The organism is Pseudomonas fluorescens Q2-87, assembly GCF_000281895.1.
Taxonomy (GTDB): Bacteria; Pseudomonadota; Gammaproteobacteria; order Pseudomonadales; family Pseudomonadaceae; genus Aquipseudomonas; species Aquipseudomonas fluorescens_S.
On record NZ_CM001558.1, the window covers coordinates 5,649,946 to 5,765,288 of the forward strand.

Here is a 115,343-nt window from a genome sequence, read left to right on the forward strand (position 1 = left end):
CAGGTTTTCCTCGACCGTCATGTCGGGGAATACCCGCCGTCCTTCCGGCGACTGCGCAATGCCATTGGAGGCGATGTAGTGAGACGATTTGTGGGTAATGTCCACACCCTGGTAAAGAATCTGCCCGCCCGCTGCGCGCGGCTGGCCGAAGATCGACATCAGCAGCGTGGACTTGCCGGCACCGTTGGAGCCAATCAGGCTCACGGTCTCGCCTTCGTCAATGTGCATCGAGACTTTCTTCAGGGCCTGGATCGGCCCGTAGAACACGTCCAGCGCCTTGAGCTCGAGGATAGGCCCACTCATACCAGCTCCTCTTCATCGGCACCCAGGTAGGCCGCGATCACCTTCGGATCGTTGCGAATCGCCTCGGGACCGCCTTCGGCGATCACGTTGCCGTGGTCCAGCACCACGATGTGGTCGGAAATGCTCATTACCATGCCCATGTCGTGTTCGATCAGCACCACGGTCAGATCATGCTCGTCGCGTAGCAGCCGGATCATCGCGCTCAGCGCTTCGGTTTCCTGAGGGTTGAGGCCGGCCGCCGGTTCGTCGAGGCAGATGATCTGCGGACGGGTGCACATGGCCCGGGCAATTTCCAGGCGCCGTTGCTGGCCGTAGGAAAGCTCACCCGCCAGGCGGTTGGCACAATCCACCAGGTCCACCACTTCCAGCCAGTAGAAGGCGTGGTCCAGGGCATCGCTTTCGGCCTTGCGGTAGCCCTTGGTGTTGAGGATGCCCGCCACCAGGCTGCGGTTGACCCACATATGCTGGGCCACCAGCAGGTTTTCCAGCACCGACATTTCCTTGAACAGGCGAATGTTCTGAAAGGTACGCGCCAAACCGGCGCGGTTCACCAGGTGGGTGCCGCCAAACATCTTGTAATACAGCCGGCTGGCGAAGGATTTCGGCGACACGAAGTCGGTTGGGCGAAACGCTTCGCCCAACAGCTTGATGACGTTGGTCCGCTCGCCGCGCACGTTGAGTTCGATCTTGCCGCCGGTGGCCTTGTAGAACCCGGTCAGGCAGTTGAACACCGTGGTCTTGCCCGCACCGTTGGGGCCGATCAGGGCGAAGATCGAGTTGCGCTTGACCTGCAGGCTGACGTCGCTGAGGGCCTTGATCCCGCCGAATTGCATCATCAGGTTTTCAACCTGGAGTACGACTTCGCTCATGGCGCGACTCCTTTACGCGGCGTCACACCGGTACGGCTGATGCGAATCAGGCCGCGGGGGCGCCAGATCATCATCAACACCATCAGTATGCCGAACAGTAATACACGGTACTCGGCGAAACCGCGCAGCAGTTCCGGCGCCACGGTCAGCACGAAGGCCGCTATCACCACGCCGATGGTCGAGCCCATGCCGCCCAGCACCACGATGGCGAGGATCAGGGCCGACTCGAAGAAGGTGAACGATGTCGGGTTGACGAAACCTTGGTACGTGGCGAAGAACACGCCGGCCAGGCCGGCCGTCGAAGCGCCAATGGTGAACGCCGAGAGCTTGACCAGTACATGGTTCAGGCCCATCGAGCGGCAGGCGATTTCATCTTCGCGCAAGGCTTCCCAGGCGCGGCCGACCGGCATGCGGGTCAAGCGATGCTTGATGTACAGCACGGCCAGCACGACAAGGAACAACACGGCATAGATGAAGTAGTACTTCACGTCCGGGTTGTAGGCGATGCCGAAAAACTCATGGAAGGGGACGCCGCCATCCTTTGCCCTTTTACCGAACTCCAGACCGAAAAAGGTAGGCAATGGTGCCGGCATACCGTTCGGCCCGCCGGTCAGGCTCAGCCAGTTATTCAGGATCAGCCGGATGATTTCACCGAAACCCAGGGTCACGATCGCCAGGTAGTCGCCATGCAGGCGCAGCACCGGGAAACCGAGGATGCAACCGGCCAGCCCCGCCGTGATAGCCGCCAGGGGCAACACCGTCCAGAACCCCAGCCCCAGGTATTGATAACCGAGCGCCAGGCCATAGGCACCGATGGCGTAGAACGCCACGTAGCCCAGGTCGAGCAAGCCGGCCAGGCCGACCACGATGTTCAAGCCCAGGCCCAGCAGCACGTAGATCAGCCCAAGGATGACCACGCCCAGCAGGTACGAATTGGAAAAAAACGGGAACACCACGGCGATGACGATCACCAGGGGGATGATCCAGCGCAACCGGGTTTTGTAGTCAGGTGGCAGTACATGCACCCCGGAGCCGGTGCTTTCGAAGCCATCAAGAATCTTCAGGCCCTTGGGCGTTTGCAGGAACAGGCCCAGGGCAAAGCGACCGGCCATGACGATGGCGACAATCCATGCCACGCGGGTCGGTTGCAGGTTGAAGCCGTAGCCGTCCAGGACCACGCCGACAATCGGACCGAACACAATGAGGGCCACCAGACCGGCAAGAATCGCGTCAACCAGGCTTCTTTTGATATCAGTGGTTTTTTTAGTGGTTGAAGACATCGCTTACACCTTCGACACAAGAGGACGGCCAAGCAGGCCTTGGGGCCGAAAGACCAGAACGAGAACGAGCAGCGAGAAGCTGAAGACGTCTTTGTAGTCCGAGTTGACCAGGCCCGAGAACAGCGACTCGGAGATCCCGAGAATGATCCCGCCAAGCATCGCGCCAGGCAGTGAGCCGATCCCGCCGAGTACCGCGGCGGTGAATGCCTTGATGCCGATGATGAAGCCGGCATAGAAGTCGAACGTGCCGTAGTTCATGGTGATCAGCACGCCAGCCAGGGCTGCCATCGCTGCACCAATGATGAAGACGTAGGAAATCACCCGGTCGGTGTTGATCCCCAGGATCGAGGCCATCTTGCGGTCTTGCTGGGTCGCGCGGCACATGCGGCCGAGCTTGGTGTACTTGATGACGTAGGTCAGCAGGCCCATCCCAACAAACGCAGCGACAAGGATGAAGACCTTGGTGTAGGTCAGTTGCACGAATCCGCTGCCGACTTCGACGCGCCAGGCGCCTGTCAGCAAGGTCGGAACACCTTGTTGCTTCGCACCCTGGGCGATCTGTGCATAGTTTTGCAGGATCAGCGAAATACCGATGGCGCTGATCAGCGGTGCCAATCGGGTGGAGTTACGCAGGGGTTTGTAGGCGACACGCTCGATGACCCAGCCATACACCGCCGTAACGACGATGGTGAAGACCAGCGTGCCAAGCATCAGCAGGGGAAAGGATTCAATACCGAAGTATGCCAGCAGAGCCAGACTGATCGCCGCGAGGTACGCAGAGATCATGTAAACCTCGCCATGGGCGAAGTTGATCATGCCAATGATGCCATAGACCATTGTGTAGCCGATGGCGATCAGGCCATAGACCGACCCGAGGGTCAGGCCGTTGACCAGTTGCTGCAGGAAAATACCATCCATAACGCAATCTCACGCAGTGAGAACCTGCACACCCGTAAGTGTGCGGTTCTTCTAAGGAAAATACAGATTTACGTCGGAGCAATGTCAGTCAAAACACTACCCCCCTTATGGAAGCTGGCCTGACGCGATAACGGACAGACATTCAACAACGATGTCGCCTGTCAGTCCGCCATCGCGAGCAAGCTCGCTCCCATATGGAATCGGGGGATCTAGCCGATCGCGTTTACTTCTGTTTTTCCAACTGGTGGTATTTGCCGTCCTTGTCCCACTCGTAGACCACGTAGTCGGAGACTTTCAGGTCGCCCTTGCTGTCCCAGGCTTTCTCGCCCATGACGGTCTTGACCGGGTTTTTCTTCAACCAGGCAGCGGCTTCTTCGCCTTTGTTGGACTTGGCCCCGTTGAAGGCCGCAGCCAACGTTTGCACCGACGCGTAGGCATACAGGGTGTAGCCTTCCGGCTCAGTGCCCTTGGCGCGGAACGCATCCACTACGGCCTTGCTGTCTGGCAGCAGGCGCGGGTCGGCACCGAAGGTCATCAGCACGCCGTCGACAAATTGCGGGCCGCCAGCGGTGGTGACCAATTCGTCGGTCACGATGCCGTCGTCGGACATGAACTTGACGTCCTTCAGGCCCTGCTCACGCAGTTGACGAACCAGGGGCCCGGCTTCCGGGTGCAGGCCGCCAAAGTAGACGACATCGGCGCCAGCGCCGCGGATCTTGGTAACAATGGTGCTGAAGTCTTTTTCGCCACGGGTCAGGCCTTCGTACAGCACAGGCGTCACGCCACGCTTGACGAGCTGGGCCTTGGTGGCATCCGCCAGGCCCTGGCCGTAGGTATCCTTGTCGTGCAGCACGACGACTTTCTTACCTTTGAGCACGTCGACGATGTAGTCACCGGCGACGATGCCTTGCTGGTCGTCACGACCGCACATACGAAACATGGCGCTCAAGCCGCGCTCGGTAACCTGTGGGTTGGTAGAACCCGGCGTGATCGCGATGATGCCGGCTTCGTCGTAGATCTCGGAGGCCGGGATGGTCGACGAGGAGCAGAAGTGACCGACAACGCCGGCCACTTTCTGGTTGGTCAGGTCCTTGGCTACCGTAACGGCCTGTTTCGGTTCGCAGGCGTCATCGCCCTTGACCAGCAGGATTTTTTCCCCGTTCACGCCGCCCTTGGCATTGATTTCGTCTGCCGCGGCCTGTGCACCCTTCATGTACTGCTCGCCAAATGCTGCGTTGGCGCCTGTCATGGGACCCGCCACGCCGATCTTGATGTCGGCCTGGGCAAACGCAGAAACACCCAGCGCAGCTGCCACTGCGAGGGCCAGGAAACCTTTCTTGTAAAACGTCTGGGACATGAGGTGGTGCTCCAAGGTTTTTTTAGTTGGCACTGCGACTTCATTTCACTGAGAAGCTGAGAGCAAGGGCCGTGCCATCGGTTTTTCATTCTGAAAAAAGTCGCTGCTTTATTGTTATTTCGACTGTTTCGGGCCCTTTTTCATAGGGCGTGCAACCGTCTAAACCGCGCGAGGTGCAACCTTTTATTCGAATGGGTGAAACCCTCCATGAGCCATCATTGCAACCATCCGACGAAACGGCGTGCAACCACTCTGTAACAACCTGCGTCACCGAACTGCACACTAGCGGTGCGCGACTGCTACAACCCGCACCATAACAGGCTAGACGCTAAGCGGGAAAACGCGGCTTCCGGCAACATTTTTCAACACTCAAATGACGATGCGCAGGCACTGGCCCGCGTGATACAGCGAGAAGCCCGCCTCGTACAGGCAACTGCGCACACCCGCTGCGGCCAATGGCTGCATGGGGGCGAAGGGAATCGGCAGCGCCTTGGCATCACCATGGCACAGGTAATCGGCGAAGGCCTTGCCCACCACGGTACCGGTGGTCACGCCCCGGCCGTTGTAGCCGGTCACGGCCACCAGCCCGGGGGCAGGTTCGAACAGGCGCATCAGGTGATCGGGTGTGAAGGCAATGCACCCTGTCCAGGTGCACTCCCATTCCACCGCCTTGAGGTAGGGGAAATAGTGTTGCTGCACACGGTCCGCCCAAGCCTTGAGGAACCAGCCCGGCTTGCGGTTGCCGTTGCCAAGGCTGCCCAGCAGCAGGCGGCCGTCCTTGTCACGGCGGATGCTGCTCAACACCTGGCGGGTGTCCCATGAACCCTGCCCGCCGGGCAAAATCCGTTGAGCTGCTTCGTCCGTCAGCGGGACGGAGGCGACCTGATAGTAATAGCCAGGGAAAAAGTTGCGCCGCAGCTCGGTCCAGTCGCCCTCGGTATAGGCGTTGGAGGCAATCACCACCTGCTCGGCCAGCACCGACCCGTGGGCGGTCTGGACCGACCAGCGCTGGCCCTGGCGTTCCAGGCGCGTCACAGGCGAGTGATCGAAAAGCTGGCCGCCCAAGTCCTTGGCAGCCTTCGCCAGTCCGCTGGTGTAGGCCATCGGATTGAGGGTGCCGGCGCGTCGGTCAAGCAACGCTGCGGCAATCTTTGGGGTGCCAGTGGCGTCGAAGCAGGCCTGGCCGGTGAGCAATTCCACCGGGGCGCCGCGGCGTTTCCATTGCGCTTCGCGACTGCGCAGGTCCGCCTCGCCACGGGCGTTATGGGCCATGTGCAAGGTGCCTTCGCGGCGCAACTGGCAATCGATGTTGTATTTGTCGACGAGGCTGAACACCAAGGCCGGCGCGGCGCCCAGCATGCGATTGAGCTGGCTGCCCACCGCCTCACCGAACCCCGCCTCGATGTCATCCGGCGGGATCCACAGGCCGGCGTTGACCAGGCCGACGTTGCGTCCCGACCCACCATGCCCGGCCCGATGGGCTTCCAATACTGCAACGCGCTTGCCTTGTTCCAACAAGTGCACCGCCGCCGACAGCCCGGTGAAACCTGCGCCGATGACGCAGACATCTACCGTGATTTCTGCGCTGAGCGAGCTGTTTTCAGGCCTTTGTGGCGTCAGTTTTTCCCACAGACATTCTTCGCGTAACGGCATTGCCAGACTCCGGAAATGAAACCCAACCACTACACATTCAATTGTGGGAGCGGGCTTGCTCGCGAAAGCGGACGGTCAATCAACATTGTTGTCGCCTGATATACCGTTTTCGCGAGCAAGCCCGCTCCCACAGGGGGGTCGCCGCTTGGCTCAAGCCTTAATCAAAGGTGATGCCTTGCGCCAACGGCAATTCCAGCGAGTAGTTCACGGTGTTGGTCTGGCGACGCATGTAGCCGCGCCATGCGTCGGAGCCGGATTCGCGACCGCCGCCGGTTTCTTTCTCACCGCCAAACGCACCGCCGATTTCCGCCCCGCTCGGGCCAATGTTGACGTTGGCGATGCCACAGTCGCTGCCCACCGCCGACATGAACTGCTCGGCCTCGCGCACGTCCGTGGTAAAGATGCAGGACGACAGGCCTTGGGGCACCGAGTTGTTCAGGTGCAGGGCTTCGCTGAAGTCCTTGTAGCCAACCACGTAGAGAATCGGCGCGAAGGTCTCGTGGCGCACGACGTCGCTCTGCTCGGGCATCTCGACGATGGCTGGCGAGACGTAATAGGCATTCGGGAATTGGTCTTCGAGCTGGCGCTTGCCGCCGAATACCCGGCCACCTTCACTCAAGGCCTGCTCCAGCGCGTCCTGCATGTTGTCGAAGCTGTGTTTGTCGATCAGTGGCCCGACCAGATTGCCTTCCAGCGGATGGCCGATGCGCACTTTCGAATAGGCGGCCTTGAGGCGGGTGACGATCTCTTCTTTCACCGATTCATGGGCGATCAGGCGGCGCAGGGTGGTGCAACGCTGGCCGGCAGTGCCGACGGCGCTGAACAGGATGGCGCGCACGGCCATGTCCAGATCCGCGCTTGGCGCAAGGATCATGGCGTTGTTGCCGCCCAGTTCCAGGATGCTGCGGGCGAAACGCGCGGCGACTTTTGGCGCCACCTCACGGCCCATGCGGGTGCTGCCGGTGGCGCTGATCAAGGCCACGCGGGGATCGTCCACCAGCGCCTCGCCGGCGTCGCGACCGCCAATGATCACTTGCGTCAGGTACGGCGGCGCATCGCTGAAATTCTTCAGCACACGGTCGAACAGCGCCTGGCACGCCAGGGCGGTGAGCGGGGTCTTTTCCGACGGTTTCCAGATCACCGAGTTACCGCACACCAAGGCCAGCGTGGTGTTCCAGGCCCAGACCGCCACGGGGAAGTTGAAGGCGCTGATCACCCCGACCACACCCAGCGGATGCCAGGATTCACGCATGTGATGGCCGGGGCGCTCGGAGGCGATGGTCAGGCCGTACAGCTGACGGGACAAGCCCACGGCGAAGTCGCAGATATCGATCATCTCTTGCACTTCACCCAGGCCTTCCTGGGTGATCTTGCCCGCCTCCCATGACACCAACTCACCGAGGTCGGCCTTGTATTCGCGCAACAGGTCGCCAAATTGACGCACCAGCTCACCGCGACGCGGGGCAGGCACTTGGCGCCACAGGTCGAACGCATGCTCGGCACGACTGACCTGCTGTTCCACTTCAGCCGCGCCTTCCCAATTCACGGCGCCGATACGGCTGCCATCGATGGGCGAATGCACCGGTTGTGTGCCGTTCTGGTACAGGGTCGAGTCGACGCCCAGACGATCAAGCAATGCAGCAACCATGGAATTTTCCTCAAACGTAAGACAAGTAGTGGCAGCCGCAAATGTCGGCTGAGCAGACCTGTAGTTGTAGCTGGCCTGAGACTTGCCAACAAACGACCTTTAAGCGAGATATCATTCCGTTTATTCATGCTGGCCATGACCGGATAAGCAGCGCCACAAGAAATAAGGCCTCATCATGCTCAATAAACGCTATTTGCCGTCGATCACGGCGCTGCAATGCTTCGAAGCGGTGACCCGCCACCTGAGCTTCACCCGTGCCGCCGAAGAGCTGAACCTGACCCAGAGTGCCGTCAGCAAGCAGGTCGCGCAATTGGAGGAACTGCTGCAGCACTTATTGTTCCGGCGCGTACGTCGACGCTTGCAACTGACACCGGCCGGGGATTTGTACCTGGGGGAAGTGCGAAAAATTCTTTCCCAGGTGGAGATGTCTACCCATTACCTGCGTTCCTACGGCGGCGACACCGAAGTCCTGCGCGTTTCCACACCTCCGACGTTCGGCGCCCGCTGGCTGGTCCCACGCTTGAAGGGGTGGCGTTTGCGCCACCCCACGATTCACCTGGATCTGTGCAGTGAGCAAGAGGCCGATGACTTGGTGCAGGGGCGCAGCGACCTGGCGTTTTACTTCGGCCACGGCTCACGGCCCGGCACCGAATCCCTGAAGCTGTTCGGCGAAGAGCTGGTGCCGGTCTGCGCACCCGGCAGCCTGCCGGAACACCCCTTCACCGACCCGACCCAACTGGCCGAACTGGTGCTGCTGCAAAACGCATCGCGTCCCCAGGCCTGGCACGACTGGTTCGACAGCCAGGGCTACCACACCGAACACAGCTACCACGGGCCGCGCTTCGAAACGTTCTATATGTGCATCCGAGCCGCCCAGGTCGGCTGCGGCGTTGCCTTGCTCCCGCGCTTCCTGGTGGAAGAAGAACTGGCCGACGGCAAGCTCATCATTCCCTGGGCCCATGCGATGCCCAGCACCAGCGCCTATTACCTGGCCTACCCGGAACATTCGGCGGAAGTGCCCAAGGTCCGGCTGTTCGTGGAATGGATGCTAGAGCAGGTCGAGAACCCGGATACGCTGTAATAGCAACTGCCCACCCTGTGGCGAGGGAGCTTGCTCCCGCTCGGTTGCGCAGCAACCGCTCAAGTACCTGGGGCCGCAGCGCGACCCAGCGGGAGCAAGCTCCCTCGCCACAACGGCCTTCGGACGTTAAAAAATCACTGGCAATACCCACCCAGGTTATGCGCCACTAACCCCTTCACCCCAAACCGCTGTACGCCGCTGCCCAGCACAGCGGCCTGCCTGGAGATTCCCGCCATGAGCGAGAGTGTATTTGCCGATCGTATCGTGCAGAACCTGCTCGACACCGACTTCTACAAACTGACGATGATGCAGGCGGTGCTGCACAACTATCCCAACGTTGAAGTCGAGTGGGAATTTCGTTGCCGCAACAGTGAAGACCTGCGCCCGTACCTGGCGGAGATCCGCTTTCAGATCGAACGCCTGGCCGAGCTGAACCTGAGCGCCGACCAATTAAGTTTCCTTGAGCGCATCAGCTTTATGAAGCCGGACTTCCTGCGTTTCCTGGGCCTGTTTCGCTTCAACCTGCGCTACGTCCACACCGGCATCGACAACGGCGAGCTGTTCATCCGCCTGCGTGGGCCCTGGCTACACGTGATTCTGTTCGAAGTACCGCTGCTGGCCATCGTCAGCGAAGTGCGCAATCGCTATCGCTACCGCGAAATTGTCCTGGAACAGGCACGGGAACAGTTGTATCGCAAGTTCGACTGGCTGAGCGCCAACGCCAGCGCCGACGAATTATCCGAACTGCAGGTAGCGGACTTCGGCACCCGCCGTCGGTTTTCCTACCGAGTCCAGGAAGAAGTGGTGAACGTGCTCAAGCACGATTTCCCCGGGCGTTTTGTCGGCACCAGCAACGTGCACCTGTCCCGGGAACTGGACATGAAGCCCCTGGGCACCATGGCCCACGAGTGGATCATGGCTCACCAGCAACTGGGGCCACGACTGATCGATAGCCAGATCGCCGCCCTCGATTGCTGGGTGCGTGAATACCGGGGCCTGCTGGGGATCGCCCTGACCGATTGCATCACCATGGACGCCTTCCTGAAGGACTTCGACCTGTTCTTCGCCAAGCTCTTCGACGGTTTGCGCCATGACTCCGGCGACCCGGTGCTCTGGGCCGAAAAAGCCATCGCCCACTACCACAAGCTCGGCATCGACCCGATGAGCAAGACCCTGGTGTTCTCCGACAGTCTGACATTGCCTAAATGCCTGGAGATTTTTCGGGCATTGCGCGGTCGCATTAATGTCAGCTTCGGTATCGGCACCAACCTGACCTGTGACATACCGGGTGTAGAGCCAATGAGCATCGTGCTTAAAATGATCAGCTGTGACGGGCAACCCGTGGCCAAGATTTCAGACGAGCCCGGCAAGACCCACTGCAAGGATCCGAACTTCGTCGCCTACATGCGACATGTTTTCCAAGTACCTGCCACCCTTTCAGACACATCAAGCAAGGAGTGAATTCATGCAAGCCGTACAGCGTGAGATTGCTGAACAGCTCAAGGTCCAGCCACCGTTCGCCGATGACGCCGCCCTCAAGGCCGAAGTCGCCCGGCGCGTGAGCTTTATCCAGGATTGCCTGGTCAATTCCGGCCTCAAATCCCTGGTGCTGGGCATCAGCGGTGGCGTCGACTCGTTGACCGCCGGGCTGCTGGCCCAACGTGCCGTGCGCGAACTACGGGAAAAAACCGGCAACGCGGCCTACAAGTTCGTAGCCGTTCGCCTGCCGTATGAAACCCAGTTCGACGAGCACGAAGCACAAGCCTGCGTGGACTTCATCGAGCCGGACGAGCGCCACACCGTCAACATCGGCCCGGCGGTCAAGGCACTGGCCAAGGAAGTCCTGGCCTTCGAGGGCAAGACACCGGGCTCGCGGGATTTCGTATTGGGCAATACCAAGGCGCGCATGCGTATGGTGGCGCAGTACACCATCGCCGGAGCCGAGCAGGGCCTGGTGATCGGCACCGACCACGCGGCCGAGGCGGTCATGGGATTCTTCACCAAGTTCGGTGACGGCGCCTGCGACCTGGCCCCGCTCAGCGGTCTGGTGAAGAACCAGGTCAGGGCCATCGCCCGGGACTTCGGCGCGCCGGAATCGCTGGTGGAAAAGGTTCCCACCGCCGACCTCGAAGACCTGTCCCCCGGCAAACCCGACGAGGCCGCCCATGGCGTGACCTACGGTGAGATCGATGCCTTCCTGCATGGCCAGCCGATCCGCGAAGAAGCCGCCCGGATCATCTGCGAGACCTATCGCAAGACCGAGCACAAGCGAGTAATGCCTTACGCCCCCTGATTGGATTGCTCACCCTGTGGGAGCGGGCTTGCTCGCGAAAACGTCGGCACAGTCAACATCAATGTCGACTGGCAGACCCTCTTCGCGAGCAAGCCCGCTCCACAGGATTTAGCCATTTACGAGACAAAAAAACGCCCTGCACGAGGGCGCTTTTTTTACGCAACAAGCGATTACTTCAGGGTCACGGTGCCTTTCATCATCGAGATGTGGCCTGGGAACGAGCAGAAGAAACCGTATTTTTCCGTGGCATCAAGTTTCGACACATCGAAGGTCACCGAGTCCGTCTCGCCGGCACCGATGACTTTGGTATGGGCGATGATGCGCGCGTCACCCTCTTTCAGGTAGTTCTTGTCGATACCGGCGCCCAGGCCATCGGTGGCGATTGGCTGCATGTCTGTCTCTTTGCTCAGCACCCAGTTATGGCCCATGACGTTTTTTGGCAGGCTGCCCGAATGGGTCAGCTCAACGGTGAATGTCTTGCAGCTCTTGTCGATTTCGATGGCCTTGGTGTTGAAGGACATCTGATCGGTCGAGTCGATGGTGGTCTTGCACTCCGCTGCCATCAGTTGGCTGCTGGCCAGCGTCAACAGGGATACTGCAACAAGTTTGGCGAACATCGTGAATCTCCAAGGCATGGTTAACAAAATTCCTTAAAGGGGAAGACTGCCTGAATTTGAGACAAGTTCCTATGACCTGAATCAAAAGTTGTATACAACTTAAGGCTATCAGCCTGATGGACACAATCAACCAGCCAGACGTATGACCCTTCTCTATGATCGGCCCCATCACCTCTCTGGAGCGCCCGTCATGAACCTCAACAGCCTCTTATGCAGTCTGCTCGCCGCCTACGCCTGTGGCGCCAGCGGCACCTATGAAAAACCCCGGCGCGAGGCTTAAGTGCTTTGCGCAACCCGGGCCAGGCTTTACTCTGGAGAGGTTACTGATCACGGAGTAAAGCATGTCCATTGCGTCTGTTTGTGTATTTTGCGGCGCCAGCACCGGCACCCATCCAGCCTATCGTGAAGCGGCGCAAGCCTTGGGGCGAGCGTTGGCGGAGCGAGAGCTGACCTTGGTCTATGGCGGTGGTGCGGTGGGCCTGATGGGCATCGTTGCCGACGCGGCCCTGGCGGCCGGCGGCGAGGTCATTGGCATCATCCCGCAAAGCTTGAAAGACAAGGAAATCGGCCACAGCGGCCTGACACGCCTGGAAGTGGTGGACGGCATGCATGCCCGCAAGGCGCGCATGGCCGAACTGAGCGATGCCTTCATCGCCCTGCCCGGCGGCCTCGGCACCCTGGAAGAGCTGTTCGAAGTCTGGACCTGGGGCCAGCTCGGCTATCACGGCAAGCCGCTGGGGCTGCTGGAGGTGAACGGCTTCTACAGCAAACTCACCGGTTTTCTCGATCATATCGTCGGCGAAGGCTTCGTCCGCGCGCCGCATCGTGACATGCTGCAAGTGAGTGAATCACCGCATAACCTGCTCGATGCGCTGGACGAATGGCAACCGTCGGTGCAGCCAAAGTGGGCCGAACAAAAACCCAGCTAACGGCTCGACCCCGATACAGGGCAGAATACGCGCCGCTCAACCTCACCTTCGACCCCAGAGGATCGCCCATGGCCAAACCCAATTATTCCTTCGCCAAACGTCAGAGAGACTTGGCCAAGGAGCAGAAGAAAGAGGAAAAACTTCAGCGCAAGAAAGCCACTGCTGAAGAAGAAGCAACACTGACCCCGGATACCGAGGGCGAAGTGGCCGCAGAAGACGATGTCGATACCACGAAAGATCAGGCACCCGACGCCTGATACCCCCAGGGCCTGATGATCCGATCCGGCCCCCCGGTTTTGTGTCCAGGGCCGGCAGCCCCGCTGCCGGCCCTCACAACTCGAGCGCCTTGATAATCGACTCGCGATAACCCACTGGCAGATTTGCCGGCAACCGGCCCGGCTCGAACAGCCCGATTTCCTTGTGTTCATGACTGACCGTCGGCACGAAACCGCCCAGCAACTGGCAGCGGTACGTGGAGATGAAGACGTGTTTGCCGGGAATGACCTCAAACAGATATGAATCCAGCGGCTCTCCCACGCTCACTTCAACCGCCAGCTCTTCGGCAATTTCCCGTGCCAGGCATTGCGGCGCCGTTTCGCCCAGCTCGATCCGCCCACCGGGCAGTTCCCACTCGTCCCGCTCGTTGAGCATCAGCACGACCAGGCCTTCGGGGGATTGCAGCACGCCTTTGATGGAAACCGGGAACATGAACCTTCCTCGTCAATTCAATGCATACCCTGTGGGAGCGGGCTTGCTCGCGAAAGCGGTGGTTCAGTCGACATCAATGTTGAATGTCAGTCCGCTTTCGCGAGCAAGCCCGCTCCCACCAAGGGATTTTTTACGATTCCAGCGGCATCACCGTCACGCGCACCTCGGGATCATGACTACCGCCCCCAGGATCACCCCGCGCAACGGCGATACATCGGAAAAATCCCTGCCCCAGGCCAGAGTGATGTGCTCCAGGGCCGGTTGCACATTATTGGTCGGATCGAAATCCACCCACCCCAGCATCGGACAATACACCGAGACCCAGGCGTGAGACGCATCGGCGCCAATCAACCGTGGCTGGCCGGGCGGTGGCTGGGTCAGGAGATAACCACTGACGTAACGGGCCGCCAGCCCGCGCGAGCGCACGCAGGCCAGCATCAGGTGGGCAAAGTCCTGGCACACCCCTCGACGTCGCTCCAGCACCTCCACCAGCGGCGTCGCCACCTGGGTCGCCTCGGCATCGAAGGTGAATTCCTCGAAAATCTTTTCCATCAGGGCGCGCACGCCCATCATCAATGGGCGCCCCGGCGGGAAGCAGCTTTCGGAAAACTCGACGAAACTGCGCTTGAGGTGCACGTAGGGTGACTCGAAACGATAACGGCACGCTTCCAACAACGGCGCGGCCACTGGCCGACCGCTATAGGTCAATGCGTCACGCGTCGTCTCCCAGGCCGGGGACGCGTTGAAATCCAGCTCAGGCCGGGCCAGCACCTCGACGCTCAAGCGGGCGTTGACCAGCAACTCGTCGTGAGGCCGTTCGAAGGCCAGGCGGGTCAGCGGGTTGCCGAACACATCCTGCTCGTCGCGACGGCTGGTCGGCTGCGGGCTGATCAGCAACTGTTGCTCGGTGCAACGCTGCCAGTCACAGGGCCGCGGCCACAGATGCGCAAGCTGCTGGGCCAGGGAAACCGGGCTGTCATAGTGATAGTGGGTGTCGTGGAGGATCTGGTAACGAGCGTTCATCAGACGGACACCGTACGCTGGCTGACGTCATCGACGTGGGCAAAATGGCGCAAGGCCAGGCGATCGGAAACCTGGCCGCTGACATCAGCCACTTCCTGCAACAGATCGGCCAGCCCATCGAGCGCCGCGCGCAGGCTGGTTTCGCCGAACAATGGGTTTTCCAGGCAGCGCAAGTCAAAGCGCGAAAGGCGCATCACCAGTTCTGGCAAGGCGGTTTCCCGGGGCGCACCAAAATCATCGTTCAGGCGCTTGAGCGTACGGGCCACCAGTTTCAATTGAAAGAGCACGGCGTGAGGGTTCTGCTCGTCCAACAGCAACAGGTCAAGCACCGGGATCAACTGCGCCACCGCCAGGTAACGCGAGCGGTAAGTGATGCTGCTGTTGCCCAGCTCCAGCAGCCACTCCAGACCGGCCTGGTCGAATACCGCCTCGCTGCGCAGGAACGCCGCCAGGCTGCTGCTGAGAAATTGCAGGCGTTCCAGGCGCCGGCCAATCATCAAAAAGCGCCACCCCTCATCACGGGTCATGTCGTCCAGGGCGAATCCGGACAACGCCGCCAGGGACATGACCAACCGGTTGAGGAAATCCAGCAACTCGCCGAAATCCGGTTCGGCGGTTTCCAGCTCCATGGCTTCGCGCTGCAACTCTACCAGCGCCTGCCAGTTCTCTCGGGACAGCTTGCCGCGAACCTGCGAGGCGGCCCATTGCAAGCGTTGCAGGTTGGAACGAAGGCTGAACGACCAGTCCTCCCCCAGCAGCGCGGCCAACAGGCGCTCCGGCAGCTCACCTTCGTCAGGCAGCAGCATCAGGCTTTCGCCAAGGGCCACAGCCGATTGCAGCGCCTGGGGATCGTCACCGTCGACATAGCGCGCCAGCATGATGCGCAGCAACCGGGCGCTGTCGTCGCAACGTTCGCAGTAGCGGCCGAACCAGAACAGGTTCTCCACCACCCGCGAAGGCAAGTACGGGTCACGCCGCACCAGGTCGTGGACGCCGACGGTTCGCTGGGCCGTCCATTGTTCGCCGCCAGGCGCCTGTTCGCCGAGCACCCAGGTGTCCTTGCTGGCGCCACCGCGTTGCATCGACACCACCTCGGCGTCAGCCTCGGCGGCCACGCGGGTCAGGCCACCGGACAGAATTCGATAATCGTCCTTCCCGGACACGGCATACACGCGCATGCCGATGGCCCGGGGCTGGATCTGGCCGTCTTCGGCCTGCCAGACAGGCGCCTGGGACAACTGCGCCAGTTCCTGGGCGACATAGGCATAGGGCCGCGCCTGCATGCGCGCCGCCAGTTGGCCACGCTGCTCCTCGCTCAGGTCGCGACCGAACACCGGCGCGAAACTCTGGGAAGGAAATGCCGGTTTGATCAGCAACTGCGGCAGTTTTTCCAGGGCCTGGGCCAGCACCGGCGGCTCACCGCACCACCAGGTGGCGATCGAGGGCAGCATCAGTTCCTCACCGAACAAAAACTGATTGATCTTCGGCAGGAACCCCAGCAGGCCTGGCGATTCCAGCACGCCGCTGCCCAGGGCGTTGGCCACCAGAACCCGACCCTGGCGCACCGCTTCCAGCAAGCCCGGCACGCCCAGGGCCGAATCGGTGCGCAATTCCAGCGGGTCGCAAAAATCATCGTCGAGCCGGCGCATGATGGCATGGACCCGGCGCAGCCCACTGAGGGTTTTCAAGTACACCGTGGCGTCCCGAACGGTCAGGTCGCCGCCTTCCACCAGCGGGTAACCGAGCTGGCGTGCCAGGTAGAGATGCTCGAAATAACTTTCGTTGAAGCGACCCGGCGTCAACAGCACCACCAACGGTGGCTCGCCGTCGCTGGGTGCTTGCCGTGCGAGGGTTTCCTGCAAGGTACGGAAGAAACCGGACAGGTGCCGCACCTTCAAATCGCGATACAGGTCGGGAAATGCGCGGGAAACGATCATGCGGTTTTCCAGCGCATAACCGGACCCGGAAGGCGCCTGGGTCCGATCCGCCGTCACCCACCAGCGGCCGTCGGGCGTGCGCGCCAGATCCACTGCATACATGTGCAGGAAGATGCCGTCCGGCGGTGCGATGCCCTGGCAGGGCCAGAGAAAATTGTTGTGCCCGAACACCAGCTCCGGCGGCAGAAGTCCTTCGCTGATCAACCGCTGCGGCCCGTACAAGTCGGCCAGCACCGCATTGAGCAGCCGTGCACGCTGGGCGATGCCGGCCGAAAGTTGCCGCCACTCCTGTGCGTCGATGATGTGCGGCAGCAAGTCCAGCTCCCAGGGCCGGTCCGCGCCCTTCGGGTCCGCATAGACGTTATAAGTGACACCGTTTTCCTGGATCTGCCGGGCCAGGAGGGTTTGGCGCTGGAGCAACTGAGCCGGCGTGCTGCGCTGCAACTGGTCGAACAGCGGCTGCCAGTGCACACGCACCGCGCCGCTGTTATCCAGCAATTCGTGATAGGTGCCCGTCGTCAGCGGGTAACGGTCAAGCAGGTCAGGCATGGAAAGCTCGGCAGAGGGCAATGAAAGGTGAGACTAGCGCAGCACGTCACGCCCGGATAGCTGTGTTTGGACCCGGACATGACGACTGTGGCGAGGGAGCTTGCTCCCGCTGGGCTGCGCAGCAGCCCTGAAACCTGACCACCCGGTGTGTCAGGCAAATGGAGTCGGCTGTCTTGGGGCCGCTTCGCAGCCCAGCGGGAGCAAGCGCCCTCGCCACAGGGTTCACTTACACCTTGGGTGCCCCTTGAAATCGGCGCAGATCGAGCGTGAGGGGAAACTCGTCATCCATTGCCAAGCTGGGTATCGGAAGTTTTCCTGGCGTGTGGCCGAGGCGGAAGAAGCGCGCCATTCGCCGGCTTTCGGCCTCGTTGGCGTTCACCGGCAGGCTGTCATAGTTGCGCCCGCCCGGATGGGCAACGTGATATTGGCAGCCGCCCACCGAGCGTTGCATCCAAGTGTCGAGCAGATCGAAGACCAGCGGCGCATGCACCGGGATGGTTGGTTGCAGGCAGTTGGCCGGCTGCCAGGCACGGAAACGTACACCAGCGACGAATTCGCCAACCCGGCCGGTGGGTTGCAAGGGCACCGGCACGCCATTGCAGGTCAGCAGGTAGCGTTGCGGCGCCAAGCCGCTGAGCTTGACCTGCAAGCGCTCCAGGGAGGAATCCACGTAGCGCACGGTGCCACCCACCGCGCCCTCTTCCCCCAGCACATGCCAGGGCTCGAGGGCCTGGCGCAGTTGCAGCTCGATACCACTGACGGCGTAATCGCCCACCTTGGGGAAACGAAACTCCAGGTGCGCGGCGAACCACTCGGCCCGCAGCGGGTAACCGGCGGCGTTCAGGTCATGGATGACATCAGCGAAATCCTGCTCGATAAAGTGCGGCAGCAGGAAGCGGTCATGCAGCTCGGTGCCCCAGCGCGCCAGCTTCGCCGGTGCATAGGGCTCGCGCCAGAATCGCGCCACCAGCGCCCGCAGCAATAACTGTTGGGCCAGGCTCATGCGAGCGTGGGGCGGCATCTCGAACGCACGCAGCTCCAGCAGACCGAGGCGCCCGGTGGCACCGTCCGGCGAATAGAGTTTGTCGATGCAGAATTCGGCACGATGGGTATTGCCGGTCACGTCGATCAACAAGTTGCGCAACAACCGGTCGACCAGCCAAGGCGGGCATTCCTCGCCCGGCTGCGGCATCTGGGCGAAGGCGATTTCCAGCTCGTACAACGCGTCATTGCGCGCCTCATCCACCCGTGGCGCCTGGGAGGTCGGGCCGATAAACAGCCCGGAAAACAGGTAGGACAACGACGGGTGGTTATGCCAGTAACTGATCAGGCTGCGCAGCAGGTCGGGACGCCGCAGGAATGGTGAGTCAGCCGGCGTCGCACCACCCAATACGAAATGGTTACCGCCGCCTGTGCCGGTGTGCCGGCCATCGATCATGAATTTTTCAGTGGTCAGCCGGGTCTGTCGTGCCTGCTCATAGAGAAATTCGGTGCGCTCGACCAGCTCATCCCACGTCGCCGACGGCTGCACGTTGACCTCGATCACGCCCGGATCGGGGGTGATGCGAAAGTTGCCCAGGCGCGGGTCGCTCGGCGGCTCATAACCTTCCAGCAGCACCGGGCAATGCAGCTCCTGAGCCGTGGCTTCGATGGCGCTGACCAGTTCCAGGTAATCCTCGACCCGTTCCAGCGGTGGCATGAACAAGTACAGCCGGCCTTCCCGTGCCTCGGCACAGAACGCGGTGCGCGTCAGCCAGTCGGCGGACTCGTCGATTTGTGGGGCGCGATCCTGCCCGTCCGCTGACTCGCCGTGACGCGCCAGTTGCTCGGTGTCGGGCAGCTCGGGCAAATCCTGGTTCGGGTCGGTGGGGTGGATGAACGGGTACTCAGCCGCCGTCACCCACGGCTGGGACGCCAATGGCAGGCGATAGCCCAGGGGCGAATCCCCCGGTACCAACCGGCAATGGTTGTCCCGCAGGTACCAGCGGCCACTCTGCCACTGGTCACCCTTGGCGGTACGGGCCAGCGGCAAGACCTGACCGATCACTTTATCCAGGCCCTGGCTGAAGACCTTGCGCAACCGTGCCCGCTCAAGGGCGTCTTCCAGGCGTGGATCTTCGGCCGTGACATTCGAGGGCAACGCACCTTCGCGCCAGAGGTAATAGAAATTGTCTTCATAGGCTGGAAACACGAATCGCGCCGGGATGTCCAGGCGCTCGGCGACACTCGCCAAAAAGCGCCCCGCCAGTTCGCCATCGGCGCCATAGTCTTGCTGTTCGTCGGCAATCAACGCAGCGTTGTGCCAGATCGGCACCCCGTCACGCCGCCAATAGCAGTTCAAGGACCAGCGCGGCAGTTGCTCGCCGGGGTACCACTTGCCCTGGCCGAAATGCACCAGCCCCTTGGGCGCGTAGTGGCTGCGCATGCGCTGGAACAGTTCAGCGGAGAGCCGACGCTTGTCCGGTCCGAGCGCCGCGGTGTTCCATTCGGCGCCGTCCGGGTCATCGATGGACACGAAGGTCGGTTCGCCGCCCATGGTCAGGCGCACGTCGCCCTCCAGCAGGTCGGCATCGATCTGGCGGCCCAACGCCTGGATCGCCAGCCATTGTGCGTCGGTGTAGGGCTTGGTGACCCGCGGCGCCTCCCAGACCCGCTCCACGGACATCTCATGATTGAATTCGCATTCGCAAGGCTCCACCAAACCGCTGATGGGCGCGGCCGAGGAAGGATCAGGACTACACGCCAACGGGATGTGTCCTTCGCCAGCGAACAACCCCGACGTCGCATCCAGGCCGATCCAGCCGGCACCGGGCAGGTAAACCTCGCACCAGGCGTGCAGGTCGGTGAAGTCCACCTCGGTACCGGACGGGCCATCGAGGCTTTTCACATCGGCGGTCAACTGGATCAGGTAACCGGACACAAAACGCGCGGCCAAGCCGAGGTTGCGCAATAGCTGCACCAGCAGCCAGGCCGAATCGCGGCAGGAACCGGACGCGTGCTCAAGCGTATGCTCCGGCGTCTGCACGCCGGGCTCCATGCGGATCAGGTAGTTGATGTCCTCGCTCAAGCGTTGGTTGAGCGCCACCAGAAAATCCACCGCCGGCAATGGCGTGCGGTCGATGCCGTCCAGATAAGCCTGGAACCTGGGCGTCAACGGCAAGGTTTCAAGGTACGGCGCCAGCTCCTTGCGCTCGTCGGCGGCGTAGGCGAACGGAATCTTTTCGGCGTAGGGCTCGAGAAAAAAATCGAACGGGTTGAACACCGCCATTTCCGCCAGCAGATCGACTTCGATCCGCAGCTCCCGAGTTTTCTCGGGAAACACCAACCGCGCCAGGTAATTGCCCTGAGGGTCCTGTTGCCAGTTGATAAAGTGCTGGTCGGGGGAGACTTTCAGTGAATAGGAAAGAATGCGCGTGCGGCTATGGGCCGCCGGGCGCAGGCGAACGATCTGCGGGCCGAGTTCGACAGCGCGGTCGTAACGGTAATGCGTGACGTGATGCAATGCGACATGAATCGACACGGCGTGCCTCCTGCGAACCTGGGCGTTATCGAAAGCGGCGCAAGACTTATGCCATGCAGGCAGGCCGGACACTTTCCTCATCTACTCAAGGCAGTAGAGCACTAAAACCGCGCGATGCCTGTATTGATCTGCAGGCGGTCGCACATAAATGCGGCGCCGACGGCAGGGAATCGGCTCAGCGACGGGGGCGAGAGGTCTTGGCAGCCTGGATGATGAGTTCACGCTGGCGGCGGATTTCCACGAGTTTGCTGCGCATCTCGCGGTGGCGTTTGCTGTTGATCAACAGCAACCCCAGCAGTGGCAGCAGCACAGCGAATACGTAGACGCCTTGATGCGGACGGTAGGCGAGCATCGGCAATACCGCTGCCAGGCATGCCAGGAAATAACCCGCCACGCACCAGACCGCCCAAGCACGCCCGCGGGCAATCATGAGATTGCCCAACACCAGGACGCAGACCAGAGCCAAGGTCCCGAACCCCACATAATCAGTCCTGATTGAAGGCTCCAGGGCGCGCCAATAGGTAGTCCCGGCCAGAACGAGCAACGTTGATCCCGAAAAGCAGCCCAGCAGAATGGTGCCCATGAACACCGGAAAATACCGGGCGAGGAAGCTCTTCAATGACCCGCCGCCGATCATTCCGTAAACTCCTCGTACAATCCGACAGCAACCGTTTTCACATGGCCGCCCCCCGTGTAACTGCCGATAACGCCCAGGGCGCCGCCCAGGGAGTCCTTGATTTGAGTCAGCGTCGCGTGCCGGATCTCAGCAGATGAATAACGCTTGGGCAGGGCCCCGGCTCGTTGTTCAAGCTTGAGCAATTTTGCAGTCAGGCTCGGGTCCTTCAGCGTCAACAGCTCCTTGGTCAACTTGCTTCGTTCCTGCCGACTCAGGCCCTTGAGCAACTGATACCAACTCTTCCCGGTGCCGGCCGCTTTGTTGGCCTTGAGCAGCCGGACAGTCGTCAGGGCCGAGCCACCGACACCCACCAGGGAGACCCCGTCAAGGATCGGCGACACAATGTTGTACCAATCAGCGTCATTCATCTCGTCGTTGCCGGTGGGGTTGGTCAGCTCATTCGCCACCCGCATTCCGCCGATGACACATTGCGCGGTACTGGCCGTCGCGGCAGCAGCACCCAGCGCAACGACAAAAGCACTTGCACCGGCCGTAAAGGGCACCGCGACACTTCCACTGAACACCACCACCCAACCAATCACCGCGGCGACACAGGACAGGCCGGCATTGGTTGCTTCAAGCCCGAGCTTGGACTCGCGCGGGCTGCTCTTAACCTGATCGATGAATTGCTGCGGTGCGATGTATTTTTTTGCCTCGCGCAGGATGATGCGCTTGGGCGCAATGCTGCAAATCGGCTTGAATTCGCGCAGGGTCACGACGTTGTATTCGGAGTCGATGTACACCACTCCCGCCCCCGCAACACCCGGATCAGCATCAATGGCTGCAAACAGGCGTGGCAGGTTGACCTGGCTTTCGATGCGCTGGCGAGCCATGTATTGCGAGAACGTGAAGTCCATGCCAAGGGTCGGTGAAGGGGCGCTGCTCATGTGAATCGTCCTTGAGAATTGGGAGTGAGATTTTATCCACACTGAACCTTGTGGCGAGGGAGCCTGCTGTATTGGAGTGGCGCGCATCGGCGGCCGCCACGATAACAAACGGCCAGCACTGTCGCTAGAAAGCAAAACGCCAGCACTGAGGCTGGCGTTTTGCGTAGCGGTTTTACAATCAGCGTGGCACGACAGGCTTGCGCGCAGGCTTCGGTCCCTTGCCCTTGGCCGCATCCTTGCGCTCCTTGGCGGCCTGCTGGTTGCGGGCGAACGCGGCTGCCTTGGCTTGCTCGCGCTTGTCCCAAGGGTTGCCGCCATCGCTGGCACGCGGCGGCAAGCCGGTGTGCTGGGTCAGGATCTTGGTCGTTTCCTTGGCAACCTTGTGGCTGCCGGCCGGTGTCGAGTTCTTGCGACGGGCGCTCTGGTAGCTGTCGGTAGCCGGTTGGTGCAGCGGAATCAACTGGTCCTTGCCCGGCCCGATCAGGTCGGCGCGGCCCATGCGGGTCAGTGCTTCACGCAGCATCGGCCAGCCTTTCGGGTCGTGATAGCGCAGGAAGGCCTTGTGCAGGCGGCGTTGCTCTTCGCTCTTGACGATGGTCACCGAGTCGCTCTTGTAGGTGACCTTGCGCAGCGGGTTCTTGCCCGAGTGGTACATGGCGGTCGCCGTGGCCATCGGCGACGGATAGAACGCCTGGACCTGATCGGCGCGGAAGCCGTTGCCCTTGAGCCACAGCGCCAGGTTCATCATGTCTTCGTCGGTGGTGCCCGGGTGGGCCGCGATGAAGTACGGAATCAGGTACTGTTCTTTCCCGGCTTCCTTGGTGTACTTCTCGAACATCCGCTTGAATTTGTCATAGCTGCCGATGCCCGGCTTCATCATCTGGTTGAGCGGGCCTTCCTCAGTGTGCTCCGGGGCGATCTTCAAGTAACCGCCGACGTGGTGGGTCACCAGTTCCTTGACGTATTCCGGCGACTCGACCGCCAGGTCGTAACGCAGGCCGGAGGCGATGAGGATCTTCTTCACGCCAGGCAATGCCCGGGCGCTGCGGTACAACTGGATCAGCGAAGAGTGGTCAGTGTTCAGGTTCGGGCAGATGCCAGGGAACACGCAGGACGGCTTGCGGCACGCGGACTCGATTTCCGGGCTCTTGCAGGCAATACGGTACATGTTCGCGGTCGGGCCGCCGAGGTCGGAAATCACCCCGGTGAAGCCTGGAACCTTGTCGCGGATCTCTTCGATCTCGCGAATGATCGACTCTTCGGAGCGGTTCTGGATGATCCGGCCTTCGTGCTCGGTGATCGAGCAGAAGGTGCAGCCGCCAAAGCAGCCGCGCATGATGTTCACCGAGAAACGGATCATCTCGTAGGCCGGGATCTTCTCCTTGCCGTACGCCGGATGGGGAACACGTGCGTAAGGCATGCCAAACACGTAGTCCATTTCTTCGGTGGTCATCGGAATGGGCGGCGGGTTGAACCAGACGTCCACTTCCCCGTGTTTCTGCACCAAGGCACGGGCGTTGCCCGGGTTGGTTTCCAAGTGAAGCACGCGGTTGGCGTGGGCGTAGAGCACCGCGTCACCACGGACCTTTTCCACCGATGGCAGGCGAATCACGGTTTTATCGCGAGTCATCTTCGGGCTCGCCAGGATCTGTACGACCTTGGCTTCGCTCGGATCTTCAACCGGACCCTTTTCCTGTTCAATGGCGCAGGCTTGAGTGTCCTGGGTGTTCACGTACGGGTTGATGATCTTGTCGATCTTGCCCGGCCGGTCGATGCGCGTGGAATCGACTTCGTACCAGCCTTGTGGCGTGTCGCGGCGGATGAAAGCCGTGCCGCGCACATCGGTAATGTCTTCGATCTTGTGGCCGTAGGACAGGCGCTGGGCGACTTCGACAATCGCCCGCTCGGCATTGCCGTAGAGCAGGATGTCGGCGCAGGCGTCGATCAGGATCGAGTTGCGCACGCGGTCCTGCCAGTAATCGTAATGGGCGATGCGGCGCAGGGACGCTTCGATACCGCCGAGCACGATAGGCACGTGCTTGTAGGCTTCCTTGCAGCGCTGGCTGTAGACCAGGCTCGCACGGTCCGGCCGCTTGCCCGCCAGGCCGCCCGGCGTGTAGGCGTCATCGGAACGGATTTTCTTGTCGGCGGTGTAGCGGTTGATCATCGAGTCCATGTTGCCGGCCGCGACGCCGAAGAACAGATTGGGCTCGCCCAGCTTCATGAAATCGTCTTTGGACTGCCAGTTCGGCTGGGCAATGATCCCGACGCGAAAGCCCTGGGCTTCCAGCAGCCGGCCGATGATCGCCATGCCGAACGACGGGTGATCGACGTAGGCATCACCGGTCACGATGATGATGTCGCACGAATCCCAGCCGAGCTGATCCATCTCCTCCCTGCTCATCGGCAGGAACGGCGCCGGGCCGAAACATTCGGCCCAGTACTTGGGATAGTCAAATAACGGCTTGGCTGCTTGCATGTCGATGACCGGTATAAAAGAAGAAAAATCGCGGGCGCGGAATATAGCACAAAAAATAACCAATTGTGGCGAGGGAGCTTGCTCCCGTCCGGCTGCGCAGCAGTCGGATATCCCACACCCCCTTGATTACAAGGGCAACTGGGGTCTGCTGCGCAGCCCAGCGGGAGCAAGCTCCCTCGCCACAAGGGCAGTTTCGGACGGATTATTCATCGTCGTCAAAATTGTAGCTACCCGGCGCCAGGTTCTCGAATCGGGTGTACTTACCGATGAACGCCAGGCGAATGAAGCCGATTGGACCGTTCCGCTGCTTGCCGATGATGATTTCGGCGATGCCCTTGTGTTCCGTCTCGGGGTGATACACCTCGTCGCGGTAGACGAACATGATCACGTCGGCGTCCTGCTCGATCGCTCCGGATTCCCGCAAGTCAGAGTTCACCGGCCGCTTGTTCGGGCGCTGCTCCAGGGAGCGGTTCAACTGGGAAAGCGCCACCACCGGACAGTTGAATTCCTTGGCGAGGGCCTTGAGGGAGCGGGAGATTTCGGAAATCTCGTTGGTCCGGTTATCACCGCTGGAACCGGGGATCTGCATCAACTGCAGGTAGTCAATCATGATCAACCCGACCTCACCGTGCTCACGCACCAGTCGACGGGTTCGGGCGCGCATTTCCGACGGACTGATACCGGCCGTATCGTCGATGAACAGCTTGCGGTCGTTGAGCAGGTTGACCGCCGACGTCAGGCGCGGCCAATCGTCATCTTCCAGCTGACCGGAACGTACCTTGGTCTGGTCGATGCGCCCCAGGGACGAGAGCATACGCATGATCAGCGATTCGCCTGGCATCTCGAGGGAGTACACCAGGACAGCCTTTTCGCTGCGCAGCACGGCGTTTTCCACCAGGTTCATCGCAAAAGTGGTCTTACCCATGGATGGACGGCCGGCGACGATGATCAAGTCGGACGGTTGCAGGCCGCTGGTCTTCTCGTCGAGGTCGGTGTAGCCGGTGGACAGGCCGGTGATGGCGTTGTCGGTGTTGAACAACGTATCGATGCGGTCGATGGCCTTGGTCAGCAGGTCGTTGACGCTCACCGGACCACCGGTCTTCGGCCGGGCCTCGGCGATCTGGAAGATCTGCCGCTCGGCTTCGTCGAGGATTTCGGCGGCGGTTCGGCCTTCCGGGTTGAACGCGCTGTCGGCGATTTCGGTACTGATGCCGATCAGTTGGCGCAAGGTCGCCCGCTCGCGGACGATCTGGGCGTAGGCCTTGATGTTGGCGACCGACGGCGTGTTTTTCGCCAGTTCACCCAAGTAACCGAGGCCGCCGACCTGGGATGTCTGGCCTTCCTTGTCCAATTGCTCGGACAGGGTCACGACGTCGATCGGCATGTTCTGATCGGCGAGCTTGGCGATCGCACGGAAAATCAGACGGTGGTCATGTCGGTAGAAATCGCCGTCGGAGACTTGATCGAGCACGCGTTCCCAGGCGTTGTTGTCCAGCATCAGGCCACCGAGTACAGCCTGTTCGGCCTCGATGGAATGCGGCGGCACCTTCAGGGCTGCGGTTTGCAGATCGTATTGCTCGGGAGCGGTGATTTCGTTCATGGCCACTTGATTCTTTGGGAAACGCAGGGGGTTATGAAAATCGGGCATTGCAGAAAGACAAAGGGCACGACCTGTAAACAGGATCGTGCCCGATGTTACCGGCTAGCACCCGAGGGTGCCAGCCGACAGATATTGCTTAGGCTGCTACCACGACAACGCGTACGGTGGCTTCAACTTCGGCGTGCAGGTGCACGGCTACGTCGAATTCACCCACGTTGCGGATGGTGCCGTTCGGCAGACGAACTTCGCTTTTCGCAACTTCAACGCCGGAGGCGGTCAGTGCGTCAGCGATGTCGTGAGTACCGATCGAACCGAACAGCTTGCCTTCGTCGCCAGCGGTGGCAGTGATGGTCACTTCCAGCTCGGCCAGTTGGGCAGCACGGCTTTCAGCCGATGCTTTACGGTCTGCGGCGGCTTTTTCCAGCTCAGCGCGACGCTCTTCGAACGCAGCCAGGTTGGCAGCGGTCGCAGCGGTGGCTTTGCCGAAAGGCAGCAGGTAGTTACGGCCGTAACCGGCCTTAACGTTTACTTTGTCGCCCAGGTTGCCCAGGTTGGCGATTTTTTCCAGAAGGATCAGTTGCATGTGAAAATCCTCTAACTTTTAACCTTCACCGTTCGCGTTGTCGGCGTCTTTCGACGCCATACGACCGCGAAAATCAATCAGGCTGTCGACGATGGCCAAGACCACGAGCAACGGACCGAGCAAGTGCATGAAAGGCAACAACGTCACGTACATCCCCACCAGCCAGAACATGGCCAGCCGTTTCTGCGCCACCAGCCCGTGAACCAGGGCCAGGCCGGCGAAGACCAGCGGTACACTGCACAACGGCAACAGGATCAGTGCATGCAGCCCAAGGAACGGGGCAACACACATGACGGCCAGCAGTGACAGCGCCACGCTCTTGGGGAATCGGATAGCGCGAAATTCGCGCCCGAAACCACCGGGGTTATACAACGACGCCTGCCAATAGCGCCCAAGAATCAGGCACAGCACGCTAAAGATCTGCACCGAAGACGCTATCGAAATGATCATCAGCGGAGTGGTCAGAGCAGTGACTAACGCCTTCTGGTCTGCCGAGAATGTCTCGTAGACCCCACCCATCGCCAGCGGCAGGACGTTTTCGAACGTCTGCGCCAGTGACTCGATGAAGGAGCTGAATACAGCTCCCAGGCTCACCGCACTTAACAACCCCACGGCCACGCTGCAAAGCAGCACGCGGTTCCAGGTATGCCCGGCGCGCAAAATCAACGCCAGGCCGCTAGCCCCGAGCAACACCAGGAGTGTCGTCGGGTCTTTCAGGAAGTACCAGCTCACCAACGCTGACAACATTCCGATACCCAGGACGCTCAGGGCGTCCGAACCGCGCCGCAGGAGCACAAGGCAACCAGCGGCGGCACTCAACCAGAACAACAGCGGCAATGCCGCGGATCCGGCCACAACCAACGTGGCCTGCACACGTCCCCGCATGATGAAGTCAGCTAAGGCGCGCATGCATTCAATCCCTTACTACTCGTCGACTGCCCGGTCTCAGCGGCCGTGGCTGTCGGTGTAGGCCAGCAGGGCCAGGAAGCGGGCGCGCTTGATAGCGGTGGCCAGCTGACGCTGATAACGAGCTTTGGTACCGGTGATACGGCTTGGAACGATTTTGCCGGTCTCGGATACGTAGGCTTTCAGAGTGTTGAGATCTTTGTAATCGATCTCTTTCACGTCTTCAGCGGTGAAGCGGCAGAATTTACGACGACGGAAGAAACGTGCCATGTGATTGGCTCCTTAAAAGGTCCGTGGATTACTCGTCAGCGTTATCGCTGTTGTCGCTGTCGCTATCGCTGTCATCGCCATCGGCGCTGTCAGAGTGCTCAGGACGGTCGCGACGCTCACGGCGCTCACTGCGGTTTTCTTCAGCCTTGAGCATCTCGGATTGGCCGGTGACGGCTTCTTCGCGACGGATGACCAGGTTACGGATCACTGCATCGTTGTAGCGGAAGTTGTCTTCCAGCTCGGCCAGGGCCTTGCCAGTGCACTCAACGTTCAGCATCACGTAGTGAGCCTTGTGAACATTGTTGATTGCGTAGGCCAGTTGACGACGGCCCCAATCTTCCAGACGGTGGATTTTGCCGCCGTCTTCTTCGATCAGCTTGGTGTAACGCTCAACCATGCCGCCGACTTGCTCGCTTTGATCCGGGTGGACCAAAAAGATGATTTCGTAATGACGCATGAATGCTCCTTACGGGTTGTAGCCTGCCGCTCAAAAACGGTCAGACAAGGAGTGAATGACACTTATGGACTTGAGGACGCTAGACACATAAGTGCCTGCCATCACAGCAAGGGGCGCAATTGTAGAGAAGGGTCGAGGGAGGCGCAAGGCAATTGGTGATTATTTGAACAACCCCCAATCTTTACCCAAACACAAAACACTGTGGGAGCGGGCTTGCTCGCGAAGGCGGCGTGTCAGTCAACATCGATATCAACTGATCCAACGCTTTCGCGAGCAAGCCCGCTCCCACATTTGACTTGCGCCTGACTTAAGGCTTCTTGGCGGTAGCCTTGACGCTCCGCTGGCGCAGGGCCTCGAACAGGCAGACGCCGGTCGCCACCGAGACGTTGAGGCTGCTGACGCTGCCTGCCATCGGCAATTTGACCAGGTAATCGCAATGTTCGCGGGTCAGGCGACGCATGCCCTTGCCTTCGGCGCCCATGATCAGGATGGTCGGGCCTGTCAGGTCCTGGTCATAAATATTGACCTCGGCCTCGCCCGCCGTACCCACGACCCACAAGCCGCGCTGCTGGAGTTTCTCCAGGGTGCGCGCCAGGTTGGTCACGGCCACCAGCGGAATCACTTCCGCCGCGCCGCAGGCAACTTTGCGCACCACCGGCGTCAGGGTTGCCGATTTGTCTTTAGGCACGATGACCGCCAACGCACCGGCCGCATCCGCCGAACGCAGGCACGCGCCGAGGTTATGCGGATCGGTCACGCCGTCCAGCACCAGCAACAAGGGAGCGCCTTCGGTGCGATCGAGCAGCTCGTCGAGCATCGCCTCGCCCCAGACCTGGCTTGGGCTGACTTCAGCCACGACGCCCTGGTGGACGCCTTCGACCCAGGCATCCATCTCGCGCCGCTCGGCCTGGCCGACCGCGACACGGCTTTCGTTGGCCAACTCGACCAGGGTCTGGACCCGCGGATCGCTACGACCTTCCGCCAACCAGATCTGCTTGACCCGCTTGGGGTGGTGACGCAGCAACGCTTCCACGGCGTGCACGCCGTAGATTTTTTCCAACTGACTCATGACTTGGCCTTGGGTTTACGCGCCCCGCCACTTTTGGCTGGGGCCGAGCCCGCTTTTGGCGGGCCTTTACGGTGCTTGCTCGGTTTGCTGGTCGCCTTGTCCGGGGCCGACCGTCCGGCCTTTCCCCCAGACGCCGCTTTACCACCGCTTTTGGCTTCGGCCAGCAACGCCTGCTTCATTTCACGACTTTTGCGCAGCTCGGCGTTTTTCGCCGCTGCGTCGCTGGGGCGGTAGGCTTCGGGAGCCTTGTCCTTGGCAGACGAACGGCGACCAGCCTTGGCTGGCTCCGACTCTACGGTTTTTGCTGGAGCGCCTTTACCCTTGGTCGCAGGCGCTGCGGCCTCGCCACCACGCTTTTTACGGCCAGTCGGTGCTTCGGCGGGTTTGTCAGACATTCCGAAGTCGATCTTGCGCTCATCGAGGTCGACGCGCATGACCTGCACTTCCACGGTGTCACCCAGACGGAAGCTGCGACCGGTGCGCTCGCCCGCCAGGCGGTGATGTACAGGGTCGAAGTGGTAGTAATCACCCGGCAAGGCGGTGACGTGCACCAAGCCCTCGACGTAGATATCGGTCAGCTCGACAAACAAACCAAAGCCGGTCACAGCCGTGATCACGCCTGGGAACGACTCGCCCACGCGGTCTTTCATGAACTCGCACTTGAGCCAGTTCACCACGTCGCGGGTGGCTTCGTCGGCGCGGCGCTCACTCATGGAACACTGCTCGCCCAACTGTTCCAGGGCCGCCTCGTCGTACGGATAGATCCGTGCTTTCGGAATGGTCATGGCACCGGCGCGCTTGACGTGCGGGGTGTTCTGCTTGGAATGGATCACGCTGCGGATCGCGCGGTGCGTGAGCAGGTCCGGGTAACGACGGATCGGCGAGGTGAAGTGGGTGTACGCCTCGTAATTCAGACCAAAGTGGCCCTGGTTGTCGGCGCTGTACACCGCCTGGCTCAGGGAGCGCAGCATCACGGTCTGGATCACATGGTAATCCGGACGGTCCTTGATGCTGGCCAGCAGCGCCTGGTAGTCCTTCGGCGTCGGGCCGTCCTTGCCTTTGTGCAGGGACAGGCCGAGCTCGCCGAGGAAGGCACGCAGTTTTTCCAGACGCTCCGGCGGCGGGCCGTCATGCACGCGGTACAGCGCAGGAATCTCGTGCTTCTTGAGGAATTCGGCGGTGGCCACGTTGGCCGCCAGCATGCACTCTTCGATCAGCTTGTGCGCATCGTTACGGGTGGTCGGGGTGATTGCGGCGATCTTGCGCTCGGAACCGAAGACAATCCGGGTTTCCTGGGTCTCGAAATCGATCGCGCCACGCACGTGACGGGCCCCCAGCAACACCTTGTACAGCGAGTACAGTTGCTTGAGGTGCGGCACCACGCCAGCGTATTCGGTACGCAGGGCCTTGGCTTCATTGGTCTTCGGCGTTTCCAGAATGGTGCTGACCTTGTTGTAGGTCAGGCGCGCCTGGGAGTGGATCACCGCTTCGTAAAACTGGTAGTCGGTCATTTCGCCGGTCTTGGAGATGGTCATCTCGCACACCATGGCCAAACGGTCGACTTTCGGGTTCAGCGAGCACAGGCCGTTGGACAGCTGCTCAGGCAGCATCGGGATCACGCGCTCAGGGAAATACACGGAGTTGCCGCGCACCTGGGCTTCGTTATCCAGGGCCGAACCGATCTTCACATAGCTGGACACGTCGGCAATGGCGACGAACAGCTTCCAGCCGCCGGAGAACAGGCGCAGCTTGCCGGGCTTGGCTTCGCAGTAGACCGCATCGTCGAAGTCGCGGGCATCTTCGCCGTCGATGGTGACGAACGGCAGATGGCGCAGGTCGATACGTTTTTCTTTATCTTTCTCTTCGACTTCCGGCTTGAGCTTGGCGGCTTCCTTGAGCACAGCCTCGGGCCATACGTGAGGAATATCGTAGGTGCGCAGCGCAACGTCGATCTCCATGCCCGGCGCCATGTAGTTGCCGACCACTTCAACGATATCGCCCTGTGGCTGGAAGCGCGCAGTGGGCCAGTGGGTGATTTTCACCTCGACGAACTGGCCGACCTTGGCAGCGCCATTACGGCCCGGGGTAATCAGCACTTCCTGCTGAACCTTCGGGTTATCCGGCACAACAAAACCGATACCACCTTCTTCGAAGTAACGGCCGACGATGCTTTCGTGGGCACGGGACACCACTTCGACGATCACGCCTTCACGCCGACCACGGCGATCCAGGCCGGACACGCGGGCCAGGGCCCGGTCGCCATCGAACACCAGGCGCATTTGCGCCGGGCTCATGAACAGGTCGTCGCTGCCGTCGTCAGGGATCAGGAAACCGAAGCCGTCACGGTGACCGGCGATGCGGCCCAGGATCAAATCGAGCTTGTCCACCGGCGCATAGGTGCCGCGCCGGGTGTAGATCAGTTGAGCGTCGCGCTCCATGGCGCGCAGACGGCGGCGCAGGGCTTCGAGTTGGTCTTCGGTGGTCAGACCGAACTCTTCGACCAACTGCTCGCGGCTAGCAGGCGAACCCCGATCGGCGAGATGCGCCAGGATCAGTTCGCGGCTAGGAATAGGGTTTTCATATTTTTCCGCTTCACGAGCGGCCTCGGGATCGAGGGACTGCCAATCGGCCATTAGAGAGTTTTCACCTTGTCTATATGCGGGTTAGTTTGGCATAGGCTTAATGAAACGGGAAATTTCAAGCACCCAATGCCTTTTCTAAAGTCTTTTGCCTCACCTTTGAAGCCCCGGAATGCACCGCTCGTGAAATTTAGCGGTTTTTTTACCAAGAGGGGTTTACAGTTAAAAACACGCTCCGTATAGTGCGCGCCATCGACGACGTACACACGTTGACGATATTGCCCAGATGGTGAAATTGGTAGACACGCCAGCTTCAGGTGCTGGTGACCGCAAGGTCGTGGAAGTTCGAGTCTTCTTCTGGGCACCAATTTCAAGCAGCAGATCAACGGTCTGCCTGCTTCACAAAAACCCGCGAAAGCGGGTTTTTGCATTTCTCCCCCTCGCCATTTCGTTTGGCAATTACTAAAACAAAAACAGGGGTTTACAGATCAAAACGCGCTCCGTATAGTGCGCCACATCGACAGCGGCAACGCTGAAGATGCTGCCCAGATGGTGAAATTGGTAGACACGCCAGCTTCAGGTGCTGGTGACCGCAAGGTCGTGGAAGTTCGAGTCTTCTTCTGGGCACCAATTCAAGGTTCAAGGTTCATGACCTTGGATCTCACAGAAACCCGCGAAAGCGGGTTTTTGCGTTTCAGTGGTTCGGAAACCATAAACATTCTTTCACCGCTTGTATCAGAACCTCAATTCCCTCAAGCCGCACATGAGAAACAATATCGTTTATCATTGCGACATGTTTTTGCTACACGACAGTGAGGAACCCTGCGAATGATGTTTCGAACCACCCTGCACCGCGCACTGGCCTGCACCCTGCTCGGCCTGACCCTCGCAACGCCCCTCACCCACGCCGCCGACAAAGTCGAACTGACCCTCTATAACGGCCAGCACAAGGAAGTCGGCGACGAATTAGCCAAGGCCTTCGAAGCCAAGACCGGCATCCACGTCAACGTGCGCAAGGGCAGCAGCAACCAACTCGCCAGCCAGATCGTCGAAGAAGGCGACCGCTCCCCGGCCGATGTCATCTACACCGAAGAATCGCCGCCCCTGAACAAACTGGGCGAACAGGGCCTGCTGGCAAAAATCGACGATGCCACCCTGAATGTCCTACCCAAGGATTATGTCGCCGGCAACGGTACCTGGATGGGCGTCACCGCCCGGGTGCGTGTCGTGGCCTACAACCCGAAACTGATCGACGAAAAAGACCTGCCCAAGACCGTCCTCGATTTTGCCCAGCCGCAATGGCAAGGCAAGGTCGGCTTCGTACCGAGCAGCGGCGCCTTCCAGGAGCAGGCCGTCGCCATCATCAAGCTGCACGGGATGGAAGCGGCCGAAGAATGGCTCACCGGGCTGCGCGCTTTCGGCAAGGTCTACAGCAACAACATGGTTGCCCTGAAAGCAGTGGAAAACGGTGAAGTGGCGACCGTCCTGGTGAACAACTATTACTGGTTCGCCTTGCAGCGGGAGAAAGGCCAGCTCGACTCCAGATTGCACTATTTCACTGGTGGCGACGCCGGTGGCTTGGTGACCGTGTCCAGCGCCGCCGCGCTGAAATCCAGCAAGCACCCTGAAGAAGCCCAGCAATTGCTCGCCTATATGGCCAGCGAAGAAGGCCAACGGGTCATCACCCGGACGTCCGCCGAATATCCGCTGCACAAGGGTATGGTTTCGGACCGCGGCCTCAAGCCTTTCAATGAGCTGGAGCCACCGAAGGTCACCCCCGCCGACCTTGGCAACGCCGAAGAAGCGCTGGACTTGGAACGCGAGGTCGGCCTGAACTGATGACGCCGTCGCTGAGCACACCACACCCGAGCGGGGGCTACGTGCCCCGGCGCAGGCGCCCCTCCATCGGGGTGTTGCTCCCTGTGTTGCTGCTGGTGCTGCTGAGCCTGCTGCCACTGCTCTATGTGGTCGCGAAGGCGTGGCAGGCCGGGTGGGCCGAGGCACTGCACCTGCTGTGGCGCCCCTACGTGTTCGGGCTCTTGCGCAATACCCTGGCACTGATGGTCGGCGTCACGCTGGCCTGTGGAGTGATCGGCCTCTCCCTGGCCTGGCTGCTGGAGCGCAGCAATTTGCCGGGACGCCGGGTATGGGGAGTCATCCTGTGCCTGCCATTCGCGGTGCCGGCCTTTGTCAGCAGCTTCACCTGGGTTTCCCTCAGCGCGCAATTCGAAGGCCTGGGCGGGGCGATTCTGGTGATGACCCTGTCGAAATACCCGCTGATTTTTCTGCCAGTGGCGGCGACGTTGCGCAACCTGGACCCCTCGCTCGAAGAATCCGCCCGCACCCTGGGGCAAAACCGCTGGGGCGTGTTCTTTCGCGTCACGCTGCCGCTGCTCTGGCCATCGTTGCTGGCCGGCTCGCTGCTGATCGCGCTGCACATGCTGGTGGAGTTCGGCGCGCTGTCGATCATCGGCCTGCAAACCTTCACCACCGCGATCTATCAGCAGTTCGAACTGGAATTCAGTAACGCCAATGCCGCCATGCTGTCGGCGGTGTTGCTGGTCTTGTGCCTGGTGTTGCTGTGGCTGGAACTGAGGGTGCGCGGCAAGGGCCGTCACGTGCGCACTGGCCAAGGGGCGGCGCGGCGGGCCGAACAGGTCCGACTGGGCTCCTGGGCGCCTCTCGGCCAGGTGTATTGCTTGGCGCTGGCGGTCATTGGCAGTGGCGTCCCCCTGGGCATGCTCGTGTATTGGCTGGCGGTGGGCACATCCGCCGCATTCCCGATGGGCGAAATCGGCGAGGCGCTGCTATCGTCGCTGGCGCTCTCACTTGGGGGCGCCGCACTCTGCCTGGTGCTGGCCGTGCCGGTCGGTCTGCTGGTGGTGCGTTACAAGGGTCGCCTGGCGCTGTGGGCCGAACGTTTGCCATACCTGCTGCACGCGTTGCCCGGACTGGTGATCGCCCTGAGCCTGGTGTATTTCGCGCTGCACTATGTACCAGTGCTGTACCAGACCTCGGCCCTGCTGCTGATCGCCTATGCGTTGCTGTTCCTGCCACTGGCCCAGGCACCGGTGCGTACCGCGCTGAACAAGGCAGCGCCGCAACTCGAAGAGGCGGCGCGAACGCTGGGGGCTTCGTCATTCAGTGCTTTTTGCCGGGTGACCTTGCCGATCATCTTCCCGGCGCTGGGCGCGGCGTTTGCGCTGGTGTTCCTGGATGCGATGAAGGAATTGACGGCCACGCTGCTGCTGAGCCCAACCGGGCTCAATACCTTGGCGACGGCGGTCTGGGCCCATACGTCGAACGTGGAGTTCGCGGCGGCAGCGCCTTATGCGGCGCTGCTGATCGTGGTGTCGGGGTTGCCGGTGTATTTGCTGACGACGCGGATGTATCTGAGCCGTTGAAATCGCTATCGCGAACAAGCTCGTTCTCACGTTGGCCCGCTTGAATACTCGGGTTCAACTGTGGAAGCGAGCTTGCTCGCGATGAGACCTCCCCAGGCATCAAGCCCTGAACTGCCCCAGGCTTGCCTTCAATTGCGCCGCCAGACTGTCCAGCACCTTGCCGCTGGCCGTGGTCTCGACCACGGCTTGGGCCGCTTTTTCGGCCTGGACGTGAATGGTTTCCACCCGACCGCGCACCGCTTGCGCGCCTTGGGCCTGATGCGCCGCTGCCTGGGTCGCCAGGCCGATGGCTGCATGCACTTGCTCCACCGACACCTGGACTGACTGCTGCAGGCGGGCACTGTCACGCAGCACCAATAACCCCTCGCTGGCCTGGCGCCCGGCCTGGCCGATAGCCGCCACCGCCTCTCGCGCGCCTTGCTGCAAGGCCACGATATGAGCCTGGATGTCCCCCGTCGAGCTCTGGGTCTTGCTCGCCAATGCCCGCACCTCATCCGCCACCACCGCAAACCCGCGCCCGGTTTCGCCGGCACGCGCCGCTTCGATGGCCGCGTTCAACGCCAGCAAGTTAGTTTGCTCGGCGATGCCATGGATCACGGTCAGCACCACTTCGATCTGCTCGCTCTGCTGCGCCAGCCGCTCGATCACTTTCGCCCCGGTGTCCACCTGCCCCGCCAGCGCCTCGATCAAACCGCTGACCTTGGCCGAAGTCCGAGTGTTCTCATCGGTGGCCTGGCGGATCTCCACCACTTGCTGCAGGGCCGCTTGCATCGCCTGGCTTTCCGACTGCGCTTCGTCCGCCATTTGCGACAGCGCCCGCAGACTCTCGGCCACTTCATCACGCTGCATTCCGGCAGCGGCATCGGCACCCGAGTTACGCAACGTCATCGCACCAATCTCCACACCGGTACGCTGGGCCACATCTCCAGCCTCGCGCACGATGGGTTGCAACTTATCCACAAAGCGATTGACCGCCGAGGCCATGTCGCCGATTTCGTCCTTGCTGCTGATTTGTACGCGCTTGGTCAAGTCGCCCTCGCCCGCCGCCAGGTCATTCATTGCCGCGATCAACAGCTTCAAGCGATTGACCACCCGACGCCCCAGCACCACGGCCAGCAGCAACAGCACACCAAAGCCAACCAGCGCCAGGCCCAGGCCGATGCGCCAGCGCAAGGTGCTCGCAGCTTCTTGCACGGTGGTTGAAGTGTTGGTCTGCATTTGCGTAGCAGTGGCCTGGGCCGACTCCAAGCGACCGCGCATGGCGGTAGCGCTGTCAGCCGCCGCCCCCTTGAGGCTGTCGCCGACCAACTGGTCGCTGCTGGCGATCAAGGCCGAGAAACGCTGGTCCAGCGCCTTCAGGTCGGTTTCAACCGAAGCTGTGGAAACCCCCATCAACACCTTGCCGATCTCCACGCCATTGGGGTTGATGGAGGCTTCGAGGTAATAGACTGATGGATCGTTCTTCGCCGCATCCAACACCTTGTCCAACGCCCGCTCGCCCTTGCCTTTTTCCAGCAGCGCCTTGTTGATCGGGTTTTCCCGGTTCAGGTAGCGAGTCAGGTGCTCACCGGCTGCGTCGTCATAAATGACGAACAGCACGTTGGGATTGCGTTGGGCCCGGCGGGCAAATTCGGAAAGGGTCGGCACGTCGCTGTCCCACATCGCCCGGGGAGCGACGGACGCCAGGAGCTGCGCCATATCATTGGCGGAATCCCTTAAGTCCTTTTCCAGCGTCCCACGCAATTGGACCTGCTCATCCTTCAGACGCGCAGATAATCCGGCGTTCAGCCGCTGGCGGGTATTGGTGGACAAACTGTCCAGGCTCGAGGTGACTTCGCGCCCGGCCTGCTCCAGCTCGCCGGAAAGTTTCTGGCTGTCCGCCCCCAGACGCGCGCCCAGGTCGGCTTCCAGCGCCGTCACGGTGCTTCGGGTCAGCGCAACAGCCACCAGCACCTGCACCAAAAGGGCGATACCGAGGGTAACGAACACAGGCCGCAATAAACGGCTTTGTAACAGTGAGAGAACGGCCGACACGTGAAATCCCTCTACCAAACGCCATTAAATTGATAGCACTCATGGAAGCGGTGCCTTAATGGAGATGCATAGCAAGTGTCGTGCCGTCGGGTAGGCAGAAACGACAAAGGCCCCAAACGAGGGGCCTTTGTGTTTTACATCAACGAGTTATCAGGCGAACGGATGACGCAGAACGATGGTTTCGTTGCGGTCCGGCCCCGTCGAAATAATGTCGATCGGCGCACCGACCAACTCTTCGACGCGCTTGATGTAGTTGCGAGCCGCCACTGGCAACTCTTCCAGGGTCTTGGCACCCACGGTCGACTCGGTCCAGCCAGGCATCTGCTCGTACACCGGCTCCAGGCCGATGTAGCTGTCGGCGTCGGTCGGGGCGTCGATGACAGCGCCGTCCTGGTTCTTGTAGCCCACGCAGATGTTGATGGTTTCCAGGCCGTCCAGCACGTCCAGCTTGGTCAGGCACAGGCCCGAGATGCTGTTGACGTCGATGGCGCGACGCAGGATGACGGCATCGAACCAGCCGCAACGACGGGCACGACCGGTGGTGGCACCGAATTCATGGCCACGCTTGGCCAGGAACGCACCGACATCGTCGAACAGCTCCGTCGGGAATGGACCCGAGCCGACGCGAGTGGTGTAGGCCTTGGTAATACCGAGGATGTAATCCAGGTACATCGGGCCAAAACCCGAACCCGTGGCGATGCCGCCTGCGGTGGTGTTGGAGCTGGTGACGTACGGGTAGGTACCGTGGTCGATGTCCAGCAGCGAACCCTGGGCGCCTTCGAACATGATGTCCTTGCCGGCGCGACGCAGCTCGTGCAGCTCGGCGGTGACGTCGAGCATCATCGGCTTGAGCAGCTCCGCGTACTCCATGCACTCGTCCAGGGTCTTCTGGAAATCGATGGCCGGTTCTTTGTAGTAATTGACCAGGACGAAGTTGTGGTAGTCCAGCAACTCGCCCAGCTTGGCGGCGAAACGCTCGCGGTGGAACAGGTCACCGATGCGCAGGCCACGACGGGCGACTTTATCTTCGTAGGCCGGGCCGATGCCGCGACCGGTGGTGCCGATCTTCAGCTCGCCACGGGCCTTTTCACGGGCCTGGTCCAGCGCAACGTGATAGGACAGGATCAGCGGGCAGGACGGGCTGATGCGCAGGCGCTCGCGCACCGGTACGCCTTTTTCTTCCAGCTTGATGATTTCCCGCAGCAACGCGTCGGGAGCGACCACCACACCGTTGCCGATCAGGCATTGCACGCCTTCGCGCAGCACGCCCGACGGAATCAGGTGCAGTACGGTTTTTTCACCGTCGATCACCAAGGTGTGGCCTGCGTTGTGACCACCCTGGTAGCGCACTACGGCGGCAGCATGTTCGGTCAGCAGATCAACGATCTTGCCTTTGCCCTCATCACCCCACTGGGTGCCCAGGACTACGACATTCTTACCCATAACACTTGTCCTCATTCGCGCAAACTTGGTGCCGGCTGCAGCCGGCAGGAAAACTCAAGAAGCCAGCGGCAATACTTGCCAAAGCCCGTTCTGCTGAATCAATTGCCGGTCGCAGTCCGCTTCACGGGCGGCGGCCAAAGGTTGCCCAGGCAAGGCCTGGACGACACGCTGACCCTCACTGCGCAACTGGCAGACCGCCTGCCAGAGTGCCGCATCCGTACTGTCAGGCATCCAGATACCGCCAGACGGTAGCTCGATTTCAGCACGCCCCAGGGTCACCAGGGTTTTCAAATCGGTAGAGAAGCCAGTTGCCGGACGGGCACGACCGAAGTCGGCACCGATATCGTCATAACGGCCGCCCTGGGCGATGGACTGCCCCACACCGGGAACGAACACCGCGAACACCACACCGGTGTGGTAGTGATAACCGCGCAACTCACCCAGGTCGAAATACAGCGGCAGCTCGGGGAAACGCACCGACAACCGCTCGGCAATCGCCAGCAAATCGTCCAGCGCCGCCAGCACAGGCGCCGGAGCATTGGCCAGGCGCTCGCGGGCTGCCGCCAGCACGTCACGACCGCCGCACAGATCAACCAGGGCCCGCAGCATGCCCGACAGGTCTGCTGGCAGGCCTTCGGTCAGGCTGATGACTTCGTCGATGGCCTTGCGTTGCAACGCATCGAACAGTTGTTGCTCCACTTCGCCAGACAAACCGGCCGCACGGGCCAGGCCGCGATAAATGCCGACATGCCCCAGGTCCATGTGGACATCCGGCACGTCGGCCAGTTGCAGCATGGCCAACATCAGGCTGATGACTTCTACGTCGCTGCTCGGGCTGGCGTCGCCATACAGCTCCGCACCCAGCTGGATCGGGCTGCGCGAAGATGACAAGGCGCGCGGCTGGGCGTGCAGCACACTGCCGGCGTAGCACAGGCGGCTAGGGCCTTCGCGGCGCAGGGTGTGGGCGTCGATGCGCGCCACTTGCGGCGTAATGTCTGCACGAAAGCCCATCTGCCGACCCGATTGCGGGTCGATGACCTTGAAGGTGCGCAAGTCCAGGTCCTGGCCCGCGCCGGTCAGCAGGGATTCCAGGTACTCGATATGCGGGGTGACGACGAACTCGTACCCCCAGCTCTGGAACAGATCCAACACCTGCCGACGCGCAACTTCAATACGCGCAGCTTCCGGTGGCAGTACTTCTTCGATGCCATCTGGCAGCAGCCAGCGGTCTACCGTTGCCATTACGCCATTCCCCTATGGTCCGGGCGGCCAGCTTTCGGGCTGGCCTTGAGTGAAGCAGAAAATGCCTGCGCCGTACGCGCATCATGGGCAAAAGACGCGCAAGAGCGACGTGACGAATGGCCCATCGTCGGCCTCGCCCGGCACTTTCCTCGAAAAACCTGTCGAGTCGTTCAACTCGACGCCTGCATCGTGAAACCGCAATCGAACGTGCAGACGCAAAAAAGCCGGGAATTTCCCGGCTGCCGCATCATACACACGTTTTCCGAAAGGATCACCCCGCCCGACGTTTTAGCCGCCGGGCGGAATGCTTCAGGTCAACGTCGTATCAAGGCTTGGCCTTTTCCAGGTAATGGAAGAAGTCGCTGCTTGGGTCCAGGACCATGACGTCGGATTTGTTCGCAAAGCTTTCGCGGTAGGCGCGCAGGCTACGGTAGAACGCGTAGAACTCCTGGTCCTGGCCGTAGGCCTTGGCGTAGATCGAAGCGGCCTGGGCATCACCATCACCACGGACCTCTTCCGATTCACGGTAGGCTTCGGCCAGCAGCACACGGCGTTGGCGATCGGCGTCGGCACGGATGCCTTCGGCCAGCTCGTTACCCTTGGCGCGGTGCTCGCGGGCTTCACGCTCACGTTCGGTGCTCATGCGCTCGAACACGCTGCGGTTCACTTCCTTCGGCAAGTCGATGGCCTTGACCCGGACATCGACCACTTCGATACCCAGCTCTTTCTCCGCCATCGTATTCAGCGAACGGGTGATGTCGGCCATGAGCGCATCACGCTCACCGGATACCACCTCATGCAACGTGCGCTTACCGAACTGGTCACGCAGGCCCGACTCCAGGCGACGGGACAGACGCTCGTCGGCGATCTGCTTGAGACCGGACGTCGCGGTGTAGAAGCGCTCGGCGTCCTTGACGCGCCACTTGGCGTAGGCGTCGACCATCACGGCTTTCTTTTCCAGCGTCAGGAAGCGTTGCGTCGGTGCATCCAGCGTCATCAGGCGAGCATCGAACTTGCGCACCTTGTTGACGTACGGCACCTTCACATGCAGCCCCGGCTGGACATCAGCCTGGACCACGCGACCGAATTGCAGCAACACCGCGCGCTCGGTCTGAGCCACGATGTAGAAGCAGTTCCAGGCAGCGATCGCCACGACGACACCGACAATAAGGGCGATCAGCGATTTATTGCTCATCAGCGACTCTCCCTGGTACGTGCTTGCTGTTGCTGCAAGTCCGCCGCCGCACGGGCATTGGCTTCATTGCTGGCGGCTGCCGCGCTGGTCGGCGGCGTGCTGGTGTTGCGACCGCTCTCGACCATCTTGTCCAGCGGCAAGTACAGCAGATTGCTCTGGCCGTTCTTGTTGCCGGTCACGAGGACCTTGCTGGTATTGCTGAAGACTTCCTGCATGGTGTCCAGGTACAGACGTTGGCGGGTCACTTCAGGGGCCTTGCGATACTCGACCACCAGCTTGGTGAAGCGGTCAGCCTCACCCTTGGCACGGGAAACGACTTCGTCGCGGTAACCATTGGCATCTTCGATGATGCGCTGGGCCTGGCCACGGGCTTCCGGCACGACGCCGTTGGCATAGGTTTCGGCCTGGTTGCGCGAGCGCTGCTCGTCTTCACGGGCACGGATCACGTCGTCGAAGGCTTCCTGGACCTCACGCGGTGCAGCAGCGCTCTGGACGTTGACCTGGGTAACGGTGATACCGGTGCGATAGGTATCGAGGAAACGCTGCAGGCGCTCCTTGATTTCGCTGGCCATCAGTTCCCGGCCTTCGGTCAGCACCTGGTCCATGGCAGTGGAACCCACCACATGGCGCAAGGCGCTTTCAGTTGCATGCTGCAGGCTGACTTCCGGCTGGTCGACGTTCAGCACGAAGTCCTGCAGGTTGGTGATCTTGTATTGCACGGTCAGCGGCACCTCGACGATGTTCTCGTCTTCGGTCAGCATCTGGCCTTGCTTGGTATACGCCCGCTCACGCGTGACGTTTTCCATGTACTTCTGGTCGATCGGCGGGAAATAGATATTCAGGCCCGGACCAACCGTCTCGTAGTACTTGCCGAAGCGCAGCACCACGGCCTGCTCCTGCTCGTCCACGACATATACCGCGCTGTACAGCCAAATAGCCGCGAGCACGACGAGACCGATGCCGAGCAGGCCGAAACCGCCGCCCTTGCCCGGACGACCGCTGCCATCGTCACCGCGTTTCTTACCACCACCGAACAAACCGTTCAGGCTTTCCTGCAGCTTTCGGAAGGCCTCGTCGAGATCGGGCGGCCCCTTGCGGTCGCCGTTGTTACGACGCTTGCCACCCCAGGGATCCTGATTATTCGAGTTGCCACCCGGCTCATTCCAAGCCATAGCGCTCTCCATCTGATAAAGCAAAGACGCACCCACGGCGCGCCGACCAATGCTACAGAATGCCTGACACAGCTTGCTCAGGCTTTTATTGCAAAGTGTGTTGCTCGATGAATTCCATCGGCTGCAGCCCTTCGCGACTGACCAGTCGGTTCAACTCCGACCGTGGCAGGCGAACAGCCAGCAGACAGACGCCTTCGTCGTCGTGCTCTTCTTTTTGCACCGCCCCCAGCTCAAAGAACTGGGCACGCAGCCGGGCGAAACGCTGCGGCAACTTCAGGGTGCCAACAAACAGATCATTGCCAAGAAGCTCGGCCACGGCCTGCTTGAGCAGGTCCAGGCCGGTACCGTCGCGGGCAGACAACCAGACCCGTTGCGGCTTGCCGTCGGCATCGCGCTGGATCTGCGGCTCCACCCCTTCGAGCAAATCGAGTTTGTTGTATACCTCCAGGATCGGCAAGTCCTGGGCACCGATCTCGCCCAGCACCACCATCACCTGCTCGATCTGCAGCATACGGTCCGGCTCGGCGGCATCGATCACGTGCAGCAGCAGGTCGGAATTGCTCGACTCTTCGAGCGTAGCCCGGAAAGCCTCGACCAGTTTGTGCGGCAAGTGACGGATGAAGCCCACGGTGTCGGCCAGCACGATCGGCCCGAGGTCATCCAGGTCGAGCCGGCGCAGGGTCGGGTCGAGCGTGGCGAACAACTGGTCGGCGGCGTAGACGTCCGATTGGGTGACGTTATTGAACAGGGTCGATTTGCCGGCGTTGGTATAGCCCACCAGTGAAACCGTAGGAATATCCGCACGCTTGCGCCCGCGCCGCGATTGTTCGCGCTGGCTGCGGACCTTCTCCAGGCGCCCCTTGATCTGGCGCAGGCGAACCCGCAACAGGCGCCGGTCGGTTTCCAGCTGGGTTTCACCTGGGCCGCGCAGGCCGATACCGCCTTTCTGCCGCTCAAGGTGAGTCCAGCCGCGAACCAGCCGCGTGCTCATGTGTTCAAGCTGGGCCAGTTCGACCTGGAGCTTGCCTTCATGGGTACGGGCGCGTTGCGCGAAGATATCGAGGATCAGGCCCGTGCGGTCGATCACGCGACACTCGAAAACACGTTCGAGGTTACGCTCCTGACTGGGCGTGAGGATGTGATTGAAAATCACCAGATCGACCTGTTCGGCCTTGACCAGGTCGCGCAACTCCTCGACCTTGCCGCTGCCGATCAGGAACTTGGCGGTTGGCCGATGACGCGGCACGTTGAAGAACGCGACGGTCTCGGCGCCGGCCGAAAGTGCCAATTCCTGGAACTCCTGCGGATCTTCGCGCGCCTCAGGGTCCTGTCCATCCAAGTGAACGAGAATGGCCCGTTCACCACCACCGTGGCGCTCAAAGAACAAAGGAGACTCCTATCAGGCGTTACCCGGTTCAGCGTCGCCGCCTTCGGATTCGGTTGCGCTAGGCAGACGAATCGGACGAACTGGCACCACTGTCGAGATCGCGTGCTTGTAGACCATCTGGCTGACGGTGTTCTTCAGCAGGATGACGAACTGGTCGAAAGACTCGATCGTGCCTTGCAGTTTGATCCCGTTGACCAGATAGATGGACACCCCAACTTTTTCTTTACGTAAAGTGTTCAAGTAAGGGTCTTGTAGCGAATGCCCTTTTGACATGTGCCGCACTCCTTTAAGGATCAATAATAAAAATCGGAATCAGATGGCTTGGGCCGTCACACCCCCAAGGATAGACGGCAATTGCAAGGACTCAGCTCAATATGGAGATGGTCCCGAGGTATTTCAAGGCGCGTGGCAGATTGTCGCAATCGAGACTGTCGAGCCAATGCAAGTCAGTCCAGCTGCGCAGCCAGGTGAACTGGCGCTTCGCCAATTGGCGCGTGGCAATGATCCCACGCTCCTGCATCTCGGCTGACGTCAGCTTGCCGTCCAGGTAGTCCCAGACTTGTCGATAACCCACCGCACGTATAGACGGCAACCCGGCATGCAGGTCACTTCGCTCACGCAGGGCTACGACCTCGTCGATGAATCCCTGTTCCAACATCAATGTGAATCTTTGTTCAATTCGCTGGTGCAGCACTTGCCGGTTCGCCGGGGCGATGGCCAGATTCGCGACAGTATAGGGCAATTGTTGCAGTCCCGAAGCGGCTGCTTCAGTACTTTGCGCAGATTGTCGCTGCCTCAGGGCCGTCATGCTCTGGCCGCTGACCCGGTAAACCTCCAGCGCCCGGCTGAGCCGCTGCGGGTCGTTGGGGTGAATCCGCGCCGCCGACTCCGGGTCGATGATCGCCAATTGTTCATGCAGGGCCTGCCAGCCAAGGCGCGCGGCTTCTTCTTCGATCTGCGCGCGCACCTCCGGATCGGCGGCGGGCATGTCCGCCAGGCCATCGACCAGGGCCTTGTAGTACAGCATTGTGCCGCCCACCAGCAGCGGGATCTTGCCTCGCGCGGTGATCTCGGCCATGGCCTGGAGGGCATCGCGACGAAAATCCGCCGCAGAATAAGCCTCGGCCGGGTCAAGGATGTCGATCAGACGGTGAGGAAATTCGGCCAGCAGCGCTTTCGACGGCTTGGCGGTACCGATGTCCATGCCCCGGTAAACCAGCGCCGAATCGACGCTGATCAGCTCGCAGGGCAGGACCTTGGTCAGTTCGATCGCCAGGTCGGTCTTGCCGGCGGCGGTCGGCCCCATCAGGAAAATCGCGGGTGGCAACTGGCTCATCAGCGACCGCGCAGGAACAGTTTGTCCAGGTCGTCCAGGCCCAATTGGGTCCAGGTCGGCCGGCCATGGTTGCATTGACCGCTGCGCTCGGTATTTTCCATGTCCCGCAGCAGGCCGTTCATTTCCGGCAGGGCCAGGCGCCGGTTGGCGCGGATCGCGCCATGGCAGGCCATGGTGCCGAGCAGTTCGTTCAGGTGCGCCTGGATCCGGTCGCTGGTGCCGTATTCCATCAGGTCTGCCAATACGTCGCTGACCAGGCGATTGGCCTCGGCTTGCTTCAATAACGCCGGGATCTGCCGGATCGCCAGGGTTTCCGGGCCCAGGCGCTGCAACTCAAAGCCCAGGCGCTGGAACCAGCTCACATGTTCCTCGGCACAATCGGCTTCGCGCTGGCTGACGGCCAGGGATTCGGGCACCAGCAGCGGCTGGCCACTCAGGCCTTCACTGGCCATGGCAATTTTCAGCCGCTCGTACATGATCCGCTCGTGGGCGGCATGCATGTCCACCAAGACCAGGCCCTGGGCGTTTTCCGAAAGGATATAGATGCCTTTGAGCTGCGCCAGGGCATAACCCAGCGGCGGAATGTCGCCCTGGCCGTCGGGCAGTGCCGCCGCGCCGGTTTCAGGCAACGGCTTGAAGAACTCGCGATAGGCCGCCTGGGCCTCGGCCGCCGGCACATTCGATTGCGGTCGCGGGGTGTATTGATACTGGTAACCGCTGCCGGCGCCAGTCCCCGCCGTGTTGTAGCTCGGCGGCGGCTGGGGCTGTTCCAGCAGTGCGTTGGCCGCCAGGCGCATTTCGCCCTGGGGACCGAATTCGCCGGCTTCCAGCCCCGTTGGCCGGACCATGCCAGCCACTGCCGCCGGAGCTGCCAGTTGATCTTCCGGGCGCACATCGCCCAACGCGCGGTGCAAGGTACCGTAAAGGAAATCATGGACCATGCGTCCATCACGGAAACGGACTTCGTGCTTGGTCGGGTGCACGTTGACGTCTACGACCGCCGGATCGACTTCGAAAAACAGCACGAAGGTCGGATGCCGTCCATTGAACAGCACGTCGCGATAGGCCTGGCGCACCGCGTGGGCCACCAGCTTGTCGCGCACGGCGCGGCCATTCACATAGAAATACTGCAGGTCTGCCTGGCTGCGGGAAAACGTCGGCAACCCGACCCAACCCCACAGGTGCAGGCCATTGCGCTCCACCTCGATGGGCAATGCCTGCTCGAGGAAACCCGCGCCGCAGACCGCACCCACCCGCCGCGCACGGGCCGCATCGTCATGGGCCTCGTGCAGGCTGAGAATGGTCTTGCCGTTGTGGCGCAAATGGAACGCCACGTCAAAACGCGCCAGGGCCAGACGCTTGATGACTTCCTGCAGGTGATCGAATTCGGTCTTCTCGGCCTTGAGGAACTTGCGTCGGGCCGGGGTGTTGAAGAACAGGTCGCGCACTTCCACCGAAGTGCCCACCGGATGGGCCGCGGGCTGGACGTGGGAGGCCATGTCTCGGCCTTCGGTCTCGACCTGCCAGGCCTGCTCGGCGTCGCGGGTACGGGAGGTCAGCGTCAGGCGCGACACCGAACTGATGGACGCCAGCGCCTCGCCCCGAAACCCCAGGCTCATGACTCGCTCAAGGTCTTCCAAGTCGCGAATCTTGCTGGTGGCATGACGCGCCAGGGCCAGCGGCAGGTCGTCGGAAGAAATGCCGCCACCGTCATCGCGCACCCGCAGCAGCTTGACGCCGCCCTGCTCGACATCCACATCGATGCGCCTGGCGCCGGAATCGAGACTGTTCTCCAGCAATTCCTTGATGACCGACGCCGGGCGCTCGACCACTTCACCGGCGGCGATCTGGTTTGCCAGCCGCGGGCTGAGCAGCTCGATGCGAGCAGTGCTGCCGATCACTTCATCACTCATTGCTGGACCGCCACTTCATTTCCGGGGATGGTCAGGGTCTGGCCGATCTTGAGCTCGTCACTCTTGAGATTGTTGGCACTGCGCAAGGTAGCGGGCGATACCTGGTAGCGCACGGCGATCATCGCCAGGGTTTCGCCGGGGCTGACCCGATGGTCCCGCGGGCCTTGGGCGATCTTGCCGGAATCGCGCAGCCACGCAATGTAGGTGCCTGGCGGCGGGTTCTGCTGGAAGAACTGCCGTACACCGCTGCTGATGGAACGGGCCAGTGCCTGCTGGTGGTTGGCGGACGACAGCTTGGACGCCTCGTTGGCGTTGGAGATGAAGCCGGTCTCCACCAGGATCGACGGGATGTCCGGCGACTTGAGCACCATGAACCCGGCCTGCTCGACGCGCTGCTTGTGCAGCGGCGTGACGCGACCGATGTTGCTCAGGACTTTCTGGCCGACGTTCAAACTGGAGGTCAGCGAGGCGGTCATCGACAAATCGAGCAACACACCGGCAAGCATGCGGTCCTTGTCGTCGAGGCTGACGTTGCCGGCACCGCCGATCAGGTCAGAACGGTTTTCACTGTCGGCCAGCCAGCGAGCGGTCTCGGACGTGGCGCCACGGTCGGACAAGGCGAATACCGAAGCCCCGAAGGCTGCCGCCGAAGGTGCCGCGTCAGCGTGAATGGAAACGAACAGGTCGGCGCCTTTTTTGCGGGCGATTTCGGTACGGCCGCGCAGTGGGATGAAGTAGTCGCCGGTACGGGTGAGTTCGGCGCGGAAGCCCTTCATGCCGTTGACCTGACGCTGCAGCTCGCGGGCAATGGACAGCACCACGTCTTTCTCACGCTGCCCGCGCGAACCCGAGGCCCCTGGGTCTTCGCCGCCGTGACCGGCGTCGATCACCACGATGATGTCGCGCTTGCCGGCCGGGGCCGGTGGCAGCTTGATCGCAGGTTCGGTCGGCGTAACCGGTACCGCCGGCACCGTGGCGACGTTGGTCGGAGGCGGTGGAGGCGGCGCGGCGTCGGCCGGATTGTCGAACAGGTCCACCACCAACCGGTTGCCGTACTGGGCGTTCGGGGCCAGGGTAAAGCTCTTCGGCGTCACGGCTTTTTTCAGGTCGATGACCACCCGCAAATCGGTCGGCGTACGCTGGGCCGAACGCATCGCGGTAATCGGCGTGTTGGCGGTGGCCACGTTCAATGGCGCGCCCAGGGACGCGCCATTGATGTCGATCACCAGGCGATCCGGCGCGGTCAGGGTGAATACGCTGTGCTGCACCGGACCCGTCAGGTCGAACACCAGCCGCGTGTTGTCCGGCGCCCGCCAGAGGCGAACGCTGTTGACCTTTGTCTCAGCCACAGCATCGACGGCCAGTGCCGTAAGCAACAGTCCTACGACAGCAACCACCGCGCGAAAGCGCATACCAAACCCCATCATCAATTAGTTTTCCAATGCCAAAGCGGCACACCACGACTCGCCACGCGAGCCTTGCGGCGTCAGTTTCAGCGAACGCCCGCCGTTCTGCGCGCCAATGGTAATGGTCAGGTCAGGCTTTGGCAAAAAGCCTGCACCCTTCTGGGGCCATTCGATCAGGCACAAGGCATCGTCTTCGAAATAATCGCGGATCCCGAGGAATTCCAGCTCCTCGGGGTCCACCAGCCGATACAGGTCGAAATGAAAGGCGCGGATGTCGCCGATCTCGTAGGGCTCGACCAAGGTGAACGTAGGACTCTTTACCGAGCCGACATGCCCGAGGCCGCGAATGATGCCACGGGACAGGGTGGTTTTTCCCGCGCCGAGGTCCCCTTCGAGAAAAATCAGGCCATGGCCTGCGGTGGTACGCGCAATGCGCGCACCAAGCTCCGTCATGGCCTGTTCATCGGCCACGTACAGGGTTACTTCAGACACGGTGAATGCTCCTCCAATAACTGACGAATGGCCGGAATCAGATCGGTTGCCGCCAGCCCCCGGCCCGACCGACCGGCTTGGGTGCCGGCATTGGCGTGCAGCCAGACTGCCAGGCACGCCGCCTCGAAACCCTCCAAGCCCTGGGCCAGCAAAGCGCCAACCACACCGGCCAGCACATCCCCGAGGCCCGCCGTGGCCATTGCCGGATGGCCCTGGGCGCAAACCGCCAGGCGACCGTCCGGGCTGGCGATCAGGCTTCCGGCGCCCTTGAGGACCACCGTAGCTGTGTATTTTTTGCTCAATGCATGGGCCGCCGCCGGACGATCGGCCTGGACCTGGACCGTGGATATTCCCAGCAGGCGCGCCGCCTCGCCCGGGTGCGGAGTGATCACACACTGCTCGGGCAAGCTGACAGCGCCTTCGCTCAACAGATTCAGCGCGTCGGCATCCCACACTTGCGGCAGCGTTGCATTGGCCGCCGCCGATAACAGGCTACGACCCCATGCCGCCTGGCCCAGGCCCGGCCCGACCACCAACACGCTGGCCTGCTGGAGCAGGCCCATCAATTGGTTGGCCGAATGGGTGCCTTGCACCATGACCTCCGGCAAACGCGTCAGTGCAGCGGATACGTGTTCGCTGCGGGTCGCCATCGAAACCATTCCCGCGCCGCAGCGCAGGGCGCTCTCGGCGCTCATCTGGATCGCGCCGCCAAAGCCGCGGTCGCCGCCGATCAGCAGCACATGACCGAACTTGCCTTTGTGAGAGGTGGCCGCGCGTGGCGCCAGGCGTGGCAGATGATCGGGCAACAGCAGCCGAGCGCTGGCCGGGGTCACTTCGACGATGTCGGGGTCCGCGTGCAGATCATTGAAAATCAATTCACCGACCCGATCCGCCGCATCCCCTGTGAACAAGCCCAGCTTCAAGCCAATGAACGTCACGGTCAGGTCCGCCGCCACCGCAGTGCCCAGCACCCGGCCGGTATCGGCACACAGCCCGGAAGGAATATCCACCGCCACGACCGGCAGACCACTGACATTGATCGTGTCGATGGCACGGATGTAAGGCTCGCGAACTTCGCCACTCAACCCTGTACCCAGCAACGCGTCCAACAGCACGCCACGCAGTTCGGATTCGTCCGACCACGGTTCCACCGGCACACCCACCGCTACGGCCTCGGCGTGGGCATTGGCGGCATCGCCCTGCAAGCGCCGGGGCTCGCCCACGGTCAGCACCCGCACCGACCAGCCGGCGCGCCGGGCCAGGGTCGCAACCAGGTAGCCGTCACCGGCGTTATTGCCATGGCCGGTCAGGACGGTCAGCTCGACGGCATCAGGCCAGCGACGCACGATCGCTCGCCAGATGGCGCGGGCGGCGCGCTGCATCAATTCGAACCCGGTGGTACCTGCCGCGATCAGGCGTGCATCGAGGGCCCGGACTTGCGCGGCGCTGTACAGCGCGTCGGGAAAATCATCTTTAGTGTGCGGCATGCGTCTTCGGGCTCCGATGTCTGGCAGAATTATACGCATCTCAGCTCCGGTTTCTCTCGCCTCATGCCTGCCATTACCACAGACCTGCCCGCCCTCGCCCAATCCATCAAGGAATGGGGCCGCGAGCTGGGTTTCCAGCAGGTCGGCATCAGCGGCGTGGACCTGGCCGAGCACGAGCAGCACCTGCAACGTTGGCTCGAAGCGGGCTACCACGGCGAAATGGACTACATGGGTGCCCATGGCAGCAAACGCTCGCACCCGGAGGAACTGGTACCCGGCACGTTACGCGTGGTGTCCCTGCGCATGGACTACCTGCCGGGCGACACGCAAATGGCGCAAATGCTCGGCCAACCGGAAAAAGCCTACGTCTCGCGCTATGCGTTGGGCCGCGATTACCACAAATTGATCCGTAAACGCGTGCAGCAACTGGCAGAAAAAATTCAGGCGGTGATCGGTCCCTTCGGCTACCGCGCCTTCGTCGACAGCGCACCGGTGTTGGAAAAAGCCATCGCGCAGCAGGCCGGGCTGGGCTGGATCGGCAAAAACACCCTGGTACTGAATCGCAAGGCCGGCAGCTACTTCTTCCTGAGCGAATTGTTTGTCGACCTGCCGCTGCCCGTGGACCCACCCCACGCCAGCGAACATTGCGGAAAATGCACCGCTTGCTTGGACATCTGTCCTACAAATGCCTTCGTCGGCCCCTACGTGCTGGACGCACGCCGGTGCATTTCCTACCTGACCATCGAACTGAAAAGCGCCATTCCCGAAGAATTGCGGCCGCTGATCGGTAACCGCGTGTTCGGGTGTGACGATTGCCAGATCGTCTGTCCGTGGAACCGCTTTGCCCGGCCATCCCGGGAAAGCGACTTCAAGCCGCGACACAGCCTGGACAATGCCGGACTCGCCGAGCTGTTCCTGTGGGATGAAGACACCTTCCTGAGCCGCACCGAAGGCTCGCCGCTGCGCCGCGCCGGTTATGAGCGCTGGCTACGCAACCTGGCGGTGGGGCTTGGCAATGCCCCCTCAACGATTCCGGTGCTGCAAGCGCTGCAAGCGCGGCGCGACCATCCTTCAGAACTGGTGCGCGAACATGTGGAATGGGCGTTGCGCCAACACGCCGAGCGTCAGACCTCGTCGTTGTAAACGAACTTCGGCATTTCCCAGTGAAAGCGGATCGCCAGGAGCCGCAGCAGGAAACCGCCGAACAAGGTGATGAGTATGGCCTGTTCATTAGGCAGTTGCAGGTAGACACAGAGCAGATAGCACCACGCCGCTGCAAACGAGACGCTGGCGTAGAGCTCACGGCGAAAGATCAGCGGAATATCGTTGCAGAAAATGTCCCGCAGGATGCCGCCGAACACGCCGGTGATCACTCCGCTGACCGACGCCACCAGCATGCCGTGGCCCATTTCCAGGGCGGTCATGCAGCCAATCAACGTGAACGCCACCAGGCCCACCGCATCGAGGACCAGGAACAACGAGCGCAGATGGCGCATCCAGCGCGCCAGGAACACCGTCAACATCGCCGCCGCTGTGGTCAGCACCAGGTATTCCGGGTGCTTGACCCAGGTAAGCGGGTAATGACCGAGCAGCACGTCGCGCACCGAGCCGCCACCCAGGGCCGTGATGCAGGCGATCAGCACCACGCCGAACCAGTCCATGCCACGGCGCCCGGCAGACAAGGCACCGGTCATGGCTTCGGCGGTGATGGCGATCAGATAAAGCATCAGCAACATGTTGGCGGTCCCTACAGGAAGGCGCGCAGTCTAGCCAGTTTGGGCCGGCACCAAAAGAGGGCATGGCAGCGGCCTTAGCCCGGGCACCGTCCCGTGGAGAGCAAGCGTGCTCCCTCTCCACATAGAACACGCCGGGCAATCAGAACTTGATGAAATGCTTGCGGTAGTGCTGCAACTCGGCAATGGACTCGCGAATGTCGTCCAGGGCCAGGTGGCTGCCGCCCTTCTTGAAGCTGTCACGCACGTCGGGAGCCCAGCGCGCGGCGAGTTCCTTGAGGGTGGAGACATCCAGGTTGCGGTAGTGGAAATAGCTTTCCAGGGCTTTCATGTGGGTATAAAGAAAGCGCCGGTCCTGGCAGATGCTGTTGCCGCAGATCGGCGATTTGCCCTTGGGCACCCACTGCTCCAGAAAAGCGATGGTCTGGGCCTCGGCCTCGGCCATGCTGATTTTGCTGTCGCGTACTCGCTGGGTCAGGCCGGAGCCGCCGTGCTGGCGAGTGTTCCACTCGTCCATGCCAGCCAGGATTTCATCACTGTGATGTATGGCAATCACCGGGCCTTCGGCCAAGGTGTTCAGTTCACTGTCGGTGACGATGGTGGCCATTTCGATGATGACGTCGGTGTCCGGGTTCAGACCGGTCATTTCCAGGTCGATCCAGATCAGGTTCTGCGGGTTTTGCATGGGGAGCTCCTCAGCGTAGCTGCGCAGTTTAGCCTAGGCAGGCCCTTGGGCGTGCTAAACTCGCGACCGTTTTACCTAATCGCTGCACTCTTCATACGGAACACCCATGGCCAAACGCCAACTCAATCGTCGTCAAAACTGGCGCATCGAAAAGATCCAGGGCGAGCGCGCAGCCCGCGCCGCCAAACGCGAATCCAGTGCCGTCGAGGCGCTCGAGGGCGGCGACTTGGGGCCGGAACAAACCGGCCTGGTGATCGCCCACTTCGGTGTGCAGGTCGAGGTCGAGGCCCGCGAAGGCGAGCTGACCGGCCAGGTGTTCCGCTGCCACTTGCGCGCCAACCTGCCCGCGCTGGTCACCGGCGACCAGGTCGTCTGGCGTGCCGGCAACCAGGGCATCGGCGTGATCGTGGCGCAACTGCCGCGCCACACGGAACTGTGCCGTCCGGACAGCCGTGGCCAGCTCAAGCCCGTGGCTGCCAACGTCGACATGATCGTCATCGTGTTCGCCCCGCTGCCCGAGCCCCACGCCAACCTGATCGACCGCTACCTGGTGGCAGCCGAACACGCGGGCATCCGCCCATTGCTGCTGCTCAATAAATTCGACCTGATCGACGAGCACAACGCCCCGGCGCTGAACGCCCTGCTGTCGGTCTATCGGGACCTGGGTTACCCGGTATTGGAAGTTTCGGCCCACCACGGCAACGGCATGGAACAGTTGCAACAGCAGTTGGACGGACGCATCAGCGTGTTCGTCGGCCAGTCCGGTGTCGGCAAGTCTTCGCTGGTCAACAGCCTCCTGCCGGAAGTCGAGACCCGTGTCGGGCCGTTGTCCGAGCTGTCCGGGCAAGGCACCCACACCACCACTACCGCACGGTTGTTCCACTTTCCCGGTGGCGGCGAGCTGATCGACTCCCCGGGCATCCGTGAATTCGGCCTGGGCCATGTCAGCCGGGCCGATGTCGAAGCCGGGTTCATCGAGTTCAACGAGCTGATCGGCACCTGCCGTTTCCGCGACTGCAAGCACGACCGCGAACCTGGTTGCGCCCTGCTCAAGGCCTTGGAAGAAGGCCGCGTGCACCAGCAACGAATGAACAGCTACCGCTCGATCATCGCCAGCTTGCCGGAAAGCACTTACTGACCTGCATGCCATGTGAAGCCGATCACTATTGTGGCGAGGGAGCTTGCTCCCGCTGGGCTGCGAGCAGCCCCAAAATCTGCCAAATGCGGAGCATCAGACACACCGCGCCCGCCGGTTTACGACTGCTTCGCAGCCGAGCGGGAGCAAGCTCCCTCGCCACAAAGGCAGGCACGCCTCACTGAACAGCGATTCACAAAAAAGCCGACAATGATGTCGGCTTTTTTGTGGCTCACTGCCCAGGCGTTCCGGCAGGCTTGGGCGCGGCATCGTCGAACAGGTTCAGCCGCTCGCGCAACTCATGGGCCGGCACCGGCTGTTGGTCAGCCGGCAAGGCGTTCGGATCGGCCGCAGCGCCAGGGGTCGCCGGCGCCTCGCCCGGAGCACCCTGGCCCTGGGCAGGGTCGGGCGCCGGATCATTGGTTTGCGAACCTTCGATGGCCTGCTGAGCCTTCTTGGTCAGCACCACGATATCGATACGCCGATTGACCGGGTTGAACGGGTCCTTGCGATCGAACAGCGCCGAGGAGGCATAACCCACCACCCGCGCTACCTGCTCGTCCGGATAACTGCCAGCCACCAACGCACGACGTGCCGCGTTGGCGCGGTTGGCGGACAACTCCCAATTACCGAAATCGCCCTTGCCGATATAAGGCTTGGCATCGGTATGGCCACTGATGCTGATCTTGTTCGGCACCGCCTTGATGGTATCGGCCATGGCCAGCAGGATGTCTTCGAAATAAGGCTTGAGACGGGCGCTGCCGGAGTCGAACATCGGCCGATTCTCGGCGTCCATGATTTGGATGCGCAGGCCGTTCGGCGTGATTTCGAACAGGATCTGGTCCTTGAATTTCTGCAGTTGCGGGTTCTCTTCGACCTTGTTCTGCAATTCTTGCAGCAGCAACTCCAGACGCTCGCGCTCGACCTGCTCGGCCATGCCTTCGACCTGCTCGGTATCCACCGTGACCTTGTCGGGCTGGGGCTGGGACTTGACCTCCGGGTTGAGGGTCGTGTCCGGCGCCAGGGTCGGCGAGCCGCCCAGGTCAATGATGTAAGGCGTGCCGCTTTCGGAGAAGCCGACCGGATCCTTGAAGTAACCGGCAATGGCGATTTTTTGTTCCGGGGTCGCGGTGGACAGCAGCCACAGCACCAGGAAGAACGCCATCATTGCCGTCGCGAAGTCGGCGAACGCAATTTTCCAGGCGCCACCATGGTGCCCGCCCGCTATGCGCTTGACGCGCTTGATGATGATCGGCTGGTTATTTTCCATAACTTAACGACCGCGAACTGCTTGTTCCAACTCGGCGAAGCTTGGACGGTGCGCCGGGTACAGGACCTTGCGACCGAACTCCACCGCCAGGGACGGCGGCATGCCCGAGGCCGAGGCCACCAGGGAAGCCTTGATGGCCTCGTAGACGTTGAGTTCTTCCTTGGCATCATGGGCCAGGGAATGGGCCAGCGGGCCGAAAAAGCCATACGCGGCCAAAATACCGAAGAAGGTACCGACCAGTGCCGCGCCCACGTGCAGGCCGATGGATTTCTGGTCGCCCTCGCCCAGGGAAGCCATGGTGACCACGATCCCCAGTACCGCCGCGACGATACCGAAACCGGGCATGGCGTCGGCGATGCCGTTGACCGCGTGAGAAGGGTGTTCCAAGTCTTCCTTGAGGCTGTAGAGCTCCATGTCGAACAGGCCTTCAAGCTCATGGGGAGCCATGTTGCCGGACGACATGATGCGCAGGTAGTCGCAGATGAACGCCGTCATGCGGGCGTCCTTGAGCACCGTGGGGTACTTGGCGAAGATCGGGCTGGCGGCAGCGTCTTCGATATCGCCCTCAATCGCCATCATGCCTTCGCGACGGCTTTTATTGAGGATCTCGTAGATCAGCCCCAACACCTCGAGGTAGAAGGTGTGGCTGAAGCGCGAACTGAACATGCTCAGGGATTTCTTGAGCACGTGCATCGTCATATAGCCGGGGTTGGCCTGCAAGAATGCGCCGAGGGCCGCACCGCCGATGATCATCACCTCAAAGGGCTGGATCAAAGCGGCAATCTTGCCATGGGAGAGCACGTATCCGCCGAGCACGCTCGCGAACACGACAATGATGCCGATAATTTTAGCCATAGGTAGAAAGTACTTATTTAAGTCGGGTTCAAGGTCATATTCGGAAGCTGAAAAATCTCTTCTTCTACTTATCGGCAAAACTGCGCCAGACTATAGCCAGTTCAGGCGAAAAGCCAATTTGCCCCGTTCCGGGCGTAGATACCCTATGTGATGATCGCGTCCAGCCATGACATACGAAACGAAGGTTCCAACCCCACGACCGACCACGCTCCAAGGTTGGGTGAAGCTGCTCGACGGCGTGCACCTGCCCGTGCCCCAGGCCAGTCACGACTTGGTTTGCAAGGCCCTCGCCGACAGCCGCCGGTCGCTGCGCGATATCGCCGAGCTGATGCAGGACAGTCCTGCCTTGGCCCTGAGCGTCATCCGCGAAGCCAACCACCACACCCATGGCAGCCTCGCCGAGCCTGCGGAAAACCTCGAAGTCGCCCTCAACCGCCTGGGCCTCAAGCGCACCGAAGAATTGCTCGCCCGCCTGCCCTCGCTGCCGGGGCGGGAAATACCCGTCGCCCTGCGTCAATTGCAACTGATCAGCCAGCACGCCACGCAACAGGCCAATGGTTTTTTCGCGAGCCGCCTGGCGCGACTGTGGCAAGACATCCACTGGGGCAGCCTGTTGTTCCTCTCGCCGCTCTGGCCGCTGGCCCTGACACACCCGCGATTGCTCGGGGAATGGGAATTGCGGGTCATCCACAAAGGCCAGTCCGCCCGCCAGGTAGAGCGCGAACTGTTCGGCGTCAGCCTGCTGAAGATCTGCCTCGCACTGGTGGAGACCTGGCGGCTGCCGATCTGGGTGATGCAAGGCTACCGCCTGTTGATCAATGAGCGCCGCGAACTGGTGCAAGTGCTGCGCATCGCCCGCGACAGCGAACATCCCTTGCGCCAGCAGAATCGGCTGGACGACGACCCAACCCTGCGGCGCTGGCTCAATCAGCCGGCCAACACCGTGCTGTTGGCCAACGGCCTGGCGCTTTCGGCGCAGCAGGCGTGGAATAGCCCCCACTGTCTGCGCTGGCAATACCTGACCAGCTTGTATCTGCAAATGCCCATGGATGAAATCCAGCAGCAAATGCATCAACAGGCCGTCACCAGCGCCCGCAATGACGCTATGCCAGACCTCTGGCACCCGGCCGTGGCGCTGATCTGGCCCTGGAACAGCCACCGCATCCACCCAGGCTTGCTGCCGGCGGCCCCGCCCAGCAGCGAAGACCTGACCCAGTGGCGCAAACAATGCGCTGCGCTGCTGGTGGAACCGAGCCCCTTCAGCAATGCCATGCACTTGACCACCTCGGCCCGGGACACGCTGGTGGCTTGCGGCATGCGCCGGGTGATGATCCTGATGCCCGACCGCAGCCAGACCAGCGTGCGCGTGCACCAGACCGCCGGCCTGCCCCAGGAAGCTGCGGCCATGAGCTTTTCCATCAGCCAGAGCAAGGTCTTGCAGCGATTGCTGGCCCAGCAGGCCCAGGTTCGCCTGAACCCGGACAACAATGCCCAGTTCTCGGCATTGCTGCCACCGGGGCTGCGCGCCCTGTTCCGGGGTGAACATCTGCTGTTGCGCTCGCTGACCTGCAATGGTCGGGTGATCATGCTGGTAGCAGCGGACCAGGGCGGTGGGCCGTTCTCGGACGTGACCGTGCAAGCCTTCGGCAAAACCGTGCAGTGCATCGAACGGGCACTGCATACCTTTACCAACCGCGGTCGCTGAACTTGCTACAATCCTTTCCCTTTGCGCCTCTGGAGACCTCACATGCCTGACTTCTCTGGCTTGCCGTTGGTGATCGAGCCAAGCACGCTGCTGCCGCGCCTCGACGCCCGCGAACTGATTCTGGTGGACCTGACCAGCGCCGCCCGCTACAGCACCGGGCACATCCCTGGCGCACGCTTCGTCGATCCCAAGCGAACCCAGCTGGGCCAACCTCCGGCGCCGGGCCTGCTGCCGGCAAAAGCCGATCTTGAAGCGCTGTTCAGCGAACTCGGGCACCATCCGGATGCGGTCTATGTGGTCTATGACGACGAAGGCGGCGGCTGGGCCGGGCGGTTCATCTGGTTGCTGGACGTGATCGGGCATCGCAACTATCACTACCTCGACGGCGGCCTGCTGTCGTGGCTGGACGAAGGCCTGCCGGTCTCCACTGAAGTGCCGGCGCCCGGCGCAGCCCCGGTGAGCCTGACGCTGCACGACGAACCCACCGCCACCCGCGAATACCTGCAAAGCCGGCTCGGTGCCACCGACCTGGCAATCTGGGATGCCCGTGGTCCGTTGGAATATTCCGGCGAGAAAGTCGTCGCAGCCAGGGGTGGCCACATTCCCGGCGCGGTCAACTTCGAGTGGACGGCGGGCATGGACCCGGCGCGCAACCTGCGCATCCGCCAGGACATGCCGCAGATCCTCGAACGATTGGGCATCACGCCTGACAAAGAAATCATCACCCACTGCCAGACTCACCATCGCTCTGGCTTCACCTATCTGGTGGCCAAGGCGCTCGGTTATCCGCGAGTCAAAGGCTATGCCGGTTCCTGGGGCGAATGGGGCAACCACCCTGACACGCCCATCGAGCTTTGAAGGTTCTTAAGGACAGTTAATGAAAAACCGTTTGTTCATCCTCTCTCAATACCTGCTGCCTCACCACCTGCTGTCGCGGCTGGCCGGCTGCATCGCCGAATGTCGCGTGCGCTGGTTCAAGAATGCCTTTACCGCGTGGTTCGCCAAGCGTTACCAGGTTGACATGTCCCAGGCCTTGGTCGAAGACCTGACAGCCTACGAGCACTTCAACGCGTTCTTCACCCGTGCCTTGAAAGACGGCGCCCGCCCGCTGGACGAAACTCCCGGCGCGATCCTCAGCCCTGCCGACGGCGCCGTCAGCCAGCTCGGCCCGATCGAGCACGGCCGGGTGTTCCAGGCCAAGGGCCACAGTTTCAGTGTGCTGGAACTGCTGGGCGGCGATGCAGCCAACGCAGCGCCGTTCATGGGCGGCGACTTCGCTACGATCTATCTGTCACCCAAGGACTACCACCGCGTACACATGCCGCTGGCCGGCACCTTGCGCGAAATGGTCTACATTCCTGGGCGAATTTTCTCGGTCAACCAGACCACCGCTGAAAATGTTCCGGAGCTGTTCGCCCGCAATGAGCGCGTGGCGTGCATCTTCGACACCGAGCGCGGGCCAATGGCCGTGGTGCTGGTGGGCGCGATGATCGTGGCCTCGATCGAAACCGTCTGGGCCGGACTGGTGACACCGCCCAAGCGCGAACTGAAAACCTTGCGCTACGACGAAGCCGCTCGTGCGCCGATTCATCTGGAAAAAGGCGCCGAACTGGGCCGCTTCAAGCTGGGTTCGACCGCCATCGTGCTGTTCGGGCCGGACCAGGTGAAATGGACCGACGACCTGGTGGCCGGTTCGCCAGTGCAGATGGGCCAGGGGCTGGCACTGCCCAAGGGCTGAATCATCGATTAACTTGTTGGGGGAGCGAGCTTGCTCGCTCCCCCAAGGGGCCACAGCCTCTGGATAGAGCCCTTCGTTTTTGGCTACAGCTGCTAGAGTTGAAAAGATCCTTTTCAATTTTTCGGCCGGAGCCCGTCCACGGCATGAATGAGACCAGCCCTCTCCAGCTATTGCGCGTCCTGACCCCGACGCAATCGCGCCTATCGTTCTGCGACGCCACGCCACGCGACCTCAAGCGCTGGATCGCCAACCTGCCCAAGGCCAACATCGGCGAAACCGCCCGGTTGCTGTACCAGGCCCTTGGCGAACTCAACCAACTGCTCACCCCCAGCGACAACCGTCTGCAACTGCTCGAACTGCTGCGTCCCGAGGTGTATTACGTCTGCAAACACCTGGAACGGCATTTTCTGCAACAGGCCATCGTGCTGGATGACCGCTCGCGCAAAATCGCCAACCTGTGCCAGGCCCTGCAAACCCAATTGGCCATGGGCTACAAGCAGATCGTGGCGCGCATCGCTGCGAAGTTCACCAAGGACCGGGCCCGGGTGCTGAGTACCGCATTGCAACGGGCGATCCATGCGCTCAACGGCCCGCTGCTGCGGGCCGGCCAGTTGTACAGTCCCGTGCCTGAAGGGTTGTGGCTCGATTTGCACCAGTTGTACCGGATCGCCTGCCAACTCCGACTTCAGCATTTGAATGTCGGTGACGAACTGGCTAGCCAGGTCCATCAGTTGAACGCCGAGCAAACCTACGCCGTCGCCCTGCTGCTGGGCGCCTCACGCAGTAATCAGTTACGCCAGAACCAGATCGCGCGACTGGCCGAGGCGCTGGAATCCTGGAGCCATTGGGTCAAGCTGGACCCTGCCGCCACGGCCACCAGCCTGTTCGCCGTCGCTCCGCAACTGGATGTCGGGCCACGCTATCGCTCCAAGTTCAGGGCCGAGCAACAGCCAACCTTGCAGGGCTTTGATCCACAGCCGCTGGTGCGTGCCATCGCCATCCACCTGGAACAACCGGCCGACCCCACCCTGCCAGTGCCCGGCGGCATGAGCGCCGACACCTTGCATCACCTGCAAGCCGCCTGGGGCGAAGCGGCCGAACGCAGCTTCCAGCGCACCGAGGGCAACGGCACGCTGACCTTGTGCGTGGGCATGAGCGCGCTGCATTACTACCTTGGCGGCGAGCGTTCTTTCAGTGAACTCCTGAAAACCCCCAACACGCGCAAGGCACGCTTCGAGGCCCGGCCGAGCAAGACCAACGATCAATGGAGCCAGGCCTTCGACGCAGCCCCCAGCGGCGAAAGCGACCTGCTGCCTTATGAGGAAATCGAATATCCGGTGAGCCCGTCCGATGACGACGGCACCACCTCCGACAACCAGCATCATTTTCCCCTCTATGACTTGCCAATCATCAACCACAGCCCCGGCGGCTATTGCCTCGGCTGGCCAAAAGAAGTGCCGGAACAGCTGCAAGCGGGGGAAATGGTCGGCATTCGGGATACCAGCGACGAAGCCTGGAGCATCGCGGTGGTGCGCTGGATTCGACAGGTGCGCAACGGCACCATGCAGATGGGCATCGAACTGGTCGCCCCGCACGCCCAGCCTTGCGGGCTGCAACTGGTTCGCCAGGAAAACGAACAAGGCCACTATCTGCGCGGGTTATTGCTTCCCGAGATCAGCGCCATCGACCTTCCCCCGACCATGATCGCCCCTCGCCTGCCATTCCAGGAGGGCCAGCAGGTGCTGATCAAGACCAACGGCGAAGAACGCCGGGCCGGCCTGGACCGGCGGGTCACCAGCACCCACAGTTTCAACCAGTTTGCCTATCACCCGGAGGATTCAGGCCCCGCCGGGGAGGGCAGCGAGCCTGAGGGAAATTTCGATTCGTTGTGGAGGTCGCTGTAAGCCAAACACCCCCTTGTGGCGAGGGAGCTTGCTCCCGCTGGGCCGCGAAGCGGCCCTAAACCCTCCCCCCCCAGTGTGTCAGGCTCACCGCATTGGGGCCTGCTGCGCAGGCCAGCGGGAGCAAGCTCCCTCGCCACAAAAACGTTCGCTCCAAATCGGTGGAAGGCTCAGAGCTGCCCATCACGATCCCTGAACCCCAACAGATACAAGACCCCATCCAGCCCCAGGGTCGAGATCGCCTGCCTGGCCGACTGCTTGACCAGCGGCTTGGCCCGGAACGCCACGCCCAGGCCCGCTATCGCCAACATCGGCAAATCATTCGCCCCGTCGCCTACGGCGATGGTCTGCTCCAGGCGCAGGCCTTCCTTGGCCGCCAGTTCACGCAGCAGATCGGCTTTGCGCTGGGCGTCAACGATCGGCTCCACGGCCACGCCGGTCACCTTGCCGTCCACCACTTCCAACTCGTTGGCGAACACGTAATCGATGCCGAGCTTGGCTTGTAGCTGCTTGGCGAAATAGGTGAAGCCGCCGGACAGGATGGCGGTCTTGTAGCCTAGGCGCTTGAGTTCGGCGAACAGGGTCTCGGCGCCTTCGGTCAGGCGCAGGGAGGCGCCGATGGAATCCAGTACGCTGACGTCCAGGCCTTGCAGCAGGGCCAGGCGTTCCTTGAAGCTGGCGCGAAAATCCAGCTCGCCGGCCATGGCCCGCTCGGTGATGGCCGATACCTTGTCGCCCACGCCGGCGGCCTTGGCCAATTCGTCGATCACCTCGGCTTCGATCAACGTCGAATCCATGTCGAACACCGCCAGGCGGCGATTTCGGCGGAACAGCGAATCTTCCTGGAAGGCGATGTCGACGTTCAATTCCTGGGCCACGCTAAGGAACTCGGCCCGCAAAGCCTGGGGATCAGCCGGCTCGCCGCGCACGGAAAACTCAATGCAGCCCTTGCCCTTGTCATCCGGCGTGTCCAGCGGCATGCGCCCGGAGAGCCTGTCGATGTGATCAATGTTCAGGTCATATTTGGCGGTGATCGAACTGACGCGTTGCAATTGCTCGGCGGTGACCTTGCGGGTCAGCAAGGTCACGATGTGGCGCTTCTTGCCCTGGCCGGCCACCCATTGCTGGTAATCGGCTTCGGACACCGGGGTAAAACGCACCTGCTGGTCAAGCTTGTAAGCCGTGAACAGGATGTCCTTGAGCACCGACTTGCTTTGTTCAGCGTCCGGAATTTCAACCAGGATGCCGAACGACAGCGTGTCATGGATCACCGCCTGACCAATGTCGAGAATGTTCACACCACCCTGGGCCAGAACGCCGGTAATGGCCGCAGTCAGACCCGGACGGTCGCTGCCAGTGATGTTTATCAGGACGATTTCGCGCAAGGCGCACCCCCGCAGGTGGAAAAAACCGCATTCTACCCACATTCAGTGACCATCGGGCACCGCCAGTGCTTTGCCGGTCATGGGCCTGTCGCTATACTGCGCGTCAATTTCACGGACAAAGAGCCGAGCTCAGTGAACCGGCCCACGCCAGTCAAAACCGACAACTTCTTCCTGCTGATCTTCCGTGCACTGCGCCACCGTCGCGTGCCGATTGCATTGCGCATTGCCAGCCATAACGTGATCCTGGTCGCCTTGGCCCTGGTTATCTATGCCTGCGTGATGGGCCTGCAATTCAAACAGGCGATGCATGAGCAGGCCGATGCCCTGGGTGAGAGCCTGACCACCCAGACCGCCACGTCCGCCACCGAGCTGCTGGTCTCCAACGACATCCTCAGTCTCAACGTGCTGCTCAACAATCTGACCAAGAACAAGCTGGTGGCCCACGCGGCCATCTACAGCGTGGACAACCGTATCCTCGCCGAGGCAGGCCAGCGTCCCAAGCCAGGCCTGCTGGGCGAATCCGGTGGCATGTACCAGAGCAAGATCACCTTCCAGGACGTGACCGCCGGGCAACTGCGCATCAGCCTGGACATGGACCAGTTCCAACAGCCGATGACCATCAGCCTGCAAAGCATGGGCATTCTCAGCGCGATACTGCTGGCGCTGGCACTGGCCTTGAGCCTGCGCCTGGGCCGGCACATCTCCACGCCGCTGTTGCAGTTGCGCGTCTGGCTGCGGGACATCGACGAACACACGCCGGCCACCCAGCGCCAGGATGAAATCGGCGACCTGGCCCGGCAACTCCACGCCAGTTTCGCGCCGGAACCTGAACCCGTGCCGGAACCTGAAGACATCGACTACGTTGACGACGATGAGGCCGAGCCAGGCTTCGAGGTGCGCAACCTGCGTGATCCGGGCTTTGATGAAAGCCAGCCAATGCCTGCGTCCAGACCGGCTCCACGCCACGTGGTCCGCACGGTAGAAGACGATGAAGACGACGATGCCTTCGCCGACCTGCGTGACGAGTCCGCTGCCGGCGAGCCGAAACCGCTCGCCAAGCCTGTCGTCTCGAACCTGCCCCAGCACAGCGCCGTGCTGGCCGTGCAACTGGGCGCCCAGGACCAACTGCGCCGCCTGCCCCAAGCGCGCCTGAAGGAGTTGCTCGAACGCTACCGCGACTGCCTCGACCAGGCTGCATCGCTGTACCAGGGCGAATTGCATACATTGAATGATGGCAGCACATTGATGCTGTTTCACACCGAGGACAGCGGTGACGACTACCTCACCAACGCCATTTGCTGTGGCGAGTTGCTCCGGGCGCTGGGTCATCAATTGCAGATCGAGGTCGCCGACAGCGGCATCACCCTGCAACTGCAACTGGGCCTGACCCTGGGCGACGGCCTGTTCGGCATGAGCCAGATCGACTTGTTGTTGACCGAAACCGCCCAGGACGCCCTGGCACTGTCGCAACACAGCCGCAACCTGTTGCTGGTGGAACGCAAGATCAACGACGACGCCCTGATCCGACAGCGCGCCCGCATCCGCCCCATCGCCAGTCCCGAGGGCGCTTGCTGCGTGGAGCGCTTGATGGAACCTTATCCGTCGATGCTCGAGCGGCAACTGGCGCGGATGCATGAGCGCCAGGCCTGATATTCAGTAGTTGAAGCAAACAAAAGCCCGCAGATGAGTGTTTATCTGCGGGCTTTTTTGTTGCCTTCATTGGCCTCTTCGCGAGCAAGCTCGCTCCCACAGGAGATCTTCATGGTCTACAGAGCCTGGGTTCACTGGAGATTGAATGTGGGAGCGGGCTTGCCCGCGAAGAGGCCAGGATAGGCACCGCCAATCCAATCGACAGAAACGACAAAGCCCGCATCAGCGCGGGCTTTGTCTTGTTGGCAGTCCAACCCTCAGAACCTGAACACTTCCATGTCCGTACGAATTGGCAGGGCCATGGGAATCTTGTCCTTTTCCTTCCCTGCCGGCTTGGTTGGGGCAGGAGCAGATTTTCGAGGGACTTCTGCGATAGGAGGCTGGTTGGCCAGAGGTTTGAGCGACACAGACAACTGCTCGGCCAGACGTTGCAGGAGCACGCCCTGGGCCTGGACCTGTGCCGCCGTAGTACCGGCATGCTGCTCTTGCAGGTGCACGATGCGGTTCTCACGCACCTTGCCGCGACGGTCGATCAGCCGCCACTGGGCATCAAGCACCGCTGGTTGCGACTTGCCCGAGTCCAGGCGGGTAATCGACAGCAGTACCTGGACGTCCGGGGTAAAGCCTTGGGTAGCGGGCGCCAGCACGACACGCTGGCTGTCCAGATGCCCGGCGACCTGACGCAACAGCAGTTGATCGATGTCCGACGACAGGCTGCCCGCCCAGCGACCGTCGACAGCGGCTTGCAGGCTACCGTCAGGTTGGCGTTGCAGCAGGGTTTCACGTTGCAGGTAGTCAGCAATCAATACCGGGCCCAGCAGTACTGCCATGCCGGCGCTTTGCGCAGGCTGGGCCGGGGTTCCGCTGTCCAGTTGATACAGCGAAACAGGCTGATTGACGCTGCAGCCCGCCAGGCCAAGCAGGCCAGCGAGCCACAAAATAGGAAGGCGCAGAGCAGTCATCGTCCCGTCCAGGTGGCGGCCACAAGGCTTACCACAGTGAAAAATACTTGGTCATTATGAAGAACGCTCAGCCACGCCGGCGCTTGAAAGGGCCTATCATCCGTGAATATGCGCCGCGACTCCAGCGCGAAAACGCCGGTCTGCGGCATTTAATCGCAGACCAAGCGCTCTAGGACGCCTAATTCAAGTTTTCGACGAGCAGTGCATCGACCCGTTGAAAACCCCTTGGTAGCTTATTACCGCGTCGCCCGCGTTCACCTTTGTAATGCTCAAGATCATCTGCTTTCAACGAAAGCGTACGCTTTCCAGCCTGTAGCACAAGCGTGGCGCCTTCCGGCAACACTGCAATATCCGTGACATATTCCTCACGGCTGGCAACCCGTTCGCCGGGAATACCGATGATTTTGTTGCCCTTGCCTTTGCCAAGCTGCGGCAAGTCACTGATTTTAAAGACCAGTAGCCTGCCTTCCGTCGTCACCGACGCCAGCCAATTATTTTCGCGATCACTGACAGGGCGTGGCGCAATGACCTTGGCGTTGTTCGGCAGGCTCAACAACGCCTTGCCCGCCTTGTTCTTGGCTTGCAGATCCTCACCCTTGACCACGAACCCGTAGCCGGCGTCCGATGCAATTACGTACAGCCCGTCATCATCAGGCATCAGCACGCACTCAAAAGTTGCACCCGGTGGCGGCGTTAATCGACCGGTCAGCGGCTCGCCCTGGCCGCGCGCCGATGGCAGCGTGTGAGCCGGCACCGAATAGCTGCGACCGGTGGAGTCGACGAACACCGCAAACTGGTTGGAGCGCCCGGCCGCCAGGGCCTTGAAGCCGTCGCCAGCCTTGTAGGAAAGCCCCGTGGCGTCGATATCGTGGCCTTTGGCGGAGCGCACCCAGCCTTTTTCCGACAGCACAACCGTCACTTTCTCGTTCGGCAACAGATCATGCTCAGTCAGCGCCTTGGCTTCGGCGCGTTCGACGATTGGCGAGCGGCGATCGTCGCCATAGGTTTCGGCATCCTTGAGCAGTTCGGTGCGCACCAGTTTCTTGAGCTTGGCTTCGCTGCCCAGCAAAGCTTGCAACTTGGCCTGTTCCTTGAGCAGTTCATCCTGCTCGGCCCGCAACTTCATCTCCTCCAGCCGCGCCAACTGCCGCAAGCGCGTATCGAGAATGTAGTCGGCCTGGATTTCGCTCAGGGCAAAGCGCGCGATCAGGCTGGCCTTGGGATGTTCCTCGGTGCGAATGATGTGGATCACTTCATCCAGGTTGAGGTAGGCAATCAGCAAGCCGTCCAACAGATGCAGTCGACGTTCGACCTTGTCCAGGCGGAATTGCAGGCGCCGGCGCACCGTTTTGACCCGGAATTCCAGCCATTCCACCAGCAAGGCCCGCAAGTTCTTCAACTGCGGCTTGCCGTCCAGGCCAATGATATTGATGTTGACCCGGTAGCTGGACTCCAGGTCGGTACTGGCGAACAGGTGCTGCATCAACGCGTCATGGTCGACCCGGCTGTTGACCGGGATGATCACGATACGGCAAGGGTTTTCATGGTCGGACTCGTCGCGCAAGTCTGCAACTTGCGGCGCTTTCGACGGTTTTGCCTGCATCATCGCGGCGATTTGTTCCAGAACCTTCGCACCGGACACCTGATGCGGCAGCGCGGTGACAATGATGTCGCCGTCTTCGATGTGATACACGGCGCGCATGCGCACGGAACCGCGACCGGTCTCGTAGATTTTCAGCAGGTCGGCGCGCGGCGTGATGATTTCCGCTTCGGTCGGGTAGTCCGGACCCTGGATGTGCTCGCAGAGCTGTTCCACCGTGGCTTTTGGCTCATCCAGCAGACGCACGCAAGCGGTGGCCACCTCCCGCAGGTTGTGTGGCGGTACGTCAGTGGCCATGCCCACCGCGATGCCGGTGGTGCCATTGAGCAGGATATTCGGTAAACGTGCCGGCAAAACCAACGGCTCATCGAGGGTACCGTCGAAGTTTGGCCCCCAATCCGCCGTGCCTTGGCCCAATTCGCTCAGCAGGACTTCGGAATAGCGCGACAGACGCGCCTCGGTGTAGCGCATGGCGGCGAAGGACTTGGGATCGTCCGGCGCACCCCAGTTGCCCTGGCCGTCCACCAGGGTGTAGCGATAGCTGAACGGCTGGGCCATGAGCACCATGGCTTCATAGCAGGCCGAGTCACCATGGGGGTGGAATTTACCGAGCACGTCACCGACGGTCCGCGCCGACTTCTTGTGCTTGGAGTCGGCATCCAGCCCCAGCTCACTCATGGCATAGATGATCCGCCGCTGGACCGGCTTCAAGCCGTCGCCGATGTGCGGCAAGGCGCGGTCCATGATCACGTACATGGAGTAATTGAGGTAGGCATTTTCGGTGAAGTCAGCCAGCGATCGGCGTTCTACGCCGTCTAAGCTGTCTGCAAGAATGTCGCTCATGCGGGCCTCATCAGTTCGTTGTCTGGCGCAGCAGCATGGTGCCGTCGCGCTGGGTAAATTCAAGTTTGTTCAGGGCGCTCATGCCCAGCAGCACTTGCGTGCCGCCCAGGCCTGGCGCCACCAGGGCACGGACATCGCGCAACACGATGTCACCCAATTGCAACCGGTCGATGCGGGTGCGATAGCCCTCGCTCAAACCGTTGGCGGTACTCAATGTCACGCCGAAACCTTTTTCCAGCTTGAGGCGCTCGGCCAGCTCCACCGGAATTGCCACGTCGGTGGCCCCCGTGTCGAGCATGAAATCCACCGGTTGGCCATTGATCTGGCCGCTGGCAACAAAATGCCCTTGTTTATTGCCGACCAGCTTTACCTCGATAAATCCTTCGCCTCTTTGCGAATACACCTGGGCATTCGGGTTCTGCTGACGCTGCTCCCATTGAGCAAAGAATCGTGTAGCCAGGAACAACGCCGCACACCAGGCCACAATCATCAGCACCCGGCCGGCACGCTTGCCCGGCGGCTGGCTCACGGCGAGGCGCTCCAGCCACCGTCCGGCGCGGCGAAGCGCCAGATGATCGGCCGCGTTTCGCCGTCGGCGCGGGCGCCGTCGTTGTTGTCCAGGCCGATCCAGGCGCCTGTGGCGTCCACCACCAGCGCTTCGGCCAGCCCGTAGGCCTGCGAGTAGCGGCGATTGTCCTGCAACGCCTCGGCGGCGAACGACCAACACCGCTCCACTTGAGCGGTCTGCGGATCACGCCGACAGATCTGAAAAGCGTTGCGTTCCAGGGTAAATAGCTTGCCATCGAACAACGACAGATCGGCGAAATCCCGCGAAACCGCCTTGGCCTTGGGGAACTGCGCCGGCTGCATCTCCAGCCCCGCTTCGCTCAGCAACACGCAATTGCCCTCGCAGTCCCACACCGTTTGCTGGCGCTTGATCAGCAGCAGCCCACGACGTTCGCGCTCGGCCGCCAGCCACAGCTGGTCGCCGGCCGGGTTGATCGCCAAGCCTTCGAACAGAGCATTGAAATGCAGCAACATACCGCTGGCCCGGGCCTGGCGAATCAACGTCGGGGCGATTTTCAACCACGATGCCTCGCCTGTCGGCGCCACTTGCAACACCGCGGCATGCGACTCGCTGACCACATAGCGATTGCCGGCGCTGTCACAACTGATGCCCTCGAAATCCAACTCGCCACCGCGCAGGAACGAAGCGGCCCAAGTCCGGGAGCGCAAGCCCCAGGGCAAACCATTGTCGGGCACCGCCGGAACGTCGATATCCACCACGTCGGCCTGCCAGACCGGCGCATCGGAAAGCGCGAGGCGATAAATTCGGTCATCGTCGCGATCGGACACCGTCCACATTTCGCCGCCGCACAGCGCCAGCCCGGACAGGTTGCCGCCGCGCATGCCATCCACGGCGTGCTCGGACAGCAACTTCAACTCAGGCGCGGGCCCGGCGACTACCACCCCCGCCCACAGCAATAACGCCAGGGCGAAACCGTTGCGCATCAGGCCAGCACCTCGGCCAGGTCACCTTTGGACTCCAGCCAGGACTTGCGGTCGCCGGCGCGTTTCTTCGCCAGCAGCATGTCCATCATTTCCGAGGTCGCTTCAAAATCATCCAGGGTCAACTGCACCAGGCGACGGGTGTTGGGGTCCATGGTGGTTTCGCGCAGCTGCGGCGGGTTCATTTCGCCCAGGCCCTTGAATCGGGTGACCTGGGGCTTGCCGCGCTTCTTCTCGGCCACCAGGCGGTCGAGGATGCCATCGCGCTCGGCTTCGTCGAGGGCGTAGTAGATTTCCTTGCCCAGGTCGATCCGGTAGAGCGGCGGCATCGCGACGTAGACGTGACCGGCATCCACCAGCGGACGGAAATGCTGGACGAACAAGGCGCAGAGCAACGTGGCGATGTGCAAGCCGTCGGAGTCGGCGTCGGCGAGAATGCAGATCTTGCCGTAGCGCAGTTGACTCATGTCTTCGGCGCCCGGGTCGACCCCGATGGCGACGGCGATGTTATGCACTTCCTGGCTGGCCAGCACTTCACTGCCGTCCACTTCCCAGGTGTTGAGGATCTTGCCCCGCAGCGGCAGGATCGCTTGGAACTCCTTGTCCCGCGCCTGCTTGGCCGAGCCGCCGGCGGAGTCACCTTCCACCAGGAACAGCTCGGAACGCATCGGGTCCTGCCCGGCGCAATCGGCGAGCTTGCCCGGCAAGGCCGGCCCCTGGGTGATGCGCTTGCGCTCGACCTTCTTGCTGGCCTTGAGCCGACGGCCGGCGTTGTTGATCGCCAGCTCCGCCAGGGCCAGGCCGGTTTCCGGGTTGGCGTTGAGCCAAAGGCTGAACGCGTCCTTGACCACTCCGGAAACAAACGCCGCCGCCTCACGGGACGACAGGCGCTCCTTGGTCTGGCCGGAGAACTGTGGCTCCTGCATCTTCATCGACAGCACGAACGCAATGCGTTCCCAGACGTCTTCCGGCGCCAGCTTCACGCCACGGGGCAGCAAGTTGCGGAACTCGCAGAACTCACGCATGGCATCCAGCAGCCCCTGGCGCAAGCCGTTGACGTGGGTGCCGCCCTGGGCCGTGGGGATCAGGTTGACGTAGCTTTCCTGGACACTTTCGCCACCTTCGGGCAGCCACAACAACGCCCAATCCACGGCTTCCTTGTTACCGGCCAGGCTGCCGCAGAACGGCTCGTCGGGCAGGCGTTCGAAACCGTTGACCGCGTCCACCAGGTAAGAGCGCAGGCCGTCTTCGTAATGCCACTCGACTTTCTCGCCGGTGGCCTTGTCCTCGAAACTGACCAGCAGCCCCGGGCACAACACGGCCTTGGCCTTGAGCACATGCTTGAGGCGACTGACGGAGAACTTCGGCGAATCGAAGTACTTCGGGTCCGGCGCGAAATACACGCTGGTCCCGGTGTTGCGCTTGCCGACGGTGCCGACCACTTCCAGCTCGGTGGCCTTGTAGCCGTCGGCGAACGTCATCTGGTATTCGTTGCCGTCACGCTTGACCCGCACCCGGACCTGGGTCGACAAGGCGTTGACCACGGAAATACCCACCCCGTGCAAACCGCCGGAGAACTGATAGTTCTTGTTGGAAAACTTACCGCCGGCGTGGAGCTTGGTAAGAATCAGCTCGACGCCCGACACGCCCTCTTCAGGGTGAATGTCCACCGGCATGCCGCGGCCATCGTCGCTGACTTCCAGGGAATGGTCGGCGTGCAGGATGACCTGCACCGACTTCGCATGCCCGGCCAAGGCTTCGTCGACACTGTTGTCGATGACTTCCTGGGCGAGGTGGTTCGGCCGACTGGTGTCGGTGTACATGCCGGGGCGCTTGCGCACCGGGTCGAGGCCCGAGAGGACTTCGATGGCGTCTGCGTTATAAGAGCTAGCGCTGGGAGTGGCCATGGGGTCTCGTCGTCAGTGTTCAATGAAAAAGGGGCGATGGCTCACAGCGACGTGAAGTCGATCGCCTGGTACAAATCGGCGCCAATACCGGCAAAACTCAGCAGCGCCGGCAACTGCTGGGCAAACCCTTGGAAACTGTGGTCGCCGCCAGCCTGGATGCGCAAGGCACAAGCGCGGTAATACTGCTGGGCGTGGCGATAATCCAGCGTTTCGTCCCCGGTTTGCAACCATACCTGATACCGCTGCGAATCCCGGGGCGCCGGCACTTCCAGTTCGGCCAGGGCCGTGACGTGGTCGTGGGTCAGTTCCCAGGTTTCGTCGGTGTACAAATTCTTCTGCGTGCCCAGGTAGCCGTCGAACATGCGATGCGGGCTGACAGCAGGGTTGATCAGCAGGGCCTTGAGGCCGTGGCGTTCGGCCAAGTGAGTGGCATAGTAGCCGCCGAGCGAGCTGCCGACTAGCAGCGGCCGATCCAGTTGTGCAATCGCCTGTTCCAGCTGACCGATGGCTTGGCGGGGATGGTGGTGCAGGGCTGGAACTTGTAGGTGGTCGCTCAGGCCCAGTTGCGCCATTACGTCGATTAGCTGGCGGGCCTTGGTCGAGGCTGGGGCGCTGTTGAAGCCGTGGATATAAAGGATAGAACCCGACATTGCCGACTCCCTGGGTGTTGGGCAAAGGCCGGAGTTTACAGGGAGTTTATGGGGGTTTGGGGGTGATCTGTTCATACAAGACAACACAAAACCCTGTGGCGAGGGGATTTATCCCCGTTGGGGCGCGAAGCGGCCCCCTACAGCTGGATTGGGTACATATCCATTTCTGCGGTAACGGCCACTTAGGGTTCCGCCCTGACGGCGGGTCACTTTCGAAAAGCGCGAAAGTAACCAAAGCGCTTCATGCCCCACCACTCGGCACCTCGCCTAGGCTCGGTGTGCCCTCACTCCGGCATTGCTCCGTGGGCCCGCTGCGAAGGGCCATCCATGGCCCAGCGCAGCTATCCCGGCATCCATGCCGGGATGCCCACTCCACAATGCCTGCGTTCGGCCAGCGTGGTTAATGGGGCGCTGAAATCAACGTCCGACGCGAGGCGGCCTGAGAGCCGGCCTGGTTTAGGGTGATCGCGTTTCTCCAGTGGGAGCGGGCTTGCTCGCTTTTGCGCGCGGTGTGGTCAGGGTTGTGTGTTGACGTTGTCCAGCATCCGATTTGCCAATAAAGCGCCCAGCTCGATCAGTTGCTGAATGCCAAGGGCAACATGGCGTCGCGAGCCTTCCAGGTCGAAGGCAAGGTCGCTGACCATGGCGTCGGCTGAAGCCAAGGTTTCGCTGAGGTTGGCCAGTAGGCTTTCGGTGTCGACGCCGTTCACGACGGTGAACAGTTGACCTGAGGGCTGTTTCTTTTTGGCTTGAGGTTTGGGGTCGAGATAGTGGTCGATGGCGCGTTTGGCGGCTTCATCAAGCTTCGGGGAAATCTGGCTGGCATCGGAAGAGATGGAATCGTTTTTTGTTGGCCCAGAGTTATCTTCATACATGTTGGCGCTCCATTAAGATTGAAATAAAGCCCCTTTTTTTCAGGTTTCCAGGCCTGGCCGCTGAATTTGCAGCGACGGAAAAAGATTAGCGACAGCCCTTCCCACCCGGCAACCGCCAGAGCTCGTCGGAAAAGTCTGCTCGAATGTCGGACCACTCCCACAAATCTGGCCGGCTGTCAGGCCGCCATCGCGAGCAAGCTCGCTCCCACAATGGACCTCCTGTAACACAAGGTCTGTGTACACCAGCGATCCACTGTGGGAGCGGGCTTGCTCGCGAAAGCGGTGGGTCAGTTTGCATCAGCATTGCATGTGCCGCCGTCTTCGCGAGCAGGCTCGCTCCCACAATGGGGTCGGGGTACGACCATAGAACCAGGTCGGCTGTAAGGCCGTCTTCGCGAGCAAGCCAGCTCCCACAATGGGATCGGAGTACGACAAAAGAGCCAGGCCGGCTCTCAGGCCGCCTCGCGGCGGACGTTGATTTCGGCGCCCCGTTAACCACGCTGGCCGAACGCAGGCATTGCGCAGTGGGCATCCCGGCATGGATGCCGGGATAGCCGCGCTGGGCCATGGATGGCCCTTCGCGGCGGGCCCCACGGAGCAATGCCGGAGTGAGGGCATGCCGAGCCTAGGCGAGGCACCAAGTGGTGGGGCAAAAGCGCTTTGGTTACTTTCGCGCTTTTCGAAAGTGACCCGCCGTCAGGGCGGAACCATAAGTAGCCGTTACCGCAGAAATGGATATGTACTCAATCAGGCCGCCATCGCGAGCAGGCTCGCTCCCACAATGGGGTCGGGGTACGACCATAGAACCAGGTCGGTTGTAAGGCCGTCTTCGCGAGCAAGCCCGCTCCCACAATGGGATCGGAGTACGACAAAAGAGCCAGGCCGGCTCTCAGGCCGCCTCGCGGCGGACGTTGATCTCGGCGCCCCGTTAACCACGCTGGCCGAACGCAGGCATTGTGGAGTGGGCATCCCGGCATGGATGCCGGGATAGCTGCGCTGGGCCATGGATGGCCCTTCGCGGCGGGCCCACGGAGCAATGCCGGAGTGAGGGCATGCCGAGCCTAGGCGAGGCACCAAGTGGTGGGGCATAAAGCGTTTTGCTTACTTTTGCGCTTCTCAAAAGTGAGACGCCGTAAGGGCGGAACCATAAGTAGCCGTTACCGCAGAAATGGATATGTACTCAACCAAACCTCAGTACCCGTCGGACTCATAGTCCGGAGTAAAAGCAAACCCAACCACCCGCTCAACCCCCGTCTCCAACCGCCCATCCGGCCAAAGCCGCAACCACCGATACCCAGGCGCCTGCGAGCCCACCGCAAAATCCTCACTCCCAGGCTCAAACTGAATACAAGTCGAAGGCGAAGCCAACAACCGAACGCCCCCGCGCACCTGGTCAACCTCCTGATGCACATGCCCCCACAACACCGCCCGCACCTGAGGAAACCGATCCAGCACCGCAAACAACGCCTCAGGATTACGCAACCCAATGGGCTCCATCCACGCACACCCAATCGACACCGGATGATGATGCAGACAAACCAGATGATGACGCTCCGGCGCCTCGCTCAAGGCATTGGCCAACAGAATCAACTGTTCCTCAGCCAAAAAACCGGGAACCGAACCCGGCACGGCAGAATCCAGCAGCGTGATTCGCCAGTTGCCAATGTCCACCACCGGCTCGAGCAAGGTGCTCTTGACCGCCGCCTCCAGCATGACCTGCGGCTCATCATGGTTACCCGGAATCCAACGTGCGGGCGCATCGATTCGCCCACTCATCTGCCGAAACGCCTGATAAGACTCCAACGTTCCGTCCTGGGATAAATCCCCAGTGGCAAGTATCAAGTCGATGTTCGGCTGCTGATTGAGCACCAGGTCAATCACCGAGCGCAGGCTGTCACGGGTGTTCATGCCCAGCAACGACCCGTCGGCCTCGGCGAACAGGTGGCTGTCGGACAGTTGAACCAACAGCGCAGCATCAGCAGTGGTCAGGATGGATTCGTTCGGCAAATCGCTCTCTCCCAGGCGCACTCACGCCATTGGATGAAGCCGCAATTATGCTGGGGAAGATCGAAAGGGGAAACCCGCGAACCGGAACCGGTTCACAACCAGGGTCCAGTATTTGAAAGACAACTACCGAACGACTTCGAACTCATGCCCCAGCGCCAGACAATGACTCAGCCACTCGCCGAGGAACAGGTTCAACTGGGCCTTTTCGTCCGGCTGGTGCATCGACGCATTGGGGTAAGGATAGATGCCACGAAAGCGTCGTGCATGTTCGGCGCTGACGACTTCGGCCATGCGCGCATCGTGATAGACCTGAACTTCCAGTTGCGGCACCGGCAACCAGGGCAGGCTGTGCTCCTGGCGCACTTGCAAGGTGGTGGTGTAGGGGCAGGTCTGCAGCACTTCGAGGGCTAGCACGCCGAGCATCTGGTCGCCATGGGTCACGGCGATGCGGCGCGGCGCCGGGTCGTTGCGCATGTCCGGCAACAAGCGCATCAGGCGGGCGTAGTTGGCCTCACAGGCCGCCTGCAGCCCCACCAGATCGACGCGATAACGATCGCGCAGCTTGTTCAGGACCATAGCCCCCTCACTTCATCGCGGTTCAAGGCCAGCCATTGCAAGGCAATAATGCTGGCCGCGTTGCAGATACGTCCGTCGCGTACAGCTTGCAAGGCATCTTCGAAAGCCCAGACCTTCACCCGAATGTCTTCGGCTTCTTCCTCCAGGCCATGCAGACCGCCGGCCCCCGTGCTGTCGCAACGCCCCAGGAACAAATGGACGAACTCATCGCTGCCGCCCGGCGATGGAAAATATTGGGTCATCGGCCAGAGCGCAGCAAAGACAAGCCCAGCTTCCTCCTGCGCTTCGCGATGAGCAACTTCTTCCGGTTGCTCGTCCTTATCGATCAGGCCGGCCACCAGTTCCACCAGCCAAGGGTTGGTCGTCTTGCCCATGGCGCCCACGCGAAACTGCTCGATCAACACCACTTCATCGCGCTGCGGATCGTAGGGCAGCACGCACACCGCGTCATGGCGCACGAACAGTTCACGCCTGATTTCACGGCTCATGCCACCGGCGAACAATTCATGACGCAGGTGGACGCGGTCGAGCTTGTAGAAACCCTGGAAGCAGTTCTCGCGCTTGACGATGTCCACGGTGCTCGGCGTGGCGTTGGTGAAGTCGGTCATGACAGTCCTCGTTGCAATGGATCAATACGAGGTTCCAACCTCGGCTTCGCGCCATCCTAACGCGCTCGTACCGTTTGATGCAGCCCCTTTCCCTTCATCAGGATGGACGGCTGCGCTCAAAATCACTCTAATGAGCTTAGTGGCGAACTGATTGCCCTGCTGACAGTCGAAGCGGGTAACTTTTCGCCTTTCCCTGTTTCATGAAGGACGCCCATGTCGCTTTTCAAAACTGTCTCCGTGGCCGCCATTGCCCTGACCCTGGGTGCTTGCCAAAGCCTGTTCCAACCCAACTATCGCGCCCCGCTCGAGACCACTCGCGATGCTTCTGAGCAGTTGCAGCCCGGCTGCGCCAGTGCCGACTGCCCGCTGGTCAACATCGATACCTTGCATTTTCCCACCGAGCCCGCACTGGACGGCATTGTCGAAAAACGCCTGCTGCAACTGACCCGCACCACCCCGGACGCACCGACGGCGCCAACGCTTTCGGCCTATCGCGAACAGTTTCTGCGCAACGCAGCGCCGCGCAACAGCAGCTATTTGCAGGCCAAGGTACGCGAGCAGCATGACGGCTTGGTGATCATCGAAGTGTCCAGCTACCTGGACACCGGCGGCGCCCACGGTACGCCGGGGCGTGGTTTCATCAACTATTCGCGCCAGCAGCATAAGGTGCTGACCCTGTCGGACATGCTGCTGCCGGGCCAGGAAGAGGCCTTCTGGAAAGCCGCCCAGGTTGCCCACAATAGTTGGCTGATCAGCACCAAGCTGGATCAGGAACCCGAGTTCTTGAAACAGTGGTCCTTCCAGAAGACTCCGCATGTGGCGCTGACTTACGGCGGGGTGATCCTCAAGTACGAAGTGAGTACCATCGCGCCATACGCGTTGGGCCACATCGAACTGAAGATCGCTTACCCACGCCTCAATGGCATTCTCAAGCCCGAGCTGTTCCCCGGCCGTAGCTGAAGGCCCGGCCCAGCAACAACTGCAGCAACCCTGCCAGGACCAGCGACGGCAGGGTAGCGCCGACGTCCGGATAGAGGTTGGCCAGCAGGTGATAAGTGCTCACCCCACCCAGCCAGGCCAACAGTGCCGGCCAGCGCAACGCAGCCGACACCACCTGGCTGCTGCGCTTGCGCAAGATGAAATGGTCCACCAGCACCACGCCGAACAGCGGCGCGAACACCGAGCCGATCAGCAACAGGAAGTTCTGGTACTGGGCCAACGGTGCGAAGCACGCGATCAACGTGCAGATAACGCCGATCGCCAAGGCCAGGTGCTCGACCTTCAGCCCGGACAGCATGCCGCTCGATACCGCCGCCGAATGAATGTCGGCGAAAGCATTTTCCGACTCATCCAGCAGAATCAGCAGCAACGGAATGCCCAACCCGGCGCCAGCCAGGGCCAGCAGCAGCGCGTTGACTTCACCGCTCGGCGCGAACGCCAGGGTGTACGCCACGCCCAGGCTCATCAGCCAGAAGTTACCGATGAAAAACCCAACGGCAGTACCGCCAAAGACGTTTTTCGCGCGTCTGCCGAAGCGTGAATAGTCGGCAATCAGCGGTAACCACGACAGCGGCATGGCAATGGCGATATCAAACCCCACCGCCAGCGGCATCGAGCCATCGCCCGCCTGAGCCCACAATGCGGCCAGGTCAGCCTTGGCGAATAGATTCCAGGTCAGCCAGAGGCACGCCGCCAGCAGCAACCAGATGCCCCACTTGCGCAGGACCTTGCGCACGAACGTCAGCGGCCCGCTGACCGCGAGCAAGGTCGCCAGGCCGCCGAAAAACAACGTCCACAGCAACGGATTCGACCCCAGGCTGCCTTCGCTGAAGGCTCGGGCACCGAGCAGGCTGGCCGCATCACGCATGACGATGATTTCGAACGAGCCCCAGCCGATCAGTTGCAGCAGGTTCAATATCGCCGGCACGCTCGCGCCCTTGGCGCCTAGGCTGAGCTTGAGGGCGGCCATGGCCGACAGGCCGGTGTCGCTGCCAATCACGCCGACGGCCGCCAGCAGCAAAACGCCTACCAGGGTGCCGAGGAAAATCGCCAGCAACGAACCGCTCAGGCCCAGGCCCGGCGCGAGCAAGGCGCCAACCTGCAAGACCATCAGGCCGATGCCAAGGGAGAACCACAGGGAAAACAGATCGCGGGCGCCGAAGACCCGTTTGTCCAGGGGGACCGCGGTGTCCGGGGAATAGGTGCTGGGTTGGATGTTCAAGAGTGTTATCTCAGAGGAATATTTTGTTGTTTTGATGATCGCCTTCGCGAGCAAGCCCGCTCCCACAATGGACCTGCTGTGAACACAAAAGCTGCGTACACCAACGATCTACTGTGGGAGCGGGCTTGCTCGCGAAGGCGGCGGTGAAGTCACCGCCACCTTGGGCTCACATCACACTTTCTTGTAAAGCTGGCTACCTTCCTGCTTGAACCGCTCAGCCTGCTCCGCCAAACCCTGGGCGACGTCCACGTCCACCGTTTCAATGCGCTGATTAGCCGCGTACTCGCGCACTTCCTGGGTGATTTTCATCGAGCAGAATTTCGGCCCGCACATCGAGCAGAAATGCGCGACCTTGGCCGAGTCCTTCGGCAGGGTTTCGTCGTGGTACGAGCGGGCGGTATCCGGGTCCAGGCCGAGGTTGAACTGGTCTTCCCAACGGAATTCGAAGCGCGCCTTGCTCAAGGCATTGTCGCGGATCTGCGCGCCGGGGTGACCTTTGGCCAAGTCGGCCGCGTGGGCAGCAATCTTGTAGGTAATGATCCCGGTCTTGACGTCATCCTTGTTCGGCAGCCCCAAGTGTTCTTTCGGAGTCACGTAGCAAAGCATGGCGCAACCGAACCAGCCGATCATCGCCGCACCGATGCCGGAGGTGATGTGGTCGTAGCCCGGCGCGATGTCGGTGGTCAGTGGGCCGAGGGTGTAGAACGGCGCTTCGTCGCAGCACTCCAGCTGCTTGTCCATGTTCTCTTTGATCAACTGCATCGGCACGTGGCCCGGGCCTTCGATCATGCACTGCACGTCGTGCTTCCAGGCGATCTTGGTCAGCTCGCCGAGGGTTTCCAGCTCACCGAACTGCGCTTCGTCGTTGGCGTCGGCAATCGAGCCCGGACGCAGGCCATCGCCCAGCGAGAAGCTGACGTCGTAGGCCTTCATGATTTCGCAGATGTCTTCGAAGTGGGTGTAGAGGAAGTTTTCCTTATGGTGCGCCAGGCACCACTTGGCCATGATCGAACCACCCCGGCTGACGATGCCGGTGACGCGCTTGGCGGTCAGCGGCACATAGCGCAGCAGCACGCCGGCGTGGATGGTGAAGTAGTCGACACCCTGCTCGGCCTGTTCGATCAGCGTGTCGCGAAACAGCTCCCAAGTCAGGTCTTCGGCCGCGCCGCCGACTTTTTCCAGGGCTTGGTAGATCGGCACGGTGCCAATCGGTACCGGCGAGTTGCGGATAATCCACTCGCGGGTTTCGTGGATATGCTTGCCGGTCGACAGGTCCATGACCGTGTCCGAGCCCCAGCGGATGCCCCAGGTCAGTTTCGCCACTTCTTCTTCGATGGACGAGCCCAGGGCGCTGTTGCCGATGTTGCCGTTGATCTTCACCAGGAAGTTACGGCCGATGATCATCGGTTCCAGTTCGGTGTGGTTGATGTTGGCCGGAATGATCGCGCGGCCACGGGCGATTTCGTCACGCACGAATTCCGGAGTGATGATCTTCGGCACGCTGGCGCCGAAGCTGTGGCCGGCGTGTTGCTGGTCCAGCAGGCCGGCGGCGCGGGCCACTTCCAGCTTCATGTTTTCGCGGATGGCGACGTATTCCATCTCGGCGGTGATGATGCCTTTGCGCGCGTAATGCATCTGGCTGACGTTGGCGCCCGGCTTGGCACGCCGCGGGTTGTTCACATGGGCGAAACGCAGCTTGGTCAGTTCGGGATCGGCCAGGCGCTCCTGGCCGAAATTGGAACTCAGGCCCGCCAGGCGCTCAGTGTCGCCACGGGCTTCGATCCACGGCGAGCGCACGTCGGCCAGGCCCTTGCGCACGTCGATGCTCACGTTCGGGTCGGTGTAGGGGCCGGAAGTGTCGTACACCACCACCGGCGCGTTGATCTCGCCGCCGAAGTCGGTAGGCGTCACGTCGAGGCTGATTTCGCGCATGGGCACGCGGATATCCGGGCGGCTGCCCTGGACATAGATTTTTTGCGAGCGGGTAAAGGGCTGAACCGATTGCTCATCGACCTGGGCCGAATCACTGAGGTTGGTCGCGTTTTTTGATTTTGTCGTCATCACGGGCTCTCCAGACACACATCCAGGCAGTGGATTTTTGTCGGAGCGAACCTGTAACGAATGGACGCGTCCCAGCACGAAAGTGCGGACGCTGTGCTTGCTGCTCGAACATGTTCGAAGATCGAAAGTCGATGGTCGAACAACATCCCGGACGAAGCACAAGAGGACTCGCCGGGTGACGAGAAATCTTGTTCCCTACGCAGGCGTTAACCTGATCAGGTTCAACGGGATCCGAAATTATTCGATCTCAGCCTCATAGCAAGGCACCCCGACAAGAACCCGGCCAGTCTAGACACAACCGGCGCAGAACGCCATCGTCCGGGCAAAAGGCTTGATGAATGGCGCATATGCAGGATTGTTGCCGTGCCTGCACGCAACTACACTCGCTACGCCGCGCGCCTGTATTGCGCCTTTATCTTTGAACGTAGGGATCGCCTCATGTTGCGCAAACTCTCACTGGCCCTTGCCGTGTCTTGTGCGTCCAATGGAATGGCTTGGGCTGCCGAAGCTCCGTTATCCACCAAAACCGACCTGGTGAGCGTTTATCAGGAGGCCGTGGATAACAACGCCGACCTGGCTGCTGCCCGCGCCCAGTACGGCGCCCAGAAGGAAGTCGTGCCCCAGGCGCGTGCCGGTTTGCTGCCCAATATTTCAGGCGGTGCCGACCTGAACAACACCCGTACCGAGCTCGACCAACCGGCCCTGACCGCCACCCGCAGCTCCACGGTTTACCAGGCCACGTTGTCCCAACCGATTTTCCGCGCCGACCGCTGGTTCCAGCTCCAGGCAGCCAAATCCGTCAACGAACAAGCGTCGCTGCAGCTGTCGGCTACCGAACAGAACATGATCCTGCAAAGCGCCGAGAGTTATTTCAATGTGCTGCGCAGCCAGGACAACCTGGCCTCGACCAAGGCCGAGGAAGCCGCATTCAAGCGCCAGCTCGACCAGTCCAATGAGCGCTTCGACGTAGGCCTGTCGGACAAGACCGACGTGTTGCAGTCCCAGGCCAGCTACGACACCGCACGGGCCAACCGGATCCTCGCCCAGCGCCAGGTGGAGGATGCGTTCGAAGCACTGATCACCCTGACCAACCGTCAGTACAACTCGCTCCAGGGGATTGTCCACACCCTGCCGATCCTGGCGCCGACACCGAACGACGCCAAGGCTTGGGTCGACACGGCAGCCAAGCAGAACCTGAATCTGCTGGCCAGCAACTACGCCGTCGACGCCGCCGAAGACACCCTGCGCCAACGCAAGGCCGGCCATGCACCGACCCTCGATGCGATCGCGCAGTATAAAAAAGGCGACAACGACGGCCTCGGCTTCACCAACCCGAACCCTACCGGGCAGCGCTACGGTGGCGATGCCGAGCAACGCACCATTGGCTTGCAACTGAGTATCCCGATCTACAGCGGCGGATTGACCAGTTCCCAAGTGCGCGAATCCTACTCGCAGCTCACCCAGACCGAACAGCAGCGCGAAGGCCTGCGCCGCCAAGTGGTGGAAAACACCCGCAACCTGCACCGTGCGGTGAACACCGATGTGGAGCAGGTCCAGGCCCGGCGCCAGTCGATCATCTCCAACCAGAGCGCGGTGGAGGCCACGGAAATCGGCTACCAGGTAGGTACCCGCAACATCGTCGATGTGCTCGATGCACAGCGTCAGCTGTACACCTCGGTGCGCAACTACAACAACGCCCGCTACGACTACATCCTCGACAACCTACGCCTCAAGCAGGCCGCCGGCACCCTGAGCCCGGCCGATTTGCAGGATCTGTCGCGCTACCTCAAGCCCGACTACAACCCGGACCGCGACTTCCTCCCGCCGGACCTGGCCCAGGCCGCGGCCGCGCAGTTGCGCTCGCGGCCGGCACAATAACGACACCCTTGTGGTGAGGGAGCTTGCTCCCGCTGGCCTGCGAAGCAGGCCCAAAACCAGTCACCGCGCTCTGCCAGCCAGAACCGCGATGCCGGTTTTACGGCCGCTTCGCAGCCGAGCGGGAGCAAGCTCCCTCGCCACAAAAGCTCAATCGATCAGCCGCCCCAACCCCTCCAGCAAGCGCTGCAGCGCCCCCTGATTGGTGCGCATCACCTTCAAGCCCGCCTCGGCCATGCGCTGGGCATCGCGGGGCAGTTCGAACAGGCGTTGTATCGCCAGGGCCAGGCTTTCGGCATCCTCGACTTCCTGCAACGCACCGGCGGCGCGCAACTGGGCGGCGATTTCGAGGAAGTTGAACAGGTGCGGCCCACTGAGCACCGGTTTTGCCAGCGCCGCCGGCTCCAGCAAATTGTGCCCACCGTTGGGCACCAGGCTGCCACCGACAAAAGCGCTGTCGGCCAGGGCGTAGAGAAACAGCAGTTCGCCCATGGTGTCGCCCAGCAATACCGAAGCCTGGACACCGACCGGTTGTGCGCTGGACCGCCGGACCGTGGCGAAACCTTGCCCCTCACAGAGCTGGTATACGGAGTCGAAGCGCTCGGGGTGCCGCGGCACCAGAATCAGCAACGCATCGGGATAGCTGTCGAGCAGCCGACGGTGGGCAGCCAGCACCACTTCGTCCTCGCCTTCATGGGTGCTGGCGGCGATCCACACCGGGCGCTCCGTGGCTTGCCACTGACGACGCAAGGCACTGGCGCTTTCGAGCAATTGCGGGTCGATGGTCAGGTCGAACTTGATCGAACCGGTGACCTCGACGGTTTCCGCCCGGGCACCCAACTGGCGAAAGCGCTCGGCTTCAGCTTCGGTCTGCACGGCGAACAGGCTCATCTCGGCGAGCATCGGCCGGGTCAGTTTGGGGAATCGCGCATAACCACGGGCCGAGCGCTCCGACAGCCGCGCGTTGGCCAAGGCCACGGGAATGCCACGCCGGGCGCATTGGTGGATGTGGTTGGGCCACAGTTCGGTTTCCATGATCACCGCCAGGATCGGACGAGCCCGGTCGAGGAAACGCTTGGCGGCGCAAGGCAAATCGTAAGGCAGATAACAATGCTGGATGCGCGGCTCGTCGGCGAACAGCGCCTGGATCCGCTCCGAGCCGGTGGGCGTCATGCAAGTGACGGTGATCGGCAGCTGTGGATACCGTTGCAGCAAGGCACGAATCATCGGCGCGGCGGCAATGCTCTCGCCCACCGACACCGAGTGGACCCAGATCCCGCCCGGTACCAGGCTCGGCAGTCCCCAGGAAAAACGTTCGCCGATGCGCCGGGCATAAGCCGGCGCCTTGCGAGCCCGCAGCCACAGCCGAATCGCTACCAGTGGCAGCCCCAGATAAAACAACGCGCTATAGAGAGTTCTGTTCATGGCGGCGGAGTTTATCGGTTTTTCAACCGAGCGCCTGCAACTGCACCGCAAAACGTTCCGCCAGCCAGCGTGCGGCCGGGCCCAGGGGCTCGTCGCGGCGCCAGACCAGTTCCACCACCAGGGCCGGCGGGGTCCATTCGCTCTTGAGCTCGACCATATCGCCCAGGTACGCCGGGTATTGCACCACATGCCGCGGCAGCCAGGCCCAGCCCAAGCCACACCGAAGCCATTCGGCCAGCACGTAGAAACTGTCGGCCCGCCAGACCTGCGGGCTGGCCTGCTCACTGCCGGGATAGACGCTGGACTGGGTTGCCATTAACAACTGCCGGTGCCGGGCCATTTCCAGGCAGGTCACATAACCATGGTTTGCCAACGGATGCTGCCTGCCGCACACCGTGACCATCTCGACGCTGCCCAACACCCGGCGCTCCAGCGCCTCGGGAATCTGGTCGTGATAGAACAGCAACCCCAGATCAGCGCGACGCTCCACCAGTTTGCGCGCCACATCGCCCTGGGCGGCGCTGGCCAGTTGCACTTCGAGGGTGGGGAATCGCTCGGCCAGCGCCGCCAGGCTGTCGATCACGGGTTGATAGGGCATGGCTTCGTCCTGGGCCAAGCGCAGCGACGCTTCCTGTCCACGCATCAGGGCCAGGGCGCGACCGTTGAGGCGCTCGCACTGGCGCAGCACTTCCTTGGCTTCTTCCAGCAGGGCTTCGCCTGCATCGGTGAGCTTGGGCTGACGGCCGCTGCTGCGCTCGAACAGGCTTACACCCAGATCGGTTTCCAACAAGGCAATACCGCTGCTGATGGCCGATTGAGCCTTGCGCTGATCCCGGGCGACGGCCGAAAACGAACGTTTTTCGGCGACACCGACGAACAGCCGCAGTTGCTCCAGATTCCATTGAACATTCATGGCGCGACCTATCTCATAAACAGATAGGTAATGACTTTACCGCATCTGGGATCACTCTAAAATAAGCGACACGAAAGACGGCACATTCAACGAGGAACGGCCTATGAACGCTTACTACTACCTGGGCATCGCAATCTGCGCCGAAGTGATCGCCACCGTTTCGATGAAAGCGATCAAAGGCTTGAGCACACCCCTGCCCTTGCTGCTCGTCATCGCCGGTTATGGCATCGCGTTCTGGATGCTCACCCTGGTGGTGCGCACTGTTCCAGTAGGCGTCGCGTATGCGGTCTGGGCGGGAATGGGAATTGTCATGGTCAGCGTGGCTGCGCTGTTCATCTACGGGCAGAAGCTGGACGTGCCGGCGATGCTGGGGATGGCGTTGATTGTTCTTGGAGTGGTGGTGATCCAGCTGTTTTCCAAGACCGCTGGACACTGAGAACACACCGATCATCGTGTTGGAACACATGTGTGGCGAGGGAGCTTGCTCCCGCTGGGTTGCGCAGCAACCCCATCTTTAATGGGCGCTTCGCACCCAAGCGGGAGCAAGCTTCCTCGCCACAAAGCTTTCCTCGCCAGCTGCCGACGTTGATCGCCAGCAAATCCCAATAGCATCGAGTCTGTATACTGCGCCCTCGTCTAGAACACTGAGGTCGCCGCATGCCATCCGTTATTTCCACCGACGTCCTGATTGTCGGCGCCGGAGTCGCCGGCCTCTGGTTGAACGCACGCCTGCGTCGCCAGGGTTTTTCGACCGTGCTGGTGGAAAGCGCCACCCTCGGTGGTGGGCAGAGCGTCAAATCCCAGGGCATCATCCATGGCGGCGCCAAATACGCCTTGCATGGCGCCCTGACCGGTGCCTCGGAAGCCATCGCCGACATGCCCCGCCGCTGGCGCGAAGCCCTGAAGGGCGACGGTGAGCTGGACCTGTCCGGCGTGCGCATGCTCTCCGATGCCCATTACCTCTGGTCCCCCGGCACCCTGGCTGGCAACCTGACCAGCTTTTTCGCCAGCAAAGCCGTGCGCGGGCGGGTCGATCAGGTCAAGGGCGAGCAACTGCCGCCAGCCCTGCAAGACAAGCGCTTCAAGGGCAAGGTTTATCGCTTGGCCGAATTGGTGGTAGATGTCCCCAGCCTGATCGCTCGCCTGGCGGAACTGGCTGGCGACAGCCTGCTGGCCGGACAACACATCGAACCACTGCGCGAAGGCGGCGAGCTGACCGGGCTGAACGTGGACGGCCGCGAGATCCGTGCCCAGCGCATTGTCCTCAGCGCCGGTGGCGGTACTGCCGACCTGCTCGACGCCCTGGGCCTGGACCAGCCGGCCATGCAACGCCGGCCGCTGCACATGGTCCTGGTCAAGGGGCCGAGCCTCAAGCCGCTCTATGCCCATTGCCTGGGCGGCGGGCCGAAGCCGCGCGTCACCGTGACCACTCACCCGGCCGCCGACGGCCAATGGGTCTGGTACCTGGGTGGCGATCTCGCCGAAGGTGACGCTGTGGCCCGCGAGCCTGCCGCACAGATTGCCGCCGCGCAGAAAGAGCTGGGCCAATTACTGCCTTGGATAGACCTGAGCACCGCGCAGTGGGCCACGCTGCGAGTCGATCGCGCCGAGCCCTTGCAATCGGGCCTGACGCGCCCGGACAACGCCTTTCTCGCCGAGCAGGATCGCCTGTTGGTGGGTTGGCCGACCAAACTGGCCTTGGCCCCGGATTTCGCCGATCGGGTGTTCAGTGCGCTGCAACGCGACGGCATCCAGCCCAGCCATCCGACACCACTCCCCGAGTTGCCGAAGCCGCCCATGGGTGTGCCTGCCTGGGATCAATTACTGCCATGAGCCAACCGACCCTGCACGACCTTCATCGTCCGCTGAGCCCTAACGGCCCGTGGGTCTCCCCACTCGGCCTGGGTACCGTCAAGCTCGGCCGCGACCAGGGTGTCAAATACCCCAACGGCTTCCGCATTCCCGATGACGATGAAGCGCGCATGCTGCTCAAGCTGGCGCGCGACCTGGGCATCAACCTGATCGACACCGCGCCGGCCTATGGCCGCAGCGAGGAGCGTCTTGGCCCGCTGCTGCGCGGCCAGCGCCAGGACTGGGTGATTGTCAGCAAGGTCGGGGAAGAGTTCAGCAACGGCGAGTCGCGTCACGATTTCAGCGCCGCTCATACCCGAGTCTCGGTGGAACGCAGCCTCAAGCGCCTGGAAACGGACTATATCGACCTGGTGCTGGTGCACTCTGACGGCAATGATCTGGCGATCCTCAACGACAGCGAAGTCTACCCGACATTGGCCGCGCTCAAGCGTGAGGGCAAGATCGGCGGCTTCGGCTTCTCCGGCAAGACCGTCGAAGGCGGTCTCAGAGCCTTGGAGCAAGGCGACTGCGCGATGGTCACCTACAATCTGAACGAACGAAGCGAGAAAGCTGTCATTGACTACGCTGTCGAACACGGCAAGGCGATCCTGGTGAAAAAAGCCTTGGCCAGCGGTCACGCCTGCCTGAGCCCCGGGGTAGACCCGGTTCGCGCCAGCTTCGAACTGTTGTTTGAGCATCCCGGGGTTGCCAGTGCTATTGTCGGCACCATTAATCCGCTGCACCTCGCCCATAACGTCGCGACCGTAGCCAAGGTCCTGCGTAATAACTGACGCCGCTTTGCGCGGCATTAAGGAAGGAGCCGACATGCCGCGTACGCTCATCAGAAAAAATCCAAGCAACTTCAAGACCCTGCCCCTGTTCGTCGAAGCGACGCCCGAAGGCCTGACTTATCAGAGCGTCGGGATGCCGCTTAACTTTGCGCAAACATTGCAGCGCCGCCGTCCCGTGGCCGTCGCCGATGCTGAGCGTTTCTCGCTGGAGCTCGCCAACCTGGGCGTCTCGGTGCGCCTGACCCTACATTGGCAAAATCGCGACTATTGGGTACTGGTGCGCCAACGCCGACAGGACCGTGGCGATGTGGTGCTCAAGTTGATTTCCGGCTACGTCCCGGCCCATGAACTGAACCTGCCGCTGCTCACCGCCATCAATGAAATCGCTGAAGAGTGCCTGCTGGAAACCCCGGAAGGCTGGCTCGGCGGACGCTTCAACGACACTTGGCTACCGGCACCCTACGCCACGGCGCTGCATTATCGCGAAGCCTTGCCCTTTCGCCTGACGCCGCTGTCGGGCTCGGCCCGCCCCGTTCGCAGCGCCAATCTGCAATTGATCGAGCGGCCACGGGCCTACGTGCACCTGCCGACGGCGTCACTGCAACTGATCTACGACTTGCGCCTTGATGTGCCCAAGGAAGCCAAGTCCCTGAGCCTGTTTCATGTCGATGAGCGACTTGAGGGCGATCAGTTGGTGGCACGCTTGGACCGCAAACGCCCTGATCTTTATCTAATGCCGTTGCATGATGGGCAACCCCTTCCCGAGCTATATACCTTGAAAAAGGATCAACTGTATCCGGCCAGCACGCGCGGGCTGTACCTGGCGGAAAGTTTCGCCAGGCAGGAAGGCTGGCTGGTGCGTGACGAGCGAATTCGCTGGAAGGACTGGCTGCGCCAGCAAGGGTTGACGCCGCCAGGCAAGGAATCGGGCCTGACCCGACTCAAGGGCAAGGCCCGGCAATTGCTCAAGAAGATCGTGCCGCGCAAGGTGGCTCGCTAGTTACAGCAATTGGAACGCTGTTGTGGCGAGGGAGCTTGTTCCCGCTGGGTTGCGCAGCAAGCCTTTTTATGGGCGCTGCGCACCCAAGCGGGAGCAAGCTCCCTCGCCACAACAGTCGCCATACTACAAAGTGCGACTCAGTTATTGCGGATCTTCTCCACAATCGCCGTCGTCGAGCTGTTTTCCACCAGCCCCAGCACTTTCACCGTGCCGCCGTAGGCCGTGACGATGTCCGCTCCAACGACTTGGTCGATGCCATAGTCGCCGCCCTTGACCAGCACATCCGGCTTGACCTGGCGCAGCAGGTTTTCCGGCGTGCCCTCGCTGAAGCTGATCACCCAATCCACCGCGCCAAGGCCGGCGAGGACTGCCATGCGCCGGTCAACGCTGTTGATCGGACGACCCGGCCCCTTGAGACGGCTTACGGAGGCATCGTCATTGACCGCAACGATCAAGCGATCCCCCTGGGCGCGAGCCTGCTCCAGGTAAGTCACGTGGCCGGCGTGGAGGATGTCGAAGCAACCGTTGGTAAAGACGATTCGTTCGTTGTGGGCACGGGCATCGTCAACGGCCAGCAGCAACTGCTCCAGGCCCAGCACGCCCCGCTCGGAACCTTCTTCGCGCTGGATGGCGCGCCGCAGTTCCGGGGCACTGATGGCCGCCGTACCGAGCTTACCAACGACGATGCCCGCCGCCAGGTTCGCCAGGGCCACGGCATGAGGCAGTTCCTCGCCAGCGGCAATAGCGGCGGCCAGCGTGGAAATCACCGTGTCGCCGGCGCCTGTCACGTCGAACACTTCACGGGCACGGGCCGGCAGGTGCAACGCAGGGTGATCGGGGCGCAGCAAGGTCATGCCATGTTCGCCACGGGTCACCAGCAGGGCACCGAGGTCGAGGTCTGCCATCAACTGGGCGCCTTTGCTCACCAGTTCATGCTCATCGACGCAACCGCCGACGATGGTTTCGAACTCGCTGAGGTTCGGCGTGATCAGGCTGGCGCCACGGTAGATGGAAAAATCCTTGCCCTTGGGATCGGCCAACACAGGAATGCCACGGGCACGGGCGGCCTGGATCAACACCTGGTGGTTTTTCAACGCGCCTTTGCCGTAGTCCGACAGCACCAGCACCTTGATGCCTTCGAGCAGGTTGTCGACTTCGGCGCCAAGAGCCAGGGGATCGGTGGCGAACGGTTCTTCGAAGTCGATGCGCAGCAGTTGCTGGTGGCGACTCATGACCCGCAGCTTGACGATGGTCGGCTGGTGCGCAATGCGCTGGAAAATCGCCCGCACGCCAGCGCCCTTGAGGCTGTTGGTCAGGCTGTCGGCGGCTTCGTCGTCACCGGTCACGCCCACCAGGGAAGCCGGCGCGCCGAGGGCGGCGATGTTCAGGGCAACGTTGGCGGCACCACCGGGGCGATCCTCGATGTGCTCGACCTTGACCACCGGTACCGGGGCCTCAGGGGAAATCCGGGAGGTACCGCCATGCCAGTAGCGGTCGAGCATGACATCGCCGACCACCAATACAGGGGCTTGATCGAATCGCGGCATGGACAACTTCATGGAACATCCCACATACAAAATGAACAGGGCCGCGATATTAGCACAGGGTTGGCGCAGGCTTGGCCATGGCAGCGACGCGATGACAGGGCGCGTCGCCGGTCAATCCTGCAGCAGCGCCAGCAGGCGCTCACAGGCCTGGGCCAGTTCCACCTCGCTGGTGTCAATCTGGCAATCCGGCGCAAGTGGCGCTTCGTAGGGGCTGTCCAGGCCGGTGAAATTCTTGATCCGCCCGGCACGGGCTTCGCGATACAACCCCTTTGGGTCACGCTGCGCGCAGACTTCAAAAGGTGTGCTGATGTATACCTCGATAAAGGTATCTGCAGGAAACAACTGGCGGGCCGCCTCCCGGTCGGCGCGAAACGGCGAAATGGCGGCGACGATGACGATCAGGCCGGCATCGACCATCAGCCGCGCCACCTCGGCGATGCGCCGAATGTTCTCCTTGCGGGCCTCGGCATCCATGCCCAGGCCCCGGCACAGCCCCTGGCGCAGGTTGTCGCCATCGAGCAGCGACGTATGCAGCCCTTGCCGATTGAGCCGCGCTTCCAAGGCGTTGGCCAGCGTCGACTTGCCAGCCCCCGACAACCCGGTCAGCCAGATGCAGCGTGGCCGCTGGGCCTTGATGGCGGCCCGATCCTGTGGCGTGACCGCCAGCGCATAAGGGCGAACCTGTGCCTGTTGCATCGCTATCCCTGTCGTTTCGTTCATGGCCGGGCATCTCATCGTCACACGGGCACACCCACCGCAGCGGCATTACCGGAGTGTAGCCACTGAACAGGTCCATACGCTCCCACAGACTCAGGCGATATTCTGAGCGGGAGCGTCCAGGCCCATGGCGTGCAGACGCGCATAGTAGCCATTCTGCGCCAGGAGCTCGCCATGGGTGCCCCGTTCGACGATACGGCCCTGGTCCATCACCAGGATCATGTCGGCCTTTTCAATGGTCGACAGCCGGTGGGCGATGACCAAGGTAGTGCGGCCCTTCATGACCTGGTCCAGTGCCGCCTGGATGTGCCGTTCGGACTCGGTATCCAGCGCCGAGGTCGCCTCGTCAAGGATCAGTAACGGTGCGTTTTTCAACAGTGCCCTGGCAATCGCCAGGCGCTGACGCTGGCCGCCGGACAGCAGCACGCCGTTTTCGCCCACTTCGGTGTCCAGGCCGTTGGGCAACTGCGCAATGAAATCCATCGCGTAGGCATCCTGGGCAGCCTTTTCGATGTCGGCCCGTGGCGCGCCGGCCAGATCACCGTAGGCGATGTTGTTGGCCACTGTGTCATTGAACAGCGTGACGTGCTGGGTGACTTGGGCCACATGACGACGCAGGTTGCGCAGCCGGTAGTCTTCGATTTCCACGTCGTCGAGCAGTATCTGGCCGACCTCATGGTGATAGAAACGCGGGATGAGACTCGCCAGGGTCGACTTGCCGCTGCCCGAACGCCCCACCAACGCGATCATCTGCCCGGGTGCCGCCGTGAAACTGATGTCCTTGAGCACCTCGCGGTCAGCGCCGGGGTAGGTAAAGCTCAGGTTACGCACGTCAAGACGGCCGCTGACGCGTTCCTGCTCGACGGTGCCCTTGTCGACTTCAGGCTCGACATCCAATTGCTCGAAGATGCTTTCGGCACCGGCCACGCCTTTCTGGATGGTGGAACTGACTTCCGAGAGCTGGCGAATCGGCTTGGGCAGCAAGCCCGCCGCAGTGATGTAGGCCACCAAGTCACCGGCGGTCGCGTCGCCGCGCAGGAACAGCACCAGGAACATCAGGGCCGCCATGGCGGTGTAGATCACCAGTTGCAGCATGGGCGTATAGACCGCACCGGTGCGAGTCATGCGCAATTGCTTATCGGTATTGCCCTGGCTGGCGCTGGCAAAGCGCTGCTCCTCGTAGGCCTCGCCGCCGAAGCTGCGCACCACGCGGTAGCCCTGGATGGTTTCGGAGGCGACGTGTGTCACGTCGCCCATGGCCACCTGGATTTTCTTGCTTTGCTTGCGAAATTTCTTGCTGGTGCTGCTGACCATGACCGCAATCAGCGGCAGGATCGCCAGCATGACCAGAGTCAGCTTCCAGTTCATCCACACCAGGTAGGCGAAGAGGAACACCACGGTAAGCCCTTCGCGTATCACCACCTTGATCGCATCGGTAGCCGCGCCGGTGACCATGGTCACGTTGAAGGTGATTCGGGAAATCAGGTGCCCGGAATTGTGGGTGTCGAAATAGCGGTTGGGCAGCACCAGCAACTTCTTGAACAACTCGACCCGCAGGTCATGCACCAACCCCAGGGAAACCCTGGCCAGGTAATAGTTGCCCAGGAATGAGCCCAGGCCCTGCCAGGCAGCGATCAGGATGATCAGCAGCGGCACCGCCATCAGCAGTTTCAGGTCCTTGAGGTATGGCACATTGGGAAAGAGCACCGCATCAGGGTTGCTCAAGCCATCGACAAAATATTTGAGGATCCCGGCCAGCATGGGCTGGGTGGAAGCAAATATCACGAAACCCACGATACTCAGCAGGAAAATGCCCGCGTAGGGTTTGACGTATCCCAGCAAGCGAAAATAGATCTTCAGGCTGGAATCCTGTTCCGCTTTTGGCGGTGCGTCACTCATCGTCAGGCTCACTGGTTAGGAAGAACGCGGAATTTTATCACAGCCATCGGAATTGACCCGCGCCCAGGTCAAAACGCTCGCCAGGCCAATCGGCAGCCAGCTGATGAACCACTCGGCGCGGGGGGTTCCAGCCAGGCTGGCGGCATCGAATTGCATCGCCAGGAACGAAAATACCCACATGCCGAGCACGCCCCGGCCCAGCAGGCTGTCCCGGGCCCGCCAGGCTTCGCGCAACACGGCGAACCAGACGACGCACCACAGCAATAGCCCAGGCAACCCGAATTGGATGGCAACATGACTGAACAGATTGTGAGCATGATCAAACGTCAGGCCGTGGCTGGTAATCCGGTAGTCCGCGGCGATTCCAAGGCCGCCCCATGGACGCTCGGCGATCATGTGCAGGCTCGATATGAAAATCTCGGGGCGATAGGAGGCGCCGCGAGCCATTACCAGCGGTTCGAGCAGCCAGAAGGTCAGCATCGCCAGCACCAGCGCCGTGGCGGCGATTATGCGGGCACGCTGGTCCCGGCAGTAGATCGGCATGGCCAATACGCTGAGCAGCAGGGCCAGTGCGGCGCCGCGACTCTGGCTCGCCACCACGAACACCGCCAGCAGCGCCAGGGCGACTACCCAAAGCAGTCGCAGGCCGAAATGGCGCGGCACCCAGTGCAGCATCCAGACAGCCGCCAGACCGATCACGTAACCGCCGAGGATCGGATGGGACAACTCTCCCAGCCCTTCCACGCGCGCATCCCATGGGTTGTTTGCCAAGCCGTAGAAACGGACGATGGCCATCAAGGCAGTCAGCGCCAGCCCCAGGCCACCCCATTGCATGATGCGAATCACTCGGTCGGGTTGGCCATTGGCAAGGATCGGGAAAAACAACAGGAACACCAGGATATACAGCAGCCGCTTGATCTCGCGAACAGGTTCGGCGGCTTCGGCCCAGAGCAGCGTGATCAATGCCCAGGCCATCAGCGCCAACAAAGCCGTATAAATCAAACGCTGCGCGCGCCACAACTCCAGCAGTCGTTGACGGGCCGGCCAGGCGAAGATGATCGCCGGCAGCCAGACGAAGGCAACCAAACCTTGTTGATAGACTTTGTTGGTCGGTGCCAGGGCTATTGCCAGCAAAAACCATAACAAGCCAAAGGCCATCCAACATTGTGCCCAACGCGTTGCCTGCATCTATCGCTCCTAAACGGTCTACCTGCCAAACCGGCATGGTGAAAACAAAAACTTTTGGGCATCATGGCCCGCCATGGCACCGGTTCTTTCAACAAGGTTTCCCTACGATGCAATCCTCACGGCTTCCCCAAGCCGCTTTGAATCAATTGATTGAAGGCGCCAACATTCTGGAGGCCGACAGCTACGGCCCAAAAGTCTATCTGCTGCAGGATGGGAACATCCTTAAATTGTTTCGCCGCAAGCGGCTTTTTTCTTCGGCCCTTCTACGGCCATATTCCGCACGATTCATCGATAATGCTGCCCGCCTCCAGGAGCTCGGCGTACCGACGCTTGAAGTGCTGGCCTTTTACAAGCTGCAAAAGCCCGGCATGACCGCTGTACTGTATCGGCCACTCCCAGGAAAAACCCTGCGTCAGTTATCGATTCAGGAAAACTTCAGCTGGCAGCAGGCCCTTCCGGCGCTGGTCGAACTGATTCGCAGCCTGCATGCCAGCGGCATTTATTTTCGTTCGCTGCATTTGGGCAACATCGTCGTCACCCCTGAAAACACGCTGGGACTGATTGACGTTGCTGACATGCGTTTCCTGCGCTCTCCCCTGCCACGCTACCTGGCACGCCGCAATCTACAACATTTCGCTCGTTATATTGCCCGAGAGAACCTGAACGGGAGCTTTCCAATGCAGGCATTGGAAAACGCCTTATTGGCTGCCTGAAATCAGCTGGCGGGCGGTCTGACTGAAACTCAGCCAGGCCTTATCAGGCGCCAGTGCCTGGTATTGCGCCGCAGCGACTGCGTCGGCCGGCGCCTGGGCCGCCCTTGCGATCGCCGCACTCCAGTCACCTTCCGCGTTGACCGGCGCATACCAACCAGTGTCGCCCAATTGTTCGCGAAAGACCGCGAGATCGCTGGCCAGCACCGGAATACCAGCCAGCACAGCCTCCTGAAGGATCAGCCCGAGGCCCTCATTCCTGGACGGGACCAGCACCCAATCAAACGCCCTGTAAAGCGTCGCCGCGTCCTCGATATGTCCTGTCAGCGAGACCTTGCCTAGCAGGTCCGGCTGTTCAATACGTGCTTGTAGCGCCTCGCGACTGGGCCCTTCACCAACAATCACCAGACGCCAATCGGAATGATCGGCCGCTGCCCGACCAAACGCCTCAAGCAGGCTGGCAAACCCCTTGTTGTCCACCAGTCGCCCGACTGCGCCAAATACCCGCCCTTGCGTACAAGGCAAGCCCAATCGGGCTCGCGCCTCTTCACGGGACAAGAGCGCGGTCTGGAAGGCCACTGGATCGAAGGCACTGCGTAACGCGGTCACCGGGATGTCCAGGTCATCCTGGAGCGACGTCGCCAGGGTCTCGGAAACCGCAGCAAGGATCAGGCGTGAAGCCGGGAACCCGCGCAGCAAATCACGCCCCGCACGACTGAGCCGCGTTGCGCCATGGAAAATCACCACCACCCGGATCTGCGGCATGTCCTTGAGAACAGGCAATAAGGTCCGGGCCACACCGGCGCCATCGAGCAACACCACGCGAGCATCGCCGTCGAGCAACGCCTGGCGAAAACGGCTGTGCATGAGGGGTTTGAACAGGCGCCAGACATGCCGGCCCTTGAGTCGCGAAGAGGTCAGATTCCACTCGAGCGCCGGCCCTACGTCGACCTGGCAGGCGGACGCCGAGCCCTGCAAGAGCCAGGTTCTGACAGGCATCGCAGGCTCCATCCGCGAAAGAATCTGTTCATGAACCTTGTGTACCGAAGCGAACGGCGAACCGCCCGCCCACATGACATTGATAATGCTCATCGAGCGGCAAACCTTTTATCGCGAACCGGAACTCGTGCTTCGCGGCATTCAGTAATTGATAAGCCAGCCAATGCAGACTCCGAGCAAGAGAACCAGGGATATCTTGAGTTGCTCGCGGCGCTTGCGACGCGCCTTGCGCCGACGCTCCATGGGCACTTCCACATGGACGCCGAATCCGGTGTGCAAAACAGCATCCCCTTCCAGCATCACCGCCGTCAAGTTCAGCTGTGCATAGCGAAGGGACAGGGCTTTTTCACCACCGAAACCGGCAAAGGGCGCGCAAAGCCGATACTCCTTCAACCGTCGCAACCCCGGGTTGAGAGAAAAACTCTGCCATTCAGGTTTATCTGAAATCAATGGATAACAGGGCACTCCTCCGATGACTTCCCGCTCGCCCAGGTGGATGTAAGGGCTATGGACACTCAAGTCATAGACATAATTGCGCAGCCACACTTGCAGGATCTCGGGACGCTGCTCCAGGACCGTGCGCGAATCCTCCACGAAGGCCGGGCGATAGAACTCCCAGTCATCCTCGCAATGAAAGACGTAGGGCGTCTTCACCTGCCCGTACGCCAGGTCGATCGAGGCCAACTGCCCCAGCTTCGGCCGATTGACGAAAACCGTGGTGCGGTGTTTCCAGCTGGCAGGGACAACGGCGTGGACGCCTTCGTCCCCGGCATCCTCGGTGATGAAGACCTCACGAATCGGCGCGGTATTGAACCGGTCGAAACTCTCCAGCGTTCGCTCGAGCAAATCGAGCCGGCCACAACTGGTCACCACCAGAGTAACGTCACTATCGTCGGAAAACTGCACGTGAAATACCATTTAACCAAACGCCACCCGAACATCAGGATGACGCAACGGTTCCTGTCAAACGCCTAGCTTCAGGCGCAATGTTTCCAGAAGACTCAACGGTGCCCGAGGCCGTAACGGCGGTTCCAGCGCTTGAACGATTTTCTGACCGATGCGCGCGAAGCTGAACTGCGCCAGCGCCAGCTCCTGGCCGTTGCGGGCCACGCTGCGCGCCAGCTCGGGGTCGGCGCGCAGCCTGGACAGTTTTTCCTGAAGTTGCGCGATGTCGCGGTACAGCACCACGTTATGCATGTCCTGCAAACCCAGCGCATGTGCCTCATCGGCACCTTGATCGAACGCCAGCAGCACACAGCCACAGGCCATGGCTTCGAAATTCTTGATCATGAACTCGCCCATACCGACATCGGCACTGACGAAAAAGCGAATACGGTTGAGCGTATCGCAATATTCTTCGCCGGACTTGGTCCGGGTGACGACCAGCGGCTCAACGCGACCCAGCTCATCGAGCAGCGCCTTGCGGCCACTGTAGGCGACACTGTTGGTGCTGCCGACGAAGGCCAGTTCGATATCGCGCTCACGCCCCTGATCCTGCAATAGCGACTGATCGTAGCCCTTGGGCACGAATACCGCATCGAAACCTTCGCCGCGCAGGCGTTCAGTCACCATGAAGCCGGAGCTGATGACACGCACCCACGGCAGGCGACGATAGTGCGCGCTGAACTTGCCGGTGTATTTGCACGGGATGTAGTTCTGGTAGGCGTCGTGCTCTAGGATCACCAGGTTGGGGATCGTGCGGATGAAACCGACCTGGCGGATCTCCTGCTTGAAGCGCAGGAAAAATACGATCCGGTCGTAGCGCGATACATCCACGTGCCGCCGAAAATAGCCACGCAGGTTGCGTTGCTCCTGGCTGTCGAGCCAACGCAGGTCGCATTCGCAGTGAGCAGCCACACCTTCGTAGAGTCGGTCCAGGATGGCCCGCTGCTCTTTCTGCACCAGAAATAGAACTTTCATCGTCTTCCTTGCGGCACCGAACGACTTGATAAATAACCGGGGGCCTTGATGTGCCGTAGCGCAAAGACGCCCCGCCTTGAGCCGTTAAAGCCGCCAGAACAGTTCATGGCGACGCACGGCCTTGCGAAAAAATTCGTTCTCGCCATAAGGCGATCCGGCACGCCCAGCCAGCAAACGTTGGAGACCACGGCGCAGGCGACGCTTGAACGGCGCTCGCGGTTGCAGATCGTGCATCATGCCCAACGCCATGGCCTTGTCGCGCTGGCCGGGCAGTGCCAACGGCAGGCTGACGGGATGCATTGGCCGGCCCGGGTCGAAGTACGGCGGCAACGCAATGCCCGCACCCGCATCGCCCATGGGCCAGCGGTCGTTGTCGTGCAGGTGATTGGCGTAGCCCAACAGCGTGGTGGGTTGCCATGGCAAGCCTTCGAGGGCCTGCAGGACGGCATGGTGTGCGCAGAGATGGTCGGGATGCGGGTCGAGGGTGGGGTGCGGCAACACGATGACCTCGGGACGCGCCTTGAGCAGCAGTTCCCGCAGATCGGCCAGCAGATTGGTCCAGGTCGGCGCGCCATCGGCATCGCCGGGCAGGGAAAACGGGTTCATCTGGCGCAACAGTCGGGTATCGCTCAGGTCCGCCTCCCGGGAGCCCTGGGGCTGGTCGGGCGCGGCCTGCATCGCGGCCAGTTGCAGGCAGAAGTAACCCAGCTGAACACAATGGGCCTCCGGAACCCCGGCCCAGCGCGGCACGGCGATGCTGTCCCAGGCGCGCAAGCGGCCCTTGAGCCGCGCGGCTTCGGCACGATCCAGGCCCATCTGCTGGTAATGCTCGGCTTCGATTTCACCCGCCGTCAGAGTCACGATCCAGGCTTCATCCGCCTGGCTGTACAGCCCATAGGCGGCCAGTTCCGCATCGTCGGCGTGGGGCGCGATGACCATCACCCGCTGACGCTGGACCTGCGGCGAGGTGAAAGACCATAGCGTCGGCTCGCCCTGCAAGCGGCAAAAACGTCCGCGCAGGCGCAGCTCGCCCCGGGACAGCGCCGGGCCCTGCTCGCTCAGGTTGAGGTAGCGCAGGCCGTTGACGCCGCGCTCGAAAGTTTGCCGGTCCGGACATTCACCGCCCGACAACTCGACAGCCGGGTCGATGAAGCGCCCCAGCCAGGTACTTTTCATTCGCAACGCGAGGATCAGCGTCGCGCCATCGTCCAGGATCACCCCTTCGTCCAACCGCAGGTGCCCATTATTCAGGTGCACCTTGGGTTGCTGGGTGAACGGCGGGAAGCTGTATTGGTAGTCGTCGCGAGGCGAATAAAACAAGTGGTCGGCGAACCACGCTTCATGGGCGACCCAGGCCAGTACCGCCAGCACCAGCGGCAACCACCAGGCCACCAGGATGCCGAGCAAGACCAGTACGACAAACGCAAGCAACAGCCCGACGCGCTTGTTGCGGCGGTGACGCTTGAGCAATTGCTGCTTTCGACTTATCGGCGGGTTCATACGGTAAACACCGGCACGGGGTTGCACCAACGGTCCTTGTACTCCCGGTCCGCCCGACCGAATGAAAAACGCAACGGCTTGCCGGCGGCACGGGCATGTTCCCAGGCGCTCTGGGTGTTGAGGAAGCTCAACACGCTGCCGGGGCTGAACTCTCGGGTCTGCGGGTCGACGCCGCCGTTGATGTACTCGACGCTGATCCATTCCGGCGCTTCGACGCGGTACACCAATTGAATGGCGATCGGCGCATCGTTGAGGAAGATCACCGAACCGATCAGCCATTCGCGCAACAGCTCGATTACTTCGGCCATGCGCTCGGCTCCGGTGGCCGCAAAGCCCCAGCGACGCAGGAAGAGGTCGCAGTAAATCGCAGCCAGCTCCGTACTGGAGAACTCGTCGACCGGCCGTACCACACCGCCCGCTTCTTCCAGCAAGCGCAGCTCACGACGCTGGTTGTAGCGAAACTTCTTCGACAATTCTTCCGGGGTACGGGCCATGGCCAGTTGCTCCTGCTGCAACTTCATGCCACTGAAGCGCCCTTCGTTGAGGGCCGACAGGTAACGTGCGCGGTGGCGCAACGGCGCCTGGGCGTCGGGAGCCGCCGGTAGAATCAACTCGGCGTTCCCCAAGTCGAACAGGCCCTTTTTGCCGTTGCGCTTGAGCACGTCCTTGGATAACGCGAGGTCACGACCCCAGGTCGCAATGGCTGCCTTGAGCTCACCATCTTGTTCGAACGCCAGGTAGCGCACGGGAATCCCGGCCAGGGCCGCCAGACGTTCGATCACCTGCGGATGGGTGGCCACACTGCCGCCATAGCGCTGCCAGGCCTGGGCATACATCGACGCGTCTATGGTTGACCAGCCGCGCTCGCGCCAGCCTTGGAATCGGTTGAGCATCAGGCCCTCGGCGCCAGTTCGGTGACTTGGGGCAAGCGCCAGAATGCCTCGCGAACGGCGCGATCCGAGAACCGCTCGCGCAGGCGGTCGAGCATCAGCTCGGCGCATTGGCGACGCTGCGATTCGTCCATGGCAGCCAGGTGTTGCAGCCCCTGGGCCATATGTTCGGCGTCGCCCAGCGGAAACAGAATGCCCACGCCCTCGACCACTTCCTTCGCACCGCCACAGGCCGTGGCCAGCAGGGGGACCCCGGCGCCCATGGCTTCGAGCAGCACCATGCCGAATGGCTCATGGTCGGAGCTCAGGGCAAATACATCAAAAGCACGGAAGTAACGGCGCGCCTCGGGCACCTGACCGAGAAACAGCACGCGATCGGCAATGCCCAACTCCAGCGCCAGCTCCCGAAGGTCCTGCTCCAGACGGCCCTTGCCGAGGATCGCCAGTTGGCTATGGGCGGGCAGGTACGCCAGTGCCGCGGCAAATCCGCGCAGCAAGGTGGCCTGATCCTTGTCCGGGTGCAGGCGACCGACATTGCCGACAATCCAGGCGTTCGTATCCAGCCCGAGGGTCTGGCGCGCTTCATCCCGAGAAACCAGGCAGGCCTGGGTGGCCTCGAGATCGATGCGATTGTAGAGCGTCTGGATCCTGGCAACCGGCCATTTCGGCAGGCAGCGGCGCATGTCGTCGCGCACCGCGTCGGAGACCCCGAGCAAGCTCAGGCGCTTGCGAAAAAGGTGAGCGAACAGACGGCGGGTACGCCGTTGGTAATCGCCAAAGGCATGGTGCACGCCAATCACCGGCAGGCCGGTGCCAAGCAGGGCGATGTAGATCGGCTTGAAGCGATGGGCGATGCAGAAACTGAAGTTGCGCGAAGCGGCGATCTTGCGCAAATCGCCGATGGCGCCCAGCTTCAGGCCACGAATGGCGCTGGAGCTGTACTCCATGAACAGCACCTCGTCCGAGGCACAACCAGCGGCGACTTGCGCGTCCGCCGCCCCGGTGAGGAACACCGTGGTCACGCGATAGCCAGTCCCCGCGAACAGGCTGGCGTACTGACGGGCACAGTCCAGGAACGGCCCGTCATAACCGTGGCAAAACTGCAGCACATGTCGCTCAGCCGAGCGTGTCATAAGCATCCACGCCGTCTTTGACCACCAGAATGTCTTCCATGATCAGGTACTGCAGGTCGGAGCCGAAGAACATGTTCAGCGCGTCGGTCGGCGAGCAGATCATCGGCTCGCCACGGCGGTTGAGCGAAGTGTTTAGGGACACGCCGTTGCCGGTCAGGACTTCCAGGGCCTTCATCATGTCGTAGTAGCGCGGGTTGTATTCGCGCTTGAGCACCTGGGCCCGGGAAGTGCCGTCTTCATGGACGACTTCCGGCACGCGGGTCTTCCATTCTTCGGCCACTTCGAAGGTGAAGGTCATGAAGGGGGCCGGGTGATCGACTTTGATCATCTGCGGCGCGACGGTGTCGAGCATCGACGGGCAGAAAGGCCTCCAGCGCTCGCGGAACTTGATCTGTTCGTTGATGCGATCAGCCACGCCACTGGCGCTTGGGCAACCAATGATCGAACGACCGCCCAAGGCGCGCGGACCGAATTCCATGCGTCCCTGGAACCAGGCGACCGGGTTGCCGTCGACCATGATCTTGGCAATCCGCTCAGGAGTGTTGTCGATCTTGCGCCAGGCCGGTTTGCTCGGGTGGCGGGCGCACGCGGCGATCACGTCTTCGTTGCTGTAGGCCGGGCCGAGATAGACATGTTCCATCTTCTCCACTGGCACGCCACGGACATGGGACACATAGGCCGCCGCACCTACTGCGGTGCCGGCGTCGCCGGAAGCCGGTTGCACGAACAGTTCCTTGACGTCGTCACGGGCGATGATTTTCTGGTTCAGCTTGACGTTCAATGCGCAGCCGCCAGCGAACGCCAGCTTGCCGGTTTCCTTGAGCACGTCACCCAGGTAATGGTCGATCATTTGCAGCGCGAGCTTCTCGAACAGCGCCTGCATGCTGGCCGCGTAGTGAATGTACGGCTCGTCAGCGATGTCGCCTTCGCGTTTCGGGCCGAGCCATTCGATCAGCTTCGGCGAGAAGTAGAAGCCCTTGCCCTTTTCTTTATAGCGACGCAAGCCGATCACGTTGGCGTAGTCGGTGTTGATCACCAACTCGCCATTTTCGAACGACGCCAGGCGCGAGAAATCGTACTTGCTGGCATCGCCGTAGGGCGCCATACCCATGACCTTGAATTCGCCGTCGAGCATCTCAAAACCGAGGAACTCGGTGATCGCGCCATACAGGCCGCCCAGGGAGTCCGGATCGAAGAATTCCTTGATCTTGTGGATCTTGCCGTTCTCACCATAACCGAAGAAGGTCGTGGCGTATTCGCCCTTGCCGTCGATGCCCAGGATCGCGGTTTTTTCCTGGAAACCCGAGCAGTGATAGGCGCTGGAGGCGTGGGCCAAGTGGTGCTCGACCGGCTCGATCTTGATTTTTTTCGGATCGAAGCCCAGTTGCTCCAGGCACCAGACGATCTTGCGGCGATAGCGCTTGTAGCGACGGTTGCCCATCAGGATCGCATCGAGGGCACGATCCGGGGCGTACCAGTAACGCTTGGCGTAATGCCAGCGCGCCTCGCCGAACAGGCTGATCGGGGCGAACGGAATCGCCACCACATCGACGTCGGACGGCTTGATGCCAGCCTGTTCCAGGCAGAACTTCGCCGACTCATAAGGCATGCGGTTCTTTGCATGTTTATCGCGTACGAAGCGCTCTTCCTCGGCCGCCGCGATCAGCTTGCCGTCAATGTACAGCGCTGCGGAAGGATCATGGCTAAGGGCGCCGGACAGGCCAAGAATCGTCAATGCCACAGGGGTCTAGCCTCTTATGTCTGCATACGGGCGACAAGCGCCTCGAAAAATTGATGTGCCGCTCGCCAAGGGCGCGGGGCAGCTAAAGGGCGGGATTATAGCTTAAAAGCGGCAGCAAGCCTCTAGCGGTGAGTGGCAAGTAGCTTTATTGGCAGCCAGGCATAACCCCGTGGCGAGGGAGCTTGCTCCCGCTCGACTGCGCGGCGGTCGTAAAACCTGCCAACTGTTTTTCACTGGTGCACGGCGTTGAATGGCTTTGGGGCTGCTACGCAGCCCAGCGGGAGCAAGCTCCCTCGCCACGGGGTCATCGATTGCCTCGAGTGAGCGGCACGGTCACAGCAGGGTTCAAGCGTTGTCGACGACCTTGGGCACCCGCTGATCAATCACCCGATACAACGCACTGTCCTCAGGCCAGTTACGCATGAACCGCGCGCGATCCCGGGCGTAGGCCTGGGCGAAGCTGGCGTCGGAGCGGTGCTGGCACATCGAGTCGAGGTCGATCAACGCCCAGCGGTCGTGCTGCCAGAACAGGTTATGGCCCTTGAAGTCGCCGTGGCTGATGCGCTCGCGGATCAGGTCGGTGAACAGCCGGTCCAGCGCAAGCAATTCACGCTCGGGCGCTTCGCCGTTCGCCACATAGGGCGCAAAGCGCTCGATAATGTCCGGCCCCGCCAGGTATTCGGTGACCAGGTAAGCGCCGCGGCGCAGCCACAGGAAACGCTTTTCCATCACCGCCAGGGGCTTGGGCGTGGCGATGCCGAGGAAAGCCAGGCGATGGCCTTCGCGCCAGGAGTGCCAGGCACGGCTCGGGCGCCAGAAGCGCTTGAGCCAATGGGCGAAATTCTTGATGTTGTAGCGCTTGATCACCAGGGGGCGACCGCTTACCTCGACCTTGCCGACGCTCGCCGCGCCACCGGTCTTGTACAGGTGACCCTGGTCGAGCAAGGCGTCCGCCTGTTCCAGCACCGGGAGCATGGCCGCTTCTTCATCGCGACGAATCGCCCGCAGGCCAAACGCCCCGCGCCGCACACTGAACAGGCTGCACTCGCGCCCAACCTTTTCCAGGAAGTCTTTCAGGCGCCAGGCATGAACCTTGTCGATCTGTTTTTGCAGGGCTTCCATGGGCAACGCATGTTCGGCGTTGCCCAGCAGGTAATACACCAGCAGCTCTTCATTGAACGGCTCGAGGGACTTGGGTAATTGGGCGAAAAACACGCCCAGGTTCTCGAGGACTTTTTGTCGAGACAATGGCTGTCCCGGGGTTTCGGCGCGAATGCCAGCCCCATCGATCAAATAGAGCTTGCCATCGTGACGCAGCAGATTGTCCAGGTGCAGGTCTTCCTGCCACAGGCCTTTGCCATGCAATTGCGCGATGGCGCCCAAAGCCTCGGCCAGCACCGCTGTTTGTTCATCTGCCAACAATGGCAACTGCTCGACGTATCTCCAGGCATCCCCCAGGCTCTCGGCGCCTTCGAGCAACTCGAACAACAACCAGCCACCTTCGCCCTCTTTCAGGCCATCGGCGAGCAATAGCGGAGTCGTCAGCCCTTGTTCCGCCAGCAGGCGCACGCCTTGCAATTCCCGTTGAAAATGCCGGGCGGCCTTGCTGCCTACCAGCAATTTTGCAAGGACCGGGCGACCGCGCCAGACGCCCGCACCGACGTAACGCTGCCCCGGCAGTACCCGCAGCAGCGTCAGCAATTGCAATTGCGCCGGGCCTGCGGCATCGGCCAATGTCAGGCTCAGTGGCAGGCTGGGGCTGCGGCCAGCGCTCTTCAATTCGGACAACTGCATCAACGGGCCTCCTTATGGCTGCGCCGGGCGCTCAGTCGAGTCACCCAGCCATCGACCAGCCCGCTGTCGGGCGGCTGGTCCAGATAGGTAGACAACAGCTGGCGCACATCAGCGTCGCTCCATATGGCGGCGCGACGCAGCAACGGCTCTAAATCCTTGACTCGATCACGCTGGCCGAACAGCAACGGCCGGGTCTTTTCCAAATCGATCAATTGCGCCTGGTAGCCGCTGGCAGTGGCTTGCAGGAAGATGTGCTTGGGATAAAAGCAACCGTGCACCTGGCGCACCTCGTGCAGGCGCCGCGCCAACTGGCCGCAGGCTTCAAGGATGGTGGCATGTTGCGCCGCCGTCAGGGTCGGCCAGCGTTGCAACAGCGAATCCAGGTCATCCCAGCCATCCAGGGCTCGGGTCAGCAGGATCGCCCGCACTTCGCCGTCCACCTTGCGCTGGCCGTAGAAGACTGCTTGCAGGGCCGGAATCCCCAGTTGGCGATAACGGCTGATGTTGCGAAACTCCCGGGAAAAACTCGGCTCGCCAAAGGGATGCGACCAAGTCCGGGTCAGGTAATTGCTCTGGCGCTTGAGGTAGTAGCCGCGGCCCTCCAGCTCCAGCCGGAACACGCTGCTCCACCCATCGCCCGAAGTGTTGGGCTCATCCACCGCGTCCAGTTCGCGCGCCCATAAGGCTTCGAAGCTGTCCAGGCCATGACGTTGCAGCAACGCCCGGTCTTCAGCGGCCAGAAAATCAGTCATTCACGCCCCTCGAAAAATCTCACCACGTGGCGGATGCGTTTCTTGTCGCACGCATCGAGCCGATCACGCTGGCGGTATTGCAGGTAAAAGCGCAGTCGCTGGGTGGCCGACAAGTGATACTTGGCCACTTTGTCCAGGCACGCCAGGTCTTTGGTGATCCGGTACTTGAGCCAGAAACCACGCCAGAAATCCCCGTTCGGACAATCGATCAGGAACAGTCGTGACTGGTCATCGATCAGCAGGTTGCGCCATTTCAAATCGTTGTGGGTAAAGCGATGGCCATGCATGGTCCGTGTGTAGTTCGCCAGTTGCTGGCTCACGCCATCGACCCAGGCACGATCCGCCAGCCGCGGATCATGACGTTCGGCCAGGGCCGAGAGATCTTCGGTATCGGGCAGCTCACGGGTGATCATCGCGCCACGTGCGTAGGTCGCGCCGTTGCGCTCCAGGCCCCAGGCAATGATTTCGGCGGTGGGAATGCCCCATTTGGCGAAGCGCTTGAGGTTCTGCCACTCGGACTTTACCCGCGGCTTACCCAAGTAGCGGCGCAAGCCCTTGCCAGCCCCGACGTAGCGCTTGACGTAGTAATTCACGCCGTTGCGCTGCACCCGGACCACCTCCGACAACGGATCACGGGTCAGCCGCTCCCCTTGCAGGGCAAACACCGCGTCGAGACTGCCAAAATCCTGTGCCAGGTCGGCGTAGGCCGGTTCCAGTTTCCAGCCCGACATCAGAGCGCGTCCCCGTACCGCTGTTTGCGGGCATACAACTTGTTGGCCTTGCCTTCGAGCCAGCTCAGCAGCGACGCCTCTTCGGCGAGGATCCGCCGCAGCGGCTGCTGGAAATAGCCCTTGAGAAAGCGCAGCTTGTCGCGGCGGGTCAGGCCGATGTCCAGCGCCGAGAAATACAGCGCCGCCAGGTCCTTGTTGCGCCAGCGAGTGGTGATGGCCGGACGGGTCTGGGCACGGTGCAGGTCAATCACCGAGAGCTTGAAATCTCCAGGCGTCACCGGCTTGTCGGTGTGCAGCAAAAAATGGCAGATGTAGCAGTCACGATGGTTGACCCCGGCACGGTGCATCATGCCCGTCATGCGCGCCACTTCGGCGATCAGGGCACGCTTGAGCGCCGGCTGTGGCGGCTGCTTGACCCAGTCGATGCTGAAGTCTTCAAGGCTGATGGTCGGCGCCAGTTCTTCGGTGACGATGAACGAGTGCTGGTCCGCCGGATTGCTACCCTTCTCGCCATAAGCCACGGCGGTCATGGTCGGCACGCCGACTTCCTGCAAGCGCTGGATCGCTTTCCATTCCTGCCCTGCGCCGAGGACCGGCAATTTGGCGGTGATCAGGTTCTTGAAGATCTCGCCCCAACCGATGCCACGATGGATCTTCACGAAAAAGCCGCGACCGTCCACCTCCGTACGCAACGTGCGCCGGGCTTCCAGTTCGCGATAGACCTCGCCCTTGAGCGCTTCGACTTCGGTGAACGCATCGCGTCCGGCCCAAAGGCTCTTGAACGGTTCGGCCAGCATCAGTTTCATTGTGCGTGCTCCGCCAATATCACATCGGCCGCGTGCTGCGGCATGCTGTAGAGGTCGGCCGTCTCGGCGAAGGCCAGACCGTTGCGACTCCAGGCCGCCCGTGCATCGGCATCGCTCAGCATCCGGCCCAGGTACTCGGTGAGCTGCGCCTGTTCGAATGGCTCATCGAGCACCAGGCCGCTGTCGGCCTCGGCGATGTAATGGGCGTACCCGCACACCGCGCTGACCAGCACCGGCAATCCGGCCACCAGGGCTTCGAGCAGTACCGTACCGGTGTTCTCGTTGTACGCCGGATGGATCAGCAAGTCGGCGCCCAGCAGGAAACGCGGGATGTCGCTGCGGCCCTTGAGGAACCGCACGTTGTCACCGAGCCCAAGGGCGGCGCTCTGCAATTGGAATACTTTGGGGTCGTCCTGGCCGATTACAAATAGGCGGGTGCGTTTTTTCAGCTCCGAGGGCAGCGCGGCCAAGGCCTTGAGGCTGCGATCCACGCCCTTGGTCTTGAACCCGGAACCGATTTGTACCAGCAGCAGATCGTCATCGGCCAATTCGAATTCGGCACGGAACGCGGCGCGGATCTCGTCGGCATCGGCGGGCCGCCGACGGTCCTGGGCGATGCCCGGCGGCAGCAGGTGAAAGCGCTCCAGCGGCGTGTCGTAGTGCTTGATGAACAGCGGCTGCTGGACTTCGGAAATCATCAGCACCTCGGTTTTCGCGTCCTTGGCGAACACCGCCCGCTCGTATTCGGCGAAGTGCCGGTAGCGACCCCAACGCCGGTACAGCGAGTTGCGCAGGTTTTGCGCCTTGTCCTCGAAGCAGCCGTCGGCGGCGTAGTACACGTCCAGGCCAGGCATTTTGTTGAAGCCGATCAAGCGGTCCACCGGGCGCTTCGCCAGGTCGGCCTCCATCCACGCGCTGAGTTTTTCGTTGCGACGATGGTTGAACAGCGCCTTGACCGGCGCCACCAGCACCTCGAAGCCCGGTGGGACGTCGCCTTCCCAGATCAGTGTGTAGACGCGGATCTGGTGACCGCGGCGCTGGCACTCCAGGGCGATGCGCATGAAGTCACGCTGCAAGCCACCGAAGGGGAAGTACTTATAAAGGACAAAAGCCAATTGCATCAGCGCGGCTCCTCAGCCAATAACGTGCTCAAGTGGCTGGCAACACGCTCGGGGTTCAGACGCGTGAAGCACAGAGGCTGTTCGCGTTTCAGGTCAAACCGACGGGCATCTTCGGCCGTCGGCGGGTAGGTGCATTGTTTCTGCATGCAAGGGGCGCAAGGAAAATCGCTGGCGAGATGAACCTGGCGCTTGCCGTAGGCACCGGTAAGCACCGGGTTGGTAGGGCCGAGCAGCGAAATGGTCGGCACATCCAAGGCCGCGGCCAGGTGGCCGAGCCCCGTGTCGACTGCCACGCAAGCCTGGGCGCCGGCAAGCACCTTGCCCATGCCGCCCAGGTTCAGTTTCGGCAAGACCTCGACATTGCGCAGGCCCTTGGCGATGCGTTCGGCCCGGGCCTTCTCCAGCGGATTGCCCCACGGCAGCTTTACCACCACGCCGAATTGGCTCATGCGCTCGGTGAGCTGGCGCCAGTAGAGCTCAGGCCAGTGCTTGGACTCCCACGTCGTGCCATGCAGGAAAACCACATAAGGATATTTGCGTGGCAACTCGACCAGGCGATCGACGTTCAGGCCATAGTTGCCCAGGGTCTTGGGCAAGTCATAACCCAGCGCCACGGCGAACAATTGCCGCACACGCTCAACCGCATGCTGACCGCGCGCCACTGCCAGCCGGCGAGAGTAGAACCGCGCGGCCAGGGGTTCACGGGCAGAGTCTTTGTCCAGGCCTGCCACCGGAGCCTTGACGTAGCGGGTCAGCCAGGCGCTTTTCAGCAGGCCCTGCGCATCGATCACCAGGTCATATTTTTCGGCGCGCACGCTCTGTTTGAAGCGTCGCCATTCGCCGCTCTTGATGGTTTGCCAGAGGTTCTTGCGCCAGCGTCGGATCGCCACCGGGATGACCTTGCCCACGGCCGGGTGCCAGGTAGGGATTTCGGCGAAGCCTTCTTCCACCACCCAATCGAACTTGATCCCGGGAATCGCCCGCGCGGCGTCGGTCAAAGCCGGCAGGGTGTGGACCACATCCCCCAGCGAAGAAGTCTTGATCAGCAATACCCGCAAGTTACCGGACCTCCACGGGTGTGCCCTGCAACCGCTCCAGAGCCTCGTTCACCGACGGCGGCATGAGTTGGCGCAGGCAGTTGTAATGACCGAAGCGGCAGGTACGGTCGAAGCATGGACTGCATTCGATGCCCAGGCGCACGACTTCGACCTTGTCGGCCAACGGCGGCGTGAAGCCTGGCGAGGTGGAACCATAGACCGCGACCAATGGGCGGTTCAGGGCCGCGGCCACGTGCATCAGGCCGGAATCGTTGGACACCACCGAATCAGCGCAGGACAACAGATCGATGGCTTCGGCCAGGGAGGTATCGCCGCTGAGATTCACCGATTCCTCTCGAAGCCCGGGGATCAGCCGCGAGCGGATGTCTTCGCCCACGGGGTGATCTTTTTTCGACCCGAACAGCCAGACTTGCCAGCCTTCGCGAATCTTCGCCTCGGCGACTTGGGCGTAATGTTCCGCTGGCCAACGCTTGGACTCGCCAAACTCGGCGCCCGGACACAACGCCAGCACCGGACGATCCAGGCTCAGGCCGAACTTGGCCAGCGCCGCTTCACGGGTCACCGGATCGATCCGCAGGCTCGGACGCGGATAAGGCTTGGGCAACTCGGCGCCCGGCTCGTAGGCCAGGGCCATGAAGCGCTCGATCATCAGCGGATAACGGTCTTTATCCAGCGTGCGCACATCGTTGAGCAGGCCGTAGCGAAACTCCCCGCGCCAGCCGGTGCGCTTGGGAATGCCCGCGAAAAACGGCACCAGCGCAGATTTCAGGGAGTTGGGCAGCAGGATCGCCTGGTCGTACTGACCGGCCAGGGATTTACCGATGCGTCGACGGGTCGCCAGTTCCAGCGCGCCGTGGCCGAGCGGAAAGCTCAAGGCCTTGCGCACTTCGGGCATGCGCTCAAGGATCGGCCGACTCCACTCTGGAGCCAGCACGTCGATTTCACACTGTGGGTGGCGCTGCTTCAGACACTGGAAGAGTGTCTGCGCCATCACCATGTCACCGACCCAACTGGGCCCAACGATCAGAATATTCATGTGCTTTCCAAAAACGATACGGGGAGGCCTACGCCTCCCCGCCTCGAGAATCACTGTGGCTTAGGTCGTTGCCTGTTGCCTTCAATCTACAACACACCGCGAATCTACTGTGGGAGCGAGCCTGCTCGCGAAGAGGCCATCACATCCAGCATCAATGTCGCCTGACACTCCGCCTTCGCGAGCAAGCTCGCTCCCACAGGGTTTTGCATGTATTTGCAGCTCAATGCTGCACCGCCAATCCATTGTGGGAGCGAGCCTGCTCGCGAAGAGGCCATCACATCCAGCATCAATGTCGCCTGACACTCCGCCTTCGCGAGCAAGCTCGCTCCCACATTTAAAACTTCAGCTCAGCCCCAGCTCTCGCCAGATCCGCAGCACTTGTCGACGCTCATCCACGAACTGGTCGCCGGTGATCACCCCGGCGTCTTTCTGCAAGGCCTGGCGGTGAGCGGCGGAGCGGAAGGCCTTATAGGCCTCGCGCAACAGGGCAGCATCTTCAGCGGGCATCAGCCCGGCCTCCTCCAGCCCTTCCAGAATCCGGATGTTATCGGTGTAGCGCAGCAGCGACGGGTATTGCTCGGACCACGCCAGGGCCGCGTATTGCACCATAAATTCTATATCGACGATACCTCCGGCATCCTGCTTGAGGTCGAAGGGCGCCGTAGCCTCGAAGGCGTTCGGTGCGGTCCCGGCAGCGGTGGTCTTGCTGCCCAGGTTGTCGCGCATCTTCGCGCGCATTTCGCTGACCTCCTGGCGCAGCATCGGCAGATCGCGCTTGCGTCCCAGCACCTGGGCACGAACTTTCTCGAACGCCTGGCCCACATCCTGGCTACCCACCAGCACTCGGGCCCGCACCAGGGCCTGGTGCTCCCAGGTCCAGGCTTCGTTCTCCTGATAGCGAGCAAACGCCCCGAGGGAACTGACCAGCAACCCGGACGCACCGGACGGCCGCAGGCGCATGTCCACTTCATAAAGCTGCCCGGAATTGGTCTGGGCCGTCAGCAAGTGAATGATCCTTTGGCCGAGCCGGGTGAAAAACTGCGCGCCGTCGATCGGTTTCGGGCCATCCGTTTCCGCCTGGGGATCGCCGTCATGGATGAACACCAGGTCCAGGTCCGAACCATGCCCCAATTCCAGGCCGCCGACTTTCCCATAACCGACAATAATGAAGCCCGGATCGCACAGGCTGCCATCGGTGCGCAATGGTACGCCGTGCTTGGCAGCCGTCTGGCGCCAGGCCAGGGCCAGCACTTGCTCGAGAATCGCCTCGGCCAGCCAGGTCAGGTAATCGCTGACTTTCATCAGCGGCAGGCTGCCGGCGATTTCCGAAGCGGCCACCCGCAAACGGTGCGCCAGCTTGAAATGCCGCAGCGCCTCCATTTGTTGTTCGAGGTCGTCCTCGGGAATCCGCGTCAGGCGTTCGCGCAACTCGGCGGCCAGCTCTGGCGCCAAGGGCGGCTTGAACAGGCGCCCCTCGTTGAGCAACTCATCGAGCAACAGTGGGAACCGGGTGATCTGCTCGGCGATCCACGGGCTTGCCGCGCACAGCGTCAGCAAGCGTCGCAAAGCACCGGGATTTTCGGTCAACAACACCAGGTAAGCCGAACGGCGCGCCACCGCCTCTACCAGCGGAAGCACCCGCTCCAGCACCAGGTCCGGGTTGGCATGCTCCACCGCCTGGGCCAGAAGACGTGGAATGAAGGCATCCAGACGTTCGCGCCCCAGGCGCTGCATGGCGCGCAATTGCGGGCTGCCGCGCAAGGCAGCGAGGGCCTTGAGCGCTTTGGGTGCATCGGCGAAGCCACCCTCTTCCAACTGACGACACGCCGCTTCTTCATCCTGGCTGTCTTCCCACAAAGGCAACCATTCGCCGCCCACCACCACTTCGCTTTCGCCGCCCTCTTCTTCATCCGGGTCGGCGATGACCTGGCCGAAATGCCAGGCCACGCGCCCACGCCAGTGCATCAACTGCTCATGAAAGCTCGACCAGTCGGCAAACCCCAGCATGAACGCAATGCGTGCCTGGTCCTGCGGGCTGTCCGGCAACATCTGGGTCTGGCGGTCGGCAATGGCCTGGATCGCATGCTCGGTATAACGCAAGAACTCATAACCCTGGCGCAGCTCGTCGACGACCTTGGCCGGCAGGTAACCCTGGCCTTCGAGAATGCCCAGTACCTTGAGCAGCGGACGCTGCTGCAAGCTCAAGTCTCGGCCGCCGTGGATCAGCTGGAACGCCTGGGCAATGAACTCCACTTCGCGGATGCCGCCCGATCCCAGCTTGATGTTATCGGCCATGCCCTTGCGCCGGACTTCCTGCTGGATCAGCTGCTTCATGGTGCGCAGCGCTTCGATGGCGGAAAAATCCAGGTAACGGCGATAGACGAACGGACGCAGCATGTCGAGCAGTTGCGCCCCGGCCACCTGGTCGCCGGCCACTACCCGCGCCTTGATCATGGCGTAGCGTTCCCAGTCGCGGCCCTGGTCCTGGTAATACTGCTCCAAGGCATTGAAGCTCAGCACCAGCGCACCGGCCGAACCGTAGGGGCGCAGTCGCATGTCGACGCGAAATACGAAGCCGTCGACGGTCATCGGGTCCAGGGCCTTGATCAAGCGTTGGCCCACCCGGATGAAAAATTCCTGGTTATCCAGCGGCCGCTTGGCGCCGACGGTTTCGCCACCTTCGGGGTAGGCAAAGATAAGGTCGATGTCCGACGACAGGTTCAGCTCCACCGCGCCAAGCTTGCCCATGCCCAGGATGACCATGTGCTGCGGCTCGCCGGTGCGTCGTCCGGTAGGCGTGCCGAATTGCTGGCTCAGGCGCAGGTATAACCATTGGTAGGCCTGGTCGATGCAGGCATCGGCCATGTCCGAGAGGTCGCGGCAGGTCTGGACCAGATCGGCCTGGCGGTTCAAGTCACGCCAGATGATCCGCACCTGGTGGCGAGTGCGCTGGCGGCGCAGGACGCGACCCAACTCCTCTTCGCTCTCGGCAGCCTGCACGGCGGCGCCGATCTGTGCGCACAGCTCACCGGGGGCAAAGCTGCGGTCCAGCTCACCGCTGCCTACGAGCGCCAAGAGCATTGCAGGGTCGCGCACACTTTGCTCGACGACAAAGTCGCTGGCGGCGGCGACACGCTGGAACGCCTCCCAGCGCTGCGGCGTCCAGGTCGACAGCTCATGGTCATGGCCGAGCAAGGTGACCGCCGCACGGAACGACTGCTCGGCACGGCTGACCAATGACTGGAGAATTGCCGGTAGCTTTTCAGCTATTGGGACAAGCGAGGGCAGGCTCATGGTCTATCCTTGATCGGCGCGGGAAAGGCTCGATGTAGCGTTTTTGCAAAAGACACTACCTGATCGACTGTCGAACAAAGATGATAAATAGCTGAAAATCTGATTTTATTGGCAGCCGGCATCAAGTTTTTACCTGTTCGAGTTGGCTAAAGACCAACAGTAACGATTATTCTCACAACGAAACGAGGGGCCACGAGCCGCTCAGGTGTAGTTTTACTACTCGTCTATACATTCGAAAGGCTGAAACGGCCGACGATTTGTAGTAAAACTACACGCCGCCGAAACAACCCTTCGGCAATCCAAGAATTTATATCGTCTGCCCACAAGGCCAGTCGCAAACTCAGGCAACCGATTCTGGTAGCCTTTCCGCCCTGGAGCAAGCCATGCAAGACCTCGATCCCGTCGAAACCCAGGAATGGCTGGACGCCCTGGAATCGGTTCTCGACAAAGAAGGCGAAGACCGTGCTCATTATCTGATGACCCGTATGGGCGAACTCGCGACCCGCAGCGGTTCGCAACTGCCCTACGCCATCACCACGCCGTACCGCAACACGATCCCCGTTACCCACGAAGCACGCATGCCTGGCGACCTGTTCATGGAACGCCGCATTCGCTCGCTGGTACGCTGGAACGCGTTGGCCATGGTCATGCGTACCAACCTGAAAGATTCTGACCTGGGCGGTCACATCTCCAGCTTCGCCTCCAGCGCGACGCTGTATGACATCGGCTTCAACTACTTCTTCCAGGCCCCGACCGACGAACACGGCGGCGACCTGATCTACTTCCAAGGTCACGCATCGCCAGGCGTCTACGCCCGTGCGTTCATGGAAGGTCGTATCACCGAAGACCAGATGAACAACTTCCGCCAGGAAGTGGACGGCAACGGCCTGTCCTCGTACCCGCACCCTTGGCTGATGCCTGACTTCTGGCAGTTCCCGACCGTTTCCATGGGCCTGGGCCCGATCCAGGCGATCTACCAGGCACGCTTCATGAAGTACCTGGAAGCTCGCGGCTTCATCCCGGCCGGCAAGCAGAAAGTCTGGTGCTTCATGGGCGACGGCGAGTGCGACGAGCCGGAATCCCTGGGCGCGATCTCCCTGGCCGGCCGCGAGAAGCTGGACAACCTGATCTTCGTCATCAACTGCAACCTGCAGCGCCTCGACGGCCCGGTTCGCGGCAACGCCAAGATTATCCAGGAACTCGAAGGCGTGTTCCGTGGCGCCCAGTGGAACGTCAACAAAGTCATCTGGGGCCGTTTCTGGGACCCATTGCTGGCCAAGGACGTCGACGGCATCCTGCAGCGTCGCATGGACGAAGTCATCGACGGCGAGTACCAGAACTACAAGGCCAAGGACGGCGCGTTCGTCCGTGAGCATTTCTTCAACTCGCCTGAACTGAAGGCGATGGTTGCCGACTTGTCCGACGACGAGATCTGGAAACTGAACCGTGGCGGCCACGACCCGTACAAGGTCTACGCGGCGTACCACCAGGCGGTCAACCACAAAGAGCAACCGACCGTTATCCTGGCCAAGACCATCAAGGGTTATGGCACCGGTGCCGGCGAAGCGAAGAACACCGCGCACAACACCAAGAAGGTCGATGTCGACAGCCTGAAGTTGTTCCGCGACCGCTTCGACATTCCGGTCAAGGACAGCGAGCTGGAAAACCTGCCGTTCTTCAAGCCTGAAGAAGGCAGCGCCGAAGCCCGTTACCTGGCCGAGCGCCGTGCCGCACTGGGCGGATTCGTGCCGCAGCGTCGTGCCAAGAGCTTCAGCATCCCGACACCGCCACTGGACACCCTCAAGGCGATCCTGGACGGCTCGGGCGACCGTGAAATCTCCACCACCATGGCTTTCGTGCGGATCCTCGCGCAACTGGTTAAGGACAAGGAAATCGGCCAGCGCATCGTCCCGATCATCCCGGACGAAGCCCGTACTTTCGGTATGGAAGGCATGTTCCGCCAACTGGGCATCTACTCGTCCGTCGGCCAGCTCTACGATCCGGTCGATAAAGACCAGGTGATGTTCTACAAGGAAGACAAGAAGGGCCAGATCCTCGAAGAAGGCATCAACGA

The 115,343-nt window shown here is 61.7% G+C and carries 93 protein-coding genes, 2 tRNA genes, 2 pseudogenes and 1 riboswitch (2 of these 98 only partly in view); of the genes and pseudogenes, 24 read left to right on the forward strand and 73 right to left on the reverse strand.

Annotation, left to right across the window (positions count from 1 at the left end; genetic code table 11):
* The 7 genes from PFLQ2_RS02905 to amaB all read right to left on the reverse strand — a co-directional run.
* Window positions 1-303: the 5' end (the start) of an ABC transporter ATP-binding protein gene (locus tag PFLQ2_RS02905; RefSeq protein WP_003186348.1), read on the reverse strand. Its footprint begins 414 nt before the window's first position; only the first 303 of its 717 coding nucleotides appear in the window; it begins with the start codon at window positions 301-303; its stop codon lies off the left edge, out of view.
* On the reverse strand, window positions 300-1,172 hold the full coding sequence (locus PFLQ2_RS02900) for an ABC transporter ATP-binding protein (RefSeq protein WP_003186350.1): 873 nt from the start codon (window positions 1,170-1,172) through the stop codon (window positions 300-302). Before PFLQ2_RS02900 ends, PFLQ2_RS02905 begins: the two co-directional genes overlap by 4 nt.
* Complete coding sequence (livM, locus tag PFLQ2_RS02895; protein ID WP_003186352.1) at window positions 1,169-2,452, reverse strand: high-affinity branched-chain amino acid ABC transporter permease LivM; 1,284 nt, start codon at window positions 2,450-2,452, stop codon at window positions 1,169-1,171. Before livM ends, PFLQ2_RS02900 begins: the two co-directional genes overlap by 4 nt.
* A 3-nt stretch (window positions 2,453-2,455) precedes the next feature.
* The gene (locus PFLQ2_RS02890) at window positions 2,456-3,370 is read right to left on the reverse strand and encodes an ABC transporter permease subunit (RefSeq protein WP_003186354.1); all 915 of its coding nucleotides are present in this window, start codon (window positions 3,368-3,370) and stop codon (window positions 2,456-2,458) included.
* Window positions 3,371-3,593: 223 nt separating this feature from the next.
* Window positions 3,594-4,727: a branched-chain amino acid ABC transporter substrate-binding protein gene (locus PFLQ2_RS02885; protein WP_003186356.1), complete on the reverse strand. Its 1,134-nt coding sequence runs from the start codon at window positions 4,725-4,727 to the stop codon at window positions 3,594-3,596.
* 369 nt (window positions 4,728-5,096) lie between these two features.
* Window positions 5,097-6,380, reverse strand: coding sequence for an L-pipecolate oxidase (gene amaA / locus PFLQ2_RS02880; RefSeq protein WP_003186358.1), 1,284 nt, complete (start codon window positions 6,378-6,380; stop codon window positions 5,097-5,099).
* Between the two features lie 157 nt (window positions 6,381-6,537).
* Entirely contained in the window at window positions 6,538-8,028 is a 1,491-nt protein-coding gene (amaB, locus tag PFLQ2_RS02875; RefSeq protein WP_003186360.1) for an L-piperidine-6-carboxylate dehydrogenase, read from the reverse strand.
* A 175-nt stretch (window positions 8,029-8,203) separates the two neighbouring features.
* Here amaB and PFLQ2_RS02870 point away from each other — a divergent pair, with 175 nt between their 5' ends.
* From PFLQ2_RS02870 to nadE, 3 genes are all read left to right on the forward strand, one after another.
* Window positions 8,204-9,109, forward strand: coding sequence for a LysR family transcriptional regulator (locus PFLQ2_RS02870; protein WP_003186362.1), 906 nt, complete (start codon window positions 8,204-8,206; stop codon window positions 9,107-9,109).
* Window positions 9,110-9,343: 234 nt separating this feature from the next.
* The gene (gene pncB / locus PFLQ2_RS02865; RefSeq protein ID WP_003186363.1) at window positions 9,344-10,570 is read left to right on the forward strand and encodes a nicotinate phosphoribosyltransferase; all 1,227 of its coding nucleotides are present in this window, start codon (window positions 9,344-9,346) and stop codon (window positions 10,568-10,570) included.
* A gap of 4 nt (window positions 10,571-10,574) precedes the next feature.
* The gene (gene nadE, locus PFLQ2_RS02860) at window positions 10,575-11,402 is read left to right on the forward strand and encodes an ammonia-dependent NAD(+) synthetase (RefSeq protein WP_003186365.1); all 828 of its coding nucleotides are present in this window, start codon (window positions 10,575-10,577) and stop codon (window positions 11,400-11,402) included.
* Window positions 11,403-11,572: 170 nt separating this feature from the next.
* On the opposite strand, the gene azu is transcribed toward nadE, so the two are convergent.
* On the reverse strand, window positions 11,573-12,019 hold the full coding sequence (gene azu / locus PFLQ2_RS02855; protein ID WP_003186366.1) for an azurin: 447 nt from the start codon (window positions 12,017-12,019) through the stop codon (window positions 11,573-11,575).
* Window positions 12,020-12,360: 341 nt separating this feature from the next.
* Here azu and PFLQ2_RS02850 point away from each other — a divergent pair, with 341 nt between their 5' ends.
* Together PFLQ2_RS02850 and PFLQ2_RS02845 are read left to right on the forward strand one after the other, a co-directional pair.
* Window positions 12,361-12,948: a TIGR00730 family Rossman fold protein gene (locus PFLQ2_RS02850; RefSeq protein WP_003186369.1), complete on the forward strand. Its 588-nt coding sequence runs from the start codon at window positions 12,361-12,363 to the stop codon at window positions 12,946-12,948.
* Window positions 12,949-13,016: 68 nt separating this feature from the next.
* Complete coding sequence (locus PFLQ2_RS02845; RefSeq protein WP_003186370.1) at window positions 13,017-13,205, forward strand: hypothetical protein; 189 nt, start codon at window positions 13,017-13,019, stop codon at window positions 13,203-13,205.
* Window positions 13,206-13,278: 73 nt separating this feature from the next.
* Here the strand turns inward: PFLQ2_RS02845 and PFLQ2_RS02840 are convergent, their stop codons facing one another.
* The 14 genes and pseudogenes from PFLQ2_RS02840 to rnr all read right to left on the reverse strand — a co-directional run bounded on the left by PFLQ2_RS02840 (window position 13,279) and on the right by rnr (window position 32,245).
* Complete coding sequence (locus PFLQ2_RS02840) at window positions 13,279-13,656, reverse strand: NUDIX hydrolase (protein ID WP_003186372.1); 378 nt, start codon at window positions 13,654-13,656, stop codon at window positions 13,279-13,281.
* A 130-nt stretch (window positions 13,657-13,786) separates the two neighbouring features.
* A pseudogene (locus tag PFLQ2_RS02835) lies at window positions 13,787-14,679 on the reverse strand (transglutaminase family protein).
* Window positions 14,679-17,165, reverse strand: coding sequence for a circularly permuted type 2 ATP-grasp protein (locus PFLQ2_RS02830; protein WP_003186375.1), 2,487 nt, complete (start codon window positions 17,163-17,165; stop codon window positions 14,679-14,681). Before PFLQ2_RS02830 ends, PFLQ2_RS02835 begins: the two are co-directional and overlap by 1 nt.
* Window positions 17,166-17,391: 226 nt before the next feature.
* Window positions 17,392-20,685 carry a DUF2126 domain-containing protein gene (locus tag PFLQ2_RS02825; RefSeq protein ID WP_003186377.1) on the reverse strand — a complete coding sequence of 1,098 codons (3,294 nt, stop codon included), beginning with the start codon at window positions 20,683-20,685 and terminating at the stop codon, window positions 17,392-17,394.
* A 175-nt stretch (window positions 20,686-20,860) separates the two neighbouring features.
* A complete protein-coding gene (locus tag PFLQ2_RS02820) occupies window positions 20,861-21,322 on the reverse strand; it encodes a hypothetical protein (protein ID WP_003186378.1) in 462 nt (153 codons plus the stop codon).
* Window positions 21,319-22,248, reverse strand: coding sequence for a hypothetical protein (locus PFLQ2_RS02815; RefSeq protein WP_003186380.1), 930 nt, complete (start codon window positions 22,246-22,248; stop codon window positions 21,319-21,321). Before PFLQ2_RS02815 ends, PFLQ2_RS02820 begins: the two co-directional genes overlap by 4 nt.
* Before the next feature lie 178 nt (window positions 22,249-22,426).
* Complete coding sequence (locus PFLQ2_RS02810; protein WP_003186382.1) at window positions 22,427-24,727, reverse strand: YgiQ family radical SAM protein; 2,301 nt, start codon at window positions 24,725-24,727, stop codon at window positions 22,427-22,429.
* 202 nt (window positions 24,728-24,929) lie between these two features.
* Window positions 24,930-26,327, reverse strand: a complete 1,398-nt coding sequence (gene dnaB, locus PFLQ2_RS02805; RefSeq protein ID WP_003186384.1) for a replicative DNA helicase — start codon at window positions 26,325-26,327, stop codon at window positions 24,930-24,932.
* 136 nt (window positions 26,328-26,463) lie between these two features.
* Complete coding sequence (gene rplI, locus PFLQ2_RS02800; protein WP_003186385.1) at window positions 26,464-26,910, reverse strand: 50S ribosomal protein L9; 447 nt, start codon at window positions 26,908-26,910, stop codon at window positions 26,464-26,466.
* 18 nt (window positions 26,911-26,928) lie between these two features.
* Window positions 26,929-27,819, reverse strand: a complete 891-nt coding sequence (locus PFLQ2_RS02795) for a hypothetical protein (protein ID WP_003186386.1) — start codon at window positions 27,817-27,819, stop codon at window positions 26,929-26,931.
* Between the two features lie 36 nt (window positions 27,820-27,855).
* Window positions 27,856-28,086, reverse strand: a complete 231-nt coding sequence (gene rpsR, locus PFLQ2_RS02790; protein WP_002551829.1) for a 30S ribosomal protein S18 — start codon at window positions 28,084-28,086, stop codon at window positions 27,856-27,858.
* A gap of 28 nt (window positions 28,087-28,114) precedes the next feature.
* Window positions 28,115-28,543, reverse strand: coding sequence for a 30S ribosomal protein S6 (gene rpsF / locus PFLQ2_RS02785; protein WP_003186395.1), 429 nt, complete (start codon window positions 28,541-28,543; stop codon window positions 28,115-28,117).
* A 307-nt stretch (window positions 28,544-28,850) separates the two neighbouring features.
* Window positions 28,851-29,612, reverse strand: coding sequence for a 23S rRNA (guanosine(2251)-2'-O)-methyltransferase RlmB (gene rlmB / locus PFLQ2_RS02780; protein WP_003186397.1), 762 nt, complete (start codon window positions 29,610-29,612; stop codon window positions 28,851-28,853).
* Window positions 29,609-32,245 (reverse strand): ribonuclease R, encoded by a 2,637-nt coding sequence (gene rnr, locus PFLQ2_RS02775; RefSeq protein ID WP_003186399.1) that lies wholly within the window; start codon window positions 32,243-32,245, stop codon window positions 29,609-29,611. The genes rlmB and rnr overlap by 4 nt, the downstream gene beginning before the upstream one ends.
* Before the next feature lie 226 nt (window positions 32,246-32,471).
* Here rnr and PFLQ2_RS02770 point away from each other — a divergent pair.
* The 4 genes from PFLQ2_RS02770 to PFLQ2_RS02755 all read left to right on the forward strand — a co-directional run bounded on the left by PFLQ2_RS02770 (window position 32,472) and on the right by PFLQ2_RS02755 (window position 35,595).
* Window positions 32,472-32,558: transfer RNA gene (locus PFLQ2_RS02770), tRNA-Leu, on the forward strand.
* A 176-nt stretch (window positions 32,559-32,734) separates the two neighbouring features.
* Window positions 32,735-32,821, forward strand: a tRNA-Leu gene (locus tag PFLQ2_RS02765).
* A gap of 198 nt (window positions 32,822-33,019) precedes the next feature.
* Window positions 33,020-34,030 carry an iron ABC transporter substrate-binding protein gene (locus tag PFLQ2_RS02760; protein WP_003186401.1) on the forward strand — a complete coding sequence of 337 codons (1,011 nt, stop codon included), beginning with the start codon at window positions 33,020-33,022 and terminating at the stop codon, window positions 34,028-34,030.
* Window positions 34,030-35,595: an ABC transporter permease gene (locus PFLQ2_RS02755; RefSeq protein ID WP_003186402.1), complete on the forward strand. Its 1,566-nt coding sequence runs from the start codon at window positions 34,030-34,032 to the stop codon at window positions 35,593-35,595. Before PFLQ2_RS02760 ends, PFLQ2_RS02755 begins: the two co-directional genes overlap by 1 nt.
* A 99-nt stretch (window positions 35,596-35,694) precedes the next feature.
* Here PFLQ2_RS02755 and PFLQ2_RS31100 read toward each other — a convergent pair whose 3' ends face one another.
* The 13 genes and pseudogenes from PFLQ2_RS31100 to PFLQ2_RS02695 form a co-directional block, all read right to left on the reverse strand.
* Window positions 35,695-36,579 carry a methyl-accepting chemotaxis protein gene (locus PFLQ2_RS31100; RefSeq protein ID WP_371261245.1) on the reverse strand — a complete coding sequence of 295 codons (885 nt, stop codon included), beginning with the start codon at window positions 36,577-36,579 and terminating at the stop codon, window positions 35,695-35,697.
* A gap of 21 nt (window positions 36,580-36,600) precedes the next feature.
* Window positions 36,601-37,293 (reverse strand): annotated as a pseudogene (locus tag PFLQ2_RS31105) (methyl-accepting chemotaxis protein); the annotation flags it as partial.
* A 486-nt stretch (window positions 37,294-37,779) separates the two neighbouring features.
* Window positions 37,780-39,072, reverse strand: coding sequence for an adenylosuccinate synthase (locus PFLQ2_RS02745; RefSeq protein WP_003186407.1), 1,293 nt, complete (start codon window positions 39,070-39,072; stop codon window positions 37,780-37,782).
* Window positions 39,073-39,126: 54 nt separating this feature from the next.
* Window positions 39,127-40,314, reverse strand: coding sequence for an ATP phosphoribosyltransferase regulatory subunit (locus PFLQ2_RS02740; RefSeq protein WP_003186409.1), 1,188 nt, complete (start codon window positions 40,312-40,314; stop codon window positions 39,127-39,129).
* A gap of 325 nt (window positions 40,315-40,639) precedes the next feature.
* The gene (gene hflC, locus PFLQ2_RS02735) at window positions 40,640-41,509 is read right to left on the reverse strand and encodes a protease modulator HflC (RefSeq protein ID WP_003186411.1); all 870 of its coding nucleotides are present in this window, start codon (window positions 41,507-41,509) and stop codon (window positions 40,640-40,642) included.
* The gene (hflK, locus tag PFLQ2_RS02730) at window positions 41,509-42,681 is read right to left on the reverse strand and encodes an FtsH protease activity modulator HflK (protein WP_003186413.1); all 1,173 of its coding nucleotides are present in this window, start codon (window positions 42,679-42,681) and stop codon (window positions 41,509-41,511) included. Before hflK ends, hflC begins: the two co-directional genes overlap by 1 nt.
* An 85-nt stretch (window positions 42,682-42,766) precedes the next feature.
* Window positions 42,767-44,068 carry a ribosome rescue GTPase HflX gene (gene hflX, locus PFLQ2_RS02725; RefSeq protein WP_003186415.1) on the reverse strand — a complete coding sequence of 434 codons (1,302 nt, stop codon included), beginning with the start codon at window positions 44,066-44,068 and terminating at the stop codon, window positions 42,767-42,769.
* A 12-nt stretch (window positions 44,069-44,080) separates the two neighbouring features.
* Complete coding sequence (hfq, locus tag PFLQ2_RS02720) at window positions 44,081-44,341, reverse strand: RNA chaperone Hfq (protein WP_003186419.1); 261 nt, start codon at window positions 44,339-44,341, stop codon at window positions 44,081-44,083.
* A 91-nt stretch (window positions 44,342-44,432) separates the two neighbouring features.
* A complete protein-coding gene (gene miaA / locus PFLQ2_RS02715; protein WP_003186420.1) occupies window positions 44,433-45,404 on the reverse strand; it encodes a tRNA (adenosine(37)-N6)-dimethylallyltransferase MiaA in 972 nt (323 codons plus the stop codon).
* Window positions 45,404-47,317, reverse strand: a complete 1,914-nt coding sequence (mutL, locus tag PFLQ2_RS02710; RefSeq protein WP_003186422.1) for a DNA mismatch repair endonuclease MutL — start codon at window positions 47,315-47,317, stop codon at window positions 45,404-45,406. Before mutL ends, miaA begins: the two co-directional genes overlap by 1 nt.
* A complete protein-coding gene (locus PFLQ2_RS02705; RefSeq protein ID WP_033046319.1) occupies window positions 47,314-48,744 on the reverse strand; it encodes an N-acetylmuramoyl-L-alanine amidase in 1,431 nt (476 codons plus the stop codon). The genes mutL and PFLQ2_RS02705 overlap by 4 nt, the downstream gene beginning before the upstream one ends.
* Before the next feature lie 3 nt (window positions 48,745-48,747).
* A complete protein-coding gene (gene tsaE, locus PFLQ2_RS02700; RefSeq protein WP_003186426.1) occupies window positions 48,748-49,215 on the reverse strand; it encodes a tRNA (adenosine(37)-N6)-threonylcarbamoyltransferase complex ATPase subunit type 1 TsaE in 468 nt (155 codons plus the stop codon).
* Window positions 49,203-50,702: a bifunctional ADP-dependent NAD(P)H-hydrate dehydratase/NAD(P)H-hydrate epimerase gene (locus PFLQ2_RS02695; RefSeq protein ID WP_003186427.1), complete on the reverse strand. Its 1,500-nt coding sequence runs from the start codon at window positions 50,700-50,702 to the stop codon at window positions 49,203-49,205. Before PFLQ2_RS02695 ends, tsaE begins: the two co-directional genes overlap by 13 nt.
* 63 nt (window positions 50,703-50,765) lie before the next feature.
* On the opposite strand from PFLQ2_RS02695, the gene queG reads away from it, so the two are divergent.
* The gene (queG, locus tag PFLQ2_RS02690) at window positions 50,766-51,845 is read left to right on the forward strand and encodes a tRNA epoxyqueuosine(34) reductase QueG (protein WP_003186430.1); all 1,080 of its coding nucleotides are present in this window, start codon (window positions 50,766-50,768) and stop codon (window positions 51,843-51,845) included.
* On the opposite strand, the gene PFLQ2_RS02685 is transcribed toward queG, so the two are convergent.
* Window positions 51,827-52,438, reverse strand: coding sequence for a trimeric intracellular cation channel family protein (locus tag PFLQ2_RS02685; RefSeq protein WP_003186433.1), 612 nt, complete (start codon window positions 52,436-52,438; stop codon window positions 51,827-51,829). The genes queG and PFLQ2_RS02685 overlap by 19 nt on opposite strands.
* Window positions 52,439-52,577: 139 nt before the next feature.
* Complete coding sequence (gene orn, locus PFLQ2_RS02680) at window positions 52,578-53,120, reverse strand: oligoribonuclease (RefSeq protein ID WP_003186435.1); 543 nt, start codon at window positions 53,118-53,120, stop codon at window positions 52,578-52,580.
* Window positions 53,121-53,226: 106 nt separating this feature from the next.
* On the opposite strand from orn, the gene rsgA reads away from it, so the two are divergent.
* Window positions 53,227-54,258 (forward strand): small ribosomal subunit biogenesis GTPase RsgA, encoded by a 1,032-nt coding sequence (gene rsgA / locus PFLQ2_RS02675; protein ID WP_003186437.1) that lies wholly within the window; start codon window positions 53,227-53,229, stop codon window positions 54,256-54,258.
* A 229-nt stretch (window positions 54,259-54,487) separates the two neighbouring features.
* On the opposite strand, the gene motB is transcribed toward rsgA, so the two are convergent.
* Together motB and motA are read right to left on the reverse strand one after the other, a co-directional pair.
* Window positions 54,488-55,525 (reverse strand): flagellar motor protein MotB, encoded by a 1,038-nt coding sequence (gene motB, locus PFLQ2_RS02670; protein ID WP_003186440.1) that lies wholly within the window; start codon window positions 55,523-55,525, stop codon window positions 54,488-54,490.
* Window positions 55,526-55,528: 3 nt separating this feature from the next.
* Window positions 55,529-56,380, reverse strand: coding sequence for a flagellar motor stator protein MotA (motA, locus tag PFLQ2_RS02665; RefSeq protein WP_003186442.1), 852 nt, complete (start codon window positions 56,378-56,380; stop codon window positions 55,529-55,531).
* Between the two features lie 166 nt (window positions 56,381-56,546).
* Between motA and PFLQ2_RS02660 the strand changes: the two genes are divergently transcribed.
* The 4 genes from PFLQ2_RS02660 to PFLQ2_RS02645 all read left to right on the forward strand — a co-directional run bounded on the left by PFLQ2_RS02660 (window position 56,547) and on the right by PFLQ2_RS02645 (window position 61,727).
* Entirely contained in the window at window positions 56,547-58,085 is a 1,539-nt protein-coding gene (locus PFLQ2_RS02660) for an HDOD domain-containing protein (RefSeq protein ID WP_003186444.1), read from the forward strand.
* Window positions 58,086-58,127: 42 nt separating this feature from the next.
* Window positions 58,128-58,943 (forward strand): rhodanese-like domain-containing protein, encoded by an 816-nt coding sequence (locus PFLQ2_RS02655; RefSeq protein ID WP_003186446.1) that lies wholly within the window; start codon window positions 58,128-58,130, stop codon window positions 58,941-58,943.
* Window positions 58,944-58,962: 19 nt separating this feature from the next.
* A complete protein-coding gene (gene asd / locus PFLQ2_RS02650; protein ID WP_003186449.1) occupies window positions 58,963-59,823 on the forward strand; it encodes an archaetidylserine decarboxylase in 861 nt (286 codons plus the stop codon).
* Between the two features lie 143 nt (window positions 59,824-59,966).
* Complete coding sequence (locus tag PFLQ2_RS02645; protein ID WP_003186451.1) at window positions 59,967-61,727, forward strand: hypothetical protein; 1,761 nt, start codon at window positions 59,967-59,969, stop codon at window positions 61,725-61,727.
* Between the two features lie 167 nt (window positions 61,728-61,894).
* On the opposite strand, the gene serB is transcribed toward PFLQ2_RS02645, so the two are convergent.
* Window positions 61,895-63,109, reverse strand: a complete 1,215-nt coding sequence (gene serB / locus PFLQ2_RS02640) for a phosphoserine phosphatase SerB (RefSeq protein ID WP_003186453.1) — start codon at window positions 63,107-63,109, stop codon at window positions 61,895-61,897.
* A 132-nt stretch (window positions 63,110-63,241) separates the two neighbouring features.
* Between serB and PFLQ2_RS02635 the strand changes: the two genes are divergently transcribed.
* Window positions 63,242-64,759, forward strand: coding sequence for an AhpA/YtjB family protein (locus tag PFLQ2_RS02635; protein WP_003186454.1), 1,518 nt, complete (start codon window positions 63,242-63,244; stop codon window positions 64,757-64,759).
* A gap of 257 nt (window positions 64,760-65,016) precedes the next feature.
* Here PFLQ2_RS02635 and PFLQ2_RS02630 read toward each other — a convergent pair whose 3' ends face one another.
* From PFLQ2_RS02630 to PFLQ2_RS02585, 10 genes are all read right to left on the reverse strand, one after another.
* Window positions 65,017-65,721 carry a PqiC family protein gene (locus PFLQ2_RS02630; protein ID WP_003186455.1) on the reverse strand — a complete coding sequence of 235 codons (705 nt, stop codon included), beginning with the start codon at window positions 65,719-65,721 and terminating at the stop codon, window positions 65,017-65,019.
* A 178-nt stretch (window positions 65,722-65,899) separates the two neighbouring features.
* Window positions 65,900-68,164, reverse strand: a complete 2,265-nt coding sequence (parC, locus tag PFLQ2_RS02625) for a DNA topoisomerase IV subunit A (RefSeq protein ID WP_003186456.1) — start codon at window positions 68,162-68,164, stop codon at window positions 65,900-65,902.
* A 10-nt stretch (window positions 68,165-68,174) separates the two neighbouring features.
* Window positions 68,175-68,654 (reverse strand): retropepsin-like aspartic protease family protein, encoded by a 480-nt coding sequence (locus PFLQ2_RS02620; RefSeq protein ID WP_050551608.1) that lies wholly within the window; start codon window positions 68,652-68,654, stop codon window positions 68,175-68,177.
* 35 nt (window positions 68,655-68,689) lie between these two features.
* A complete protein-coding gene (locus PFLQ2_RS02615; protein WP_003186461.1) occupies window positions 68,690-69,676 on the reverse strand; it encodes an esterase-like activity of phytase family protein in 987 nt (328 codons plus the stop codon).
* Window positions 69,676-71,580 carry a DNA topoisomerase IV subunit B gene (gene parE / locus PFLQ2_RS02610; RefSeq protein WP_003186463.1) on the reverse strand — a complete coding sequence of 635 codons (1,905 nt, stop codon included), beginning with the start codon at window positions 71,578-71,580 and terminating at the stop codon, window positions 69,676-69,678. Before parE ends, PFLQ2_RS02615 begins: the two co-directional genes overlap by 1 nt.
* Before the next feature lie 41 nt (window positions 71,581-71,621).
* Entirely contained in the window at window positions 71,622-72,230 is a 609-nt protein-coding gene (locus PFLQ2_RS02605; RefSeq protein ID WP_003186465.1) for a YqiA/YcfP family alpha/beta fold hydrolase, read from the reverse strand.
* A gap of 515 nt (window positions 72,231-72,745) precedes the next feature.
* Window positions 72,746-73,105 (reverse strand): DUF6124 family protein, encoded by a 360-nt coding sequence (locus PFLQ2_RS02600; RefSeq protein ID WP_003186467.1) that lies wholly within the window; start codon window positions 73,103-73,105, stop codon window positions 72,746-72,748.
* Window positions 73,106-74,296: 1,191 nt separating this feature from the next.
* Window positions 74,297-75,112: a 3',5'-cyclic-AMP phosphodiesterase gene (gene cpdA / locus PFLQ2_RS02595; RefSeq protein WP_003186469.1), complete on the reverse strand. Its 816-nt coding sequence runs from the start codon at window positions 75,110-75,112 to the stop codon at window positions 74,297-74,299.
* 123 nt (window positions 75,113-75,235) lie between these two features.
* On the reverse strand, window positions 75,236-75,688 hold the full coding sequence (locus PFLQ2_RS02590) for a DUF1249 domain-containing protein (RefSeq protein WP_003186471.1): 453 nt from the start codon (window positions 75,686-75,688) through the stop codon (window positions 75,236-75,238).
* On the reverse strand, window positions 75,679-76,296 hold the full coding sequence (locus PFLQ2_RS02585; RefSeq protein ID WP_003186473.1) for an NUDIX domain-containing protein: 618 nt from the start codon (window positions 76,294-76,296) through the stop codon (window positions 75,679-75,681). The genes PFLQ2_RS02590 and PFLQ2_RS02585 overlap by 10 nt, the downstream gene beginning before the upstream one ends.
* Window positions 76,297-76,509: 213 nt before the next feature.
* Here PFLQ2_RS02585 and PFLQ2_RS02580 point away from each other — a divergent pair, with 213 nt between their 5' ends.
* Window positions 76,510-77,256 (forward strand): DUF3298 domain-containing protein, encoded by a 747-nt coding sequence (locus PFLQ2_RS02580; RefSeq protein WP_003186475.1) that lies wholly within the window; start codon window positions 76,510-76,512, stop codon window positions 77,254-77,256.
* On the opposite strand, the gene cytX is transcribed toward PFLQ2_RS02580, so the two are convergent.
* Window positions 77,225-78,517 (reverse strand): putative hydroxymethylpyrimidine transporter CytX, encoded by a 1,293-nt coding sequence (gene cytX / locus PFLQ2_RS02575; RefSeq protein ID WP_003186477.1) that lies wholly within the window; start codon window positions 78,515-78,517, stop codon window positions 77,225-77,227. The genes PFLQ2_RS02580 and cytX overlap by 32 nt on opposite strands.
* A gap of 171 nt (window positions 78,518-78,688) precedes the next feature.
* Complete coding sequence (gene thiC, locus PFLQ2_RS02570) at window positions 78,689-80,578, reverse strand: phosphomethylpyrimidine synthase ThiC (protein WP_003186482.1); 1,890 nt, start codon at window positions 80,576-80,578, stop codon at window positions 78,689-78,691.
* Between the two features lie 175 nt (window positions 80,579-80,753).
* A riboswitch (TPP riboswitch) is annotated at window positions 80,754-80,859 on the reverse strand.
* Between the two features lie 157 nt (window positions 80,860-81,016).
* Between thiC and PFLQ2_RS02565 the strand changes: the two genes are divergently transcribed.
* A complete protein-coding gene (locus tag PFLQ2_RS02565) occupies window positions 81,017-82,456 on the forward strand; it encodes a TolC family outer membrane protein (protein ID WP_003186483.1) in 1,440 nt (479 codons plus the stop codon).
* A 147-nt stretch (window positions 82,457-82,603) separates the two neighbouring features.
* Here PFLQ2_RS02565 and waaA read toward each other — a convergent pair whose 3' ends face one another.
* On the reverse strand, window positions 82,604-83,878 hold the full coding sequence (gene waaA / locus PFLQ2_RS02560; RefSeq protein WP_003186485.1) for a lipid IV(A) 3-deoxy-D-manno-octulosonic acid transferase: 1,275 nt from the start codon (window positions 83,876-83,878) through the stop codon (window positions 82,604-82,606).
* A 22-nt stretch (window positions 83,879-83,900) separates the two neighbouring features.
* Window positions 83,901-84,791, reverse strand: a complete 891-nt coding sequence (locus PFLQ2_RS02555; protein ID WP_003186486.1) for a LysR family transcriptional regulator — start codon at window positions 84,789-84,791, stop codon at window positions 83,901-83,903.
* A gap of 103 nt (window positions 84,792-84,894) precedes the next feature.
* Between PFLQ2_RS02555 and PFLQ2_RS02550 the strand changes: the two genes are divergently transcribed.
* From PFLQ2_RS02550 to PFLQ2_RS02535, 4 genes are all read left to right on the forward strand, one after another.
* Window positions 84,895-85,227, forward strand: a complete 333-nt coding sequence (locus PFLQ2_RS02550) for a DMT family transporter (protein WP_003186488.1) — start codon at window positions 84,895-84,897, stop codon at window positions 85,225-85,227.
* 221 nt (window positions 85,228-85,448) lie between these two features.
* Window positions 85,449-86,624: an NAD(P)/FAD-dependent oxidoreductase gene (locus tag PFLQ2_RS02545; RefSeq protein WP_003186490.1), complete on the forward strand. Its 1,176-nt coding sequence runs from the start codon at window positions 85,449-85,451 to the stop codon at window positions 86,622-86,624.
* The gene (locus tag PFLQ2_RS02540; RefSeq protein ID WP_003186491.1) at window positions 86,621-87,433 is read left to right on the forward strand and encodes an aldo/keto reductase; all 813 of its coding nucleotides are present in this window, start codon (window positions 86,621-86,623) and stop codon (window positions 87,431-87,433) included. Before PFLQ2_RS02545 ends, PFLQ2_RS02540 begins: the two co-directional genes overlap by 4 nt.
* Before the next feature lie 34 nt (window positions 87,434-87,467).
* Window positions 87,468-88,433 (forward strand): hypothetical protein, encoded by a 966-nt coding sequence (locus tag PFLQ2_RS02535; RefSeq protein WP_003186493.1) that lies wholly within the window; start codon window positions 87,468-87,470, stop codon window positions 88,431-88,433.
* Window positions 88,434-88,570: 137 nt separating this feature from the next.
* Here PFLQ2_RS02535 and hldE read toward each other — a convergent pair whose 3' ends face one another.
* The 4 genes from hldE to PFLQ2_RS02515 form a co-directional block, all read right to left on the reverse strand.
* Window positions 88,571-89,992 (reverse strand): bifunctional D-glycero-beta-D-manno-heptose-7-phosphate kinase/D-glycero-beta-D-manno-heptose 1-phosphate adenylyltransferase HldE, encoded by a 1,422-nt coding sequence (gene hldE / locus PFLQ2_RS02530; protein WP_003186495.1) that lies wholly within the window; start codon window positions 89,990-89,992, stop codon window positions 88,571-88,573.
* A 99-nt stretch (window positions 89,993-90,091) separates the two neighbouring features.
* The gene (gene cysC, locus PFLQ2_RS02525; protein WP_003186497.1) at window positions 90,092-90,700 is read right to left on the reverse strand and encodes an adenylyl-sulfate kinase; all 609 of its coding nucleotides are present in this window, start codon (window positions 90,698-90,700) and stop codon (window positions 90,092-90,094) included.
* A 90-nt stretch (window positions 90,701-90,790) separates the two neighbouring features.
* Window positions 90,791-92,596, reverse strand: a complete 1,806-nt coding sequence (gene msbA / locus PFLQ2_RS02520) for a lipid A export permease/ATP-binding protein MsbA (RefSeq protein ID WP_003186500.1) — start codon at window positions 92,594-92,596, stop codon at window positions 90,791-90,793.
* A 15-nt stretch (window positions 92,597-92,611) separates the two neighbouring features.
* On the reverse strand, window positions 92,612-93,784 hold the full coding sequence (locus PFLQ2_RS02515) for an O-antigen ligase family protein (protein WP_003186502.1): 1,173 nt from the start codon (window positions 93,782-93,784) through the stop codon (window positions 92,612-92,614).
* 107 nt (window positions 93,785-93,891) lie between these two features.
* On the opposite strand from PFLQ2_RS02515, the gene PFLQ2_RS02510 reads away from it, so the two are divergent.
* Entirely contained in the window at window positions 93,892-94,497 is a 606-nt protein-coding gene (locus tag PFLQ2_RS02510; protein ID WP_003186504.1) for a hypothetical protein, read from the forward strand.
* On the opposite strand, the gene PFLQ2_RS02505 is transcribed toward PFLQ2_RS02510, so the two are convergent.
* From PFLQ2_RS02505 to glnE, 15 genes are all read right to left on the reverse strand, one after another.
* Window positions 94,483-95,586 (reverse strand): glycosyltransferase, encoded by a 1,104-nt coding sequence (locus PFLQ2_RS02505; RefSeq protein ID WP_003186506.1) that lies wholly within the window; start codon window positions 95,584-95,586, stop codon window positions 94,483-94,485. The genes PFLQ2_RS02510 and PFLQ2_RS02505 overlap by 15 nt on opposite strands.
* Window positions 95,587-95,634: 48 nt before the next feature.
* Window positions 95,635-96,399, reverse strand: coding sequence for a hypothetical protein (locus tag PFLQ2_RS02500; protein WP_003186509.1), 765 nt, complete (start codon window positions 96,397-96,399; stop codon window positions 95,635-95,637).
* Between the two features lie 57 nt (window positions 96,400-96,456).
* Window positions 96,457-97,413: a glycosyltransferase family protein gene (locus PFLQ2_RS02495; RefSeq protein ID WP_003186512.1), complete on the reverse strand. Its 957-nt coding sequence runs from the start codon at window positions 97,411-97,413 to the stop codon at window positions 96,457-96,459.
* A gap of 84 nt (window positions 97,414-97,497) precedes the next feature.
* On the reverse strand, window positions 97,498-98,901 hold the full coding sequence (locus PFLQ2_RS02490) for a PIG-L deacetylase family protein (protein ID WP_033046629.1): 1,404 nt from the start codon (window positions 98,899-98,901) through the stop codon (window positions 97,498-97,500).
* Window positions 98,902-98,909: 8 nt separating this feature from the next.
* Window positions 98,910-99,806: an antimicrobial resistance protein Mig-14 gene (locus tag PFLQ2_RS02485; protein WP_003186516.1), complete on the reverse strand. Its 897-nt coding sequence runs from the start codon at window positions 99,804-99,806 to the stop codon at window positions 98,910-98,912.
* Entirely contained in the window at window positions 99,806-100,936 is a 1,131-nt protein-coding gene (locus tag PFLQ2_RS02480; protein WP_003186518.1) for a glycosyltransferase, read from the reverse strand. Before PFLQ2_RS02480 ends, PFLQ2_RS02485 begins: the two co-directional genes overlap by 1 nt.
* Window positions 100,920-102,677: a carbamoyltransferase family protein gene (locus tag PFLQ2_RS02475; protein WP_003186520.1), complete on the reverse strand. Its 1,758-nt coding sequence runs from the start codon at window positions 102,675-102,677 to the stop codon at window positions 100,920-100,922. The genes PFLQ2_RS02480 and PFLQ2_RS02475 overlap by 17 nt, the downstream gene beginning before the upstream one ends.
* A gap of 345 nt (window positions 102,678-103,022) precedes the next feature.
* Window positions 103,023-104,471 carry a lipopolysaccharide kinase InaA family protein gene (locus PFLQ2_RS02470; protein ID WP_003186522.1) on the reverse strand — a complete coding sequence of 483 codons (1,449 nt, stop codon included), beginning with the start codon at window positions 104,469-104,471 and terminating at the stop codon, window positions 103,023-103,025.
* Window positions 104,471-105,223 (reverse strand): lipopolysaccharide kinase InaA family protein, encoded by a 753-nt coding sequence (locus tag PFLQ2_RS02465; RefSeq protein ID WP_003186523.1) that lies wholly within the window; start codon window positions 105,221-105,223, stop codon window positions 104,471-104,473. Before PFLQ2_RS02465 ends, PFLQ2_RS02470 begins: the two co-directional genes overlap by 1 nt.
* Window positions 105,220-105,954 (reverse strand): lipopolysaccharide kinase InaA family protein, encoded by a 735-nt coding sequence (locus PFLQ2_RS02460; protein ID WP_003186524.1) that lies wholly within the window; start codon window positions 105,952-105,954, stop codon window positions 105,220-105,222. The genes PFLQ2_RS02465 and PFLQ2_RS02460 overlap by 4 nt, the downstream gene beginning before the upstream one ends.
* On the reverse strand, window positions 105,954-106,760 hold the full coding sequence (rfaP, locus tag PFLQ2_RS02455; RefSeq protein WP_003186525.1) for a lipopolysaccharide core heptose(I) kinase RfaP: 807 nt from the start codon (window positions 106,758-106,760) through the stop codon (window positions 105,954-105,956). The genes PFLQ2_RS02460 and rfaP overlap by 1 nt, the downstream gene beginning before the upstream one ends.
* Window positions 106,757-107,881: a glycosyltransferase family 4 protein gene (locus tag PFLQ2_RS02450; RefSeq protein WP_003186526.1), complete on the reverse strand. Its 1,125-nt coding sequence runs from the start codon at window positions 107,879-107,881 to the stop codon at window positions 106,757-106,759. The genes rfaP and PFLQ2_RS02450 overlap by 4 nt, the downstream gene beginning before the upstream one ends.
* Window positions 107,881-108,939 (reverse strand): lipopolysaccharide heptosyltransferase I, encoded by a 1,059-nt coding sequence (gene waaC / locus PFLQ2_RS02445; protein ID WP_003186527.1) that lies wholly within the window; start codon window positions 108,937-108,939, stop codon window positions 107,881-107,883. Before waaC ends, PFLQ2_RS02450 begins: the two co-directional genes overlap by 1 nt.
* 1 nt (window position 108,940) lies before the next feature.
* On the reverse strand, window positions 108,941-109,975 hold the full coding sequence (gene waaF / locus PFLQ2_RS02440; protein ID WP_003186528.1) for a lipopolysaccharide heptosyltransferase II: 1,035 nt from the start codon (window positions 109,973-109,975) through the stop codon (window positions 108,941-108,943).
* A 342-nt stretch (window positions 109,976-110,317) separates the two neighbouring features.
* On the reverse strand, window positions 110,318-113,269 hold the full coding sequence (glnE, locus tag PFLQ2_RS02435) for a bifunctional [glutamate--ammonia ligase]-adenylyl-L-tyrosine phosphorylase/[glutamate--ammonia-ligase] adenylyltransferase (protein ID WP_003186529.1): 2,952 nt from the start codon (window positions 113,267-113,269) through the stop codon (window positions 110,318-110,320).
* 383 nt (window positions 113,270-113,652) lie between these two features.
* Here glnE and aceE point away from each other — a divergent pair, with 383 nt between their 5' ends.
* On the forward strand, window positions 113,653-115,343 hold the 5' portion of the coding sequence (gene aceE / locus PFLQ2_RS02430; RefSeq protein WP_003186530.1) for a pyruvate dehydrogenase (acetyl-transferring), homodimeric type. It continues 955 nt past the right edge of the window; 1,691 of the gene's 2,646 nt are visible here — the first part of the coding sequence; it begins with the start codon at window positions 113,653-113,655; its stop codon lies off the right edge, out of view.

Bases quoted from the DNA above. Each gene is read 5' to 3' on its own strand.
- PFLQ2_RS02480 (WP_003186518.1), bottom strand. From the start codon at position 100,936: ATGACACGCTCGGCTGAGCGACATGTGCTGCAGTTTTGCCACGGTTAT.
- hldE (WP_003186495.1), bottom strand. From the start codon at position 89,992: ATGAAGTTGTCCATGCCGCGATTCGATCAAGCCCCTGTATTGGTGGTC.
- waaF (WP_003186528.1), bottom strand. From the start codon at position 109,975: ATGAATATTCTGATCGTTGGGCCCAGTTGGGTCGGTGACATGGTGATG.
- PFLQ2_RS02470 (WP_003186522.1), bottom strand. From the start codon at position 104,471: ATGCAGTTGTCCGAATTGAAGAGCGCTGGCCGCAGCCCCAGCCTGCCA.
- cysC (WP_003186497.1), bottom strand. From the start codon at position 90,700: ATGAACGAAACGACAGGGATAGCGATGCAACAGGCACAGGTTCGCCCT.
- PFLQ2_RS02565 (WP_003186483.1), top strand. From the start codon at position 81,017: ATGTTGCGCAAACTCTCACTGGCCCTTGCCGTGTCTTGTGCGTCCAAT.
- motB (WP_003186440.1), bottom strand. From the start codon at position 55,525: ATGGAAAATAACCAGCCGATCATCATCAAGCGCGTCAAGCGCATAGCG.
- PFLQ2_RS02745 (WP_003186407.1), bottom strand. From the start codon at position 39,072: ATGGGTAAGAATGTCGTAGTCCTGGGCACCCAGTGGGGTGATGAGGGC.
- hflC (WP_003186411.1), bottom strand. From the start codon at position 41,509: ATGAGCAATAAATCGCTGATCGCCCTTATTGTCGGTGTCGTCGTGGCG.
- PFLQ2_RS02465 (WP_003186523.1), bottom strand. From the start codon at position 105,223: ATGACTGATTTTCTGGCCGCTGAAGACCGGGCGTTGCTGCAACGTCAT.
- miaA (WP_003186420.1), bottom strand. From the start codon at position 45,404: ATGAGCCAGTTGCCACCCGCGATTTTCCTGATGGGGCCGACCGCCGCC.
- thiC (WP_003186482.1), bottom strand. From the start codon at position 80,578: ATGACGACAAAATCAAAAAACGCGACCAACCTCAGTGATTCGGCCCAG.
- PFLQ2_RS02740 (WP_003186409.1), bottom strand. From the start codon at position 40,314: ATGGCAACGGTAGACCGCTGGCTGCTGCCAGATGGCATCGAAGAAGTA.
- PFLQ2_RS02645 (WP_003186451.1), top strand. From the start codon at position 59,967: ATGAATGAGACCAGCCCTCTCCAGCTATTGCGCGTCCTGACCCCGACG.
- PFLQ2_RS02850 (WP_003186369.1), top strand. From the start codon at position 12,361: ATGTCCATTGCGTCTGTTTGTGTATTTTGCGGCGCCAGCACCGGCACC.
- PFLQ2_RS02845 (WP_003186370.1), top strand. From the start codon at position 13,017: ATGGCCAAACCCAATTATTCCTTCGCCAAACGTCAGAGAGACTTGGCC.
- dnaB (WP_003186384.1), bottom strand. From the start codon at position 26,327: ATGAACGAAATCACCGCTCCCGAGCAATACGATCTGCAAACCGCAGCC.
- amaA (WP_003186358.1), bottom strand. From the start codon at position 6,380: ATGCCGTTACGCGAAGAATGTCTGTGGGAAAAACTGACGCCACAAAGG.
- PFLQ2_RS02540 (WP_003186491.1), top strand. From the start codon at position 86,621: ATGAGCCAACCGACCCTGCACGACCTTCATCGTCCGCTGAGCCCTAAC.
- PFLQ2_RS02505 (WP_003186506.1), bottom strand. From the start codon at position 95,586: ATGAGCATTATCAATGTCATGTGGGCGGGCGGTTCGCCGTTCGCTTCG.
- queG (WP_003186430.1), top strand. From the start codon at position 50,766: ATGCCTGCCATTACCACAGACCTGCCCGCCCTCGCCCAATCCATCAAG.
- asd (WP_003186449.1), top strand. From the start codon at position 58,963: ATGAAAAACCGTTTGTTCATCCTCTCTCAATACCTGCTGCCTCACCAC.
- PFLQ2_RS02630 (WP_003186455.1), bottom strand. From the start codon at position 65,721: ATGACTGCTCTGCGCCTTCCTATTTTGTGGCTCGCTGGCCTGCTTGGC.
- PFLQ2_RS02755 (WP_003186402.1), top strand. From the start codon at position 34,030: ATGACGCCGTCGCTGAGCACACCACACCCGAGCGGGGGCTACGTGCCC.
- rpsF (WP_003186395.1), bottom strand. From the start codon at position 28,543: ATGCGTCATTACGAAATCATCTTTTTGGTCCACCCGGATCAAAGCGAG.
- PFLQ2_RS02815 (WP_003186380.1), bottom strand. From the start codon at position 22,248: ATGAGCAGCGCCCCTTCACCGACCCTTGGCATGGACTTCACGTTCTCG.
- PFLQ2_RS02550 (WP_003186488.1), top strand. From the start codon at position 84,895: ATGAACGCTTACTACTACCTGGGCATCGCAATCTGCGCCGAAGTGATC.
- PFLQ2_RS02495 (WP_003186512.1), bottom strand. From the start codon at position 97,413: ATGAAAGTTCTATTTCTGGTGCAGAAAGAGCAGCGGGCCATCCTGGAC.
- parE (WP_003186463.1), bottom strand. From the start codon at position 71,580: ATGGCCACTCCCAGCGCTAGCTCTTATAACGCAGACGCCATCGAAGTC.
- azu (WP_003186366.1), bottom strand. From the start codon at position 12,019: ATGTTCGCCAAACTTGTTGCAGTATCCCTGTTGACGCTGGCCAGCAGC.
- PFLQ2_RS02870 (WP_003186362.1), top strand. From the start codon at position 8,204: ATGCTCAATAAACGCTATTTGCCGTCGATCACGGCGCTGCAATGCTTC.
- PFLQ2_RS02600 (WP_003186467.1), bottom strand. From the start codon at position 73,105: ATGTATGAAGATAACTCTGGGCCAACAAAAAACGATTCCATCTCTTCC.
- PFLQ2_RS02545 (WP_003186490.1), top strand. From the start codon at position 85,449: ATGCCATCCGTTATTTCCACCGACGTCCTGATTGTCGGCGCCGGAGTC.
- PFLQ2_RS02685 (WP_003186433.1), bottom strand. From the start codon at position 52,438: ATGTTGCTGATGCTTTATCTGATCGCCATCACCGCCGAAGCCATGACC.
- PFLQ2_RS02900 (WP_003186350.1), bottom strand. From the start codon at position 1,172: ATGAGCGAAGTCGTACTCCAGGTTGAAAACCTGATGATGCAATTCGGC.
- rlmB (WP_003186397.1), bottom strand. From the start codon at position 29,612: ATGAGTCAGTTGGAAAAAATCTACGGCGTGCACGCCGTGGAAGCGTTG.
- PFLQ2_RS02535 (WP_003186493.1), top strand. From the start codon at position 87,468: ATGCCGCGTACGCTCATCAGAAAAAATCCAAGCAACTTCAAGACCCTG.
- PFLQ2_RS02655 (WP_003186446.1), top strand. From the start codon at position 58,128: ATGCCTGACTTCTCTGGCTTGCCGTTGGTGATCGAGCCAAGCACGCTG.
- PFLQ2_RS02840 (WP_003186372.1), bottom strand. From the start codon at position 13,656: ATGTTCCCGGTTTCCATCAAAGGCGTGCTGCAATCCCCCGAAGGCCTG.
- PFLQ2_RS02760 (WP_003186401.1), top strand. From the start codon at position 33,020: ATGATGTTTCGAACCACCCTGCACCGCGCACTGGCCTGCACCCTGCTC.
- PFLQ2_RS02590 (WP_003186471.1), bottom strand. From the start codon at position 75,688: ATGGTCCTGAACAAGCTGCGCGATCGTTATCGCGTCGATCTGGTGGGG.
- rnr (WP_003186399.1), bottom strand. From the start codon at position 32,245: ATGGCCGATTGGCAGTCCCTCGATCCCGAGGCCGCTCGTGAAGCGGAA.
- PFLQ2_RS02510 (WP_003186504.1), top strand. From the start codon at position 93,892: ATGCAATCCTCACGGCTTCCCCAAGCCGCTTTGAATCAATTGATTGAA.
- parC (WP_003186456.1), bottom strand. From the start codon at position 68,164: ATGAGCGACATTCTTGCAGACAGCTTAGACGGCGTAGAACGCCGATCG.
- PFLQ2_RS02620 (WP_050551608.1), bottom strand. From the start codon at position 68,654: ATGATTGTGGCCTGGTGTGCGGCGTTGTTCCTGGCTACACGATTCTTT.
- mutL (WP_003186422.1), bottom strand. From the start codon at position 47,317: ATGAGTGATGAAGTGATCGGCAGCACTGCTCGCATCGAGCTGCTCAGC.
- rpsR (WP_002551829.1), bottom strand. From the start codon at position 28,086: ATGGCACGTTTCTTCCGTCGTCGTAAATTCTGCCGCTTCACCGCTGAA.
- PFLQ2_RS02795 (WP_003186386.1), bottom strand. From the start codon at position 27,819: ATGCGCGCCTTAGCTGACTTCATCATGCGGGGACGTGTGCAGGCCACG.
- nadE (WP_003186365.1), top strand. From the start codon at position 10,575: ATGCAAGCCGTACAGCGTGAGATTGCTGAACAGCTCAAGGTCCAGCCA.
- waaA (WP_003186485.1), bottom strand. From the start codon at position 83,878: ATGAACAGAACTCTCTATAGCGCGTTGTTTTATCTGGGGCTGCCACTG.
- msbA (WP_003186500.1), bottom strand. From the start codon at position 92,596: ATGAGTGACGCACCGCCAAAAGCGGAACAGGATTCCAGCCTGAAGATC.
- rsgA (WP_003186437.1), top strand. From the start codon at position 53,227: ATGGCCAAACGCCAACTCAATCGTCGTCAAAACTGGCGCATCGAAAAG.
- PFLQ2_RS02660 (WP_003186444.1), top strand. From the start codon at position 56,547: ATGACATACGAAACGAAGGTTCCAACCCCACGACCGACCACGCTCCAA.
- PFLQ2_RS02515 (WP_003186502.1), bottom strand. From the start codon at position 93,784: ATGCAGGCAACGCGTTGGGCACAATGTTGGATGGCCTTTGGCTTGTTA.
- rfaP (WP_003186525.1), bottom strand. From the start codon at position 106,760: ATGAAACTGATGCTGGCCGAACCGTTCAAGAGCCTTTGGGCCGGACGC.
- PFLQ2_RS02885 (WP_003186356.1), bottom strand. From the start codon at position 4,727: ATGTCCCAGACGTTTTACAAGAAAGGTTTCCTGGCCCTCGCAGTGGCA.
- pncB (WP_003186363.1), top strand. From the start codon at position 9,344: ATGAGCGAGAGTGTATTTGCCGATCGTATCGTGCAGAACCTGCTCGAC.
- PFLQ2_RS02705 (WP_033046319.1), bottom strand. From the start codon at position 48,744: ATGATGGGGTTTGGTATGCGCTTTCGCGCGGTGGTTGCTGTCGTAGGA.
- PFLQ2_RS31100 (WP_371261245.1), bottom strand. From the start codon at position 36,579: ATGGCCTCGGCGGTCAATCGCTTTGTGGATAAGTTGCAACCCATCGTG.
- PFLQ2_RS02605 (WP_003186465.1), bottom strand. From the start codon at position 72,230: ATGTCGGGTTCTATCCTTTATATCCACGGCTTCAACAGCGCCCCAGCC.
- PFLQ2_RS02555 (WP_003186486.1), bottom strand. From the start codon at position 84,791: ATGAATGTTCAATGGAATCTGGAGCAACTGCGGCTGTTCGTCGGTGTC.
- hfq (WP_003186419.1), bottom strand. From the start codon at position 44,341: ATGTCAAAAGGGCATTCGCTACAAGACCCTTACTTGAACACTTTACGT.
- orn (WP_003186435.1), bottom strand. From the start codon at position 53,120: ATGCAAAACCCGCAGAACCTGATCTGGATCGACCTGGAAATGACCGGT.
- PFLQ2_RS02810 (WP_003186382.1), bottom strand. From the start codon at position 24,727: ATGCAAGCAGCCAAGCCGTTATTTGACTATCCCAAGTACTGGGCCGAA.
- PFLQ2_RS02485 (WP_003186516.1), bottom strand. From the start codon at position 99,806: ATGCTCAACCGATTCCAAGGCTGGCGCGAGCGCGGCTGGTCAACCATA.
- PFLQ2_RS02580 (WP_003186475.1), top strand. From the start codon at position 76,510: ATGTCGCTTTTCAAAACTGTCTCCGTGGCCGCCATTGCCCTGACCCTG.
- rplI (WP_003186385.1), bottom strand. From the start codon at position 26,910: ATGCAACTGATCCTTCTGGAAAAAATCGCCAACCTGGGCAACCTGGGC.
- hflK (WP_003186413.1), bottom strand. From the start codon at position 42,681: ATGGCTTGGAATGAGCCGGGTGGCAACTCGAATAATCAGGATCCCTGG.
- PFLQ2_RS02460 (WP_003186524.1), bottom strand. From the start codon at position 105,954: ATGTCGGGCTGGAAACTGGAACCGGCCTACGCCGACCTGGCACAGGAT.
- PFLQ2_RS02890 (WP_003186354.1), bottom strand. From the start codon at position 3,370: ATGGATGGTATTTTCCTGCAGCAACTGGTCAACGGCCTGACCCTCGGG.
- motA (WP_003186442.1), bottom strand. From the start codon at position 56,380: ATGGCTAAAATTATCGGCATCATTGTCGTGTTCGCGAGCGTGCTCGGC.
- glnE (WP_003186529.1), bottom strand. From the start codon at position 113,269: ATGAGCCTGCCCTCGCTTGTCCCAATAGCTGAAAAGCTACCGGCAATT.
- PFLQ2_RS02820 (WP_003186378.1), bottom strand. From the start codon at position 21,322: ATGATCGGCGGCGGGTCATTGAAGAGCTTCCTCGCCCGGTATTTTCCG.
- PFLQ2_RS02830 (WP_003186375.1), bottom strand. From the start codon at position 17,165: ATGCCTGACCTGCTTGACCGTTACCCGCTGACGACGGGCACCTATCAC.
- PFLQ2_RS02695 (WP_003186427.1), bottom strand. From the start codon at position 50,702: ATGCCGCACACTAAAGATGATTTTCCCGACGCGCTGTACAGCGCCGCG.
- PFLQ2_RS02585 (WP_003186473.1), bottom strand. From the start codon at position 76,296: ATGACCGACTTCACCAACGCCACGCCGAGCACCGTGGACATCGTCAAG.
- PFLQ2_RS02450 (WP_003186526.1), bottom strand. From the start codon at position 107,881: ATGCAATTGGCTTTTGTCCTTTATAAGTACTTCCCCTTCGGTGGCTTG.
- livM (WP_003186352.1), bottom strand. From the start codon at position 2,452: ATGTCTTCAACCACTAAAAAAACCACTGATATCAAAAGAAGCCTGGTT.
- amaB (WP_003186360.1), bottom strand. From the start codon at position 8,028: ATGGTTGCTGCATTGCTTGATCGTCTGGGCGTCGACTCGACCCTGTAC.
- PFLQ2_RS02615 (WP_003186461.1), bottom strand. From the start codon at position 69,676: ATGCGCAACGGTTTCGCCCTGGCGTTATTGCTGTGGGCGGGGGTGGTA.